The 112,494-nt window shown below is 69.7% G+C and carries 105 protein-coding genes, 2 tRNA genes, 1 rRNA gene and 1 pseudogene (1 of these 109 only partly in view); 55 read left to right on the forward strand and 54 right to left on the reverse strand.

What is annotated here, in order from left to right:
• A 5S ribosomal RNA gene (rrf, locus tag EXE51_RS11450) occupies window positions 1–102 on the forward strand; the annotation flags it as partial.
• Window positions 103–425: 323 nt separating this feature from the next.
• Window positions 426–1,271: a hypothetical protein gene (locus tag EXE51_RS11455; protein WP_241990626.1), complete on the forward strand. Its 846-nt coding sequence runs from the start codon at window positions 426–428 to the stop codon at window positions 1,269–1,271.
• A 27-nt stretch (window positions 1,272–1,298) separates the two neighbouring features.
• Here the strand turns inward: EXE51_RS11455 and EXE51_RS11460 are convergent, their stop codons facing one another.
• Window positions 1,299–1,601, reverse strand: coding sequence for a hypothetical protein (locus EXE51_RS11460; protein ID WP_094495273.1), 303 nt, complete (start codon window positions 1,599–1,601; stop codon window positions 1,299–1,301).
• Window positions 1,602–1,740: 139 nt separating this feature from the next.
• Here EXE51_RS11460 and EXE51_RS11465 point away from each other — a divergent pair, with 139 nt between their 5' ends.
• Window positions 1,741–2,625 carry a DMT family transporter gene (locus EXE51_RS11465; RefSeq protein WP_137692699.1) on the forward strand — a complete coding sequence of 295 codons (885 nt, stop codon included), beginning with the start codon at window positions 1,741–1,743 and terminating at the stop codon, window positions 2,623–2,625.
• A gap of 63 nt (window positions 2,626–2,688) precedes the next feature.
• Window positions 2,689–4,266, forward strand: coding sequence for a HAMP domain-containing sensor histidine kinase (locus tag EXE51_RS11470; protein WP_137692700.1), 1,578 nt, complete (start codon window positions 2,689–2,691; stop codon window positions 4,264–4,266).
• Between the two features lie 38 nt (window positions 4,267–4,304).
• Here the strand turns inward: EXE51_RS11470 and EXE51_RS11475 are convergent, their stop codons facing one another.
• Window positions 4,305–4,805: an SRPBCC family protein gene (locus tag EXE51_RS11475; protein WP_049929311.1), complete on the reverse strand. Its 501-nt coding sequence runs from the start codon at window positions 4,803–4,805 to the stop codon at window positions 4,305–4,307.
• A gap of 89 nt (window positions 4,806–4,894) precedes the next feature.
• Between EXE51_RS11475 and EXE51_RS11480 the strand changes: the two genes are divergently transcribed.
• Together EXE51_RS11480 and EXE51_RS11485 are read left to right on the forward strand one after the other, a co-directional pair.
• Window positions 4,895–5,821, forward strand: coding sequence for a DNA-3-methyladenine glycosylase (locus EXE51_RS11480; protein ID WP_049929312.1), 927 nt, complete (start codon window positions 4,895–4,897; stop codon window positions 5,819–5,821).
• 68 nt (window positions 5,822–5,889) lie between these two features.
• Window positions 5,890–6,348, forward strand: coding sequence for a DUF555 domain-containing protein (locus EXE51_RS11485; RefSeq protein ID WP_086216559.1), 459 nt, complete (start codon window positions 5,890–5,892; stop codon window positions 6,346–6,348).
• A gap of 96 nt (window positions 6,349–6,444) precedes the next feature.
• On the opposite strand, the gene EXE51_RS11490 is transcribed toward EXE51_RS11485, so the two are convergent.
• The 5 genes from EXE51_RS11490 to EXE51_RS11510 form a co-directional block, all read right to left on the reverse strand.
• Window positions 6,445–6,678, reverse strand: a complete 234-nt coding sequence (locus tag EXE51_RS11490; RefSeq protein WP_004598519.1) for a UPF0058 family protein — start codon at window positions 6,676–6,678, stop codon at window positions 6,445–6,447.
• A gap of 243 nt (window positions 6,679–6,921) precedes the next feature.
• Entirely contained in the window at window positions 6,922–7,101 is a 180-nt protein-coding gene (locus EXE51_RS11495) for a hypothetical protein (RefSeq protein WP_049929314.1), read from the reverse strand.
• Between the two features lie 101 nt (window positions 7,102–7,202).
• Window positions 7,203–8,249 (reverse strand): transcription initiation factor IIB family protein, encoded by a 1,047-nt coding sequence (locus EXE51_RS11500; RefSeq protein ID WP_049929315.1) that lies wholly within the window; start codon window positions 8,247–8,249, stop codon window positions 7,203–7,205.
• Window positions 8,250–8,606: 357 nt separating this feature from the next.
• Entirely contained in the window at window positions 8,607–9,920 is a 1,314-nt protein-coding gene (locus EXE51_RS11505; RefSeq protein ID WP_086216560.1) for a Zn-dependent hydrolase, read from the reverse strand.
• Window positions 9,921–10,010: 90 nt separating this feature from the next.
• Window positions 10,011–10,343: a hypothetical protein gene (locus tag EXE51_RS11510; RefSeq protein WP_049929317.1), complete on the reverse strand. Its 333-nt coding sequence runs from the start codon at window positions 10,341–10,343 to the stop codon at window positions 10,011–10,013.
• A gap of 95 nt (window positions 10,344–10,438) precedes the next feature.
• Here EXE51_RS11510 and EXE51_RS11515 point away from each other — a divergent pair, with 95 nt between their 5' ends.
• Window positions 10,439–10,651: a PLDc N-terminal domain-containing protein gene (locus EXE51_RS11515; protein ID WP_049929318.1), complete on the forward strand. Its 213-nt coding sequence runs from the start codon at window positions 10,439–10,441 to the stop codon at window positions 10,649–10,651.
• A 60-nt stretch (window positions 10,652–10,711) separates the two neighbouring features.
• On the opposite strand, the gene EXE51_RS11520 is transcribed toward EXE51_RS11515, so the two are convergent.
• From EXE51_RS11520 to malA, 3 genes are all read right to left on the reverse strand, one after another.
• Complete coding sequence (locus EXE51_RS11520) at window positions 10,712–11,740, reverse strand: sodium:calcium antiporter (RefSeq protein WP_137692701.1); 1,029 nt, start codon at window positions 11,738–11,740, stop codon at window positions 10,712–10,714.
• Window positions 11,741–11,744: 4 nt separating this feature from the next.
• Window positions 11,745–13,235, reverse strand: coding sequence for a 4-alpha-glucanotransferase (gene malQ / locus EXE51_RS11525; protein ID WP_137692702.1), 1,491 nt, complete (start codon window positions 13,233–13,235; stop codon window positions 11,745–11,747).
• Between the two features lie 124 nt (window positions 13,236–13,359).
• The gene (malA, locus tag EXE51_RS11530) at window positions 13,360–15,489 is read right to left on the reverse strand and encodes an alpha-amylase MalA (RefSeq protein ID WP_137692703.1); all 2,130 of its coding nucleotides are present in this window, start codon (window positions 15,487–15,489) and stop codon (window positions 13,360–13,362) included.
• A gap of 127 nt (window positions 15,490–15,616) precedes the next feature.
• Here malA and EXE51_RS11535 point away from each other — a divergent pair, with 127 nt between their 5' ends.
• Window positions 15,617–20,329 (forward strand): glycoside hydrolase family 15 protein, encoded by a 4,713-nt coding sequence (locus tag EXE51_RS11535; protein ID WP_199234054.1) that lies wholly within the window; start codon window positions 15,617–15,619, stop codon window positions 20,327–20,329.
• 28 nt (window positions 20,330–20,357) lie between these two features.
• On the opposite strand, the gene EXE51_RS11540 is transcribed toward EXE51_RS11535, so the two are convergent.
• Both EXE51_RS11540 and EXE51_RS11545 read right to left on the reverse strand, forming a co-directional pair.
• On the reverse strand, window positions 20,358–20,813 hold the full coding sequence (locus tag EXE51_RS11540) for a hypothetical protein (protein WP_086219124.1): 456 nt from the start codon (window positions 20,811–20,813) through the stop codon (window positions 20,358–20,360).
• Entirely contained in the window at window positions 20,806–22,662 is a 1,857-nt protein-coding gene (locus tag EXE51_RS11545; RefSeq protein ID WP_094495280.1) for a DNA mismatch repair protein, read from the reverse strand. The genes EXE51_RS11540 and EXE51_RS11545 overlap by 8 nt, the downstream gene beginning before the upstream one ends.
• Window positions 22,663–22,809: 147 nt before the next feature.
• On the opposite strand from EXE51_RS11545, the gene EXE51_RS11550 reads away from it, so the two are divergent.
• Window positions 22,810–23,484: an MBL fold metallo-hydrolase gene (locus EXE51_RS11550; protein ID WP_137692704.1), complete on the forward strand. Its 675-nt coding sequence runs from the start codon at window positions 22,810–22,812 to the stop codon at window positions 23,482–23,484.
• A 7-nt stretch (window positions 23,485–23,491) separates the two neighbouring features.
• Here the strand turns inward: EXE51_RS11550 and EXE51_RS11555 are convergent, their stop codons facing one another.
• The 4 genes from EXE51_RS11555 to EXE51_RS11570 form a co-directional block, all read right to left on the reverse strand.
• A complete protein-coding gene (locus EXE51_RS11555; protein WP_049929326.1) occupies window positions 23,492–24,640 on the reverse strand; it encodes an acyl-CoA dehydrogenase family protein in 1,149 nt (382 codons plus the stop codon).
• A gap of 61 nt (window positions 24,641–24,701) precedes the next feature.
• Window positions 24,702–26,840, reverse strand: coding sequence for an AMP-binding protein (locus EXE51_RS11560; RefSeq protein ID WP_137692705.1), 2,139 nt, complete (start codon window positions 26,838–26,840; stop codon window positions 24,702–24,704).
• 33 nt (window positions 26,841–26,873) lie between these two features.
• Window positions 26,874–27,308 (reverse strand): universal stress protein, encoded by a 435-nt coding sequence (locus EXE51_RS11565; RefSeq protein ID WP_049930070.1) that lies wholly within the window; start codon window positions 27,306–27,308, stop codon window positions 26,874–26,876.
• A 96-nt stretch (window positions 27,309–27,404) separates the two neighbouring features.
• On the reverse strand, window positions 27,405–28,358 hold the full coding sequence (locus EXE51_RS11570; RefSeq protein ID WP_006113981.1) for a transcription initiation factor IIB family protein: 954 nt from the start codon (window positions 28,356–28,358) through the stop codon (window positions 27,405–27,407).
• A gap of 335 nt (window positions 28,359–28,693) precedes the next feature.
• Here EXE51_RS11570 and EXE51_RS11575 point away from each other — a divergent pair, with 335 nt between their 5' ends.
• Entirely contained in the window at window positions 28,694–29,092 is a 399-nt protein-coding gene (locus tag EXE51_RS11575) for a hypothetical protein (protein ID WP_086219128.1), read from the forward strand.
• A gap of 3 nt (window positions 29,093–29,095) precedes the next feature.
• Window positions 29,096–29,719 carry an METTL5 family protein gene (locus tag EXE51_RS11580; protein ID WP_049929329.1) on the forward strand — a complete coding sequence of 208 codons (624 nt, stop codon included), beginning with the start codon at window positions 29,096–29,098 and terminating at the stop codon, window positions 29,717–29,719.
• Window positions 29,720–29,756: 37 nt separating this feature from the next.
• Here EXE51_RS11580 and EXE51_RS11585 read toward each other — a convergent pair whose 3' ends face one another.
• The 3 genes from EXE51_RS11585 to EXE51_RS11595 form a co-directional block, all read right to left on the reverse strand.
• Complete coding sequence (locus tag EXE51_RS11585) at window positions 29,757–31,676, reverse strand: rhomboid family intramembrane serine protease (protein WP_137692736.1); 1,920 nt, start codon at window positions 31,674–31,676, stop codon at window positions 29,757–29,759.
• A gap of 104 nt (window positions 31,677–31,780) precedes the next feature.
• Window positions 31,781–32,059: a UPF0058 family protein gene (locus tag EXE51_RS11590; protein WP_008442749.1), complete on the reverse strand. Its 279-nt coding sequence runs from the start codon at window positions 32,057–32,059 to the stop codon at window positions 31,781–31,783.
• A gap of 94 nt (window positions 32,060–32,153) precedes the next feature.
• Window positions 32,154–32,369 carry a cell surface protein gene (locus EXE51_RS11595; RefSeq protein ID WP_049929331.1) on the reverse strand — a complete coding sequence of 72 codons (216 nt, stop codon included), beginning with the start codon at window positions 32,367–32,369 and terminating at the stop codon, window positions 32,154–32,156.
• 254 nt (window positions 32,370–32,623) lie between these two features.
• Between EXE51_RS11595 and EXE51_RS11600 the strand changes: the two genes are divergently transcribed.
• On the forward strand, window positions 32,624–33,238 hold the full coding sequence (locus EXE51_RS11600; protein ID WP_094521352.1) for a sulfite oxidase-like oxidoreductase: 615 nt from the start codon (window positions 32,624–32,626) through the stop codon (window positions 33,236–33,238).
• A 106-nt stretch (window positions 33,239–33,344) separates the two neighbouring features.
• Window positions 33,345–34,715, forward strand: a complete 1,371-nt coding sequence (locus EXE51_RS11605; protein ID WP_094495285.1) for an isochorismate synthase MenF — start codon at window positions 33,345–33,347, stop codon at window positions 34,713–34,715.
• 6 nt (window positions 34,716–34,721) lie between these two features.
• Here the strand turns inward: EXE51_RS11605 and EXE51_RS11610 are convergent, their stop codons facing one another.
• Entirely contained in the window at window positions 34,722–35,462 is a 741-nt protein-coding gene (locus EXE51_RS11610; protein ID WP_086219131.1) for a proteasome assembly chaperone family protein, read from the reverse strand.
• Between the two features lie 97 nt (window positions 35,463–35,559).
• Here EXE51_RS11610 and EXE51_RS11615 point away from each other — a divergent pair, with 97 nt between their 5' ends.
• Window positions 35,560–36,522 carry an RsmB/NOP family class I SAM-dependent RNA methyltransferase gene (locus tag EXE51_RS11615; protein ID WP_137692706.1) on the forward strand — a complete coding sequence of 321 codons (963 nt, stop codon included), beginning with the start codon at window positions 35,560–35,562 and terminating at the stop codon, window positions 36,520–36,522.
• Window positions 36,519–37,070: a hypothetical protein gene (locus EXE51_RS11620; RefSeq protein ID WP_137692707.1), complete on the forward strand. Its 552-nt coding sequence runs from the start codon at window positions 36,519–36,521 to the stop codon at window positions 37,068–37,070. Before EXE51_RS11615 ends, EXE51_RS11620 begins: the two co-directional genes overlap by 4 nt.
• A gap of 77 nt (window positions 37,071–37,147) precedes the next feature.
• On the opposite strand, the gene EXE51_RS11625 is transcribed toward EXE51_RS11620, so the two are convergent.
• From EXE51_RS11625 to thiC, 4 genes are all read right to left on the reverse strand, one after another.
• Window positions 37,148–37,405 (reverse strand): hypothetical protein, encoded by a 258-nt coding sequence (locus tag EXE51_RS11625; RefSeq protein ID WP_233125157.1) that lies wholly within the window; start codon window positions 37,403–37,405, stop codon window positions 37,148–37,150.
• Window positions 37,406–37,419: 14 nt separating this feature from the next.
• Window positions 37,420–37,953: a DoxX family protein gene (locus EXE51_RS11630; RefSeq protein WP_049929340.1), complete on the reverse strand. Its 534-nt coding sequence runs from the start codon at window positions 37,951–37,953 to the stop codon at window positions 37,420–37,422.
• Window positions 37,954–38,037: 84 nt separating this feature from the next.
• Window positions 38,038–39,552, reverse strand: coding sequence for a DUF790 family protein (locus EXE51_RS11635; protein WP_089307546.1), 1,515 nt, complete (start codon window positions 39,550–39,552; stop codon window positions 38,038–38,040).
• A gap of 105 nt (window positions 39,553–39,657) precedes the next feature.
• Window positions 39,658–41,094 (reverse strand): phosphomethylpyrimidine synthase ThiC, encoded by a 1,437-nt coding sequence (gene thiC / locus EXE51_RS11640; protein WP_137692737.1) that lies wholly within the window; start codon window positions 41,092–41,094, stop codon window positions 39,658–39,660.
• Window positions 41,095–41,220: 126 nt separating this feature from the next.
• Between thiC and EXE51_RS11645 the strand changes: the two genes are divergently transcribed.
• From EXE51_RS11645 to EXE51_RS11670, 6 genes are all read left to right on the forward strand, one after another.
• Window positions 41,221–42,951 (forward strand): tRNA uridine(34) 5-carboxymethylaminomethyl modification radical SAM/GNAT enzyme Elp3, encoded by a 1,731-nt coding sequence (locus EXE51_RS11645; protein WP_089307548.1) that lies wholly within the window; start codon window positions 41,221–41,223, stop codon window positions 42,949–42,951.
• A 196-nt stretch (window positions 42,952–43,147) separates the two neighbouring features.
• A complete protein-coding gene (locus EXE51_RS11650; RefSeq protein ID WP_137692708.1) occupies window positions 43,148–44,476 on the forward strand; it encodes a S8 family serine peptidase in 1,329 nt (442 codons plus the stop codon).
• Window positions 44,477–44,550: 74 nt separating this feature from the next.
• Window positions 44,551–46,737: a ribosome rescue protein RqcH gene (gene rqcH, locus EXE51_RS11655; RefSeq protein WP_089307550.1), complete on the forward strand. Its 2,187-nt coding sequence runs from the start codon at window positions 44,551–44,553 to the stop codon at window positions 46,735–46,737.
• 75 nt (window positions 46,738–46,812) lie between these two features.
• Window positions 46,813–47,205: a DUF5820 family protein gene (locus EXE51_RS11660; RefSeq protein WP_094552583.1), complete on the forward strand. Its 393-nt coding sequence runs from the start codon at window positions 46,813–46,815 to the stop codon at window positions 47,203–47,205.
• 115 nt (window positions 47,206–47,320) lie between these two features.
• Window positions 47,321–48,820, forward strand: a complete 1,500-nt coding sequence (gene purF, locus EXE51_RS11665; RefSeq protein ID WP_049929348.1) for an amidophosphoribosyltransferase — start codon at window positions 47,321–47,323, stop codon at window positions 48,818–48,820.
• Window positions 48,821–48,919: 99 nt separating this feature from the next.
• Window positions 48,920–49,624 carry a halocyanin domain-containing protein gene (locus tag EXE51_RS11670; protein WP_094495292.1) on the forward strand — a complete coding sequence of 235 codons (705 nt, stop codon included), beginning with the start codon at window positions 48,920–48,922 and terminating at the stop codon, window positions 49,622–49,624.
• A gap of 20 nt (window positions 49,625–49,644) precedes the next feature.
• Here the strand turns inward: EXE51_RS11670 and EXE51_RS11675 are convergent, their stop codons facing one another.
• The gene (locus EXE51_RS11675) at window positions 49,645–50,205 is read right to left on the reverse strand and encodes a DUF420 domain-containing protein (protein WP_086215564.1); all 561 of its coding nucleotides are present in this window, start codon (window positions 50,203–50,205) and stop codon (window positions 49,645–49,647) included.
• Between the two features lie 184 nt (window positions 50,206–50,389).
• Between EXE51_RS11675 and EXE51_RS11680 the strand changes: the two genes are divergently transcribed.
• The 3 genes from EXE51_RS11680 (at window position 50,390) to EXE51_RS11690 (ending at window position 53,520) form a co-directional block, all read left to right on the forward strand.
• Window positions 50,390–50,474 (forward strand) — tRNA-Leu (locus EXE51_RS11680).
• Between the two features lie 559 nt (window positions 50,475–51,033).
• Complete coding sequence (gene gatE / locus EXE51_RS11685; RefSeq protein ID WP_137692709.1) at window positions 51,034–52,917, forward strand: Glu-tRNA(Gln) amidotransferase subunit GatE; 1,884 nt, start codon at window positions 51,034–51,036, stop codon at window positions 52,915–52,917.
• A gap of 78 nt (window positions 52,918–52,995) precedes the next feature.
• Window positions 52,996–53,520, forward strand: a complete 525-nt coding sequence (locus EXE51_RS11690) for a phosphate-starvation-inducible PsiE family protein (RefSeq protein WP_049929353.1) — start codon at window positions 52,996–52,998, stop codon at window positions 53,518–53,520.
• 7 nt (window positions 53,521–53,527) lie between these two features.
• On the opposite strand, the gene EXE51_RS11695 is transcribed toward EXE51_RS11690, so the two are convergent.
• Complete coding sequence (locus EXE51_RS11695; RefSeq protein WP_049929354.1) at window positions 53,528–54,010, reverse strand: Lrp/AsnC family transcriptional regulator; 483 nt, start codon at window positions 54,008–54,010, stop codon at window positions 53,528–53,530.
• A gap of 183 nt (window positions 54,011–54,193) precedes the next feature.
• Between EXE51_RS11695 and EXE51_RS11700 the strand changes: the two genes are divergently transcribed.
• On the forward strand, window positions 54,194–55,129 hold the full coding sequence (locus tag EXE51_RS11700; protein ID WP_049929356.1) for a DMT family transporter: 936 nt from the start codon (window positions 54,194–54,196) through the stop codon (window positions 55,127–55,129).
• Between the two features lie 60 nt (window positions 55,130–55,189).
• Here EXE51_RS11700 and EXE51_RS11705 read toward each other — a convergent pair whose 3' ends face one another.
• Complete coding sequence (locus EXE51_RS11705) at window positions 55,190–55,753, reverse strand: hypothetical protein (protein WP_049929357.1); 564 nt, start codon at window positions 55,751–55,753, stop codon at window positions 55,190–55,192.
• 138 nt (window positions 55,754–55,891) lie between these two features.
• Window positions 55,892–56,275, reverse strand: coding sequence for a 2Fe-2S iron-sulfur cluster-binding protein (locus EXE51_RS11710; protein ID WP_137692710.1), 384 nt, complete (start codon window positions 56,273–56,275; stop codon window positions 55,892–55,894).
• A gap of 77 nt (window positions 56,276–56,352) precedes the next feature.
• Here EXE51_RS11710 and EXE51_RS11715 point away from each other — a divergent pair, with 77 nt between their 5' ends.
• Window positions 56,353–57,342 carry a biotin--[acetyl-CoA-carboxylase] ligase gene (locus EXE51_RS11715; protein ID WP_049929360.1) on the forward strand — a complete coding sequence of 330 codons (990 nt, stop codon included), beginning with the start codon at window positions 56,353–56,355 and terminating at the stop codon, window positions 57,340–57,342.
• A gap of 44 nt (window positions 57,343–57,386) precedes the next feature.
• Here EXE51_RS11715 and EXE51_RS11720 read toward each other — a convergent pair whose 3' ends face one another.
• A complete protein-coding gene (locus EXE51_RS11720) occupies window positions 57,387–57,929 on the reverse strand; it encodes a universal stress protein (RefSeq protein WP_049929361.1) in 543 nt (180 codons plus the stop codon).
• 118 nt (window positions 57,930–58,047) lie between these two features.
• On the opposite strand from EXE51_RS11720, the gene EXE51_RS11725 reads away from it, so the two are divergent.
• Together EXE51_RS11725 and EXE51_RS11730 are read left to right on the forward strand one after the other, a co-directional pair.
• A complete protein-coding gene (locus EXE51_RS11725) occupies window positions 58,048–58,305 on the forward strand; it encodes a hypothetical protein (protein ID WP_094552585.1) in 258 nt (85 codons plus the stop codon).
• 107 nt (window positions 58,306–58,412) lie between these two features.
• On the forward strand, window positions 58,413–59,615 hold the full coding sequence (locus tag EXE51_RS11730; protein WP_137692711.1) for a redox-regulated ATPase YchF: 1,203 nt from the start codon (window positions 58,413–58,415) through the stop codon (window positions 59,613–59,615).
• A gap of 65 nt (window positions 59,616–59,680) precedes the next feature.
• Here EXE51_RS11730 and EXE51_RS11735 read toward each other — a convergent pair whose 3' ends face one another.
• A complete protein-coding gene (locus tag EXE51_RS11735; RefSeq protein ID WP_094580222.1) occupies window positions 59,681–60,877 on the reverse strand; it encodes a pyridoxal-phosphate dependent enzyme in 1,197 nt (398 codons plus the stop codon).
• Between the two features lie 112 nt (window positions 60,878–60,989).
• Here EXE51_RS11735 and trpB point away from each other — a divergent pair, with 112 nt between their 5' ends.
• Window positions 60,990–62,153 carry a tryptophan synthase subunit beta gene (trpB, locus tag EXE51_RS11740; protein ID WP_094495299.1) on the forward strand — a complete coding sequence of 388 codons (1,164 nt, stop codon included), beginning with the start codon at window positions 60,990–60,992 and terminating at the stop codon, window positions 62,151–62,153.
• Window positions 62,154–62,208: 55 nt separating this feature from the next.
• On the opposite strand, the gene EXE51_RS11745 is transcribed toward trpB, so the two are convergent.
• Both EXE51_RS11745 and EXE51_RS17960 read right to left on the reverse strand, forming a co-directional pair.
• A complete protein-coding gene (locus EXE51_RS11745) occupies window positions 62,209–62,805 on the reverse strand; it encodes a GNAT family N-acetyltransferase (protein WP_086220053.1) in 597 nt (198 codons plus the stop codon).
• 119 nt (window positions 62,806–62,924) lie between these two features.
• Window positions 62,925–63,371, reverse strand: coding sequence for an MBL fold metallo-hydrolase (locus EXE51_RS17960; RefSeq protein WP_255509880.1), 447 nt, complete (start codon window positions 63,369–63,371; stop codon window positions 62,925–62,927).
• 24 nt (window positions 63,372–63,395) lie between these two features.
• Between EXE51_RS17960 and EXE51_RS17965 the strand changes: the two genes are divergently transcribed.
• The gene (locus EXE51_RS17965; RefSeq protein ID WP_233127176.1) at window positions 63,396–63,569 is read left to right on the forward strand and encodes a hypothetical protein; all 174 of its coding nucleotides are present in this window, start codon (window positions 63,396–63,398) and stop codon (window positions 63,567–63,569) included.
• Window positions 63,570–63,651: 82 nt separating this feature from the next.
• Here the strand turns inward: EXE51_RS17965 and EXE51_RS11755 are convergent, their stop codons facing one another.
• Window positions 63,652–64,263 (reverse strand): peptide-methionine (S)-S-oxide reductase, encoded by a 612-nt coding sequence (locus EXE51_RS11755; RefSeq protein WP_049930071.1) that lies wholly within the window; start codon window positions 64,261–64,263, stop codon window positions 63,652–63,654.
• A 162-nt stretch (window positions 64,264–64,425) separates the two neighbouring features.
• Between EXE51_RS11755 and EXE51_RS11760 the strand changes: the two genes are divergently transcribed.
• Window positions 64,426–65,430 carry a Gfo/Idh/MocA family protein gene (locus EXE51_RS11760; protein ID WP_089307558.1) on the forward strand — a complete coding sequence of 335 codons (1,005 nt, stop codon included), beginning with the start codon at window positions 64,426–64,428 and terminating at the stop codon, window positions 65,428–65,430.
• Window positions 65,431–65,500: 70 nt separating this feature from the next.
• Here the strand turns inward: EXE51_RS11760 and EXE51_RS11765 are convergent, their stop codons facing one another.
• Window positions 65,501–66,232 (reverse strand): hypothetical protein, encoded by a 732-nt coding sequence (locus EXE51_RS11765; RefSeq protein WP_086220055.1) that lies wholly within the window; start codon window positions 66,230–66,232, stop codon window positions 65,501–65,503.
• A gap of 101 nt (window positions 66,233–66,333) precedes the next feature.
• Here EXE51_RS11765 and EXE51_RS11770 point away from each other — a divergent pair, with 101 nt between their 5' ends.
• The 5 genes from EXE51_RS11770 (at window position 66,334) to EXE51_RS18250 (ending at window position 76,316) form a co-directional block, all read left to right on the forward strand.
• On the forward strand, window positions 66,334–69,033 hold the full coding sequence (locus EXE51_RS11770; RefSeq protein ID WP_094521343.1) for a DNA methyltransferase: 2,700 nt from the start codon (window positions 66,334–66,336) through the stop codon (window positions 69,031–69,033).
• A gap of 121 nt (window positions 69,034–69,154) precedes the next feature.
• A complete protein-coding gene (locus EXE51_RS11775) occupies window positions 69,155–71,038 on the forward strand; it encodes a site-specific DNA-methyltransferase (RefSeq protein WP_094494191.1) in 1,884 nt (627 codons plus the stop codon).
• Between the two features lie 2 nt (window positions 71,039–71,040).
• The gene (locus tag EXE51_RS11780) at window positions 71,041–73,716 is read left to right on the forward strand and encodes a DEAD/DEAH box helicase family protein (protein WP_094593282.1); all 2,676 of its coding nucleotides are present in this window, start codon (window positions 71,041–71,043) and stop codon (window positions 73,714–73,716) included.
• Window positions 73,717–74,428: 712 nt separating this feature from the next.
• Entirely contained in the window at window positions 74,429–75,403 is a 975-nt protein-coding gene (locus tag EXE51_RS11785) for a tyrosine-type recombinase/integrase (RefSeq protein ID WP_241990628.1), read from the forward strand.
• 112 nt (window positions 75,404–75,515) lie between these two features.
• On the forward strand, window positions 75,516–76,316 hold the full coding sequence (locus EXE51_RS18250) for an HNH endonuclease signature motif containing protein (protein WP_137692713.1): 801 nt from the start codon (window positions 75,516–75,518) through the stop codon (window positions 76,314–76,316).
• Window positions 76,317–76,573: 257 nt separating this feature from the next.
• Here the strand turns inward: EXE51_RS18250 and EXE51_RS11795 are convergent.
• Both EXE51_RS11795 and EXE51_RS11800 read right to left on the reverse strand, forming a co-directional pair.
• Window positions 76,574–76,647 (reverse strand) — tRNA-Ile (locus EXE51_RS11795).
• Between the two features lie 104 nt (window positions 76,648–76,751).
• On the reverse strand, window positions 76,752–77,375 hold the full coding sequence (locus EXE51_RS11800) for an FxsA family protein (protein WP_137692714.1): 624 nt from the start codon (window positions 77,373–77,375) through the stop codon (window positions 76,752–76,754).
• Between the two features lie 112 nt (window positions 77,376–77,487).
• Here EXE51_RS11800 and EXE51_RS11805 point away from each other — a divergent pair, with 112 nt between their 5' ends.
• A complete protein-coding gene (locus tag EXE51_RS11805) occupies window positions 77,488–78,195 on the forward strand; it encodes a DUF1405 domain-containing protein (protein WP_137692715.1) in 708 nt (235 codons plus the stop codon).
• A gap of 59 nt (window positions 78,196–78,254) precedes the next feature.
• Window positions 78,255–79,301: a hypothetical protein gene (locus EXE51_RS11810; protein WP_137692716.1), complete on the forward strand. Its 1,047-nt coding sequence runs from the start codon at window positions 78,255–78,257 to the stop codon at window positions 79,299–79,301.
• A gap of 492 nt (window positions 79,302–79,793) precedes the next feature.
• Here the strand turns inward: EXE51_RS11810 and engB are convergent, their stop codons facing one another.
• Window positions 79,794–80,414 (reverse strand): GTP-binding protein EngB, encoded by a 621-nt coding sequence (gene engB, locus EXE51_RS11815; RefSeq protein WP_137692717.1) that lies wholly within the window; start codon window positions 80,412–80,414, stop codon window positions 79,794–79,796.
• A 53-nt stretch (window positions 80,415–80,467) separates the two neighbouring features.
• Window positions 80,468–81,163, reverse strand: a complete 696-nt coding sequence (locus tag EXE51_RS11820) for a DUF4013 domain-containing protein (protein WP_137692718.1) — start codon at window positions 81,161–81,163, stop codon at window positions 80,468–80,470.
• Between the two features lie 86 nt (window positions 81,164–81,249).
• Between EXE51_RS11820 and EXE51_RS11825 the strand changes: the two genes are divergently transcribed.
• On the forward strand, window positions 81,250–81,999 hold the full coding sequence (locus tag EXE51_RS11825; protein WP_086220285.1) for a 5-formyltetrahydrofolate cyclo-ligase: 750 nt from the start codon (window positions 81,250–81,252) through the stop codon (window positions 81,997–81,999).
• 27 nt (window positions 82,000–82,026) lie between these two features.
• Here EXE51_RS11825 and EXE51_RS11830 read toward each other — a convergent pair whose 3' ends face one another.
• The gene (locus EXE51_RS11830) at window positions 82,027–82,230 is read right to left on the reverse strand and encodes a hypothetical protein (RefSeq protein ID WP_086215585.1); all 204 of its coding nucleotides are present in this window, start codon (window positions 82,228–82,230) and stop codon (window positions 82,027–82,029) included.
• A gap of 264 nt (window positions 82,231–82,494) precedes the next feature.
• A complete protein-coding gene (locus EXE51_RS11835; RefSeq protein WP_086215586.1) occupies window positions 82,495–83,589 on the reverse strand; it encodes an archaeosine biosynthesis radical SAM protein RaSEA in 1,095 nt (364 codons plus the stop codon).
• Between the two features lie 275 nt (window positions 83,590–83,864).
• Between EXE51_RS11835 and EXE51_RS11840 the strand changes: the two genes are divergently transcribed.
• Entirely contained in the window at window positions 83,865–85,757 is a 1,893-nt protein-coding gene (locus EXE51_RS11840; protein ID WP_094580233.1) for a bifunctional UDP-sugar hydrolase/5'-nucleotidase, read from the forward strand.
• A gap of 12 nt (window positions 85,758–85,769) precedes the next feature.
• On the opposite strand, the gene EXE51_RS11845 is transcribed toward EXE51_RS11840, so the two are convergent.
• The gene (locus tag EXE51_RS11845; protein ID WP_394338143.1) at window positions 85,770–86,252 is read right to left on the reverse strand and encodes a hypothetical protein; all 483 of its coding nucleotides are present in this window, start codon (window positions 86,250–86,252) and stop codon (window positions 85,770–85,772) included.
• Window positions 86,253–86,530: 278 nt separating this feature from the next.
• Here EXE51_RS11845 and EXE51_RS11850 point away from each other — a divergent pair, with 278 nt between their 5' ends.
• The gene (locus EXE51_RS11850; protein WP_049929384.1) at window positions 86,531–88,462 is read left to right on the forward strand and encodes an aldehyde ferredoxin oxidoreductase family protein; all 1,932 of its coding nucleotides are present in this window, start codon (window positions 86,531–86,533) and stop codon (window positions 88,460–88,462) included.
• A 99-nt stretch (window positions 88,463–88,561) separates the two neighbouring features.
• A complete protein-coding gene (locus EXE51_RS11855) occupies window positions 88,562–88,894 on the forward strand; it encodes a hypothetical protein (protein ID WP_086215587.1) in 333 nt (110 codons plus the stop codon).
• 32 nt (window positions 88,895–88,926) lie between these two features.
• On the opposite strand, the gene EXE51_RS11860 is transcribed toward EXE51_RS11855, so the two are convergent.
• From EXE51_RS11860 to EXE51_RS11875, 4 genes are read right to left on the reverse strand one after another with little or no spacing between them, the layout of a single operon-like run.
• Window positions 88,927–89,283 (reverse strand): AzlD domain-containing protein, encoded by a 357-nt coding sequence (locus EXE51_RS11860; protein WP_137692719.1) that lies wholly within the window; start codon window positions 89,281–89,283, stop codon window positions 88,927–88,929.
• Entirely contained in the window at window positions 89,280–89,969 is a 690-nt protein-coding gene (locus tag EXE51_RS11865; RefSeq protein ID WP_049929387.1) for an AzlC family ABC transporter permease, read from the reverse strand. The genes EXE51_RS11860 and EXE51_RS11865 overlap by 4 nt, the downstream gene beginning before the upstream one ends.
• Before the next feature lie 2 nt (window positions 89,970–89,971).
• Window positions 89,972–90,793 (reverse strand): RNA methyltransferase, encoded by an 822-nt coding sequence (locus tag EXE51_RS11870; protein ID WP_137692720.1) that lies wholly within the window; start codon window positions 90,791–90,793, stop codon window positions 89,972–89,974.
• The gene (locus EXE51_RS11875) at window positions 90,790–91,377 is read right to left on the reverse strand and encodes a hypothetical protein (protein WP_049929390.1); all 588 of its coding nucleotides are present in this window, start codon (window positions 91,375–91,377) and stop codon (window positions 90,790–90,792) included. The genes EXE51_RS11870 and EXE51_RS11875 overlap by 4 nt, the downstream gene beginning before the upstream one ends.
• Window positions 91,378–91,608: 231 nt before the next feature.
• Here EXE51_RS11875 and EXE51_RS11880 point away from each other — a divergent pair, with 231 nt between their 5' ends.
• The 3 genes from EXE51_RS11880 (at window position 91,609) to EXE51_RS11890 (ending at window position 94,737) form a co-directional block, all read left to right on the forward strand.
• Window positions 91,609–92,181 carry a DUF192 domain-containing protein gene (locus EXE51_RS11880; protein ID WP_137692721.1) on the forward strand — a complete coding sequence of 191 codons (573 nt, stop codon included), beginning with the start codon at window positions 91,609–91,611 and terminating at the stop codon, window positions 92,179–92,181.
• Window positions 92,182–92,586: 405 nt separating this feature from the next.
• Window positions 92,587–93,849: a dihydropteroate synthase gene (gene folP, locus EXE51_RS11885; protein ID WP_199234055.1), complete on the forward strand. Its 1,263-nt coding sequence runs from the start codon at window positions 92,587–92,589 to the stop codon at window positions 93,847–93,849.
• A 162-nt stretch (window positions 93,850–94,011) separates the two neighbouring features.
• Window positions 94,012–94,737 carry a 6-hydroxymethylpterin diphosphokinase MptE-like protein gene (locus EXE51_RS11890; protein ID WP_137692722.1) on the forward strand — a complete coding sequence of 242 codons (726 nt, stop codon included), beginning with the start codon at window positions 94,012–94,014 and terminating at the stop codon, window positions 94,735–94,737.
• A 6-nt stretch (window positions 94,738–94,743) separates the two neighbouring features.
• Here the strand turns inward: EXE51_RS11890 and EXE51_RS11895 are convergent, their stop codons facing one another.
• Entirely contained in the window at window positions 94,744–95,526 is a 783-nt protein-coding gene (locus tag EXE51_RS11895; protein ID WP_094552606.1) for a creatininase family protein, read from the reverse strand.
• Window positions 95,527–95,668: 142 nt separating this feature from the next.
• Between EXE51_RS11895 and EXE51_RS11900 the strand changes: the two genes are divergently transcribed.
• The 4 genes from EXE51_RS11900 to EXE51_RS11915 all read left to right on the forward strand — a co-directional run bounded on the left by EXE51_RS11900 (window position 95,669) and on the right by EXE51_RS11915 (window position 99,177).
• Window positions 95,669–96,079 carry a nascent polypeptide-associated complex protein gene (locus EXE51_RS11900; protein ID WP_049929393.1) on the forward strand — a complete coding sequence of 137 codons (411 nt, stop codon included), beginning with the start codon at window positions 95,669–95,671 and terminating at the stop codon, window positions 96,077–96,079.
• Window positions 96,076–96,816 carry a tRNA (adenine-N1)-methyltransferase gene (locus EXE51_RS11905; RefSeq protein ID WP_094520306.1) on the forward strand — a complete coding sequence of 247 codons (741 nt, stop codon included), beginning with the start codon at window positions 96,076–96,078 and terminating at the stop codon, window positions 96,814–96,816. Before EXE51_RS11900 ends, EXE51_RS11905 begins: the two co-directional genes overlap by 4 nt.
• Before the next feature lie 75 nt (window positions 96,817–96,891).
• Entirely contained in the window at window positions 96,892–97,971 is a 1,080-nt protein-coding gene (locus tag EXE51_RS11910) for a DUF5821 family protein (RefSeq protein ID WP_137692723.1), read from the forward strand.
• An 84-nt stretch (window positions 97,972–98,055) separates the two neighbouring features.
• Window positions 98,056–99,177: a pyridoxal phosphate-dependent aminotransferase gene (locus EXE51_RS11915; RefSeq protein WP_094580211.1), complete on the forward strand. Its 1,122-nt coding sequence runs from the start codon at window positions 98,056–98,058 to the stop codon at window positions 99,175–99,177.
• Between the two features lie 25 nt (window positions 99,178–99,202).
• On the opposite strand, the gene EXE51_RS11920 is transcribed toward EXE51_RS11915, so the two are convergent.
• Window positions 99,203–100,210, reverse strand: coding sequence for a hypothetical protein (locus EXE51_RS11920; RefSeq protein WP_137692724.1), 1,008 nt, complete (start codon window positions 100,208–100,210; stop codon window positions 99,203–99,205).
• 182 nt (window positions 100,211–100,392) lie between these two features.
• On the opposite strand from EXE51_RS11920, the gene EXE51_RS11925 reads away from it, so the two are divergent.
• Together EXE51_RS11925 and EXE51_RS11930 are read left to right on the forward strand one after the other, a co-directional pair.
• Window positions 100,393–101,595 (forward strand): methionine adenosyltransferase, encoded by a 1,203-nt coding sequence (locus EXE51_RS11925; protein ID WP_049929399.1) that lies wholly within the window; start codon window positions 100,393–100,395, stop codon window positions 101,593–101,595.
• Between the two features lie 119 nt (window positions 101,596–101,714).
• Window positions 101,715–102,167: a DUF5804 family protein gene (locus EXE51_RS11930; protein WP_137692725.1), complete on the forward strand. Its 453-nt coding sequence runs from the start codon at window positions 101,715–101,717 to the stop codon at window positions 102,165–102,167.
• Between the two features lie 19 nt (window positions 102,168–102,186).
• Here EXE51_RS11930 and EXE51_RS11935 read toward each other — a convergent pair whose 3' ends face one another.
• From EXE51_RS11935 to EXE51_RS11945, 3 genes are all read right to left on the reverse strand, one after another.
• Window positions 102,187–102,711, reverse strand: coding sequence for a hypothetical protein (locus EXE51_RS11935; RefSeq protein WP_089307575.1), 525 nt, complete (start codon window positions 102,709–102,711; stop codon window positions 102,187–102,189).
• A 2-nt stretch (window positions 102,712–102,713) separates the two neighbouring features.
• Complete coding sequence (locus EXE51_RS11940; protein ID WP_137692726.1) at window positions 102,714–103,898, reverse strand: glycosyl transferase family 2; 1,185 nt, start codon at window positions 103,896–103,898, stop codon at window positions 102,714–102,716.
• Window positions 103,899–104,008: 110 nt separating this feature from the next.
• On the reverse strand, window positions 104,009–105,193 hold the full coding sequence (locus EXE51_RS11945) for an MFS transporter (protein WP_049929403.1): 1,185 nt from the start codon (window positions 105,191–105,193) through the stop codon (window positions 104,009–104,011).
• A gap of 171 nt (window positions 105,194–105,364) precedes the next feature.
• On the opposite strand from EXE51_RS11945, the gene EXE51_RS17770 reads away from it, so the two are divergent.
• Window positions 105,365–105,535, forward strand: a complete 171-nt coding sequence (locus EXE51_RS17770) for an HVO_0758 family zinc finger protein (RefSeq protein WP_167373059.1) — start codon at window positions 105,365–105,367, stop codon at window positions 105,533–105,535.
• Window positions 105,536–105,685: 150 nt separating this feature from the next.
• Here EXE51_RS17770 and EXE51_RS11950 read toward each other — a convergent pair whose 3' ends face one another.
• The 4 genes and pseudogenes from EXE51_RS11950 to EXE51_RS11965 all read right to left on the reverse strand — a co-directional run bounded on the left by EXE51_RS11950 (window position 105,686) and on the right by EXE51_RS11965 (window position 109,568).
• Entirely contained in the window at window positions 105,686–107,038 is a 1,353-nt protein-coding gene (locus EXE51_RS11950; protein WP_137692727.1) for a hypothetical protein, read from the reverse strand.
• On the reverse strand, window positions 107,038–107,694 hold the full coding sequence (locus EXE51_RS11955) for a hypothetical protein (protein WP_137692728.1): 657 nt from the start codon (window positions 107,692–107,694) through the stop codon (window positions 107,038–107,040). Before EXE51_RS11955 ends, EXE51_RS11950 begins: the two co-directional genes overlap by 1 nt.
• A gap of 57 nt (window positions 107,695–107,751) precedes the next feature.
• Window positions 107,752–108,864 (reverse strand): annotated as a pseudogene (locus EXE51_RS11960) (aldo/keto reductase).
• Window positions 108,865–108,947: 83 nt separating this feature from the next.
• Entirely contained in the window at window positions 108,948–109,568 is a 621-nt protein-coding gene (locus EXE51_RS11965) for a bifunctional 2-polyprenyl-6-hydroxyphenol methylase/3-demethylubiquinol 3-O-methyltransferase UbiG (RefSeq protein WP_137692729.1), read from the reverse strand.
• Window positions 109,569–109,837: 269 nt separating this feature from the next.
• On the opposite strand from EXE51_RS11965, the gene EXE51_RS11970 reads away from it, so the two are divergent.
• From EXE51_RS11970 to dacZ, 3 genes are all read left to right on the forward strand, one after another.
• Window positions 109,838–110,566: an SDR family NAD(P)-dependent oxidoreductase gene (locus EXE51_RS11970; protein WP_049929408.1), complete on the forward strand. Its 729-nt coding sequence runs from the start codon at window positions 109,838–109,840 to the stop codon at window positions 110,564–110,566.
• Between the two features lie 110 nt (window positions 110,567–110,676).
• Entirely contained in the window at window positions 110,677–112,302 is a 1,626-nt protein-coding gene (locus EXE51_RS11975) for a GMC family oxidoreductase (RefSeq protein WP_086220121.1), read from the forward strand.
• Window positions 112,303–112,457: 155 nt separating this feature from the next.
• Window positions 112,458–112,494, forward strand: the beginning of a protein-coding gene (gene dacZ, locus EXE51_RS11980) for a diadenylate cyclase DacZ (RefSeq protein WP_137692730.1). 773 nt of this gene lie beyond the right edge of the window; only the first 37 of its 810 coding nucleotides appear in the window; it begins with the start codon at window positions 112,458–112,460; the stop codon falls past the right edge of the window.

The raw sequence follows: 112,494 nt of genomic DNA on the forward strand, positions 1-112,494 counted from the left end.
GGACACACCCGTACCCATTCCGAACACGGAAGTTAAGCCCACCAGCGTACCGTGAAGTACTGGAGTGAGCGATCCTCTGGGAACCACGGGTCGCCGCCTGCCCACTCATCCGGGAGAATACTCCCACTCAGCCCACGGACGTATGTCCGTGGGCTTTTTTGACGTATAGCGAGCGGCGAGGGCGTTGACGCGCGACCGCTAGGCTTAAACGCTCCACAGCGACAGCTCCGGATCAGTCCGAGAAACCGCCGATATCGCCTGCCGGACAGCGCGAGAGGTCGCTTCGTACCGGTATCCGATCGACAGCAGCGGGTCATCGGCCCGCCGCACCGAATGCGCGGACAGTGATCGTCTCGGCGCGAGTCGTATCAGTACTAATAGTTTCGTCAGTAAGTTTATCAGTTCTGTCGCTGAACCCAAGTGTAATGGGCGGACCGAACGGCACGGTACGGCTGTTCTGTGGCGAGCAGCCGTCGGTCCGCGACGGAGTCGACTCGGACCGTGTCGTGTCCGTCCTGTTTGGGACCGACGTGGAAAGGTGGCGGAGCGGGTGGGATCGAGCGCGAGCGAGACCGCCCGACAGAGAGGCGGTAGTGGACGTGACCGACATCGCTCGGAGCGGGACCGCCGCGTCGACGCAGGTCGTACCGAACAACGGCCTCGCTTACACGGTCCTCGGCCGGACCGTGGAAAGCGAACAGGTTTTCGACGCCGTCGCCGACCACTTCGACGGCGTCCCCGATGGCGCGATCGATGTGGTGGTCGACGACCTCGCGCCCGTCGCCGCCCGGGAAGGCGTCGACTCGGCAGTCGCGTTCGTGGACTGTCTCCTCAAGCGGTTTGTGGGGAGAGTGGGTCGGATTTCGATGGGGTGCTCGTTCGAGATCCCCGTGGAGTTGCTGTCACGAGTCGGCGCCCGCGCCGATGTCGTCGTCGGGCCCGACGCGGAGGCGGTGACGGCGGTCGAACGGCTCTCCCGCGAGGATCCCACGACGTTCGGGTACGTCCGTCGCCACTGGGTGGAGGCCAAACGCGGCATCGAGATGTGCGACCGAAACTACCCGCAGTCGAAGCAGGTACACGCCGCGCTGGCGGACCCGGAGACGACGCCGCGAACGCTGGGGGCGACGCTGTCGGGGATGGTCACGCTCGGCGCGCTCGAAACGTGGGGAGACACCGTCGGCCCGACCCGGTACGATCTCACCGCGTACCGGCCGAAACGGACGTGGGCGCTCGGTGCGGCGATCGCGACGGGCGTCTCAGACGACTGAAGGCGGGGTCGTACCGCAGTAGACGCGCTACTCTTTTGATCCGTCCCGAGCGTCCGCCTCCGCGACGCGTTCGAGGTCGGCATTCACCACAGTCCCGTTCGGCTCCAGCGTCACGCTCCCGAGCGATGCGGTCTCGCCCGTGTCGTACCGCGCGGCGACGGCCTCCAGCGTCGCTTGTCGGTCGAGCCGCTCCCACACGGCCTCCGCGACGAGCGACTGGAACGCTTCTGGGTCGGTCCATCCGGCGTCGATATCTGAGGGAACACCGACGACGACGCGCAGTTCCGTTTCGGTGACGCGGATGCCGACGCCGAACGTGTCCGCACACATGTGTGCCGGTTCGCGTCGCGGAGTGAAATCACCGTCGGCGTCGGTCGCTGACCGAGGAGCACGGGAGTATCTGCGTCGCGTCGGTCGATCCGCTCTCGAAAGCCGTAAGCAGTCGCCGTTCGAAGCGTCGTGGAACCCGATGACCTCGAACCCGGCGGTGTCACCCAAGGCGGCGCTGGCGACGGCGGTCGCGGCCGTGAGCGCGGGCGCCATCCTCGTCCGTCTGAGCGAGGCGCCGAGTTCGGTCGCCGCCTTCTATCGGGTGTTGTTCACGACGGTGCCGCTGGGGGCGGTCGCTGCGTGGCGGTATCGAGCGGATCTCGCGCGGATCCGGCCCCGCGATCTCGCGTTCGCGGCCCTGTCCGGGGTCGCGCTCGCGGTTCACTTCGCCGCGTGGTTCGAGAGCCTCCGGTGGACGAGCGTCGCCGCGAGCGTGACCCTCGTTCAGGCGCAACCGGTGTTCGTCGCGCTCGGCGCCTGGCTGCTGTTGCGCGAGCGCGTTACCCGCCGCATGGCGGCGGGTATCGCCGTCGCGGTGGGCGGGATGGTGTCGATGTCGTTCGGTGACTTCCTCAGCGGCGTGGCGGTCGGCCCCCGTCCGCTGTACGGAAACGCGCTGGCGTTGACCGGGGCGGTCGCCGCCGCGGGCTACGTGTTGGCCGGGCGGTCGCTGCGGCAACGCATCTCGCTCGTCCCCTACGTCACGGTCGTGTACGGCGTCTGCGTGCTCGTCTTGCTCTTGTTCGTCCTCGCGGCGGGACATCCGCTTACGGGATACCCGCCTCGGGAATGGCTCCTGTTCGTCGGCCTCGCGGCCGGTCCGGGGCTACTCGGCCACACCGTTCTCAACTGGGCGCTCGCACACCTCGAGTCGAGCGTCGTCTCCGTCTCGCTGCTCGGCGAACCGGTCGGGGCGACGCTGCTCGCCGTCACGTTCCTGTCGGAGACTCCGACGCCGGCGACGGTCGTCGGTGGGTGCGTCGTTCTCTTGGGGATATACGTCACGGCGGCCGCTGACCGGTGACAGCGTTTTCAGCGTCGATATTTTGGGGTAAACGTTGAAACCGTCTGGCCGGTTGATTAAGATATGGACCGGCGAACGGTCGTCGCGTTTGTAGGAGACAATGCCCGCGCGAGCGACCGCGTAACGCGCGCAGTCGACGCCGCTTGGAAGGGGCCCGACGGACCGACGGTTCGGACGTTCGCCCCGGCCGATCTGGGTGAGGAACGCGACGACGAGGGCCCGCTGAACGACACCTGCGGTGTCGTCGTCACCGCCGCGGCGGCGGCCGACGACGCGGTAACGGAGCGGCTCGCGGCGCTCCCGTCGAACGTGCCGGTGATCGCGCTCGTCGAGGACGCGACGACGGAGACGATCCGCGCCCTGCTGGCGGCCGGCGTCGACGACGTGGTCACCGTCGACGACTGGGCGCTGTCCCCCGACGAGAGCGACGCCGTCCGGTCGCTCGCCGAACGCCTCGCGGGACTGTTAGAGCCCGACCGCGTCCAGCTCGGAACCGACGATGTCGCTCGCCTCTCTGAGGTCTTGCTCGACGCCGGGACGACGCTGATGAGCACCCGCACCGACGAGGTCGGAACGAAGATCGAGTGGACGATGGAGAACGTCGGCGAGCACGCCGAGCTCAACCGGATAATCTGTTATCGAGAGGAGGACGGGCAGTTCGTGCCGGCGTACAGCTGGTGTCCCGACGGCTTCGACCCCGCCCCGAGGCGGTTCGATGACTTCCCAGACCCCGACCAGCTGTCGACGTTCGGCAACGTCGCTCGGGGGGCGGCTCCTCCGCGCGGTGAAGACGTCTCGACCGCTGACACTGACGAGGCGGGTCCACCGGCGACGGTTCACGTACCGCTCGTCGTCGACTGGGAGCTGAGCGGAATCGTCGCTTTCGAGTCCGGCGACTACCGGACGTGGACCGACGACGAGGTCGACCTGTACCGTACTCTCGGGGATCTGGTCGCGCACACGATCGCGCGCAACGACCGTCGGGCGGCGCTCCGCCGACAGGCGGAACAGCTCGAGCAGTTCAGTGCGGTCGTCTCACACGATCTCCGGAATCCGCTAAACGTGCTCTCGGGGTACCTGTCGCTCTCCGAGGACGAGCTGACGCCGTCGCGATACGATGCCATGAGCGGCGCGGTCGACCGCATGGAAACGCTGATCGACGATCTGCTCATGCTCGCGCGGCGCGGGGAGGCGATCGGCGAGACGGAGTCGGTTCCGATCGAGGCCGTCGCGAAAGACGCGTGGGCGTCCGTCCGGTCGCCCGAGGCGACGCTCACTATCGCGGATGAGGTCGGTCAGGTCGAGGCCGACCCGGGACGACTCCGGCAGGCGCTGGAGAACCTCTTCCGGAACGCGATCGATCACGCGGGCCGGGATGTGGCGATAGAGATCGGCCCGCTCACCACGGAGGACGGCCGCCGCGGGATGTACGTCGCGGACGACGGTCCGGGGATACCGGTCGAACTCGCCGACACGGTCTTCGACTCCGGCGTCTCGTCCGCCGACAGCTCAGGGATCGGGCTGGCGATCGTCGACCGGATCGTGGAGGCCCACGAGTGGGACATCGAGGCCCGAAACGACGACGGCGCGGTCTTCGAGCTCACGTTCGGCGCGAGCGCGACGCAGGTCGCGTCGGCGTAGCGGATTCGCTCGGTGTCGGCGGCGGCTCCGTGACGCCGTTATGCGTCGGAGAACCGGTCGACGGTGCGCCGGTGACGGTCTCGGAACATGCCCTCGAACCCGATTTTCGCCGCGGGTCCGACGAAGTCGCCGAGCGGGCCGAGCGGCAGTCGATACGCGACCGTATCGACGAGCAGGGTCTCGTCCCCGTCGGCGTAGAACGCGTGGGTGTGCTGCCACCGTCGGAACGGTCCGTCCTCCATCTCGTCGACGAACCGCGCGGAGCGCTCGGGCGGGGTCTCCCCGTCGGGGTCGCGCTCGACGATGCGCGAAGTCCACCGCTGACGCGGGCCCGCTCCGAACGGTCGGACCGACATCTCGATCGCCGATCCGGCGACGAGAACCCCCGGATCGGACTCGCCGTCCGGTCCCTCCACGCCGTCGATGTGGAGGCGCATCCAGTCGGGGGTGAGTTCGCGCAGTCCGTCGACCGTGGAGTGGAATGCCCACACGTCTTCGACCGGAGCGGGCACCCGAATCGTCCGCCTGTACGTCGGCATACGTTCGGTACGGTGCGGTCGGACAAAAAGCCGTCCACGGCGGGCCGCGACCGAAACTCGCATGCCTGCGCGCGCGCTGATCGAATACGATGGAACGCGGGGCGATCGACGTCGGCGATCTGGCTGGACCGTTCGACCTTCAGGCGACCCTCGAAAGCGGCCAGAGTTACCTCTGGAACCGGTCCGACGGCGACACGTATGACGAACTTCACGCGCACGGCGGCGACGCGTGGTACGAGACCGTCGTCGATCCGATTCCCGGGGTGACTGACGAGCGCGTCGCGGTGCGGGTCCGACAGGAGGGGGGCGTCCACGACGGCACCCTCCGCTGGGAGGCGTCGACGGACGTCGAGCCGCTGTTGACGCACCTGCTCCGGCTCGACGACGACCTCAACGCGATCCTCGACGCCACGCCAGATCTGCCCCTGCTGGAGCGCGCGTACGACGCCTACGAGGGAATGCGACTGACCCGCGACCCGGTCTTCCCGTGTCTGATCTCGTTCATCTGTTCGGCCCAGATGCGGGTCGCCCGGATCCACGGGATGCAGCGCCGGCTCCGAGAGACGTACGGGGACGCAGTTCGACTCGACGACGAGACGTATCGGGCGTTCCCGACGCCCGAGCAGCTGGCGGCGCGGACGGAGGACGAACTCCGTGATCTCTCCTTGGGCTACCGCGCGCCGTACGTCCAGCGGACCGCGGAGATGGTCGCGACGGGCGAGGCCGACCTCTCGGAAGCGGCCGATCTCCCCTACGAAGAGGCCCGCGAGTCGCTCACGCGGTTCGTCGGCGTCGGTGACAAGGTCGCCGACTGCGTACTGCTGTTCTCGCTGGGATTCCTGGAGGCGGTGCCGTTGGACACGTGGATCCGCACCACCATCGAGGAGTATTACCCCGACTGCGACCGCGGGAGCTACGCTGCGACCTCCCGCGCGATCCGCGAGCGCTTCGGGGGCGAGTTCGCCGGCTACGCCCAGACGTACGTGTTCTACTACCTCCGCGCCGGCGGCGAGTGACCGGCGCGGCGCCCGGAGTCCGGCGCGGCCGAAGTTTGATACTCGTTCGCGTGGTACGCACAATCGTGATGGACTGTCGAGTCGTCGTCGAGGCCGCGGTCCCGGTGTACGACGTGGAGACCGCCGACGAGGCGGTCCGGATCGCCATCTCGAAGACCGGTGAGATGCTCAACCCGGACCTCAACTACGTCGAGATCGACACCGGGACCCGGACGTCGCCGAGCGGCGAACCGCTCGATCCGGCGTTCGTCGCGGCCGACGAGGCGCTCGTCGCCTTGGAGCTCCGGATGGACGTGTTCAACGTCGACCGCGGCGAACACGCCAGCCGCGTCGCGCGAAAGGAGATCGGGAAGCGACTCCGCAACATCCCGCTGAAGGTCCTTACCGTCACCGAGATCGGTCCCGAAGAGAGCGACCGCGCCGACGACGCGTCGACCGCGACAGGAAAGTCAGCGTCGGGCGACGAGGAGTCGAGCCGCAGCGACGGATCGGCACTCAGCGGCGGCGAGGAGCACGAGGAGTTCTGAGCCGGTCGCCTCCGTGCTGCCGGCTCTCGACGGGAGCGGCCACGACGCTGGTCGGCGTTTGGTGCGGTCGGCGAGGAGCGGTACGCGGTAAACGTCTCAGTCGGCCGTCGGGGCCAGCGGCTCCGATTCGGACGACTCCATCGGCTCAGTGATTCCCTCTGTCAGCTTGAAAACGGCCGCCTTGTGGTCGGTCTTGGATTTGTGGATCGACGTCGGTTTCACGCCCAGTTCCTCGTAGGCTTCGAGATCAACGTCGTCGTCCCAGAACTCGCACTGTTTTCGTACCTCCGCGAGGAGACCGTGAAGATGGATGAGTTCCTGCTTCTTCATGAGTACCAGTCCTTTGCTACCGGAGGTTTATATTATTATCTTGAGTAACGTTACCACACTATCCGCGTATTTCGCGAGTAGCAACGCGGAGAAGTGGGTTCTCGATAGATCGTTCAGGATCGTTTCCCGCGATCCGTCGCTACCCGAGGTCGACGACGATCAAAAAGTCGTTCGCGAGACGCCGACCGTGTGCGGTCGGGGCTCCGGTCTCAGGGGTGGTCGAGCCCCCGACCCGGCACGGCGCTACTGGAACTGTCTGACGGCTTCGAGGTCGCGCTCGGTTCGCATGAACTCGGTCAGGCGCCGCGTCGCGTGACACGCCGGACAACTGAAGTTAGACCGCAGGTCCTGAAGCTCGGCCGGGTTGTCCTGCCACTCCTTGCCGCACTCCGGACAGACGAGTCTGACGAACGCATCAACCATGTCACCCTGTACAGTCGGCCGCGTTAAAAACGTGGGTGGCGATCGGGGGTCGAGTGTCGAGCCCGACGAGACCGACATCGAACCGAGTTCCTGACGGCGCCTCAGGCGCTCGCGGCGCCGCTCGCGTCGAGGAGCTCCTTGTATCGATTCCGGATGGTGACCTCGCTGATGTCGGCGACCTCCGAGACCTGACTCTGCGTCACCTTCTCGTTCGACAGGAGCGCGGCGGCGTAGACGGCGGCGGCGGCCAGTCCGACCGGCGACTTACCGCTCGTGATCCCGGCGTTCGCGGCGTCGTCGAGCAGTTCGCGTGCGCGCCGCTCCGTCTCCTCCGAGAGGCCGAGCCGCGAGACGAACCGCGGGACGTAGCTCGTCGGGTCCGCCGGCTGGACGCGCAGTCCGAGCTCGCGGATGACGTACCGGTACGTCCGCGTGAGCTCCATCTTCTCGACGCGGGAGACCGTCGTGAACTCGTCGAGGCTCCGCGGGTTCCCCACCTGCCGGGCTGCGGCGTACAGCGAGGCCGTCGCGACGCCCTCGATGGAGCGGCCGGGAAGCAGGTCCTCGTCGAGCGCGCGGCGGTAGATGACGCTCGCGGTCTCGCGGACGTTGTCGGGGAGGCCGAGGGCGCTGGCCATGCGGTCGATCTCGCCGAGCGCCTGCTTGAGGTTGCGCTCCTTGGAGTCGCGGGTGCGGAACCGCTCGTTCCACGTCCGCAGCCGCTGCATGCGGCGTCGCTGTCGGCCCGAGAGCGACTTGCCGTAGGCGTCCTTATCCTGCCAGCCGATGTTCGTCGAGAGCCCCTTGTCGTGCATCATGTTCGTCGTCGGAGCGCCGACCCGCGACTTGCTGTCCCGCTCGTTCGAGTTGAACGCGCGCCACTCCGGCCCGCGGTCGACCGAGTCCGCCTCGACGACGAGCCCGCAGTCGTCACACACCGTCTCGCCGTGCTCCGTGTCGGTCGCGAGCCGACCGCCGCACTCGGGGCAGGTCGTGGTGCGCTCGCGCTCGCTCTCCGTCGGCTCCGCGACGGCCGCCGACTCCGACGCCCTCGTTCGCGTGCGCTCGCCGCCCGCGGACGCGTCCGCGGAGTCCGCCCGTCCTTCCCGTTCCGTGCCGCCGTCGCTGTAGGTATGTGTCTCTGTCATGGGTGTGCTCCGACGATCCCCCGACGAAAATACAGCGAGGTCCGCGAATCGCCAGCTCGTTAACGTATAGTTAGTCGCGAAAGTATATAAATATATCTATAATTGAGCGCGGCGTTGCGACCGGAAGCGGCTTCATACGTCGGTGTACGCGGATATGTGACCTCGACCTCGTCCTATCCGCGATCGGTGATGTCCCGGAGCGGAGTCGTGCGACCGTATTTATACTTCACTCTCAGTGACCGCCCCCACGCAGCGAGGCCGGTCCTCGACTCAAGGGGCCGGTCGGCGCCCCACCCGAGGTCCGTGTGCCTGAGAGGCCACCGGGTACAGCGCCGACCTCGCTCGCACCGTCGACCGTCACCGCTCGTCGACCGCGGCGCGCGCGAGCGCGCCCGCCAGCACCTCGGTCGCCGCGGCGCAGTCGTCCCAGTCGGTCCACTCTCGGGGGTTGTGCGAAATCCCGTCGCGGGACGGAGCGAACAGCAGCGACGCGTCCGTGACGCGCGCGACCCGCATCGCGTCGTGCGCCGCGCCCGAGTGGAGGTCGATCGCCTCCCGCCCGGCGGCGTCGGCGGCGCCGTGCGCGGCCCCGCGGAGCCGGTCGCTCATCGGCGTGGGCGCAACGTCGAACGGTCGCTCGAACGCGGTCTCGACGCCCCGCTCGCGCTCCAGCCGCGCGAGCGAGTCGCGCGCGGCCTCGACGATCGCCTCCATGGATCCGGCCTCGACGTCGCGGATATCCACGCCGGCCTCGACGCGGCCGGGAACCACGTTCGTCGCGTTCGGCGCGACCGACAGCGACCCGACGGTGCCCACCGCCGAGGGCGACGAGGACGCCACGACCTCGTTCGCGGCGGCTTCGACGTCCAACACGAACTCGCTCGCGGCCGCGAGCGCGTCGGTCCGCTCGTCCATCGGGGTCGCGCCCGCGTGGTTCGCCTCGCCTTCGATCGCTGCCTCGCAATGGGTGATCCCGGTGATCGTCGTCACGACACCGACCGCCGCGCCCGCTTCCTCCAGCGTCGTGTCCTGCTCGATGTGGAGCTCGTAGAACGCCGCCCACGACGCGGGATCGAGCGTTGTCGGGTCGCCGTCGTCGTCGGTCGGCGTGGCGGCGTCGACGGCGTCGCCCCCGCGGTAGCCGATCCGATCGAGCGCCTCGCCGAGCGTCTCTCCGCCAGCGTTCGACAGCGCGAGCGCGTCGTCGAGCGCCGTCTCGCTGGTCGCGACTGACGAACCGAGGAGCCCGTTGCCGAAGCTGCCTCCCTCCTCCTCGGTGAAGCTGACGACGGCGACCGGTCGGTCCGGCTCGGCCCCTGCGTCGCGCATCGCGCGGACCGCCTCCAACGCGGCGTACACCCCGAGCGGGCCGTCGAAGATCCCGCCCTCCGGCACGCTGTCGAGGTGGCTCCCCGAAACGACCGGAGCCGCCTCGGGATCGGCGCTCGCCGGGACCCACGTCCCGAGGACGTTTCCGACCGCGTCGACCGCGACGTCGAGACCGGCGGCTCGAAGCCGTTCGACCAGCCGGTCCCTGGCGCGACGGTTCGCCTCGGATCCAGTGCGATTCGTTCGCGCGTGCGCGTCCGGATCGCCCGTTTCGACGCGGCCGAACGCCGCATTCGCCTCGATGTCCGCGCGGAGCCGGTCCGCGTCGACTGGGAGCGTCATACCTGAGCCGGGCGCTCCGCGATCAAAACGGTTCGGGCTCCGGCGGTCGCGTCGAGGCGGGTGTCCGGGCGGTCACCTCCCGAGTGGCCTTCACTCCCCGCGCCGCGCGAGCCAGTAGCCGGCCGAGCCCAGCCCGAGTCCGGCCGCGAACGCGCGGCTCGCCGCCTTCCCGTCGATCGACCGCTCGGCGGCGACGCCGAGCGCCGCCCACGCCAGCGCGATCCCGAGGCTTCGTGCCGGGCCGCCGCGGAACCGCCGACAGCCCGCGGTCGCCCGCGCGTGACGGTAGAGGTAGCCGACCGCGAAGCCGGTCGCGAACGGTGCCGCCGGAACCCCCTCGGTGTCGGTCCGGGACAGCGCGAGCAGCGCGAGGCCGCAGCAGAGCTCGGTCGTGGCACCCGCTGCGCGCACGACACCGACCATGCGTACCGTTCACATCCGTCACTCATAGCCGTTTCGCCGGGAGCGCCTTCCGATCCCGAAGACACTTTGCGCGCGGCGTTGTGGTGTCAGCCGACATGTCCCCGTTGCTCCTCCAAGGCGCGGCGGCCGGTATCGCCCTCTTAGTCAGTCTCGGGTTCCTCGTCGTCCACCTCGCGATGATCGTGTGGACGTACTCTGACGCGCAGAGCCGCAGCGAGCACCCGCCGATCCTGTGGGCGCTCGTCGTGTTCTTCGCGCCGCTTCTCGGGATCCTGCTGTACCTCATCATCGGGCGGGACTCCTACTGAGCCGCCGTCTCACGCACCGGGGCCGACGAGTGGTTCCCGGCGCCGATCCCGCCGGAGGACTCACACGCCCTTGAGCACGCTCGTCACGCCGACGCTCTCGGCGACGACCCACGCGACGAACAGCCCGTAGGCCGCGAGCAGCGCGTACGACTCGCGCTCGTTGAGCGCGAGGCTCGTCCGGAGCGTCACGAACAGCAGGACGGTCGCGACCGTCAACACGCCGAGCATCGGCACCGCCGTCGAGAAGTTGACGGCGACCTCGCCGACGATCAGCACGCCGAGCGGGATAGCGACGAGCAGGTCGAACGTGTTCGATCCGAGGACGTTTCCGAGGCTCGTCGTCCCCCGGTTCTCGCGCGCCGTCCGGACGCTGACCAGCGTGTCCGGGAGGCTCGTCGCTGCCGCGACGACCGTGACGCCGGCGAGGAACTCCGGGACTCCGAAAGTGACGCCGAGCGACTCCACCGACGCCACGAGCCGCTCGACGTTGACGACGATGACCGCGAGCCCGCCGCCGAGCTTCGCCCACTCGCGCCGAATGTCGATCCCCTCGCGCACGCGGTCCATCGCCGCGTCGTCGACGTCCTGATACTGGATGAAGAGGTAGAGACCGTACAGCGCGAGCGGGATGACCGCGAGCGAGCGCGGCAACCTCCCGACGATCGGGTCCGTCGACACCGGGAAGTAGATGACCGCGAGCGCGAACGTCACGACCAGCGCGGAGACCGCCAGCATGTAGAACTGCGCCTCCTTGTACACGATCGCCCGGTTGGCTTCCAGCTCGTCCTCGCCTCCGAGTCCGGCGGCCGCGGGAATCACGAGAACGTTGAAGATGGCCGACCCGACGAGCGCGCCCACGCCCATGTCGAAGACGCCGGTGAGAGCGGTGACCAGCACGCTCACGAGCTCCGGGAAGCTCGATCCGACCGCGACGACGATCGACCCTTGAACCACCTCCGGGAGCCCGTAGTACCCGGACAGCGTCTCGGCGGCCTCCTCCAACCAGCCGCTCCCGAGCCAGATGAACGCGGTCGCCGCGGCGATCACGAGGACGTGGACGAGTGGCGAGTCGGGGAGGGCGCCCGTCACGGCGCTAGCGCACGTGCTTCCCGGCCAGCTCCCACAGCCGGTCCGCGATCGCGTCGTCGAGGTCGTCGCGGGCGACGCGCCACTCCCAGTTGCCGTCCAGCGTCCCGGGCTCGTTGAACCGGGACTCGCTGCCGAGCCCGAGCAGGTCCTGAATCGTCGCCACGGCGAGGATCGCGTCCGAACTCCACACCTCGTCGATGATCGCCCACTCGGGCGGCTCGTCGGGGTCGCTCCCGACGTTGTACCGGAAGCAGTCGCGCTGCTCGGCGGGGAGGTCCTCGAAGTAGCCGGCCCACGTGTCGGTGTCGTGCGTCGAGGTGTAGCCGACGACCCCCTCGCCGTAGTGCATCGGCTGGTACTCGTTCCCCTCCGCGCACCAGTCGGCGTACTGCGGGACGCGCATCCCCGGGAAGCCGAACTCGGCCATCAGCTCGTCCATCGCCGGGTCCTCGAAGCCGAGGTCCTCGGCGATGAACGGAGCCGCGCCGAGCTCGCGCTCGACGGCCTCGAACAGGTCGCGGCCCGGCCCGTCGCGCCACTCGCCGTCCGCGGGGTCGTCGCTGTCGGCGGGGATCGCCCAGTACTTCACGAAGCCGAGGAAGTGGTCGAGCCGCGCCACGTCTGCGAGGTCGAACAGCCGACGGAACCGGTCGAGCCACCAGTCGTACCCCGACTCGGCGAGCCGCTCCCAGTCGTACAGCGGGTTCCCCCACCGTTGGCCGGAATCGCCGGCGTTCGGCGGCACGCCCGCGACCGCAGTCGGACGGTTCCCCTCGTCGAGCCGGAACGCCTCCGGGCTCGCCCACACGTCGGCGGAGTCGAGCGCGACGTAGATGGGCACGTCGCCGACGATCGATACGCCCTCATCGGCGGCGACCGCGCGCAGGTCGTGCCACTGGCGGTCGAACGTCCACTGGACGAACGCGCGGAACCGGACCTCCGCGGCGTATTCCTCGCGCGCCTCGGCCAGCGCGTCCGGGTCTCGCGTGCGCAGCGGCGCGGGCCACTCCGTCCACACGTCCTCAGGGCGGGCGTCGGAGAGCGCCCTGAACAGCGCGTAGTCGGCCAGCCACGGCTCGCGCTCGCGAAACGCGCCCAGCGCGGCGCGGTCCTCCTCGGTCGCCCGCTCCTCGAACTGCTCGAACGCGGTCCGCAACAGCGGGAGCTTGTACTCGCGGACCGCGTCGTAGTCGACGCGGTCGGTCGGGAAGTCGGGGACCGGCCGCAGGTCCCCCTCGTCGAGCCAGCCGTCGTCGACGAGCCCCTCGGGGTCGACGAACAGCGGGTTGCCGGCGAACGCGGACGGCGACTGGTACGGCGACTCCCCGGCCACGGAGAGCGTCGGCCCGATCGGACAGATCTGCCAGTGGTCGACGTCGGCGTCGCCGAGGAACGAGAGGAAGTCGCGCGCGCCCTCGCCGAGGTCGCCGATCCCGTACGCCCCCGGTAGCGAGGTGACGTGACAGAAGACGCCGTCGGAGCGGTCGAATCGCATAGGCCACCCTGCGCCCCCCACTGACTTCAAACGTTGCGTCCGGGGATCGCGTCGCGGCGGCGGAGATCGTCACGACTGGCCGCTCACTCGTCCGCGACCGGACGGCCACTCTCCGGCCCGCCGTTCACTCCTCTGCGACCGGCACCACCGCCACGTCGTCGACGCGGACCCGCTCGGTGCCCTCGCCGTCTTCGACCACGCACCGCTCGCCCGTGACCAGGTCGCGCTCGCCGTGAGCGACATCGATCGCGACGCTCGCGTCCGCGGGCGCGAAGTTGAGAACGACGATCAGGTCCTCGTCGCCGTCGTGCCGGCGGAACGCGACCACGTCGTCCGGGTGGACGTCGCCGCTCGCGACGATCGGCCGCTCGGAGAGGTCGCCGCTCGCGACGTGGTAGCCGACGCGCGACACGTCGCCCTCCGGCCCGAGCGCCGGGTGGTCCCGTCGGGTCGCGAGCAGTCGCTCGTAGCGGTCGCGGACCTCCTCGCGCGCGTGGTCCCACGCGATCGCGTCGCGCCGGCCGCGCTGACCGATCTCCTGGCCGGCGTACACCATCGGGACGCCGGGCAGCGTCATGATCGCCGCGCCCGCGGCCGCCGCGGCGGCGTCGCCGCACTCGACGCGGTAGCGCGTCTCGTCGTGGTTCTCGATGTACTGGAGGAACTCGGCGTGGTCGGGGAACCCGATCTCCGCGCGCTGGTCGACCGCGTCGAGGACGCTCGAAGCGGGTTCCGCGCCGCGACCGACCTGGCGGAGCTGGAAGTACAGCGTCGCGTCGAAGTGGACGTCGAACATCCCCTCGTGGAAGCCGGGGATGTACGGGATCGTCTCGTCCATCAGGAGGAACTCGCGGTCGATGTCCTTCACGCGGTCGCGGAGTTCGCGCCAGAACGAGTCCGGGACCGCCCACGCCATGTCGCAGCGGAACCCGTCGACCAGCGGGGCCCACTCGTCGATCACGTCGAGGAGGAACCGCCGCACGTCGAGGTTCGCGTGGTTCAGGTTCGCGATAAGCTCCCAGTCGAAGTAGGTCCCCGGCTCGCCGGACTCCTGCCACTCGTAGCGGTCGCGGTACGGCGACTCCGGATTCTGGTAGGCGTCGCGGAACCACTCGTGGTCGCGGGCCGTGTGGTTGGCGACGAAGTCGAACAGCACGCGCATCCCGTGGTCGTGGGCCGTCTCGACGAGCGCTTCGAAGTCCTCGCGCTCGCCGAGGTCGTCGGCGGTGTCGAAGAAGTCGACGATGTTGTAGCCGTGTGGCTTCCCGTCGTGCCCGAGGACCGGCGTGAGCCAGAGCGTGTCGGCGCCGAGCTCCGCGATCCGGGGGATCCGCTCCGCGATGGCGTCGAACGCCGCGCCCTCGTCGGCGTCCGCGAAGGTGCGGACGAACACCTCGTAGACGGAGGCGCTGCGAGTCCACGCCGGCGGGTCGTTGAGTCGGAGCGTCTCGAAGTCGGGCGCGTCAGGGGTCAGCATGGCCTCGCCGCCGGCGTCGGTCGCTCCCGGCGGACCGTCCCCGGCGCGCTCGACCGCGGCCGCGTCGGCGACGCTCACGCGCGGATCCTCTCCCGAGTCCCGCGCGACCGCGACGGCGTGAACGCGGAGGCGGTCAGGAACCGCGTCGAGGGGGACGCGGAGTTCGCGGCCGCCGTCGCTCACCCGGAGCGCGTCTCGCGGGCTCGTGCGGCCGTCGGCCACCGCGGTCTCGACGTCCCGGTCGTCGACGACGAAGGTCACCGAGAGGTCGTCGGCGTCGAACGCGGACTCCGGGTTCGGCGTCGGCGTCGCGGTGAACACCGCCTCTCCGGCGCCCGAGCGCGCCTCCTCCCCTCCGGTCTCGCCGCCGGTCGACTCGGCGTCGCCGCCGAACGCGACGCTCGCGTCCACCCTGACCCGCGGCCGACCCACGCCCTCGTGCCGCTCCCGCGCGGCGTAGTCCACCGGCGCGTCGTCCGCGTCGCGGTCCCGTATCGCGGTCCCGCTGCCGCCGGCGACGTCGACGCCCTCGTAGCTCGCGGGGAACGCGCGGACCGTGAGCAGGTGGTCGCCGTCCGGCGCGTCGAGCCCGAGCAGGTAACGGCCCGGAACGTCGGGCGTGAACGCCGTTACGGCGTCGTCGCCGACGGTCGCCTCGCTGCCGGGCGGGGCGTCGGCGACGCGCCAGACGTACGTCGCGTCGGGGTTCGGGTCTCGCGGAGCCAGTTCGGTCTGCTCGCCGGTCGCGAGGAAGCGCGGGGGTCCGGGGTGGTGCATGTGACGCCAATTAACGCCCGGGGCCTTCGGTGTTGCTCTTGTTTCGGTGAGATCTGCGCCGCGCAGCGTCCGTTCGGATACCGGCCGCGGTCGTCAAGGCTTTTACTCCGGCAGTCGCAGAGCGGGTATGCGACTGCGTACCGCCCTTACGGAGCACGAACGTCGGCGCGGGGAGCGCTACCCGGCGGAACACTCGATGACCGCCGGCGCGTTCACCGGCGACGACGGCCGACTGGTCCACGTCGGACCGGACGGGACCGTCCACGACTGTTCGTACTCCCTCTCCGAGGTCGGCGGGGCCGACCGCCTGCGGATGGGGATCACCGCCGGGCGCGGGGTCCGCTGGTTCGACGACCTCGAGACGACCCGCCAGCACTACGACGGCGACACGCCGCTCGTCGAGACGGAGTACGACGCCGGCCGCTACACCATCCACCAGTTCGACCTCGTCGTGAGCGACACGCACCTCACGCACGTCGAACTCCGGGGATCACCGCCCGCCGACGCCGAGGTCGTCGCCGCCTACGCGTTCTCGCCGGACATGGTCGAGGGTCGCGTCGGTAACATGGTCCACGACGGGGCCGGCCCCGAGGACGGCGGCGTCGTCGAGGTGTACCACCGCACCGAGCACGACTTCCTCACCGCCTCGACCGGGCTCTCGAACGCCCACGGCCAGCGCCTGCGGACGATTCCGGAGCTGCTCGGCGAGGCCGACGACGGCTTCCCGCACCGCGGCGAGATCGATCGACGAGAGGACTCGCGGCTCACTCCCGACGTGGTCGTCCGCGCCCCCTTCGAGCGCGACGGCCGCACGGAGCGCGTCACGCTCGCCGGGCGAGCGGTCGTCGACCGCCGGGCCGCCCGCGACACCGGCGACGACGCGAAGGACGCGCTCACCGACGGGGTCGACCGCCAGCGCCGCATCGAGACGGTCTCGAACATCGCCACCGCGTACCCCGACGCGGACGACCTCCGCGAGGCCGCGGACGGGCGCGGACCGGACGTGCCCGCCGACGCCCCGCGACGGTCGGTGATCGCGAGCGACCTCCGCGCGCTCGACCTGCTCACCGCGGAGTCCGGGGGCCGGATCGCCGCCCCCGAGTTCGACCCGTTTTACTCCACCTCCGGCGGCTACGGCTACACGTGGTTCCGCGACGAGGCGACCGTCTCGACCGCGCTGCTCGACGCGAGCGAGGAGCTCGGCCTCGACGCCGACGAGGAGCTGCTCGCGGCCGCGAGCTTCTTCTGTCGGACGCAGGACGCCGACGGCTCGTGGCCCCACCGCGTGTGGGCCGACTCCGGGAAGGTGGCCCCCGGCTGGGCGAACGCCCGGATCGAGGGCGCGAACGCGACCCCCGGCCCGAACGATCAGCTCGACCAGCCCGCCACGGTCGTCGCGTTCCTCGCGACCCTCCGCCGCGAGGCCGACCTCCCCGAAGAGTGGCGCGACCGGATCGACGAGACGATCGCCGACGCCGTCGACTTCCTCTTCGAGACGACCGAGGACGACGGGCTCCCCCGCCGCTGTCAGAACTGCTGGGAGAACGCGCTCGGCCGGTTCACCCACACCGGCGCCGAGTACCTCCGGGCGTTCGCCGCGGTGGCGCGCGCGCCGGTCGACGAGGCACTCCGGGCCGACGCGGCCGACGCCGCTGACACCGCGCTCTCCGGGCTCAACGCGCGCTGGAACCCCGACACGGAGCGGTTCCTCCAGCGCGCGAGCGAGGAGGACCAAGACAGCCGCGCCGACGCCAGCACCTTCGCGCTCGCGACCGCGGCCGCCGAGTACGCCGCCCTGCTCGACGAGACGCCGGCGGCCGACGACGACGCGCCCGACGACGCCGCGGCCACCGACGGCTCCGGCTCGGTCGACACCGTCGCGGCGAGCGAGTTCGACCGCTTCCTCGACCGCGTCAACACCCACGTCCGGCAGTCGATCGACGCGCTCCGGCGCGAGACGCCCGCCGTGGAGGGGCTCGTGCGGTTCACCGGCGACGACTGGCGCACCGCCGAGCAGGGCGCCGCGAAGGTGTGGTCGATCGCGACGCTGTGGGGCGCGACCGCGGCGGCGACGCTCGCGGGCGTCGTCGAGGACCGGGGCGGGACCGCGGAGCCGCTGTTCGCCGACGCGCGCGACCTCTACGCCCTCTGCGAGCCGGACGGTCCCTTCGTCAACGAGGCCGGGCTGTTCGCGGAGCAGGTGTTCGACGACGGGGACCTCGACAGCGCGACGCCGATCGCGTGGTCCCACGCGCTCCGCATCGACGCCACGGTGACGCTGGCGAGCCGCGGCGAACTCCCGGTCCCGCACGACCGCGAGACCGGCCCGGAGGCGGCGCCGCACTGGACCACGGGCCGCAAGTTCGGCGTCGGTACGCCCGCCGACTACGACGCCGACGATCCGGTCCCGGTGTGGTTCACGCTCACCGAGGGGGCCCTCACCGAGGCGCGGTTCCCCCGGATCGACGTGATGAACGTCCGGACGTTCGACTTCCTCGTGGCCGACCCCGACTCCGAGTACGCGATACGGACCTTCGCCGAGACGGGCCACGTCTCGGCGACGGAGACGATCGAGCGGACGACCGAGCCGGCGGCCGACGACGCGCTGGCGTACGTCCAGACGATCCGCGAGACCGGCGACGGCCACGGCCACGGCTGGACGCTCACCGTCGAGTACGCGGTCGACACCGACGGCACCGCGATCCTCGCCGACGTCCGGTTCGAGGGGTCCCGCGAGTACGACGTGTACGCTCTCGTCGACGCCACCATCGCGAACGTCGGCACCGACGACCGCGCCGAGCGGGTCGCGGGCGACGCGGGGGCGCACCTCCTCGCGCGCAAGGACGACCCGGACCGCGACCCCGGGAAGCTCGTCGACGACGAGGGCGAGCCGTTCGCCCCCGCGCTCGCGCTGGCGAGCGGCGACGGGTTCGACTGGGCGAGCGCGCTCGCGGCCGACGGCGACGCCACCGACGCGCTGTTCGGCGACGGCGAGCGCGTCGAGGAATCGCCCGAGGCGGTCGGCAACGTCGTGCTCGCCGGTCTCGTCGGCAGCGGCGAGTCGCTGCGAGACACGGTCGCGCTCGGGTTCGCCGAGGACTCGGACACGGCGGGCGCGCTCGGCGAGGCGGAGGGCGCGCTCGCTCGCGGGTTCGACGACGCCGCGGCGGCGTACGCGCAGACGTGGCGCGCGTGGCTCGCCGACCGTGAGCTTCCCGACTCGGTCGCCGGCGACCCCGGCCTCGCGGCGCAGTATCGGTTCGCGCTGATGACGCTGGCGGCCGTCGAGGACAAGGCCCACGACGGCGCGGGGATCGCCAGCCCGTCGGTGCCGTGGGGCGAGACCGAGTACGCCGCCGAGAACCGCGGCTACGGCTACAACTTCGTCTGGTCGCGCGACCTCTATCAGGTGTTCACGGCCCTGATCGAGATGGACGAGCTCGAACGCGGCGCGGACGCCTTGGCCTACCTCTACAACACCCAGCAGGACGACGACGGATTCCTCCCGCAGAACACCTACATCGACGGCCGGACCCGGTGGGGCGGCGAGCAGATGGACAACATCGGCTTCCCCTCGGTGATGGCGTGGCAGCTGTACGAGCGCGGCGTGACGCTCGACGACGCCGGCTACACGTACGACCAGGTCGCCCGCTCGCTCGATTACATCGCCGAGAACGGCCCCGAGACGGCACAGGAGCGCTGGGAAGAGGAGGCCGGCTACTCGCCGTCGAGCATCGCGGCCGAGATAGCGGGCCTCGTCTGCGGCGCGGCGCTCGCGCTCGCCGAGGCCGACCGGCGCGAGGAGGCGGACGGCGACGGCGCCGAATCGCCCGACTCCCTCCGTGCGGACGCGCTGGCGTGGCTCGCGCTCGCCGACGACTGGACCGCGCGCGTCGAGGAGTGGTGCGCGACCTCGACGGGGACCGACCGCCACGATCGGACCCCGTACTACATCCGGATCACGGCCGACGGGAACCCCGACTCCGGCCGACCGCGCACCATCGCCAACGACGGGCCGACGTACGACGAGCGGGAGATAATCGACGGCGGCTTCCTCGAACTCGTCCGGCTGGGGATCAAGCCCGCCGACGACCCGGTCGTCCGCAACTCCGTCTCGGTCGTCGACGACTCGATCCGGGTGGACACGCCGCACGGCGCCGCCTGGTACCGCTACGTCGGCGACGCGTACGGCGAGATCGCGGTCGGTGACCCCGGCGCGCCGTGGGCCGGGACCGGCGACGGCCGCGGGCGTCTCTGGCCGATCTTCACCGGCGAGCGCGGCGAGTACGAGCTGCGCGCCCGCGCCGACGGCCCCGACGCCTTCGGCGGGACCGACGAGGATGCGCTCGAACCCGAGGCCCTGCTCGAGACGATGGCCGGGTTCGGCAACTCCGGGCTGATGCTCCCCGAGCAGGTGTGGGACCGCGAACACCCGACGAAGTACGGCTGGGAGTTCGGCGAGGGCACCGGGGGGGCGACCCCCCTCGCGTGGTCGATGGCCGGCTTCGTCCGGTTGGCGCACGGCGTCGACGCGGACGAACCGGTCGAGACGCCGGCGGTCGTCCGGGATCGGTACGTCGAGCGCGACCGCCCCGCAGGCCCCGACCTGACCGCCACGGCCGAGTTCGTCGAGGACGCGGTCGTCGTCGCGGGCGAGACGGACGCCGAGTCCGTCGCCGTCCACACCCGAAAGACCTCGCGGCTCGTGACGCCCGACGACGACGGTGCCTTCGAGGTCGACCTCGACGCCGCGACCGACGCGGACACCGTCGTGGTCGCGGCCGCGACGGACGAGGCGTTCGAGGCGGCCGGCACGTCGGTGGAACGGCTTCGGCTCTAGGTCGGGCGGTTCCGGTCTCCGGCTCGGCTTACCCGAGCGCGTTCACGTCGACGCTGCGGACCCCGCCGTCGACCTCGATCTCGACCGTCGAACCGACGCGCTCGCGCACGGTCTCGCGCCACGCCTCGACGCTCTCGGCGTGTCGCTCGCGACGCGTTTCGAGGTCGGCGTCAGGGAGTTCGGCGGCCGTGTCGTCGACTTCGGGGTACGGGGGCACGTCCGCGACGAGGTCCCTGGGGTCGATGTAGAGCGGCGCGGGTGCGTCGTCGGAACCACCGTTCCCGTTATGGCCTCCATTCCCGCCGGCGTCGAGCGCGTGGAGCCGTGCGCGCATCCGCCCGGAGAACGGCGGCGTCGCGCGGAGGACGACCTCGCGGTCGCTCCGGAGCGTGGCCTCGAGCGCGTTCGCCACGTCCTCGCGGTGGACCGCGATCGACCGGATCCGGTCGGGACCGGCCGCGTCGTCCGCCGACTCTTCAGTCATCGTTCGCCGCCCACTCGGCGTCCGAGAGCGTTCGCTGGACGGCCTCTTCGCCGACCGCGCCCGCGAGGTGTTCGAAGCCGGCGCGGACGCCGCGGTCGCCCGCGTTCGCGACCAGCCGCGAGACGATGAACTCCGGCGTGGACTTCCCGACCGTCTCGAACCGCGGCTGGTAGTCGACGCGGAGCTCCAGGTCGTTCGTCAGCCCCTCCGCGAAGATGCCGTCGATCCGTGCGGCCTCGGGCAGCGGACTCAGGTCCTCGGCGAGGTGCGTGACGTAGACGCCGAGCGCGCCGCGGTCGACCGTGAGCGTCACCAGCCCGTTCAGCAGGTCGGCGGCCCGGCCCGGCTCCGTGATCGCCTCGAACTCGTCGACGAGCATGAGCGTCCGACCGTCCGCGACCAGCGGCGGCACGACCGACTTCAACGTCGACTCCAGCACGCCGGCGTTGAACGACGCGTGTCGGCGGTGGAAGACGATCCGGTCGAACGTCCCGACCTCGGCCGCGTCGGCGGGCACGGGCAGCCCCATCGATGCGAGCAGCGCCACCGCGCACAGCGTTTCGAGGAGGGTCGTCTTCCCGCCGGAGTTCGCCCCGGTGAGGACGCTCACGCGGTCGCCGGTCGGCGGCGCGTCGGCGCTCGCGACGCCCGACGCGTCAGCGAGCGAGTGCGAGCCGACGCCGTACGAGACCGGCTGGACGTCGCCCCCGAGGAACGGGTTCCGCGCGCCGCGCACGGCGATGCCGTCGTCGACGAGCGTCGGGCGGACGTGCCCGTTCTCCGCCGCGAACCGCCCGAGCGACAGCAGGAAGGCGGCGTCCGACACGGCGGACGCGGCGCGGGCGACGGCGGTGTCGCCGCCGTCGTCCGCTCCGTCGCCGCCGCCGGCGGTCGCGTCGTCTCTCCCCGCGGACTCGTCGCCCAGCCGCTCGCGGATGTCGGCCGCGACGGCGGCCTCACGCTCCTCGACGGCCGCTTCGAGTTCGACGACGAGGTCCCGCAGCGTCCCGGAGACGAAGTCGGCGGCGTCGAGCGCCTCGTCGGGCGACGCGGCCCGGACCGTCGCGGGCTCGACGCCCGTCTCGCTCGCGACGTGGTCGATCGTCGCCGCCTCCAGCGCCTCGAAGTCGCGGAGGCTCCCGTCGCGGACCGATTCCAGCACGTCGAACGCGGAGTCGGCGAGGTCGCGCGCCGCGGACAGCTGCTCGCGGAGCCGGTCCAGCTCCGCGTCCGCGCCCGCCGCGATCTCGATATCGTCACCGTCGAGCCCGCCGGCGGGGTCGATCGACCCCCGGACGTCGGCGAGCGCGTCGGCCGCGTCGCGCAGGCGGTCCCCGTCCAGCGCGCCGATGTCGGCGAACGGTCCCGCCGTCAACCCCGCCTCGCGGAGCGCGACGGCGGTCTCGACCGCGGCCAGGTCGGAGCCGGCGGCCTCGTCGTACGCGTCAAACGCGTCCGCGACCGCCTCCCGGTCCGCCTCGTCGAGGTCGGTCCACGCGTCGCGGGCGGCGACGACCCGGTCTAATCGTGCCTCGACGGCGTCGCGGTCGAGGAGCGGGGTCAACACCCGAATGCGGTCCGCCGCGTGCGCGGTCAACGCCGCGTCGGCCGCGAGCCCGAGGAGGTCGTCGTACACCGAGCGCGCGTCGCCAGTCGCGAGCACGTCCATCCCGGCCTCCCCGTTCGCCCGGCGGAGGATGCGGGTCGCGCGGCCGCGGTGGAGCCCGGCGTCGACGAGCGCGCGGACATCGGCCGACTCGATCGCCTCAACCGCCCGCTCGGTCCCGAGGGCCTCGGCGAGCCGCTCGCTCGTCTTCGGCCCGATCCCCCAGTAGTCCTGGAGTCGCATACCCCGTGGTGTGGCCCCGGCATCTTGGCGCTTTCGTCGCTCGCGTCGCCGACGGCGACCCCGCGAGAGCGTCGGCGCGAGTTCCGTCCCCTCGCCGTCGGTTCCGCCACGGCAGCGTTCATACCGCGCTGACTCCTACTCGCGGCCATGGCCACGGAGATCGCGGACGGCGTCTGGCGACTCGACTGCGGCGGAGTCAACGCGTACCTCGTCTTCGACGACGTGCCGACGCTTGTCGACGCCGGGACGCCGTGGGACGAGGGCGCGATCCGAGGGGGCCTCGGCGACGCCGGCGTCGATCTCTCGGCGATCGGGCGCGTCCTCCTCACCCACTACGACCTCGATCACGTCGGGACGCTGGCGGCGCTGACGCCGGAGCTCGACGCGCCGGTCCACGCCTACGGCTTCGACGCGCAACTGCTGCGGGGCTATCGGACCCCCCCGCTCGGGAATCATAAAGGGCTGATACAGCGGCTCGGCGGACTCGTCACCGATCTCCCGGAACTCGAAATCGTCGGCGTCCGCGACGGCGACGCGATCGGCTCGTTCACGGCGTACCACACGCCGGGCCACACGCCCGGCCACGTCGCCTACGTCAGCGAGGAACTGGGCGTCGCGCTGCTCGGCGACCTCGTCTCGGAGTCCGACGGCGAGTTGACGGAGTCCGGCTGGGTGATAAGCTACGACACGGGCGCGGTCGCGGCGAGCGTCCGGTCGCTCGCGGAGCGCGCCCCCGCGTTCGACGTCGCCTGCGTCGGGCACGGCGACCCGCTCGCCTCGGGGGGTGACGAGGCGCTGCGCCGGCTGGCGGCGACGCTCTGAACGCCGCCTAGCGCGACTGCCGGTAGATGAGGTTGCGCTGGATGTCGTTGGCGCCCTCGTAGATCACCGGGATGCGCACGTCGCGGTAGACGCGGGCGATCCGGCGCTCGGTGAGGTTCGACCGGCCGCCGTGGAGCTTCATCCCCTTCTCGGCGCAGTCGGTGGCGACCTCGGTGGACTTGGTCTTCGCCAGCGCGGCCCAGTAGCCGGCGTCCTCGCTGTTCGCGACCTTCTCGCAGGCGCGCCAGTTGAGCGCGCGCGCCGACTCGAAGCCGATCCGCATGTCCGAGACCGTGTGCTGGACGGCCTGGAAGTCGTCGATGGTGCGGCCGAACGCCTCGCGCTCGTCGATGAACGCCTCGGCCTCCTCGATGGCCGCGGCTGCGAGGCCCAGTCCGTGGCCCCCGACGATGACGCGGCCGTGGTTGAAGAAGTCCGCGAGGGCGTAGAACCCGCCGCCCTCGCTGCCGACGACGTTCTCCTCGGGGACGAAGCAGTCCTCGAAGACGATGTGGCCCTGCTTCGACGCGCGCATCCCCATCTTCTCGGGGATGTGCTCGGCCTCGTAGCCGTCGGAGTCCGTCTCGACGATGAACAGCGTGTAGTTCGAGTAACGGTCGTCGCTCTCGCCAGTCTTGGCGTAGACGGTGAGCCAGTCGGCCTCGACCGCGTTGCCGACCCAGTACTTCTCGCCGGTGAGCTCGTAGCCCCCCTCGACCTTCTCGGCCTTCGTCGTCATGCCCGCCAGGTCGGAGCCGGTCTGCGGCTCCGACACCGCGAGCCCCGAGAGCTGTTCGTTCTCGGCCACCGGCCGGAGGTACTTCTCCTTCTGCTCCTCCGTGCCGTAGTCCTCGACCATCTCCGCGCCGAAGCTGGCGAGCTGGAGGGTGAGCGCGATGCCCGCGTCCGCGCGGTAGAACTCCTCCGCGATGGCGAGCACCTGCGCGAGGTCGAACCCTTTCCCGCCGTACTCCTCGCCGATGTCCTGCGCGACGAGCCCGGCGTCCATCCCGGCTTCGAGCACCTCCCACGGGTACTCGCCGGTGTCGTAGTACGACTCGGCGTTCGGTGCGATGTACTCGTCGGCGAACTCGCGGGCCTCCTGTTTGACGTCTCGCGCGCGCTCCGGCACGATGCTGTCGTCGAGCAACTCCATACCGACCCTGTGGACCCCGTGGACAAAACCTTCGTGGAACAACGAAGAACTCCGGGCGAGTTCACGCGTCGTCGACCGCGTCCGCGTCGCTGCGTTCTCCGTCAGCGCCCGCCCTCGCGTCGCCGTCCTCGTCGCCGCTTGTCTCCTCGTCGCCGCCCACCTCCGCGTCGCGTCGCGTGACTCCCTCCGATCCGGCCGCGACCTCGTCTCCCTCGGTCGCATCCGACGAAGGCTCTCCGTCGGCCACCGTGCCGCCTTCGAGCGCGCCCGCGTCGTTCGCTCCTCCCGCAGCGTCGTCCGCCTCGCCGCCCCCCGCTGGCCGGTCGTCCGAGTCAGGCTCCGCGGCGTCCGACTCGTTCCCCGCCGCGTCCGACTCCGCGGGCGGTTCCGCGGGGTCGGCTGGCTCGAACCCCGCGGTCTCGAGGTCGGGGTTCCCGCGCGGGTCCGCCCCGTGTTCGCGGAGGAGCGCGCGCGTCGCCTCCCTGTCGACCGTCCCCGAGACCGTCCGCGGCAGCTCCGCAGTGTACGCGATCGTCTTGGGGATCTTGAACCGCGCCAGCCGCTCGCGGGCGAACTCGACGAACGCCGCCTCGTCGATCGGCGCGGGACCGACGGATCCGGCCCCGGTGGCCGACATCGCGGCCTCGCTCTCCGCGTCGCCCCCGTCCGCGCCGTCGGCTTCCCCGTCGGTCACCGAGGGATCGATCTCTGGGACCGCGTCGTCGACGGCCGGGTCGGCGGCCGCCGACCGGAACTGGTCGCCGACGGCGACGAGCGCGGCGACGCGCTCGCCCCACACCTCGTCGTCGAGCCCGACCACCGCCACGTCGTCGACGTCGTCGTACTCCCGGAGCACGTCCGCGACCTCCCCGGGTTCGACGTTCTCGCCGCCGCTGATGATCCGGTCGTCGACGCGGTTGAGCACGTGGAGGTAGCCGTCCTCGTCGAACCGCCCGACGTCGCCGGTTCGGAGTCCGTACGGGCCGAAATCGGAGCGGTCGAGGTCCGCTGTTTCGATCCCGTTCACGCCGACCGACCCGATGGAGGATGCGTCGCCCCCCTCGACCGCATCGGTGGTTGACGCGCCCGCACCGTCGACCGCGTCCGGGTCGCCGTCGTCCTCGACGAGGTACCCCGGAGTGATCGTCGGCCCGCTGACGACGATCTCGCCGGTCTCGCCGGGGTCGACCGGGTCGCCGCCGTCGACGACGGTCACGTCGGTGCCGAACAGGGGTTTTCCCACCGTGCCGATCCGGTCTCTGGTCTGTCTGGGCGTCGCGGTCGTGATCTGCGACGCGGCCTCCGTCATTCCGTACGTCGGGTAAACGGGGATCGAGTAGTCGCGGCACCGTTCCAACAGCTCCGCCGGCGCTGGCGCGCCCCCGAGCAGGACCACCCGAAGCGAGTCCGACAGCGTCCCCCGCCGGTTGAGCATCCGCCGGAGCATCGTCGGGACGAGCGAGACGCCGGTCACGTCGTAGGCGTCGATGTCGTCGGCGGTGCCGCCCGCGTCGAACCCCTCGCGTAACACGAGGGTCGTCCCGTACAGCACCGACCGGTACACCGGCGCGAGCCCGCCCATGTGGTGGAGCGACAGCGACACCAGCCAGCGGTCGTCGGCCTCGACCCCGAGGCGGAACGCGGAGGCGACCGCGGAGCTGTACACGTTGCCCGCGGTCAGCGGGACAGGCTTGGGTTCGCCGGTGGTCCCCGAGGTGAACAGCACGCAGAGCGGGTCCTCGAACGACCACTCCGGGGGATCGAGCGACGCCGGATCGACGTCGTGGATCCCAGTTACGTCCGCGTCCGCCGGGTCGTCCACGGAGTAAACGGGGACGCCCTCGATCTCGGACACCGCGGCGGTCGCGGTCGATTCGGTCGGCTCGGCGCAGACGACGGCGTCGAGGTCGGTCCGGTCGATCCGCGCGGCGATCTCGCGGGCGGTCAGCTCCTCGCCGAGCGGGACGAACGTGGCGCCGATCCGCATCGTCGCGTGGACGAGGCCGACGGTGCCCACGTACGGGGGCGTGAGCACGCCGACCCGGTCGCCCTCGCCCAGTCCGTGCGCGACGAGTCGCCCCGCCGTCTCGGCGACGAGCCGGTCGAGGTCTGTGTAGCTCCACGCCTCGCCGTCCTCGGCGCGGACGAGGGCGGTCCCGTCCGGCGACGAGACCACGCGGTGAGAGAGCCAGTCGCGCATCGGTGTCACCCCCGTTCGCCCGAGGCCGTGCGGCTACTCATCCGCCGGCTGTCGCACGGTCAACACCGGAACGTCCGAGGTGCGGACGACCCGCTCGGTGACGCTCCCGAGCAGGTAGCGGTCGAGCCCCTTCCGGCCGTGGGTCCCCATCACCACCACGTCGATGTCGTTCTCGTCGACGTAGTCGTGGATCGACTGGTAGGCGGTGCCGGACGCGACGGTGGTGACGCACTCCACGCCCGCGTCCGCGGCGGCATCCGCCACGCGTCCCGTCGCCTCCTCGCCCTCCGATTCGAGCGCCTCGACGACGATCTCCGCGCCCGCTTCCAGGCTGGAGTACGCCGCGCCGTCGACGACGTACAGCGCGTGGAGGCGAGCGTCGTACCGGTCTGCGAGGTCGATCGCGTGTTCGATCGCGGCGTCCGACGCCGGGCTGCCGTCGGTCGGAACGAGGACATCCGAGTACATCACACTCCCCGCTACAGCGGGTAGCGATTAAAAACCCGATCCAACTGTTCAGATCCCGAGACGGGACGAACTCCGGGGTCTCGACCGGCCGACCGCCTAACGGAAGCCCATCGCTTCGATCTGCTCTTGGTACCGATTTCGGATGGTGACCTCGGTGACCTGCGCCACGTCGGCGACCTCGCGTTGGGTCTTCTTCTCGTTACAGAGCAGCGACGCGGCGTAGATGGCGGCGGCCGCGAAACCGGTGGGGGACTTCCCGGAGAGCAGCCCCTGCTCGGCTGAGACATCGATGATCTCGGTCGCCTTCGACTGGACCTCCTCGGAGAGCTGGAGCGCGGATGCGAACCGGGGGACGAACTGTTTGGGATCGACCGGCTTCAGCTCTAGGCCGAGCTCCTGGGAGATGTAGCGGTACGTCCGGCCGATCTCCTTCTGCGGAACCCGCGACACGTCTGCGACCTCGTCGAGGCTCCGGGGAATCCCCTCCTGCCGGCAGGCGGCGTAGAGGGCGGCGGTGGAGACGCCCTCGATGGAGCGGCCGCGGATGAGGTCCTCGTTGAGCGCGCGTCGATAGATGACCGAGGCGACCTCCCGTACCGACCGGGGAACGCCGAGCGCGCTCGCCATGCGGTCGATCTCAGAGAGCGCGAACTGGAGGTTGCGCTCGCCCGCGTCCTTGGTCCGGATCCGCTCCTGCCACTTCCGCAGTCGGTGCATCTGCGAGCGCTTCTCGGAGGAGAGCGACCGCCCGTACGCGTCCTTGTCCTTCCAGTCGATCGTCGTCGTCAGCCCCTTATCGTGCATCGTCTCCGTGATCGGCGCGCCGACCCGGGACTTCGACTGCCGCTCGTTGTGGTTGAACGCGCGCCACTCCGGCCCGCGGTCGATGTTCCGCTCGTCCAAGACGAGCCCGCAGTCCTCGCAGACGAGCTCTTGATCGGCGTCGGTGACGATGTTCTCCGAGTCACACTCCGGACAGGAGACCGTCGATTCGTCCGTTTCCTGCTCCGTGTCCCGCTCCTGTTGCCGCTGGCGACTCGGACGTTCCATTAAAAGGTTTCTGGTCAGTCGCGCATTTAAGCCTTGTCCACCCCTATCATCGATCCTGACGGTTCTCGAACCAACGTGAAATCGCGTTTTCGGACGTTAGAGAGGGACCAATAGCAGATTAGCGAACAGAATACACATCGTTGGCTGCCCTACCGTCGCCCGGCCACCCGCACCGAGACGCACGAAACGTGACCGTGGACGGAGCCCCGGTCGAGCCTCGGGCGTCGTTTGACGCCCACCTCTCGCCAGTTCCGTCGGTCTTACCCCCGGTGCCCAAGTTTATTACTCCTAAACATTCAAGAAGATTTTTGTATAACCTATACCAATAGGCGTGTATGAGTACGACTTCCCCGCCCGGCGTCGAACGCACGCTTCGCGGCTGTCGCCCGGCCGACGTCGATCCCGTCGTCATCGACGCGGCGGACCTCGACAGCACCGCGCCCGAGCACCTCCGCGACCTCAAGCGGGGGCTCGCGGCCCGCGGCTACCAGCCCGCCGCGGTCGCCGCCGAAGCCGAGTTCGACGCCGAGAGCACCCTCGAGCGACAGCGCGAGGTCGACCGACTGCGCGGGCTCCTCCGCGCCGCGGCGTTCCTCGGCGCCGGCCGGATCGAGGTCAGCGTCACCGGCGAAGTCCGCGAAGAGGCCCGCACGGCGCTCGCGGCGCTCGCCGAGCGGGCCGACCGCGAGGGCGTCGAACTCGTCCGGGTGGGCGCGGACGCCGGCGGCGCCTGACCGATGGCGACGAAGCGCTCGCTCGCGACCAAGCTCGGCGTCGTCGCCGGCTTCGAGCGCCCCGACGCCGCCCTCGAACAGTACCCGACGCCGCCGGAGCTGGCCGCCCACGTCGTCCACCTGGCGGACCTCCACGGCGACGTCGAGGGGCGGACCGTGCTCGACCTCGGCGCCGGCACGGGGATGCTCGCGCTGGCGGCGGCGCTTCGCGGCCCCGCCCGCGTCGTCGGCCTCGAACTCGACGGGGGCGCGCTCGCGACCGCCCGAGGGAACGAGCGCCGCGTCGCCGCCAGCGCGCCGGTCCACTGGGTTCGTGGCGACGCGACCCGCCCGCCGCTCGCGGTCTCCGAGCCCGCGACCGTCGTCATGAACCCGCCGTTCGGCGCACAGGACGGAAACCGCAACGCAGATCGGGAGTTCCTCGCGGTCGCGAGCGACCTCGCCGAAGTCTCTTACTCGGTCCACAACGCCGGTAGCCGGAAGTTCGTCGAGGCGTTCGCCGCCGACGAGGGCGGCGAGGTGACGCACGCGTTCGCGGCCGAGTTCCGGATCGACGCACAGTTTGATCACCACACCGACGAGGCGCGCGACATCGACACCGAAGTGTACCGGATCGAGTGGTCGTAGGGGGCCGGACGCTCTCTTCCCGGCCCGCCGGCGCGGGCTACCGCCGTCCCTCGTACCGCTCCCGCTGTGCGATCCGCACTCGCGTCTCGCCGCGCTGCGCGAACACGGCGTTGCCCTCGCGAACGAACGTGATCCCGCGGACGGTCTCGGTCTCGTTCGCGGCCGGGAGCGGCGCCGTGACGTTGTTCCCGCTGCCGCCGGCAACCGTCAGTTCGAACCCGTCGGGCGTGGCCGCGATGACGACGTTCCGCCCGTCGATCCGGGGCTCAGCCCGGGCGGGGTCGCTCGTGAACAGCGTCCGTCTCGTCTCGTTCCTGACCGCGTCGACCCGGTACGCCGGACCGCCGTTCGCGGCGACCCAGCCGACCCGCTGAACCCAGACGGTCTCCCGCCAGCCGGTGCCCCCCACGTCGACCGCGCGGTACCCCCAGAACGCGAGGTTCCCCTTCGAGACGGCGGTCGTCCATATCTCGCGGTCGGGGTCGCTGACGATCACCCCCGACGTGTTGACCGACGTCGAGCGCCCGAACGCTTCCACGTCGACGACGCCCACGAGTCGGTCCTCGACGTTCTCCGCGTAGGTCACCTGATACCCCTCGACCTCGATCGGGTCGCCCGGGAGGTCGCCGTCCTCGACCGTGACGAGGTTCGGCACGACGGCCGGCCCCGCGACGGCCGCCAGCGCCGCCGTGAGCAGGACCAGTCCGACCGCCGCCGGCGTCGACGACCGGATCCCGTCTCTGAGCGTCTCGGGCTTCGGCACCGCTCGGGACGGCCAGAGCGGGTCGTCGCGCGAGGCGGCCGCGACGGCGACGATCGCGGCCAGCAGGGCGAGCAGCCCAACGCCGACCGCGCGGTACAGCTCGTACCGCTCGTTGCCGAGGTACCAGTACACCGCCCACAGCCGACGCGAGGCGCCGAACAGCAGGAGCGCCCCGAAGACGACGAGCGCGGTGCGCTCCGACGCGTCCGCGCGCGACCCGTCGTGGTCCGGCGCGGTATTCGGATGGAACCGCCACCGACCGGGGGTCGCGCCCGCGTCGCGGTCCTCGCTGCGTTTTCCGTCGTCCCGCCCTCGAGTCCGCCGCCGCCGCAGGAGTACGACGGCGACGAGGGCGCCGCCGATGAGCCCGAGCGCATGCCCTTGGATCGCGACGTTCGCCCACCCCGGGGCGCCGTAGGATGGGGACGCCTCGGCGAACGCCACCGGCGTCCGGAGGGCGTCGTAGACGACGCCGACGAGCGCCGTTCCCGTCGTGGCGACGACCGCGGCGACGGGACGCGTAACGAGCGCGAACCCCCAGTACGCGAACACGACGACGGAGAAGCCGATCACGGGCCCCAACGCGAACAGCGCGGAGACGAGGCCGAACGCGACCGCCGCGCCGGGAACGATCAGGAACGCACGGACGTAGGGGTTCTCGCCGGGGGATTCGACGGCGCGGATCCGGCTCGGCAGCCGTCGGGCTCGACTCGGCATCTCACGGACTCGACCCGGGAGACCTCGCAGGCGATCCGGGAGTCGCCGGGACCGGACGGCGGCCCGCTCCCGGTCGCCGACCTCGCGTCCCTCGGGGAAGTGGCCGTACGCGTACTCCGCGAGGCTCCCCGCGACGAGCGCGGAGAGGAGGTTCCCGGTGATGTGTCCGCGGCCCGCGTGCGCGAAGCTGGACCAGACGAGCCCCTCCGGGTAGAAGTACGACCACGACCGGAACGGGATCACGACCGGTCGGTTCGGGTCGTCGATTCCGGACTGGACGAACAGGTACACTCCGATCACGCCGGCGACAACGAGGAGCGTCCCCCACGGGACACCGAGCAGGAGCCGCGAGCGGAGCGTCCGCGTCCAGTCGGCCCCTCGTCGATCCGCGAGGAACACCGCGGCGAGCGCGACGGCGACGGCGACGGCGCCGGCGGCGAGGTGGACGGTGTCCGACGCCAGCGCGTCCGCGACCATGTCAGGTTCGACGGGGCCGCGCACACATCAATAACGGGGGTCGAGCGCGGTACGGGGTCGGGCGTAATGCGAGGTCGAGCGGGCGGGCGAAAGCGTCCGACGGGTCAGATCTTGTTCTCGGCGTCGTCGGCCAGCTCCTCCATCCGCTTGCCGACGCGGCCGGCGGGCGAGAACTCGTCTTCGCTCATCGCGTTCGCTAAGGCGTTACCGAGGACGAACACGGCGTGTTTGTGTTCGCTCTTCGATTTGTGGACGTGGGAGGGGTCGACTTCGAGCTCGTCGTAGGGGTCGAACAGCGACCCGTCGACCGTCTCCTGCGCGCGGAAGTGCTCCATGATCGTCACCATCTGTTCGTGAAGCTCAAGCAGCTCGTCCTTGTGCATACCCACGGATACGGGTCGTAGGCCCTTTAAGCGTTGTTGAGGGCGGTACGCACGGTTCTGCGCCGCGGAGACCTCGACCGAGGGAGCCGCGCGGTCAGAAGACGTACTCGTCTTCGTGGCCCATCATCCCCTCGTCCTCGAACCCGTTGGAGTCGTCGTCGTCTCGCGGGCCGCTCGTCTTGTACGCCTTGATGCCGGTCGACAACAGCTCCTCGACCGCCTCCTCGCGGTTGAGGAACTCTCCTTCCTCGACCATCTGGGCGATCTGCATCTCCAGATGCTCCGGCACGGTTATCTTCACTTGTGGCATTTGCTGTCCGGGTCTTGTGGCATGGCGTATATAAAATTGGCGTCGCAGATCCGGAGATATGAAAACTCAAAGCAGAGACTCGAAAGTTCATTTTTTATCTTCTGAAGGTCGGTTAGGTTTGTACGAATCCCCCGCCGAGCGGTACCGGTGTCTCGCCGCCGGGCGTCCGTGCCGTTCGAGGGCGACACTCGCGGGTCCCCAGCACGTCCTCTGGGAGCGACATTCATACGTCGGTCCGGGCCGAACGGCGGTTCATGACCGATTCCGGCGTCGACGCGGCCGAGGACCTCACCGACCTCTACCGCGAGTACGGCGACGACAGACTCCCTCCGGGCCAGCGCGAGACGGACGGCTTCCCGGTCCTCTCGAAGAGCGGGACGCCCTCGTGGGACCCGGTGACGTTCGAGTTCGAGGTGTGGGGCGCAGTCGAGGAGCCGCTCTCCCTCTCGCTCGACGAGTTCCGCGACCTCCCGTCGGTCACCCAGCGACAGGACTTCCACTGCGTGACCGGCTGGAGTAAGTTCGACTGCGAGTTCACGGGCGTCTCCTTCGCCGACCTCGCCGAGCGCGCCGGCGTCCGCGACGACGCCGAACACGTCATGTTCCACGCGCTCGACGGCTACACGACCGACCTCCCGCTCGACGAGTGTACGAAGCCGGGCGTCCAGCTCACCTACGGCTACGACGGCGACGACCTCCCGGCCGACCACGGCGGCCCCATCCGCGTCGTCACGCCGCACAAGTACGCGTACAAGGGCGCGAAGTGGGTCTCGGGCGTCGAGTTCCTCACCGAGCCCGAACTCGGCTACTGGGAGAAGCGGGGGTACAGCGACACGGCGAACCCTTGGAACGAGGAGCGCTACAGCTGAGCGCCCCCCGGGGTCGCGCTCGGCCCGTCCGCGTCGTCGCCCGAGTTCCCCCGGTCCTCCGCCCCGATAGTCAGGATAAAGGGTCCACGTCCCCGACTCGATACGCATGGAACAGGCGCGTTCGCGGTCGTCGTCGCCGCTGGTCAGCCGGACCACCGAGGTCGTCGAGCCGGCGTTCGCGGCGGCGTTCGAGGCGCTTCCCACCCCGCGCACGACGTGGAGCGCGCCGGACGACGCGCTGGTGATCGGCGGCGGCGAGGCCGCGACGCTGACCGCGTCCGGGGGCGACCGGTTCGCGGCGATCCGCGAGTCGGCGACGGAGCTGTTCGAGTCCGGCGACGTCCACGCCGGCACCGAGGCGGCCCGCCCCCGCGTGTTCGGCGGGTTCGCCTTCCACGAGGGCGCCTGCGACGGCGAGCCGTGGGCGCCGTTTCCGGAGGCCCGGTTCGTCCTGCCGCGGGTCCAGCTGACCTACGCCGACAACGGTGCGTGGCTCACGGTCAACGCGGTCGGGCCGGACGCCGGCGTCGACGCCGTCGAGGACCGGCTCGCCCGCGAGGTCGACCGGTTCGCCGCCCTCGACGCCGTCGACGCCGGGTCGCCGACCGCGGCCGCCGGCTCCCGGCCCCCTCGCCCGGGGATCCGCGAGAGCCGCCGGACGACGAGCCGCGACGCGTGGCGCGAGAGCGTCGGCGCCGCGGTCGACAGGATCGCCGACGGCGACCTCCAGAAGGTGGTGTTGGCGCAGGCGCTGGAGGCCGACCTCGCGGCCGACTTCCCGCGGGCGGCCACCCTCGAACGCCTCGCCGAGAAGTACCCCGACTGCCACCGCTACTGGTTCGAGCCCGCCGCGGGGGAGAGCGCCTTCTTCGGCGCCACGCCGGAGCGACTCGTCTCGTTGCGGGGGCGGACCGTCGAGACCGACGCGCTCGCCGGGACGACCGGCCGCGGCGAGACGCCGAGCGAGGACGAGTGGCTCGCGCGCGAGCTCCTCGACGACGAGAAGAACGTTCACGAGCACGAGCTGGTCGCGGAGACGGTCCGCGACCAGCTTGAGCCGTTCGCCGCGTCGGTCTCCGCGGGCGAGCGTCGGGTTCGACGACTCGCGACCGTCCAACACCTCCACACGCCGATCACCGCCGAGCTCGACGCGGACCGACACGTCCTCGAACTCGTCGAGGCGCTCCACCCCACCCCGGCGGTCGGCGGGCTCCCGCCGGACCGCGCGCTGACGACGATCCGCGAGACGGAGCCGTTCGACCGCGGCTGGTACGCCGCGCCGGTGGGCTGGATCGACGCCGCCGGCAACGGCGCGTTCGCGGTCGCGATCCGGTCCGCGGTCGGAACCCGCCGTCGAGCCACGCTGTTCGCCGGCGTCGGCGTCGTCTCCGACTCCGACCCCGACCGCGAGTGGGACGAGGTCCAGCTGAAGTACCGGCCGATCCTCGACGAGCTGGAGGGCGACGCAGCGGATTGACCCCGCCTACTGGAACATCTTCAGCGGCTCGGCCTGCGTGCTTTCCTCGGTCGCCTGTCGCATCTGCTCTGCGAGCTGGCGCTTCGCGTTCCGGATCTCCGTCGCCTGCTCCACGAGCCCGTCGGTCGGCGTCTCGATCCCCGCGATCGGGTCGATGCCGTCGACGATGAGCGCCCGCGCCGCCTCGGGGTCGGGGAACTGCGGGTCGGACTCGACGACGAGCCCGACCGCGTCGCGGTCGTCCTCCAGCGCGGCCGCCAGCATCGCGCCCGTTGGCCCGGAGACGAGCCCGGACTCCGACGGCTCCGACACCTCGGCGCGGTCCAGCGCCTCGGCGCCGTTCCCGGTCGCGATCCCGTACAGCTCCGGGGGCTCCTCGTCCTTCTCGCGGCCGAGGCCGGAGAGGAACACCGGGAACAGGTCGATCTCGTCGAACCACGAGCCGAGGCAGGCCGCGACCTCCGTCGCCGCCCCCGGGTTCACGGGGACGTCGCTGCGCAGCGCGACGAGATCCAGCTCGGAGTCGGCGTACAGCCGGACCGGGGTCGTCGCGGCCGTCTCGGACTCGCGGTAGACGGTCACCGGCGGGAGCCCGTCGCAGTGGACGTTCGCGTAGTGGGTCATCCCGTGGGCGTCGATCAGGTGGTCCGTCGCGATTTTCCCGACGAGCCCGACGCCGGGGAACCCCTCTATCAGCGTCGGCTCGTCCAGCGAGACGCCGTCGTCGAGGACGGAGATGCGTGCCATGTGCGGCCGTACGCCCGGGGTCGACCTAAAGGTGCGGCGGCGGGAGGCACCTCGCGCGTCCCGAAACGGTCTAACGGCCCGACGCGAAAGGGGGGCCATGAATCCGCTCGACCGATACGAGTCGCTCGTCGACGACGTCGACGCGTTCCGGGCGGCGTGCGACCGGCCCCTCCCCTCGGTCGTGCGCACGAACGGGATCGCGGCGACGCCGGCCCGCGTCCGCGAGGCGTTCGACGAGTCGGGCGTCGCTTACGAGCCCGTCGACTGGCACGACGGCCTCTTCCGGCTCTCCGACGGCAACCCCGGCGGCAACTGGCCGTACGTCCACGGCTGGACTCACGGGCAGGAGGAGGTGTCCGTGCTGCCGACGCTCGCCCTCGACCCGCGACCCGGCGAGCGCGTCTGGGACGCCTGCGCGGCGCCCGGCAGCAAGACCACCCAGATCGCCGACGCGATGGACGACGAGGGGACCGTCGTCGCCAACGACAACAACCTCGGGCGCCTCTCCGCGCTCCGGCACAACGCCGAGCGCCTCGGGATCACGAACGCGATCGTCACGAACCAGGACGCCCGCAACTTCTCGACGAAGCCGCTGGCGTTCGACGAGTTCGACCGCGCGTTGGTCGACGCGCCCTGCTCCTGTGAGGGTACGTGCCGGAAGAACCCGGACGTCCTCGACCAGTGGACGCTCGACCACGTCCACGCGGTCGCCGGCATCCAGAAGGGCGTCCTGGCGAGGGCCGTCCAGGCGACCCGCCCCGGCGGCGTCGTCGTCTACTCCACGTGTACGTTCGCGCCCGAGGAGAACGAGGCCGTCCTCGACCACGTCCTCGCGAACGAGGACTGCGAACTGGTCGAGTTCGACCTGCCGCTCGACGCCGACCCCGGCGTGACCGAGTGGGAGGGGGAGACGTACGACGAGTCGGTGACGTGCGCGCAGCGGATCTACCCCCACCGCAACGACACGGGCGGCTTCTTCTGCGCGAAGCTTCGAGTCGGCGGCGCGGCGGGCGATGAGACCGATAGCGCGGCCGCCGCCGACGGGGTGGTGGACGCGTGAGCGACGAGACCGGCGGAGAGGCGGGCGACGCCCCCACCAACGACGGCCAGCGGTTCGACCGGCTCCCCGCGACCCCTGCGGACCGCGAGGTCGAGGGCCGTGCGAGCCGCGCGGAGGTCCTCGACTGGTGGGAGGAGCGGTTCGGGATCGACCCCGAGGTGTTCGCGGAGTACTCCTTCTGGGAGAAGGGCGCGGGGAAGATCTGGATCTTCAACGGCGAGGCGACCGACCCCAGCGAGGTCGAGGCGATCGGGATGACTTTCCTGCGCACGCGACAGGACCACTGGAAGCCGACCGGCCGGGCGGTCTCGCGGTTCGGTCGCCTCGCGACCAAGAACGCGATCGAACTGGACCCGGCGCAGGCGTCCCGGTTCGCGGCGGGTGACGACCAAGACCTCCCCGAGTGGGACGGCGACTGGGGCTACCTGATCGCGACCCACGAGGTCGCGGGCAAGTCGGTCCCGATCGGGGTTGGGCTGTACCTCTACGACGAGCTGCGCTCCGTGGTCCCGAAGGGGAGCCGGGCGGACCTGCCGGTCGTGGAGTGAGCGGCCCTCCCGGCGTTCGGTAAAAAGTCAGTCGTCGGAGCGCCGCGGTTCGACGGCGCTCCAGCGGGTCGTGCGGGTCAGATCGACGTGTCCTCCGGCGGTTTGGTGGCGAGGTTGGTGATTCCGTACGCCGCCAGTAGCAGCAGCCCCAGCAGGATGGTGTACGACCGGACGCTGAGGCTTATCAGCGTCTCGTGGACGACCTGTCCCTCTCCCGACACCGGGTGCGGCGCCCCCGCGATTATCTCGAGCAGCCCCATCCCGACCGTGCCGATCAGGATGAGCGCGCCGCCGCCGTACAGTCCGACTCGTTCCATGGTAGTGAGTTGGCTCATGCGTCGTCACCTCGTTAGCCGATTAAGTACCGCAGCCGCGGGTGGTCCCTGACGAACGACGTCTTCGCGAGGTAGGCGTCGACGCCGAGCACGCGCCCGGCCCCGAGCGTGGCGATCATCGCGAAGATCAGCAGCCCGAGCAGGTCGCCGGTGATCACGCCGTGGGCCCAGCCGCCGGTCTCGCCGTTGATGAAGTAGAAGAACGTCATCAGGAACGCGCCGAAGAACGCCGCCAGCCGCGTCAGCGCGCCGACGATCAGCCCCAACCCGATCAGCGTCTGTCCCAAGGGGACCATGATGTTCGTGAACGACAACAGGATCCCGTCGGAGAACAGCGTGACCACCGGGCCGAGGCTCGTCTGCGCCGCCGCGCCGCCGACGAACCAGCTCGCGTCGAACGGCCACGCGAGGAACTTGTCGAGTCCCGCGTGGAGGAACCACCACCCGACGATCAGACGCAAGACGACGAGCCAGTAGGCGAAGCGCGACTCCTCGACCGGGAACGATACGTCTCTGCCCAGCAGCTGCGTTTGGATGTTCGTGACCATGCGTAACCTCGGTTGCGAAAATGTTCGGTTAGGATATATAAACTTATCTCCAATGTCACCGACGAGTAATTCGCGAACCGCGGACTACTCCTTCCGTCTCACCGTTCCGCCGCCGAGCCCCTCCCACTCAACTCGGTAGCCGAGCGTCGAGAGGGTTGCGCTCGCGTCGTCGACGCCGTACTCGTCCAGCGTCGCCTCCACCGTGGACAGCGCCGCCCCGTCGTCGATATCGTCGTCGATTCGCTCCAACACCGCCGGTCTGACCAGCGTGCGGCCGACGAGCTCGTGGGCGGGGAACGGCCCGCCCTCCACCGCCGCCTCGCTCACGCCGTGTCGGTCGGCGAGGTCCCGCAGGGGGAGCACGTCGTCCGCCGGTTCGAAGGCGTCCGGGAGGGCGGCGGCGGCGTCCGCGACGAACTCGGCCTCGTACTCGCGGAGCACGTCGACCACGTCCTTCACGCGGACCGCGCCCGAGTAGGTGACGACGCGGTGGTCGCGTGCGGCTACCTCCTCGCCGACGCCAAGGCTCTCGTCGACCGCGACGAGCAGGTCCACGTCCTCCACGTCAGCGAGTTGGCCGAGCTTCTTCTCGACGTACTCGGGGGTCCAGAAGCCCATGACCTCGAAGAACAGCCGGAAGTCGGCGTGGTCGTAGTCGAACGCGAAGTCCGGGATCATGACGCTCGCGCCGGTTTCGAGGGGTTCCGGCTCGCGGACGAGGGTCCAGTCGAGGTCGAGCCCGCGGAACCGACCGGCGAAGTCCGCTTCGACCCCGCTGTCGAAGTCGGGCTCCGCCACCGGCTCCACGTCGGGCACGGTCACGTCGCCGTCCGAGAGCCGCATCGTTCGCTCGCGGCCGCGGTCGTCGATCGTCGCCTCCAGCGACCACTCGGCGGACTCCGCGGCGGTCCGGAGCAGTCTCGCGAAGGCGGTCCCGTACCGTCGGGTGCGCGAGAACAGCGCGTCAGGCCCGGTGACGACGAGCTCCCGGCCTTCGGGAGTCTGCTCCAGTTCGTACATCAGCCGCAGGCGCTTCACCGCCGAGACGAGCCGCTTCGGGTCGTTCGACCGCACTCTGACCTCGGTGGCGTCGAACAGCGTAGTCTGGGCCAGAGAGAGGTCGTACTGCTCCAGCAGCGTGTCGGGGTCCCAGCGCACGTCGGCGTCGACGAGTACCCGATTCACGTCGCGGTCGGCGTACAGCGACGCCGACACGTCCCTCGAGTCGATCCCAAGCGCGTCGGCCGCGCGGTCGACCGCGGTCTCTCGCTCCGCCTCGCTCGCGACGCCGACCGCCTCCGCGGCCTCGAACGCGGCCCGCCGGACGCGACGCGGCGGGACGGCCGCGCGCGTCTCGAACTCGCACTCGCGCTCGACGAGCGCCGCCAGCCCGCGGACGAGCTTGAAGTCGCCGTTCCGCGCGGCCGCGTCGGCCTCCAAGTCCGCCAGCGCGTCGTCGAGGTCGCCGCGGCGCTCGCCGACGTGCGACTCGAACGCCCCGAGCACGCGCGCCGCGAGCGGCCGATGTTCCCGCCCGGTGAACTGCGGGCGGTAGCCGCCGCCCGCCCGGGAGACGCGCAGGAGGTCCTTCCGTAGCACGGCGGCGGCTACGGGCGTGGCGGCCTAAAACCGGCCGGGTTCGACGCTCCCGCGCCGACGCGCGCTTGTGGCCGCGGCTCGCCCGCATCGGCCCCTCCGCCCGCATCAGTCGTCGTCCGTGGTCTCCGGGGTGAACGTTACTCCCTCGACATCGATCCGCTCCGGCACGCGGCTCGTGTCGTGGGTCCCGACCGGCGGGAGGTTCACGCTCGCGGCCGGCGACGCGTCGAGGTCCGTCCCCTCTGATCCCGCTATCGACGCCATCTCGCCGTCCGCGTCTCGGGCGTCCTGATCGATCCGCATCGAGCAGAACTCCGCGCCGCACATCGAGCAGAAGCGGGCCTCCTTGTAGTTGTCTCCCGGAAGCGTCTGGTCGTGATACGACCGCGCGCGCTCGGGGTCGAGCGCGAGGTCGAACTGGCGCCGCCAGTCGAACTCGTACCGCGCCTCAGAGAGCGCGTCGTCCCAGTCGCGCGCGCCGGGGAGGTCGTTCGCCACGTCGGCCGCGTGCGCCGCGATACGATACGCGGCGAGACCGTCCCGCACGTCCTCGGGCTCCGGCAGTCCGAGGTGCTCCTTCGGCGTCACATAGCACAGCATGGCCGCGCCGGCCCGCGCGGCCTCGGTCGCGCCGATCGCGCTCGTGATGTGGTCGTACCCCGGCGCCACGTCCGTCACCAGCGGGCCGAGGACGTAGAACGGCGCTCCGTCGCACACCGCCTGCTGCCGCTCGACGTTCTCCGCGATATCGTCCAGCGGGACGTGGCCGGGGCCCTCCACCATTACCTGGACGCCGTGGTCCCACGCGGTCCGCGTGAGGTCTCCGAGGGTGTCGAGCTCGGCGAACTGCGCCTCGTCGCTCGCGTCGGCCACACAGCCCGGCCGGAGGCCGTCCCCGAGCGAGACCGTCACGTCGTGTTCGGCGAATATCTCACATATCGCCTCGAAATTCGCGTACAGCGGGTTCTGCGACCCGTTCTCCTCCATCCACTGCGCGAGGATCGACCCCCCTCGCGAGACGATCCCCGTCTTCCGGCCGTCGGTCAGCGGGAGGTGTTCCATCAGTATCCCCGCGTGGACCGTCATGTAGTCGACGCCCTGCCGCGCCTGTTTCTCGATGACGTCGAGCAGGAGCTCGCGGGTGATCGCCTCGGCGGACTCGGCCCGCTTGACCGCCTCGTAGATCGGGACCGTCCCGACCGGCACCGGCGAGTGCGCGACGTTGGCCTCGCGGGTCGCGTCCAGCTCGTTGCCCGTCGAGAGGTCCATCACCGTGTCGGCGCCGTAGTGGACCGCCGCGTGGAGCTTTTCGAGCTCCTCCTCCCGGCCGCTCGTCGTCTCGCTGTTCCCGATGTTCGCGTTGACCTTCGTGGCGAACGCCCGGCCGATGACCATCGGGTCGAGCGCGCCGTGCGCGTGGTTGTTCGGAATCACCGCGCGCCCCTCGGCGACCGCCTCGCGAACGAACTCCGGATCGCGGTTCTCGCGCGCCGCCGCGCGTTCGATCGCGGAGGTGACCTCGCCGCGTCGCGCCCGCTCCATCTGTGTCGCTGGCATAATCACTCGGTAATACCACTAACTAATATATTCTGTGGTAAACGGCTCGGCGCACCGAGTCGGCGCCCGGGTGCGACACGCTTAACCCCAAAACTCGCGGATCGGAGAGTAATGAGTACCGACGCGGCGGGCGACGCCGAGTCCGACGACGCCGCTTCCGGGGACCCCACCGACTCCGAGGCGTTCGTCCGCACCTGCGAACACCTCGTCGACAGGATCCTCGACGGCGAGATCGAGCGCGACGACCTCGAACGCGCCAAGCTCGACGCCTGCTCGGAGTTCGGCTCCCCCAAGGTGCCGAAGAACACCGAGATCCTCGACCACGCACCGACGGAGCACCGCGACGACGTGATCGAGGTGGTCCAGCGCAAGCCCGTCCGGACCGCGTCCGGGGTCTCCCCCGTGGCGATCATGACTTCCCCCGAACTGTGCCCGCACGGGAAGTGCCTCTACTGCCCGGGCGGCCCGGCCTCAGAGTTCTCCTCCGCGCAGTCGTACACGGGCCACGAGCCCGCGGCGGCCCGCGGCGAGCAGAACGACTACGACCCGTACGGGCAGGTCACGCTCCGGCTCGAACAGCTCCGCAAGATCGGCCACCCCGTCGACAAGGTGGAGCTCATCCTCATGGGCGGGACGATGACCGCGCGCTCGCACGACTACCAGGAGTGGTTCGTCAAGCGCGCGCTCCAGGCGATGAACGACTACGACCTCGACAAGGAGCCGGAGCCCGCGGAGGGCGAGTCGTTCGCGCCCGCGCCCGAGGAGACCGAGTTCGAGTACCTCGAAGACGTGATCGCCGAGAACGAGACGAATCCGATCCGCAACATCGGCACCACCTTCGAGACGAAGCCCGACTGGTGCGACCCGGAGCAGATCGACCGGATGCTCGACCTCGGCGGCACGAAGGTCGAGGTCGGCGTCCAGACCACCTACGAGCGGATCAACCGCGAGATGCACCGCGGCCACGGCAACGAGGCGAGCCGGAACGCCAACCGCCGCCTGCGCGACGCCGCGTTCAAAGTCGGCTTCCACATGATGCCGGGCCAGCCCGGGATGACCCGCGAGATGTGTCTGGAGGACTTCCGGCAGCTGTTCGAGAACCCCGACTGGCGCCCCGACTACCTGAAGATCTACCCCACGCTCGTCGTCGAGGGGACGCGGGTGTACGACCGGTGGCGGCGCGACGACTTCGACCCGCTCACGAGCGAGGAGGCGGCCGACCTCGTCGCCGACGTGATGGACCTGATCCCGAAGTACACGCGGCTCCAGCGCGTCCAGCGCGACATCCCGGCCGACTTCATCGACGCGGGCGTCCAGAAGTCGAACCTCCGACAGCTCGCCGCCCAGCGCGCCGAGGAGAAGGGGATCGTCCAGCGCGACATCCGCGCCCGCGAAGTGGGCCACAACGACGCCGACCCTGACCCGGACGACGTGGAACTCTCGGTCACCACCTACGAGGCCGGCGGCGGCACGGAACACTTCATCGCCTTCGAGGACCCCGTGCGCGACCTGCTCGTCGGCTTCTGTCGGCTTCGGTTCCCCTCGTTCGCCCCCGACCAGCCGGGCGCGCCGGGAACCGAGAGCGACCCGATCCGGCCGGAGCTCGAAGACGCCGCGCTGATCCGCGAGCTCCACGTGTACGGCACCGAGGTCGGCATCGGCGGCGACGGCGACTGGCAGCATAAGGGGTACGGGACGAAGCTGCTCGAACGCGCCGAGGAGCTCTCTCGCGACGCGGGCTACGACAAGGTCGCGGTCATCTCCGGTATCGGCGCCCGCGAGTACTACCGCAACAAGCTCGGCTACCGGCAGGACGGGCCGTACGTGTCGAAGCGGCTGTAGGCCCTCGGCCGACCGAACCCACGCCCGCTTCCGTCGGGAGTCGCTCCCCCGTCGCGTACCGTCGTCGACTGACGTTTCTGGCGACCACCGCCTTTCTGTTTACTTGGATTTAGATTAGTACAGAGTCATTCATTGATGAACATTTATACTCTATCAGGATACAATATCGGTACCTCGTCACACGAGGACTACTCACATGAATTTCGAACGACGAACTTTCGTGAAGGGGGTTGCCGGGCTCGCCGCGACGGCGACGATCACAGGAACTGCGTCGGCCGCGGACGGACAGACGCAGTATATCGTCGGTGCGAACGGGAACGGCGTCGCCGACGCCGTCACGGACGCGGGGTTCGAGGTCCGTCACGAGCTCGCCGACGGTGACGTGCTGGTCGCGGTCGGTCCGAGCGACGCAGCCGCCGACATCGAGTCGGTCAAGGGCGTCAAAGCGGCGAATCCGGACCTGAAGCTCGAACTCGACGAGCCGGAAGTCAACACCGAGGCGGCCGACGAGACCCCGCCGAGCGAGGGCGCCGCGCTGTCCGACCTCCAGTGGGACAAGGAGATCACCGACGTCTTCGAGGCCCACGAGTACGCGACCGGGGAGGGAACGCGCGTCGCGATCGTCGACACCGGGATTGACCTGAACCACCCGGACCTCGGAAACGTCAACGAGGAGCTCGGCCAAGCCTTCGTCGCCGACGACGACGTACCGGAGATCGGGCCCGACGACTCTGGATCTCACGGCACGCACGTCGCCGGAACCGTCGGCGCCACGGGCGAATCCGGCGTCGTCGGTACCGCCCCGGACACGGAGCTGATCCCGGTTCGCGTGTTCCCCGCAGAGGGCGGCGCGACGTTCGGTGACATCCTCGCTGGCATCGACTACGCGGCAGAGATCGGCGCCGACGCGGCGAACTTCAGCCTCGGAATCCCGGGCGTTCAGCAGCCGGGATCGGAGCTAAACAAGCTCAAGGCGGAGGTCCAGACCGTGTTCCAGAGCGCGGTCCGGCGTGGGACCGTGATCACGGGGAGCGCCGGCAACGACTCGGGGAGCCTTCAGGGGAGCGGCTTCACCCTGCCGAACAGCGTCCCGGCGGCGTTCACCGTCAGTGCGACCTCGCCCGCGGACACGCTCTCCTTCTACTCGAACTTCGGCACGAGCGACATCGACATCGCCGCGCCGGGCGGTGGGTACGAAACGCTGGAGAAGACGCTGGTCGAAGACCCCGACGGCGTCGAGTGGCCATTCCCGACGAACCTCGTGCTGTCGACAATCCCCGTCGAACAGGGAGCGTACGGGTACAAGGCCGGCACTTCCATGGCAGCCCCGCAGGTCGCCGGCCTCGCTGCACTCGTCCGCGAACTCGAACCGAACGCGAATGCGAGCCGGATCGAGCAGGCGATCCAGAAGGGCGCCGAGGGGGCGAACGGCAAGAGCGACTCGGAGTTCGGTGCCGGGATCATCAACGCGCTCAACACCGTCGAGCGCCTCGCCAGCGGCAAGGGGAAAGGCAACGGTAACTGACGCGTGGGGAGCCGACCGTCGCGCTGAATCCCACAACGACACGCCTTTTTCCGCCCCGGCGGTCTCTATCAGGTATGGACCAGAAGCGGGAGCTGTCGAGCATCGACCTCGCGGCCCTCGTCACCGAGCTGAATCGGTACGAGGGCGCGAAGGTCGACAAGGCGTACCTCTACGACGACGACCTGCTCCGGCTGAAGCTGCGCGACTTCGACCGCGGCCGCGTTGAGCTCATGATCGAGGTCGGAGAGATCAAACGCGCGCACGCCGCCGACCCAGACCACGTCGCGGACGCGCCGGGCCGCCCGCCGAACTTCGCGAAGATGCTCCGGAACCGGCTGTCCGGCGCGGACTTCGCGGGCGTCGAGCAGTACGAGTTCGACCGCATCCTCACCTTCGAGTTTGAGCGCGAGGACCAGAACACGACGCTCGTCGCCGAGCTGTTCGGGCAGGGCAACGTCGCCGCGCTCGACGAGACGGGCGAGGTGATCGGGGCGCTGTCGACGGTCCGGCTGAAGTCCCGGACGGTGGCGCCCGGCTCGCAGTACGAGTACCCTGCCTCGCGGCTCAACCCCCTTGACGTGAGCCGCGGCGGGTTCGACCGGCACATGCGCGAGTCGGACAGCGACGTGGTGCGCACCCTCGCCACGCAGTTGAACCTCGGCGGCCTCTACGCCGAGGAGGTGTGCACCCGCGCCGGCGTGCCGAAGGAGACGCCCATCGAGGAGGCGACGGACGACCAACTCGGGGCGCTCCACGACGCCCTCTCCCGGATCGACGAACGGCTCCGCTCGGGCGACATCGACCCCCGAGTGTACGAGGAATCGATCGACGGCGACGGGAGCGACGGCGGCGCCGGTGACGCCGACCCCCGCGTGGTCGACGTGACCCCCTTCCCGCTCGCGGAGCACGAGGACCTGCCGAGCGTGGGGTTCGACTCCTTCAACGCCGCCGTCGACGAGTACTTCCACCGGCTGGGGAGCGAGGAGACCGGCGACGGCGAGGCCCCCGCCGACGCGAGCGCCTCCCGCCCGGACTTCGAGGAGGAGATCGCCAAACAGGAGCGGATCATCGAACAGCAGCGCGGCGCGATCGAGGGGTTCGAGGAACAGGCGCAGGCGGAGCGCGAGCGCGCGGAGCTGCTGTACGCGAACTACGACCTCGTCGACGAGGTGATCTCGACGGTGCGGGAGGCCCGCGAGAACGAGGTGCCGTGGGACGAGATCGCGGAGACGCTCGACGCCGGCGCGGAGCGGGGGATTCCGGCCGCGGAGGCCGTCGTCGACGTCGACGGCGGCGAGGGGACGGTAACGGTGGAACTCGAGGACGATGACGGCGACCCCGTCCGCGTCGAGGTCGACGCGAGCGAGGGCGTCGAGGTCAACGCCGACCGCCTCTACCGGGAGGCGAAACGCGTCGAGGAGAAGAAGGAGGGGGCGATGGCGGCGATCGAGTCCACCCGCGAGGAGCTGGAGGCGGTCAAGGAACGGAAGGCGGAGTGGGAGGAACAGCAGGCGGCCGACGACGGCGGCGAGGAAGAGGGCGACGACGAGGACGACGACGAGGCGTACGAGACCGACTGGCTCTCCCGCTCTTCGATCCCGATCCGCAGCCCGGACGACTGGTTCGAGCGGTTCCGCTGGTTCCGCACCTCGACCGGCTACCTCGTCATCGGCGGGCGCAACGCCGACCAGAACGAGGAGTTGGTGAAGAAGTACATGGGTAAACACGATCGGTTCTTCCACACGCAGGCGCACGGGGGGCCGGTGACGATCCTCAAGGCCTCGGGCCCGTCGGAGTCGGCCGATCCGGTCGACTTCTCGGAGGAGACCCTGCGGGAGGCCGCGCAGTTCGCCGTCTCCTACTCGTCTGACTGGAAGGATGGCCGCGGCGCGGGCGACGCGTACATGGTCGACCCCGACCAGGTGTCGAAGACCCCCGAGAGCGGCGAGTACATCGAGAAGGGGAGCTTCGTGATCCGCGGCGACCGGACGTACTTCGAGGACGTCCCCTGCCGGATCGCCGTCGGCGTCCAGTGCGAGCCGGTCACCCGCGCCATCGGCGGCCCGCCGTCGGCCGTCGTCGACCGCGCGGCCGCGCACCTCACCTTCGAACCGGGGATGTACGCGCAGAACGACGCCGCGATGATGGCGTACCGGAATCTGAAAGAGCGGTTCGCGGACCAGTCGTTCGTGCGGAAGGTCGCGAGCGCGGACCAGCTACAGGAGTTCCTCCCGCCGGGCGGATCGGACATCGTCGACTGAGGCCCCCCGTCGACCGCGGAACGATTCTTCTCCCCGAGCGCGACGTTTTCAAGCCTCCGCGACCGAGGCGAGGCTATGACCTTCGAATCGCTGCCGGAGGGGTGGCGGGTGTGGAACGAGGAGCCCAGCGGCCGGGCGATCCTCGTCTACCGACCCGATGTCTTCGGGAGCGGAGACCTCCCGGACGAGTGTCTCCCGACGATCTACCTGACGAACGGCTCCCGCAACGCGCGGCCCGGTTCGGGCCAGTACGCGACTGACGAGTGGCACGTCGTCCTCTTCTTGGAGCCCGAAATTGAGGCGGTCGCGGAGACGCACGAGAGCCGCGAGGCGGGTGCGGCCGGCGCGGTCGATGTCGCGGAACGGTTCGTCGCGGGCGAGATCGATTACCGGGACGCGTATCAGGTGCCCCGCGAGGCGTACTTCGCGCGCCTCGACGAGTTCGTCGGTGCTGAAGAGGGGGCGTAACGACGCGCCGGCGAGCCGAGATTTATCCACGATCGCGTATATCATCGCACGATTAGCGGAGCGATACGCCACGAACACGAGGATTTTTATCGCCGCCCGCCTCACCCTCGCGTACATGAACGCCGGTGGGGACTACGGCGGCGACGAACCGCGAGAGAAGTGCGGCGTCGTCGGCGTCTCGCTCGAGGACCGGGAGGCCGCGCGACCGCTGTACTACGCGCTGTACGCGCTCCAACACCGCGGCCAGGAGTCGGCCGGCATCGTCACGCACGACGGGTTCCAGCAGCACAGCCACGTCGAGCGCGGCCTCGTCGGCGACGCCTTCGAGGAGGGGGACCTCGCGTCGCTGTCGGGCGGCACGGGCATCGGCCACGTCCGCTACCCGACCGCCGGGAGCCTTGACAAGAGCTGCGCGCAGCCCTTCTCGGTGTCGTTCAAGTCCGGCTCGCTCGGGCTCTCCCACAACGGGAACCTCGTCAACGCCGACGAAGTGCGCGAGGAGCTCGCGGCCGCGGGCCACGCGTTCACCTCCGACGGCGACACCGAGGTGATCGCCCACGACCTCGCGCGGAACCTCCTCGAAGAGGACCTCGTGCGGGCGGTCAAACACACGATGAACCGCATCCACGGCTCCTACTCGCTGGCGATCACCCACGACGACACCGTGCTGGGCGTCCGCGACCCGCTTGGCAACCGCCCGCTGTGTCTCGGGAAGATCGACGGCGGCTACGTCCTCGCCAGCGAGTCGGCCGCCATCGACACGCTCGACGGGGAGCTGATCCGCGACGTCCGACCCGGCGAGCTCGTCGTCCTCGACCCCGACGGCACGGGGTACGACACGTATCAGTTGGTCGAGCGCGACGCGACCGCCCACTGTTTCTTCGAACACGTCTACTTCGCGCGCCCCGACTCCGTCATCGACGAGAGCCTCGTGTACGAGGTGCGCCGGAAGCTCGGCCGGAAGCTCTGGGAGGAGTCCGGCGTCGAGTCCGACGTGGTGATGCCCGTCCCCGACTCCGGGCGCGCCTTCGCCTCCGGCTACGCGGACGCGGCGGGCGAGACCACGGCCGCCGGCGAGCCGCGGCCGGCGGACGACGGCGGCGTGGAGTTCGCCGAGGGGCTGATGAAGAACCGGTACGTGGGCCGGACGTTCATCATGCCGACGCAGGACGAGCGCGAGCGCGCCGTCCGGCTGAAGCTGAACCCGATCCGGTCGACCGTGGAGGGGAAGTCGGTCACCATCATCGACGACTCCATCGTCCGCGGGACGACATCGACGCAGCTCGTCGAGCTGGTCCGCGAGGCCGGCGCCGAGGAGGTCCACCTCCGGATCGGCGCGCCGCCGATCCTCGCCCCCTGCTACTTCGGCATCGACATGGCCACGCGCGACGAACTCATCGCCGCCGACGCCTCGACCGAGGAGATCCGCGAGGAGGTGGGCGCCGACTCGCTCTCGTACCTCTCCATCGACGCGGTCGCGGAGGCGCTCGGCGAGAGCCGCGCGGACCTCTGTCTCGGCTGCGTCACCGGCGAGTACCCCTTCGACGTCGAGGGCGAGGCGACCGACCGTGATGTCGACGCGCCGGTATCGGACCCGACGCCGGCGGACGACTGACCCTTCCGACTCGGCGCCGGCCCCGCACACGTTCGCCGCCGGGCCGCCCGCTCGGAACGTATCGGGGGCTTAAATACGATCACGGTCAGAGGTGCGAGCATGACAGGGAACACCGACGCCGCCGAGGGCGACGCCGCGTCGATGAGCCGCCGCGGATTCTTCCGCGCCGGGGCCGCCGGAGCGGCGGTCGCGGCGGGGGTCGCGGCCGGAAGCGGGACCGCCGCCGCCCAGTACGACGGGTGGCTCGAGGGCGTCAGCAACTACGACGGTACTCACGACTACCGCGGGCAGGACGAGGTCACCGTCTCGGTCGGCGCGGGCGAGAACGGGCTCCGCTTCGGCCCCGCCGCCATCCTCATCGACCCGGGCGCGACCGTCGTCTGGGAGTGGACCGGACAGGGCGGCGGTCACAACGTCGTCGCGGACGATGGCACGTTCGACAGCGGCTCGCCCGTCTCGGAGGAGGGCACGACCTTCGAGTACACCTTCGAGGACGCGAGCGACGGTGACACGTTCAATTACCTCTGTGAACCCCACCGGGCGGTCGGAATGAAGGGCGTCGTGGCTGTCGGGTCCGTCGACGACGACCTCGTCGACCCGCAGGCCGAGGGCGGCTCCGGCAGCGGCGGTGGCTCTGGCGGCGACGGCGGCGACGGTGGCTCCGGGAGCGGCGACTCGGGCGGGTCCGACGGCGGTCTCTCCGCGAGCGACATCGGAACGCTGGCGCTCGGGTTCGGCTTCGCCGGCGCGCTGCTCGTCCCGCTGTTCTACGCGGCACACAAGAAGGCAGAGCGGAACGCGTAGTCCTCTTCTCGCGTCTTTCCTCAGTAGATGTGGTACAGCAGCAGGTACACGCCGATCCCCATCGTGAAGGAGATCAGCCAGAGGACGGCGCCGACGAACCCGACCTGCGAGTGCCGCGTCTGATAGAGGTCCGCGTACGGGCGCGTCGCCGCGAGGAACAGCGCGTGGAAGACGAAGGGGACGCAGACGATCGCGAGCAGGATGTGGATCGCGAGGAAGGGGAGGTACACGTACGAGTAGACGAGCTCCGGCCCGGGGAACTCGGTGGTGCCGACGTGGATCAGTCGGTATAGGTACGCCCCGAGGAACGCGGCGAACAGCGCGAACGAGGTCACCATGAAGTTCCGATGACGCGTCACGTTCCCGCGGGAGATCGCCCGCCAGCCGAGCAGGATCGTTGCGATCGCCGTCGCGGAGACGGCGGCGTTGAAGTGCGGGATCGCGGCGAGGACGGCGTCGCTCGCGCGCGGGAGCAGCGAACTCGGGATCACGCCGCCCACCGCGCCGAAGACGAGCGCGAGCGCGACGCCGGAGGCGACGGCGGTCAACACGGAGACGTTCTCGCGGGCCCAGTCGGACATGCCAGGACGGAGGGACGCGACCCCCAAACGCGTGCCGGTTGCGGTCGACGCGTTCCGGTCGCGGTCGCCGGATCGGGACGGCGGCGCGCCGCCCGCCGGTCTGCGAAACCCCGGCACGGCTCCCTCGAATGGAAGGGCTTTTAATTGGGGACAGGGTACGTGGAGACGCGACAGAACACCGCGAGCGTGGGTAGCCAAGCCAGGCCAACGGCGCAGCGTTGAGGGCGCTGTCCTGTAGAGGTCCGCCGGTTCAAATCCGGTCCCACGCATCGCTCGGGGCACACCCCACCGATGCCGGTGTTGTCTCTACGACAGCACCCACGCACAATTCCTTTCGATGCTACGTGAGAAGTGACGACTACGATCCGAATGCTGCGGTCGTGAACTGCCCCACAGCCCCGGCCGCTCGGTTATAAATCGTTACTCGTGGACCGGCGGCGACCACCTCCAAAGCCCCAGTCGCGAGGGCGGCGCACGCTCGCTGCGCTCCTCGTTCGTTCGCTTCGCTCACTCACTACGGTGCTTACGTCGCCTGCGCCGCCCTCGCGACTGCCCCTTCGAGTCCCGCCCAGCACAGCACCGCGCCTCACGCCTCCCCAGCCTCGTCACCGGACGATCTCCGGTTGCAAGCGAGAGCGGGGCTCTCGCCCTGTCGGTGGTCCTCCGCTTCGCTCCGGACCACCGACTCCCTCGCGCGTGCTGGCTTCGCGGCCGCCGGGGGCGGTCGATCGCAGGCACGCGCCACCGCATCGGCTGTTTGTTGCTGATTGTCGCCTCGCCCGCGCGAACTGCCACCCTTTTAGTCGCGCGCCGTCGGAGTGTGGCGTAATGAGTACGGACGCGACCCCCGAGTACGACTACGAGGAACTGGGGCTCGTCGCCGGGCTGGAGATCCACCAGCAGCTCGACACCGAGACCAAGCTGTTCTGCGACTCCCCGACCGTCGAGCGCGACCCCGACGAGTCCGACCGGTCGATCACCCGACAGCTCCACCCGACGAAGAGCGAACTGGGCGAGCTGGACGACGCCGCGATGGAAGAGAGCCGCGTCGACCGCGAGTTCACCTATCTCGCGTACGACACGACCTGCCTCGTCGAGGAGGACGACGAACCGCCCCGCCGCGTCGACGGCGAGGCGCTCTCCGTGGCGCTCCAGATCGCCGACCTGCTCGACCTCTCGGTCGTCGACCAGGCGCACGTCATGCGGAAGCTCGTCATCGACGGCTCGAACACCTCCGGCTTCCAGCGCTCGATCCTCCTCGGGCAGGACGGCGAGATCGAGACGGAGTCCGGGTCGGTGTCGGTCGTCGACCTCATGCTCGAAGAGGAGTCCGCGAAGCGCGTCGAAGAGACGGACGACGGCGTCGTCTACTCGCTCGACCGGCTCGGCGTCCCCCTCGTCGAGATCGGGACGGGCCCGGACATCCGCAGCCCGGAGGGCGCGCGGCAGGCCGCCGAGCGCATCGGGATGCTGCTTCGCTCGACGGGCGCGGTCAAGCGCGGACTCGGCACCATCCGGCAGGACGTGAACGTCTCCATCGCCGACGGCGCGCGCGTCGAGGTGAAGGGCGTTCAGGACCTCCAAGGGATCGAGGACATCGTCCGCGGCGAGGTGGGCCGACAGGCGGAGCTGCTCGAAATCCGCGACGAACTCCGCGAACGCGACGCGAGCGTCGGCGACGTGACGGACGCGACCGACGTCTTCGCCGACACCGAGTCGGGCGTCATCCGCGGCGCGCTCGACTCTGGCGGGAAGGTCACCGCGGTCCCGCTGTTCGGGTTCGACGGCCTCGTTGGCCGCGAACTCCAGCCCGACCGCCGGCTCGGCACGGAGCTGTCGGACCACGCGAAGCGCCACGGCGCGGGCGGCATCTTCCACACCGACGAACTGCCGGCGTACGGCGTCACCGAGGCGGAGGTCGACGCGCTACGCGATGCGGTCGGCGCGGGCGAGGCGGACGCGGTCGCCATCGTCGCGGCCGACCCGGAGACCGCCGACCTCGCGATCGAGGCGGCCGCGGAGCGCGCCGAGGCCGCGATGGAGGGCGTCCCCGAGGAGACCCGCGGCGCGAACGACGACGGCACGACCCGCTACCTCCGCCCGCTCCCGGGCGCCGCGCGGATGTACCCCGAGACGGACGTGCCGCCGGTGGAACCGGACCCCTCGGACGTGGAGACGCCGGAACTCCTCGACGAGAAGGCCGAACGGTACGCCGACGAGTTCGGCCTCGACGCCGGGCTCGCCGAGCAGGTCGCGTTCGGCCAGCGGTTCCCGCTGTTCGAGGCGGCGGTCGACCGCGGCGTCGACCCCACCTTCGCTGCGACGACGCTGGAGTCGACGACGACGGAGATCCGGCGCGGCGGCGCGCCCGTCGAGCACCTCACCGACGACCACTTCCTCGCGCTGTTCGACCTCGTCGAGTCGGGCGACCTCGCGAAGGAGGGCGTCCCCGAGGTGCTGACGACGCTCGCCGAGGACCCCGATCTGACGGCGAGCGAGGCCGTCGAGGCGGCGGGCCTCTCGGGCGTGAGCGAGGCGGAGGTCCGCGAGGCGGTCGTCGAGGTCGTCGAGCGCAATGCGGACCAGATCGAGGCCGAGGGGATGGGGGCGTTCTCCGGGCTGATGGGCGAGGCGATGGGCGCGCTCCGCGGGAAGGCCGACGGGGAGGTCGTCTCCGACGTGCTTCGCGAGGAGATCGGCAAGCGCTCGTAACGCGTTCCGCGCGTCCCACACCGGTTAGGCCCCCTCTTTACGTGGCGCGAGTCCGTTATCGGAATTGAGGGTCATCTGATGGCAGACTCGCCTGTGGTCGACCAGTCGGACGATTCGTCCGCGTCGGACCGCGCGCCCGACCCGGCCGAGACGCAGACGGTCAGCGGCCGCGTCTCGGAGGTGACGAACCGCTTCGTTCACGCCGTCGAACTCGCCGCCGCGGCGCTGTTCGCGCTCCTGTTCGGTATCGGCGTCGTCGACCTCGCGATCCAGATCGTTGAGTCCGTCCCGACGGGAGAGATCACGAACCCGGAAGTGGTCATCGGCTTCATCGAGACGGGCCTCCTGCTGCTCATCATCGTCGAGGTGTACCAGACGGTCGTCGCGTACATCGAACAGAGCGACACCAGGCGGATCGTCAGGCTGGTGATCTACACCGGCGTCATCGCGATGGTCCGGAAGGTGATCATCTTCCGCACCACCGAGTACCCCTCGACGCAGGACGCGCTGTTCGCCGCCGTCTCCTACGGGACCGTAATGCTCGGGCTCGTGCTGCTGTTGTACGTCGAGCGCTCTGTCGGCGCCTCGCTGACGCCCGAGTGAGCCGCCGTCACTCGGTCAGCTCCTCGATCAACGTGTCGAGGTCGTACGTCGCCGGCGCGCGCGGCTCGTCGCGCAGCGCCGCGATGGTGAACGTCGAGTTCGTGCGCTCGACCTCGGGGATCGCCTCGAAGTCGCTGATGAGCCGCTCGACGGTGTCCGACGAGGAGAGTCGCGCGAGGACGACGAAGTCCGTCTCGCCCATCGTGAAGAACGCCTCCGTGACGCCCTCCACCGCCAGCAGCTCGTCCGCGAACTCCTCGTACGGACCCTCGTAGCTCGCGAGCACCTCGACGATGACGGTGACGCCGAGCCCGAGCGCCTCGTGGTCGAGGTCGTACAGGTCGTTCTCGATGACGCCGTCCTCCCGGAGGTTGTTCAGTCGGTAGTGGATCGTCGACACCGGAATCCCGGTCTCCTCGTGGAGCCGCTCCGGGCTCCCGGTACCGAGATCGGATATCGCCTTCAACAGCCGCACGTCGCGCTCGTCCATACCCCCGGATCGACCCCCGACCGGTTGTATATGTCGACCGACAGGGTTGGAGGATACTCCAAGATGTCGGCGCCGTTCGGGGCTCGAATCGGATCTAATTCGTATGTCTGATTCTTCGTTTCGAATAACGCACTATCCGAGAGAATAGTTTAACTACGTCTGTGTCTTTCGAATTCATAACCAGTGAATCTCAGAAACCTCCTCTCTACTCCGGAAGCGGTCGTCGCCGCGTTCCTGCTGCTCGCAACGCTCTGGGGCACGTCCTTCGTCGCGATCGAGGCCGGCCTCCACTACTTCCCGCCGCTGTTGTTCGCCGGCGTCAGGTACGTCGTCGCCGGCGCGGTCGTGCTGGGCTACGCCGCGGTCGCCGCGGACCGGTGGATCCCGCGGGGCCGCGACGAGTGGCTCGGCGTCGCCGTCGCGGGCACGTTCGTGATCGCGGCGTATCACGGGTTCCTCTACCTCGGCGAGATCCGGATCTCCGGCGCGGTCGCCGCGGTCGTCGTGAGCCTCTCGCCGGTGTTGACTGCCGTCTTCGCGGCCGCGCTCCTCCCGAACGAACGCCTCGGCCCCGTCGAAATCGGCGGGTTCGCGCTCGGCGTCATCGGCGTGGCCGTGATCGCCGACCCGGCCGCGGCCGGGCTGGGCAGCGCGGCGGTCGTCGGCGTCGCGCTCGCGTTCGCCGGCGCGGCCGCCTTCTCTCTGGGCGCCGTCCTGCTGCGCCCGCTCCGCACCGACCTCCCGATCGCCGCGCTTCAGGGCTGGGCGATGGTGATCGGAGCCGGGCAGCTGCTCGTCGCGGCCGCCGCGATCGGCGAGTCGCCCGCCGCGATCGCCTGGAACCAGACGGCGATCGCCTCGCTCGCGTATCTGACGCTGCTCTCCGGCGTGGTCGCGTTCCTCCTGTACTTCGCGCTGCTCGACGCGGTCGGCCCGTCGCAGCTCCACCTCGTCGGCTACGCCGAGCCCGTCGTCGCCGCGGTCGGTAGCTGGGCCCTGCTCGGTCACCTCGTCGACGCCGAGGCGCTGATCGGGTTCGTCGCGATCCTCGCCGGCTTCCTCGTCTTAGAGCGCCGCGAGATCGCCGACTACGTCGGCGTCGACCGGTTGCGAGAGTAGCGGCTCACGGAGACGCCTCTCGCGGGTTCCGGTCGTTCACCCCTCGCGGATTTCGGCGACTCACCCCTCCACGTCTCGGCTCAGCCCCGCGCGGAGGTCGCGGCCGAAGTAGTGGCCGAGCAGCGCGAGCACCAGCCCGACGCCCCCGCCGACCGCGACGAGCGGGAGCCCCCACTGCGAGAGGTAGTCGATCCCGATCGGGAGGAAGCCGACGCCGAGGACGCTCGTCACCGCGCTCGCCGCGCCCGCGGCGGCGCCGGCGGTCCCGGTCTCGACGTAGCGGCGCGCCGACAGCACAAGGCCGAGCAGGAACGCGGCGACGAACACGCCGCCCGCGGTCCCGACCGTCCCGCCGATGAGCGGGATCAGGCCGCCGACGAACACGCCGACCGCGACCGCGACGAGCGCGAGACCGAACGCCTTCGCCGAGAACCACCGCCCCGAGACGCCGACCCGGCCGGCGTCCCCGGAGCCGGCCTCGCTCCCCGCCGTCGGCTCGGCGCTCGCGGCCCCGCCGGCGTCGGCCTCTGACTCTCCCTCGCCGCCCGCGAGGTCGTCGTCGAGGAGGTCGTCGAGGTCGTCCATCGGGTCGTCGGACGACTCGCGCTCCTTGGAGGGTTGCATACCGGACCGTTCGGGCCCGCGGACTTGGCTTTTGTGCCGCGAGCGGTGTCGTCACGCTTTCCCCGCGCGGTCGCGTGCCACGCGCTACCGTTCGCCGTTTCACCGGAAACGCGGTGTGGCCCGGCGCGGTCGCGGCCGCTACCCGTCGCCGCTCGACCGCCGCCCGCCCCACACGCGCTTGTCGACGAGCGCGACCGTCACCGGGCGGTCGACCGCGATCTGACAGGAGAGCCGCGGGTAGCCGAACCGGTCGGCGAGGCGGTCGTGCCACTGGTCGGCCGGCGGCCCCTCTCGGACGCGGACGCCGCAGGTGGCGCAGATCCCCCGCCCCCCGCAGTTGAGCCGGCGCGTCGCGGACGCGTACGGCGACAGGCCGGCGTCGAGCATGACCCGCCGGAGGTTGCGACCGCGCTCCACGGCGAGTTCGACGCGGTCGTCGCCGTCGACGACGACGAGCGGGACCGTCTCGGACCCGCCCCCTGACCGTCCGCCGGCGTCCTCGTCGGGTTCGTCCTCGGTCATCGGCGTCCCTTCGCGCGCCGCACACAAAGCGTCCCGGACCCGGAACGGCTTTCGGCCCGGGCGTCGGAACGGGCGACATGGACACGCGGCGCGCGCTGCTCGACGCCCTCGCTGCCGACGACGGCCCCGTCTCCGGGCCCGCCCTCGCCGAGTCGCTCGGCGTCTCTCGGGCGGCCGTCTGGAAGGCGGTCGAGGGGCTCCGCGAGGACGGGTTCGCGGTCAAGTCGACCGCGGCGGGGTACGTCGCCCCCGACGAGCCGGGGTACTCCGGACCGGGGATCGCGTTCGGCCTCGACGCACCCTACTCCGTGGAGTATCACGACCGGATCGCGTCGACGAACGAGCGGGCCCGGGAGCTCGCGGTAGAAGGGGAGACCGACGTCGCCGTAGTCGCCGACGAACAGACCGGGAGCCGCGGCCGACTCGACCGCGAGTGGGTCGCGCCGAGCGGCGGGGTCTGGCTGTCGGTCCTCACCCGGCCGGACGTGCCGACCGCGCGGGCGCCGCTCTTCACCCTCGCGGCCGCGGTGGCGACGACCGACGCCGCCCGCGAGGCCGGCGTGGACGCGCGGATCAAGTGGCCGAACGACGTGCTCGTCGGGGGTGACGGAAGCGGCTCCGAAGTGCCAGATCCCGCCGCCCCCGGCCGCGGCGGCCCGAAGCTGGCGGGGATCTTGACGGAGATGGAGGGGGAGGCCGACCGGGTCGGCTGGCTCGTCGTCGGCGTCGGCGTCAACGCCAACCTCGACCCCGAGACGCTGCCCGCGGGCGCGACGTCGCTGTCGGCGGAGCGCGGCGGCCCGATCGACCGGCGGCGGTTCGCCGCGACGTTGCTCGAACGTTACGCGGAACTGACCGCCTCGCCCGGCGCGCTCGACGAGGTCCTCCCCGCGTGGCGCGAGCGGGCGAGCACGCTCGGGCGGCGCGTCCGGGTCGACACCGCCGAGGGGGTCGTGGAGGGCACCGCGGTCGACGTGACGGAGCCGGGTGCGCTCGTGGTCGACACCGACGAGGGCCGGCGGCGCGTCCACGCGGGCGACTGTGAACACCTCCGCGACGCGGCCTGACCTCCGCGACGCGGCCTGACTCCCAGCCGACACGCCGCGGCTCGCTACCCCGTCTCCGTCGCGTCGGAGACAGACCCGTCCGCGTCGGCCCCGGCGGCGCCCGTCTCGCCCGCGGTCGCGGTCTCGCCCGCGGTCGCCGCGTCCTCGTCGTCGCCGATCCGGACGGTCAACACCGGCACCGACGACCCCCGGACCACCTTCTCGGCGACGCTACCGAGGAGGAGGCGGTCGATCCCGCCGCGCCCGTGGGTCCCCATCACGACGAGGTCGCAGCCCGTCCGTTCGGCGTGGGTGATGATCTCGCGGCTCGGCGAGCCGTCGACGACGGACGTCTCGACGTCGACGCCGCGGTCGGCGGCGAGTTCGCACACCGTCTCGAGCGCCGCCTCGCCGTCGTCGTACAGCAGGTCGCCCACCCCCTCCCACGTCGTCTCCATCGGCATCCCGGCGTACCGCGCGGTGTCGACCACGTATATCGCGCGCACCGACGCCCCGTGGACCGCGGCGAGGTCGAGCGCGTGACACACCGCTAACTCCCCCTCCGAGGAGCCGTCGGTCGGGACCAGAATCCGGTCGTATAGGGGCATGTTCACGTGTAGCATGACGACCGGGACGGATAACCCTTTGTTCTTGCCGGTTTCTCGCCGCCGTCCGGTGGCGTCCGGGCCGAGCGCGCGCTTATGCTCTCTCGCACGACGGGTCGGTATGTCCGACGAGATCAACCGCTCCCGCCTCGAATCGACGCTCGCCGACCGCGCGTACCCCGCCGACCGCGGAGCGCTCGCCGACTCGGTCGCAGGCACGACGGTGTTGTTCGCCGACGGCGACGCCGACCTCGGCGACCTCCTGGCCGAGGTCGACCAGGCGAGGTTCGAGGGCGCCGCCGACGCGCACGCCGCGCTCCAGAACGTCCTCCCGATCGAGGCGCTCGGGGAGCCCGGGCAGTCCGACGGCGACGCGTAGATCGGGCCTCCCGCGACGGCTCGCGGCCGGGCCCCTCCCTCGTCACCGATCCCCACGCCACGGCGCGTCTCGCATCGCTTTTGGCGCCGCGCCGCGCAGCGGTGGTAATGAGCTATCGGATCGGTCTCGTCGGCAAGCCCTCGGTGGGCAAGTCGACGTTCTTCAACGCCGCGACGATGAACGACGTACCGGAGGGGGCGTACCCGTTCACAACCATCGACCCGACCGTCGGCGAGGCGTACGTCCGCGTCGACTGCGCCGCGCCCGAGTTCGACGAGACCTGTACGCCGAGCGTCGGCGTCTGCCGCGAGGGGACGCGGTTCGTCCCCGTGAAGCTGGTCGACGTGGCCGGGCTCGTCCCGGGCGCCCACGAGGGCCGTGGGCTCGGCAACCAGTTCCTCACCGACCTCAACGAGACCGACGTGCTGATCCACGTCGTCGACTTCTCGGGGAAGACCGACATCGAGGGCGAGGCGACCGAGGGCCACGACCCCCGTGAGGACATCGACTTCTTAGAGGAGGAGCTCGACGCGTGGTACCTCGACGTGTTGGAGAAGGGCTTAGAGAAGTTCGAGACGCGGTATCACGGCGCGAACGCGGCCATCGAGGAGGAGCTCGCCGACCAGATGTCCGCGTTCGGCATCGACAAGGACCGGATGAAGCGCGTCATCCTCGCCGAGGGGCTCGAACTCGATCCGGACACCTGGGACGAGACGGACAGAGTCGAACTGGCCCGCGAGATCCGCAAGCGCACGAAGCCGATGGTGATCGCCGCCAACAAGATGGACACCCCCGAGGCGCAGGCGAACTGGGCGGAGATCACGAGCGACCCCGACTACGACCACCTCTCGTTCGTCCCCGCGAGCGCTCACGCGGAGAAGGCGCTGAAGAACGCCGACGACGCCGGCGTCGTCGACTACACGCCCGGCGACGACGCGTTCGAGGTCGTCGGCGACGTCTCCGGGGAGCAGAAGGCCGGCCTCGACCAGATCGCCGAGTTCGTCGACGAGTACGACGGCACGGGCGTCCAGGGCGCGCTCGAGTCCGCCGTCTTCGACGTGCTGGGCTGTATCGCCGTCTTCCCCGGCTCCGCGAACGGGAGCAAAGACGAGAAGGGAGTCTTCCGCGACTGCTTCATCCTCCCCGAGGGGTCGACGACGGAGGACTTCGCGTACCACATCCACTCGGACATCGGCGAGGGGCTGCTCCACGGCACCGACTGCCGGAGCGGCCGGCAGGTGGGCACCGACCGCGAGCTCTCCCACCGCGACGTGATCGAACTGGTCTCGACGAAGCAGGCCGCGCCGTAGCCGCTCCGACGAGGCCGCCGACCCCGCTGGCCGCTCTTCCGAACGACCTCCGTGCGTCCGGCCGGTCACGATACGATATCGCGGACCGCGTCGGGAACGTCGGCCCGGTCGACCTCCCGAACGGACGAGCCCTCGACCTCGGTCGCTCCGTACTTGTACCCCGACCCCGTCAGGATCGCGGCCACGTCGTCGTCGGGGCCGAACTCGCCCGCCGCGGCGAGCTCTCGCACGGCGGCCGTCGCCACCGCGCACGACGGCTCGACGGAGACTCCGGCGTCGGCCGCGAGCCGGTCAGTCTCGGCCAGCATCGACTCCTCCGAGACGGAGACGACGCCGCCGTCTGTCGCCCGGACGGCGGCCAGCGCGCGGTTCCCGCTCGGCGGGTCGGCGTTGTTGATCGAGACGGCCGCGGTCGGCTCGCCCGCGACGGGTTCGACGCGGGAGTCTCCCCGCCGGAACGCCCGCGCGATCGGGTCACAGCGGGCGGCCTGCGCGAGGTAGATCCGCGGGATCGACGGGAGCACTCCCGCCGCGTCCAGCTCTCGGAGCGCCTTCCAGACGCCGCTCGCCTGTCCGCCGCTGCTGACCGGCAGGACGATCGCGTCGGGCGCGTCGGGAGCGAACGCCTCGCAGATCTCGTACGCCACCGTCTTCTGGCCGGCGACCCGGAGCGGGGCGTCGGAATTGAGGAAGGTGACCCCGAGGTCGTGGTCGAGCGTGTCCTCGTAGAGCCGCCCGTACTCCCCCCGGACCCGGAACAGGTGCGGGTCGTGCTGGGCGATCATCGCGAGCCGCGAGTCCGGCGTGTCCTCGGCGACGAGGATCGCGGCCTCCCGGTCCAGCGCCGCCGCGTGCGCGGCGACGCTCAGCGCCATGTTGCCGTGCGAGACCGTCCCGACCGGGCCGTCGATGCGGGCCATCCCGACGGCCGTCCCCCGGTCCTTGAAGCTCCCCGTCGGGTTGGTCCCCTCGACCTTGAGGTGGACCCGCGGCCCGTCCGCCGGCTCGATCGACGGCGCGCGGAACAGCGGCGTGCCCCCGGCGGCCGCGGCGAGGCCGCTCGGAACGGTCGCCGCGGGTAGGACGGGCTCGTACCGCCAGAGGGAGTCTCGCCCGAGCCGCACGCCACCGCCGCCGCTCGCCTCGGGCCACGAGAACCCGGTCCCGTGCGTGTCGAACCAGAGCGGCTCGCCGCACGCGCAGCGGGCCGCCTCGCCGGCGGGGTACGTCTCGCCGCAGTCGTAACAGACCAGTCGTTCCATACGCCACGGTCTCGGTCGCGACACAAATCGTTGGTCACGGGCGGGCGCCGCGACCGCGGCAGCGCCCGGGGGTTCCCTCGTCTTTTTTGAGTCGCGGCCACACCGGTCACGCATGGGTACGTCAGGCGAGTTCGGCGAGTTCGGCGGCCGACACGTCCCGGAACCGCTGGAGGAACCGTTGGCGGAGCTGGCGGCGGCCTACGAGGAGGCCGTCGCCGACGACGAGTTCATGGCGGAGTTCCGTGACCTGCTCGAACACTTCGCGGGGCGGCCGACGCCCGTCTTCTACGCGGAGACGCTCAGCGAGCGGTACGGCGCGGACATCTACCTCAAACACGAGGACCTCCTCCACGGCGGGGCGCACAAGCTCAACAACACGCTCGGGCAGGCGCTGCTGGCCAAGCGGGCCGGGAAGGACCGCCTGATCGCGGAGACCGGGGCGGGGCAGCACGGCACCGCGACGGCGATGGTCGGCGCCCTGCTGGACCTCGACACGACCGTGTACATGGGCCGGCACGACATGCAGCGACAGGAGATGAACGTGTTCCGGATGCGGCTCATGGGCGCGGACGTGGAGCCGGTCGACCGCGGCAACGAGGGGCTCGCGGAGGCGGTCGACGCCGCGTTAGAGGACTTCGCCGAGAACGTCGACTCGACGCACTACCTCGTCGGCAGCGTCGTGGGGCCCGACCCGTTCCCGCGGATGGTCCGCGAGTTCCAGTCCGTCATCGGGACCGAGGCCCGCGAGCAGATCCAAGAGCGCCACGGCGACCTCCCCGACGCGTGCGTCGCCTGCGTGGGCGGCGGGTCGAACTCGATCGGCCTCTGGCACGCGTTCAAGGATGACGACGTGATGTTCTACGGCGCCGAGCCGGGCGGCACCGACGACGCGAACCACTCGGCCCCGCTCTCGAAGACGAAACAGGAGGAGCCGCGGATCTTCCAGGGGATGAAGACGAAGACGATCGGCGACGACACCGAGAACCACTCCGTCTCCGCCGGGCTCGACTACCCCGCCATCGGGCCGGAGCACGCCGCGCTCCAGGAGATGGGCCGCGCGGAGTACCACGCGGTCTCCGACGACGAGGCGCTGGCCGCGTTCCGCGAACTGAGCGAGGCCGAGGGGATCATCCCGGCGCTGGAGCCGGCCCACGCCCTCGCGCTGACCGCCAAGCTCGCCGAGGAGGACCGACACGACACGCTGTTGGTCAACCTCTGCGGGCGCGGCGACAAGGACATGCAGACGGCGGCGGAGCACTTCGATCTCTCCGGGTGAGGTCACCCCTCCGGGTGAGACTCTCCCGCCCGATTGACCCCTTCCGGCGCGGCGCTCAGAGCTCCTTCTCGAAGTGGACGAGTTCGTACGCGCCGGCGGTCGAGGTGTCCGTCCGCTCGTATCCCCGACTCGCGTAGAAGTCGAGCGCCGCGGGCTGGCGCGTCGAGGTCGTCGCGAGGAGCGTCTCGAACCCACCGGAGGCCGCCCGCCGCTCCAGCTCGTCGAGCAGCGCCCGTCCGTAGCCGCGCCGCTGATACGGCGGCGCGACGCGCATCCGGTGGAGCTCCGCGGCGCCGGGGCGGTCGCGCTCGTCGCCGTGCCCGGCCTCGTTGGGCACGTAGCCGCCCATCGCGGCGAGCGTCCCGTCGTGGGTCGCCAGTTGGTCCGGGGCCCGTGACGCCGCCGAATCCACCGACTGCCGCTCCGGCGACGGATCGTCCGGCGACTGGTCGGCGTCGACGGCGTCGACGACGCCGACGACGAACGCGCCCCCCGCGTCGAGGTACGACGCCGCCACGGACCGCAGGTCGTCGGTGCCGGGGATGTCGGACGGGTCGACCCCGGTCTCCCGCATCGCCCACTCGTGAAGCGCCCACACGGCCGCGTCGTCCCGCGGGTCGTACGACCGGAGCGAGAGTTCGTTCGCGTCCACGACGAACCGTGACGGCGCGTCCGGCTTGAAGACACGGATCGCGGGGGGCGCGCTCGCTCTCTGAGCTTCGACGTTACCGCACATCCGCGCTCGACGCGTCCGCGCTCAGCGCGTCGACCCTACTCACCGCCAGCGATCTCTTCGAGGCGCTCCGTCCCGGCCTCGACGTGGCCCCCGTGGAAGCAGACCGTCTCCGCCACGTCCCGGTCGGCGAGGACCGCGACGCTCTCCAGCGCGGTGTCGAGGTCCGGGGTCATCTCCGGGCTGACCCCGGCGAGTTCGCCGTCGGCGACGGTGAGCGCGTCGGCGCTGACGAGCAGCTCGGCGCCGGGGAAGTACGCCGACACGTGCCCCGGGCTGTGGCCGGGGGTCGGGACGACCTCCGTCGGACCGGCCGCCGTCGCGAACGTCTCGCCCCCAGTCAGGCGGACATCGACGGTCGCCGGTTCGATCACCGTCGGCCGCCCCTCGCTCGACTTGACGAGCTCCTCGTCGCCCTCCAGGTACAGGGCCTCTGCCTCGTGGGCGAACACGGCGGCGCCGGTCCGGTCGACCACGGCCGCCAGACAGCCGGCGAGGTCGAGCTCCTAATGCGTGACGAGGACGCCCCGCGCGTCGTCGAGGGACAACCCCTTGTCCGCGAGCGCGTCTCCGAGGACGCCGACCTCGTCGGGCAGGCCAACGTCGATCAGGAGGAGTCCCTGCGGGGTCTCGACCGCGGTGGGAGTGAGTGTCGCTTCCCGGCCGTCCAGCGATACGTGTAGGGAGAGTGCGCGTACGCCCGGCGCGAGTTCCATGGCGAACGCTGGTCGCCGATCGAGTTCAAGCGGGCGAGCCTCGACGGACTCACTCGGGCGCCGGGAGCTCCTCGGCGACGTTCACGTCGTGTCCGGCGACGTACCCGTTCAGCTTGGCGGCGAGCGGCGACTCTCGCAGCTCGGCGCCGTCGTATCCGGCCGCGTCGAACGGCTCAATTAGTGACGAGGCGGACCTGAGCCTGTACTTCTGGTGGTAGTCCTCCGCGGGAGAGAACCGCGACAGCCGCTCGACGCGCGTGTCGATCCCGTCGGCGGTGAGTCCCCGCGCCGAGAGGAACTCGTCGAGGGCCTCCCGCTGGGCCGCGCGCTCGACGAGGACGACGTTCTGGTACTGCGTCTTCCGGGACTGCCGCCGCGGGTCGTGCGCCGCGAACACCCGTTCCAGCACATCCCGGTACGATATCGTTTCGGGGTCGAAATCGACCTGAACCACCTCCGTGTGGTCGCCCAGCGAGTGGTACGTCGGGTCACGTTTGGTCCCACCCGCGTACCCCGCGCGGGTGCGGACGACGCCCTCCACCGCGCCGAACTGCGCGTCCGGGCCCCAGAAGCAGCCGACGCCGAACGTCGCCGTCTCGGTCTCGCCGGCGTCGGCCGCGCGGCGGTCGTACTCGCGTACCTGTGTCCGTGTGAGTTCCATGGGTGCCACCTGTCTGTAGAGCCGCCGGAGCGCGGTTCGCGGGTCGGACCGCATCGCCCGTGTCTCGGGCTCGCAGACGGATACATTGCGCGCCGCCCCACGTCGATCGTCTCGTTCGGCCGGGACCCAAACCACTTGAGGTGGGGCCGCGTCGCGGCGGACATGAGCGCTCACTCGACCGAACCGGCCCGCCTCGAATTCGGCGTCCTCGGTACCGCGGGAATCGCCGACAAGGCCGTCGTCCCGGCGATCGCCGCGAGCGACCACGCCGTCGGCGCGGTCGCGTCCCGGGACGCCGACCGCGCGGCGTCGTTCGCCGCCCGCCACTCGATCCCCCGCAGTTACGGCACCTACGAGGCACTGCTCGACGACGACGCCATCGACGCGGTGTACGTCCCGCTCCCCAACGGGCTCCACGGTGAGTGGACGAAACGCGCCGCGGACGCCGGGCTCGCCGTCCTCTGCGAGAAGCCGCTGGCCGCCGACGCCGCCGAGGCGCGAGCGGTCGCCGACCACTGCGACCGCCGCGGCGTCACCCTGATGGAGGCGTTCATGTACCGGTACCACCCCCGGACCGAGCGCGCCGTCGAGCTCGCCGCGACGGAACTCGACGACGTGCGCACGGTGACCGCGACGTTCCGGTTCCCGCTGTCCGACCGCCCGAACGACGTTCGGCTCGACCCGGAGCTCGCCGGCGGGTCGCTGATGGACGTCGGCTGCTACCCCGTTTCGCTGGCTCGCACCGTCCTCGGCGCTCCCGACCGGGCGTACGCCCACACGGGGGACACCCGCGACGCGGGCGTCGACACCGAACTCGCAGGCGTGCTGGCGTACGGCGACGGCCGGTCGGCCCGGGTCGCCTCCGGGTTCGACACCCGCCACGTCGAGCGGTACCGCGTGGACGCGACGAACGGGTGGGTCGCGGTCGAGAACGCCTTCGACGCCCCGGCCGACGAGCGGCTGGAACTGGAGTACGAGATCGACGGCCGTCGCGGGGTCGAGACGTTCCCGGCGGTCGATCAGTACCGGCTTCAGGTCGAGCACTTCGCCGACCGCGTGGCCGGCGACGCGACCCCCGTGACCGACGGCGCGTCGGCCGTTGCGAACATGCGGATCCTCGACGCGCTGTCGGAGAGCGCCGCGAACGGTTCTCCGATCGACCTCTGACTCGGATCGCTTGGGGTACAGATCGCCGTCGCTCCGGCGGCCGTGGCGCTCGGTTCGACGTTCGCCCCGCCTACGCGACCATCTCGTCGGTGATCGCCGGCGTGTCCATCGCGTTCGCGATCGGGCTGATCACCCGGTACGTCCCCCGTTGGCCACCGTCGGAGGAGTCGTCCCAGTGAGGCGTGAACGGCTTGTCTTCGGCGTGCGGGCTGTCTTCTAGCATCGCTCGGGGCGCACCCCCGGCCAGGTAGACGTCGAAGGAGTTCGACTCGAACTCCGTCCAGAAGTTACTCTTGTGGAACGGGAACAACACGCGGACGTAGTAGTCCTTCCGTATCTCGCGTTTCTTCACCTCGTTGTTGTACCAGCCAATCACGTCGAAGTGGGTACACACCGCCTTCTCCGCGCCCGTGTAGGGGAACGACGACCGGACCTCCACGGCGGCGCTCTCGCCGCGGCCGCGGTCGACGGTGATGTCGACCTGTTCCTGTGGGGTGTCCCACTCGTCGTCTTGGAACACGTCCGCGCCCGTGTCGCGCCGCTCGGCCGTTCGGGTGAGCCAGTCTTTCCACACCCACTCCGCCAGCACTCCCGAGATACCGTCGACGCTCTGCGTGTCGGCCGACCTGCCGCGGGAGCTGTCCCGGGCCATCCGTCCGTCGGAGCCCTCAGCGAGACGCTCCCCGTCGTCTCGTAGCTCGTCGAGCAGCGCGCGGTCCTCGCCGCCGTAGTCGAACCGATACCGAACGCAGTCGAAGCCGCCGTGCCCGTCGCAGTCTATCGTTTCCGTCGTGATGTCCATCGACGTTCCGTCTAAACAGTCAGCTATCTTATAGAGATATCGCCGGTCGTGAGGCGGTGGCCTTATCCCCGGCAGCTACCTCCCCCCGGTAACCGATCGATATGCCTGCGGACGATATCACGGAGCCCCCCGAACACGCCGTCTCCTCGCCGAACACACCGATGTACAACATGGTTCGGTTCTGGGGGCGGAAGCCACAGAACCTCGTCACGAGCTACATCGAGCAGTTCACCGACGAGGGGGAGACGGTGCTGGACCCGTTCTCCGGGAGCGGCGTCACCGCCTTGGAGGCGCTCCGGGCGGACCGTCGCGGTATCTACAACGACCTGAACCCGCTGTTCCGCCACATCGCCCGCACGACCGCCGCTCACGTGGACTTGGACGAACTCGAAGACGGGTTCGACACCGTGATGGAGAACCTCCGGTACCGGCGCCACGAGGTCGGCGGCGCCGACGGCGACGCGCAGCGGTCATTCCGGTGGCTCTACGAGACGACGTGCCGGAACTGCGGCCACGAACGGGCGCGGACGCTCGAAACGACCGCGACTCGGGTGTACTCGCCCAGTCCGGGGCAAGCGAGCGAGCCGATATCCGGCGACGGGACGCTCGATGCCCTCGCGACGGAAATCTACGATCAGCTCAGCGAGGCCGAGCGCCTCTCGCACGACGCGTTGGTGGAGCGCATCGACTTAGACGAGTTCGGCGACGCGCGCAAGTCGGAGATAACGCGGGCGATCAACCAGCGGCTGTTCGAAAACGGGTACATCCGGATCGAGGAGGACGTTCCGAACGAGCTCAAGTACGTCTGTCCGGAGTGCGACGCGAGTGAAACGGTCCCGCTGGACGAGGCGGACGAGGCCAAACTCGACCGGATCGGCGAGCTCTCGCCCCCCTATTACTACCCCGACAACGAGCTGGTGTACCCCAACGGACAGGACTTCTACACGAGTCGTCCGGGGACCGAGCGCGTCGACAAGCTGTTCACCGACCGGAATCTGATCGCGCTGTCTATCCTCCGGCACGAGATACACCGGCTGGAAACACAGGAATTTGACCGGACCGTCGTCGACGCCCTCCTGCTCACTTTCGTCGCCATTCTCGAACACGTGAGCCGGATGCAGCGGCCGAACAAGAAGGGCTGGGCGGCGAAGAACTACGTCATCCACCCGGAGAACCTCGAACTCAACGTCGCGCACGCGTTCCGGAACCGGTTCTCGACCGTGCTCGACGGCATGCGCGAGGCGAACGACGAACTGAACGGGGGCGACCCCGTGGGAGACCGAGGGAGGTTCATCCAGGGAGACGCGCGCGACCTCCCGGTCGACGACCAGTCGGTACAGTACGTGTTCACCGATCCCGAGTACGGCGACGCCGTCCAGTACTTCGAGCTCAGCTACATGGCGAACAGCTGGCTGGACAGCAGCGTCAACTGGGAGGACGAAATCGTCGTCAATCCGCGCCAAGAGAAGCCGCGGGAGCGCTACGAGGAGATGCTCGCGGCGGCGTTCGAGGAGGTGTTCCGAGTGCTCGAGAGCGGCGGACATCTGACGGTCACGTTCCACAGCAGCGAACTCAAATACTGGAACTCCCTGATGCACGCGATCCAGCAGGCCGGGTTCGACTACGTCGACGCGGTCTATCAGGTTCCCGCACAGGAGTACACGAACTGGATCAACCGCCGGAAGCCGGGGACGATGAACGGCGACATCTACATCACGTTCCGGCGACCGGAGACCCGGGAACAGCCCGAACTGGACTTCGGTGACATTCAGGCGGTCCGGGAGTCCATCTTGGAGGAGGCGAAGCGCGTCATCCGGCTCCACGACGGCCGCGCGACGTACGATCAGCTGGTCCGCGGGGTGACGCTGCGGCTCATCGAGGACAACAGGATGCACTCCGAACAGGTGCGCGACTTCGACTATCGCCGCCTCTTCGACGATTACCTCGAACGCACCGCCGACGGCGACGCGTGGACGACCGCCGACTGGGCGGCGACCGACGAGGTCGAGTACATCCCGCTCCAGCGCCGCATCAGGTGGCTGATCGAATCCGTCTACGCGGGGAAGGAGGGGTCCGCCGCCACGCTCGACGAGATCCTCTCGCGGATCTTCACGAGCCTCAAGGACGCGCAGACGCCGGAGAACCAAGAGATATTGGACGTGTTACAGTCGACCGCTGAGCCGGTCGAGAAAGACGGCGTCGTCTACTGGCGGCGACGCGACTCGTACCAGCAGACGCTCGCCGGAAACACCTTGGCCGAGGAGGAGGGCCTGGTCGACACGGAAACGCAGCGCGAGCAGCTGGAACTGGACCACGACCGGATCATCAACCGACTCGCCGAGTTCGGCAAGTCCGTCGGCTACGACGCGTGGATCGGGGACCCGGAGACCGATCGCAGCGAGGTCCTCCGCGATACGCAGACGCGGCTGCGGATACCCGGCGACTTCTCCGACACCGTTCGCGAGCGGCTCAGGAACGTCGACCTGATCTGGTTCGACGGCGAGACGCCGGTCGCGATGTTCGAGGTGGAGCACTCGACGGACCCGCAGGACGGAATCGTTCGCATGGGGAACGCGTACGCGGAAACCGGCGCGACGCCCCGGGCCGTGTCCGTCGTCCCCGACAACCGATACGATCGATGGGAGAAGGCCGTCACGCAGCCCGCCCTCGACGAGTTGACCGACGACAACCCGTTCCGCTGTCTCACGTATTCGAAGCTGATCGAGCTCCTCGGCGGGCGCCGGTCGCCCGCGGAGCGGGGCGAAGAACGGCTGTTCGAACTCGCGACGACGCCGCCCTGACTCGGTGAGCCCCGCCCGCGACGCGAACCGGCGTCGTCGACCGGGCTCTCAACGAGGCTCGGGCCCGATCTCGGTCCCCAGTACGATGGTTTAACCCCGTGTCGGTTCTCTCCGGGTGTATATGAGTGATGAGCGTGACCGACTGGAGAAACCGTCCAACGCGGCCGCCATACGGGCGAAACTCCGTGAGATCGTGCCGAGCGCGTTCTCCGAGGGAGAGCTCGACGCGGCGAAGCTCGAATCGCTGCTCGACGCCGACGGGGAGTCGTCGGGGACGGAGCGGTACGAGCTCTCGTGGGCCGGAAAGCGCGAGGCCACCGCACGCGCCCAGGCGGCGACGGAGCAGACGCTGGTCCCGCGTCCCGACGAGAGCGTCGACTACGGGGGGTCGGGCAACCACTTCATCGAGGGCGAGAACCTCGCGACCCTGAAGACGCTCCAGCGGTCCTACCAGCAGCGAATAAAGATGATCTACCTCGACCCGCCGTACAACACCGGGTCGGATTTCATCTACAAGGACGACTACTCGACCGCGGCCGCCGACTACGAGCGGGAGACCGGCCAGCGGACGGCGGACGGCGACAAGCTGGTGAGCAACCCGGAGACGAACGGGCGGTATCACAGCGACTGGCTGTCGATGATGTATCCCCGGCTGTTCCTCGGGCGGAATCTCCTCCGGAACGACGGGGCGATCTTCGTGAGCATCGATCACAACGAGTACCACAACCTCCGCCACCTCATGGACGAGATCTACGGCGAGGACAACTACGTCGGCACCTTCGTCTGGAAGCGCCGGACCCCCGACGCACGGAACTCGGGCGGGATGTCCATCGACCACGAGTACGTCGTGGTGTACCAGCGGTCCGACGCGTTCGAGATGCGGGGCGTCGAGAAGTCGTTCGACAACTACACGAACCCGGACGACGATCCGCGCGGCCCGTGGGTCGCCGGCGATCTGAAGAACTCGCGGACGAAAGACGAGCGGCCGACGATGTTCTACGAGATCACGGACCCCGAGACCGGCCACACCTATCAGCCGGACCCGAACAGCGTCTGGCGCCTCGGCGAGGAGACGATGCGGCAGTACATCGAGGAGGGTCGGATCCTCTTCCCCGACGACGGCGAGGGCGTGCCCAAGTTCAAACGCTTCCAAAACGAGATCGAGAGCCGGTACAAGCCGCTCTCGTCGTGGATCGAAACGACGACGACCGACGAGGACATCGAGCTGTTCGAGGACGCCTTCGACCGCACCGTCCTCCAGACGGGGATGACCGGCACGGCGACGCGCGAGCTGAAATCGCTGTTCGGCTACAAGGCGTACGACTTCCCCAAGTCGACGGACCTGATCCGGAAGCTGATCCGCCACAGCGTGGACGGCGGCGACATCGTCTTGGACTTCTTCGCGGGATCGGGGACGACGGGCCACGCGGTCATGCAGCTCAACGCGACCGAGGAGTTCGACGACCCCGTCCGGTTCATGCTCGTCCAACTGGACGACGAACTCGACGAGCCGCGGGGGGAAGAGACGACCCACGCGGAGGTCTGCGAGCGGCGCCTGCGGCTGGCGAGCGAGCAGGTCGCCGACGACCACGACCTGCCGGGCGCCGCTCCGGGGCTCGGCTTCGACAAGTACACGCTCGGGGAGTCGCGCTTCGAGCGGTGGGGACGCCCCGACACGGAGTCGGAAGCCCGCGCCGCGCTCGAACGATACGCCGCCGGCGCCGGCTCGGCCGTCGATCTGACCGATCCGGACGCCGCGCTGGTCGAGGTACAGCTCCTGCTCGGGTTCTCGCTGGACGCCGCCGTCGAGGCCCTCGCGGACCACACCTATCACCTGTCCGAAGACGACCGCGACGCGCTGGTCACCTTCGCGGAATCGGTGACGTACGAGACGCTCACCGAGTTCGATCTCCCGGCGGACACGCAGTACGTCTGCTTGGACGGGAGCCTCTCCGATACGGACAAGGAACGCCTCAACCGCGACCTCTCGCTCCGAACGATCTGACCATGGAATTCGAATTCGATCCCGACCTCGAGTATCAGCAGGAGGCCGTCGACGCGGTCACCGACGTCTTCGACGGCCAGCCGAACGTCGGCGAGCAGCCCGCGTTCGGGACGCACGGGACGACCGTTCCGAACGAGTTAGCACTCTCCGAGGAGCAGCTCACGGCCAACACGCGAAAGGTCCAGCAGCGTCACGACCTCGCACAGAGCGACGACCTCTATCGGGCGGCCGACGGCGAGACGACCGACCTGTTGAGCTTCAGCGTCGACATGGAGACCGGGACGGGCAAGACGTACGTCTACCTCCGGACGATCCACGAGCTCTACCGGCGGTACGGCTGGCGAAAGTTCCTCATCGTCGTTCCGAGCGTGGCGATCCGCGAGGGCGTCGTGAAAACGATACAGCAGACGCGAGCCCACTTCGACTCGCTGTATTCGCGGCCGCCGTTCAACTGGACCGAGTACGACTCGTCGACGCTGAGCGACGTGATCCGGTTCGGCAGCAGCAGCCAGATCGAGGTCATGGTCATGACGCTCCAGAGCATCAACCGGAGCGACGAGAACGTCATGTTCCGGCCTCACGACAAGCTCAACGGCGACCGCCCGGTCGACCGCATCGCGGCGACCAATCCGATCGCCGTCTTGGACGAGCCGCAGAACATGGAGGGCGAGAAGAGCAAAGCGGCCATCTCGGCGTTGGACCCCCTCTGTACGCTTCGGTACTCGGCGACGCACCGACGGATCAGAAACAAGGTGTACGAGCTCTCGCCCGTCGACGCGCACGAGAAGGGGTTGGTGAAAACCATCGAAGTGCTCTCCGTCGTCCAAGACGAGGACTTCGACAAGCGATACGTTCGACCGCTGTCGTTCGACGCCGGTCCGAAGGCACGGATAGAGCTGTACAAGGACCGGTCGACCGGGGCCCAACTTGGAAAGAAGACGGTCCGCGCCGGGGACAGCCTCTACGCGGCGAGCAACGGCTTACCGCCGTACGAGGGTGTCGAGGTGGCGTCGATCGACGCCCGCCACGAAGTCATCGAGCTCAGCGACGGGACGCGGCTCCACAGCGGGGAGTCCACGGACACCGACATCGAGACGATCCAGCACCGGCAGATCCGGGAGACGGTCCGCGAGCACTTCGAGAAGGCGCTCGACTACCGCCGAGACGGGATCAAAGTCTTGAGCCTCTTTTTCATCGATCGGATCGACAACTTCCGCGGCAGGAGCGGCGACGAGACCGGCCACCTCTGGGAAGCCTTCTGCGAGGCGTTCACCGAGCTGAAGGCCGAAGACCGGTACAGCGATCTGTTCCCCGATCAGTCGCCGGAGGACGTCGCCGGCGCGTACTTCGCCACGACGACGAGCGGCGACATCAAGGTGCGAGAGAGCTCGATCCGGGACGACGTGGAGTCGTACGAGCTCATCATGCGAGATAAGGAAACGCTGCTCTCCGCCGACGAGCCGACGCAGTTCATCTTCTCGCACAGCGCGCTCCAGGAGGGGTGGGACAACCCCAACGTCTTCCAGATCTGTACGCTCAACAATACGGTCAGTTCGGTGAAGAAACGCCAGGAGATCGGACGCGGCGTTCGACTCCCCGTCTATCAGGACGGGACGCGCCTGCCGCCGGGCGACCGGCGCAATCGCCTCACGGTGATCGCCAACGAGAGCTACGCCGACTACGCCGACGACCTCCAGGCGGAGTACAGTTCGGCGACGGACTACGGCGACGACATGCGCGCGCAGACGAATGATCACCGGGACCGGACCGTCGTCACGCCGCGGACAGAGGTCGTCGACGAGTCCCCCGCGTTCGCGAGGCTGTGGGAGCGGATCGCGCCAAAAACGACGTACACGACGACGATCGATTCGCCGGCGCTCGTCGAGAGCGCGGCGGCCGAACTCGCCGGCGTCACGGTCGACGAGCCGCGGCTCCGCGTCTCCCGCGGAGAGCTATCGATGGACGACGGCGCCGACATCGAGACGGTGGGCATCGCCTCGCAGGTGGAGTCCGTCGACCGCGACGGCCCGCTCCCGGATGTCGTCAGTCATATCGCCGCCGAGACGGGGCTGACGAAGCAAACAGTCGCAGAGATCATCCTCGAATCCGAGACGGTCGACCAGCTACTGAAGAACCCCCACGCGTATCGGGTCGCGGCCCGCGAGACGATCGACGCGGTCAAAACCGAGTACGTGGTCGAACACATCGACTACGAGCGGATCGGCGATGCGCACCCGACGGACATCCTCAGCGAGGTCGAGACCTACGCCGAAAACACCGTCAGCGTGGACAAGAGCGTCTACGATAAGGTTATCTGCGACAGCGAGGGTGAGCGGCGGTTCGCGCGCCGCCTCGACCGGGACGACTCCGTCGCGCTGTTCATCAAGCTCCCGCGCGAGTATCAGCTCCCCACGCCGATAGGGCCGTACAACCCGGACTGGGCCGTCCTCTTCGACAAGGAGACGGCGGTCCGCGCGGACGCGGAAGACCGCCGACTGTACCTCATCAGGGAGACGAAGTTCGGCACCGAAGACGACCTCCGGCCGTCCGAGGCGACGAAGATCGAGTGCGCCCGCGCTCACTACGACGCGCTGAACGTCGACTTCGACCTCGCGACCGACTTTCGGGACGACGATATCATCGAAGACGTCCTCAACATCGACGTCGACGCCGAGTGAGGCGCTCACCGAATGTTGATCGGTCTCGGAGTGGGCCGATATCGCTGCCCTCGCTCACGGCCGGTCTCCTCTCGTCGTCGGACCGTTCGCGTATCGGCCCGAACGCACAGTCAGAGCCGTGTGGGTCGTTGTCAATGGCCTCTGCCAGAGGGCTCTCAGCGAAGGGACGACAACATATTTCAGCAAACTTTTCCGCCTCTAGTCCCTCTAGCAGATCGGTGTAACCGGAACACCACGTCAGAGGCAGACCCGCGCATATCTCTCCTCGCTTGCTTCGGGACGGCTTCCAGTTTCACCGTCGTCGATCGCAACTCGATCGATACCGTCACCGGTCCGCGCTCGTCGACGCGGTCGGAGGTCCACGAACGTGGCGCCGTGCGCTACGGCTAGGCTACGATGGGGCTGACCACGTCGCGGTATCAGTTGACACAACGGTCGAATTCTACTGGTACAGAAGGCTCTAACTATCGAGAGTTAGGACGGAATTAGGTGGCTGGGGAGTTCCCGGCCCCTAACACGCCACGGCCGAAGACCGTGGACGTTGTAGGTGGGCCAACACGGATTTTCACCTGTGGACCTCGACGCCTTCAGGCGGTTTCACCGCCCTCGGCGTCTCCCGCACCGCCGCTAATCAGGGCTTCGCGCAACCTGCGATTGAGCAACCATGAGTGAGCAAGACCTGATTGAAATCGAAGTGGATAGTGCTTTAGAAATGTACCTCGACCAACGCCAACCAGAAGTTTCGGACTCTACGCTCCAAGCTCACCGCTACCGGCTTGGTCATTTCGTGGAGTGGTGCGAGAACGTCGCGGAGATCGACAATCTGAACAACTTGACGGGTCGCGACCTCCAACGGTACAAAATATGGCGACGTGAAGACGGTGACTTGAACAACGTCTCGCTGGTGACGCAGCTCTCCACGCTCCGTGTCTTCATCAGGTGGTGTGAGGACATCGATGCTGTAGAACCCGGTACTCACGACAAGATCTTGATGCCGTCGTTGAGCAAGAACGAGGACCGAAGAACGGTTACACTCGGGAAGGCCGCCGCAAAAAAGCTTATCGAGTACCTCCGGCAGTTCAAATTCGCATCTCGGACACACGCTCTCGTAGAGTTACTGTGGCATACGGGGATGCGAATAGGTGCTGCCCACGCTCTCGACATCGATGACTACAATCCCGAAGAGCAATATGTCGAGCTTCATCATCGTCCTAAATCGGGAACCCGGCTGAAAAACAAGGAAGCCGGTGAACGATACGTCGCTTTGAGTACCGAAGTGTGTGATGCGCTAGATTCCTATATCAAGTACGAACGCGAGAAGGCCGCCGACGATGACGGTAGACAGCCGTTGTTCACATCTCGTCATGGACGACCAGCAAAGTCCTCACTCCGAGATAGCATCTATCGGATCACTCGTCCTTGTCAATACACAGGTGAGTGTCCTCATGACCGTGAGATAGAGTCGTGTGAAGCGATGGAGAATAATAAGGCGAGTACCTGCCCATCGAGCGTCAGTCCACACGCGATCCGACGCGGGTCCATCACCTACCACTTGTCGGAAGACGTACCGGAGAAGGTCGTTAGCGACCGGATGAATGTGAGTCTGGACGTGCTTGAGAAACACTATGATCGTCGTACAGAGCGAAAGAAGTCAGAGCAGAGAAGAGATTATACTGACGAGTTATAACAGAGCGGATCCATCAGAATATCCCGTAGATGATAGATGTTAGTAATCGTTTGAATACAAGGCATAAATTGGACGCGAGCATTTATGTTAGATAAGCATTATTTTTGGGTAAATGGGAGAGGACACGCGATGTCCCACCTGTGACCGCGAGGATTTTGCCTCTAAGCGTGGGGTAAAGATCCATCATAAGACAGCACACGGTGTCTCTTTGAAACCTCGCGTCGAGTGCGAACAATGTGGCGACGATTTCCTAGTGAAACCCCGGAGAAAAAATACGGCCCGATTCTGTTCGGACGAATGCCAGCGTACTTTTCTCGATGAGAACCATCGTAAAATAGTGTCCTGTGACTGGTGTAATGAGGAATACGAAGTGAGAGCAGCAAAGGCTGACTCCACGCGATTCTGTTCACGGGAGTGTTTGAGTAAGTCTCGAAAAGAGACCTTTACCGGAGAGGAAAATCCGCGTTGGAAAGGTGGATTCCGAACTGTTTCCTGTGAGGTGTGTGGCGAAGAGTACGAAGTGCGCGCAGCGAAAGAGGCACAGACGCGCTTTTGTTCGTACGAATGTAAAAGTATCAAATATCAGAAAGAACGCCGAGGGGAAGGAAATCCGAGGTGGAAAGGTGGATTTTTTGATATAGCGTCACGGGTTCGATCATTACTGGGAGATACGGATTGGGATCGTCTAGCACCTCAGGTCCGGGAGTCAGAATGTGAGTGCTGCGGTGCTGTTTCGTCCGAGGATGACCGAGCACACCACGTTCATCATATTGTTCCAATATTAGCAGGGGGTACTAATGAAGAATGGAACTTAATGACGCTATGTCCCGAGTGTCACCGACGTGTGGAAGAGTTCACGAAAACATTCGTTGATCGGGTGTTAGTTGATTTCACTTCTGATGAGTTAAATTGAGATTCTCAACGTATATAGGCGGGGTTTTAATTAAGGATTTAGAATGTTATCATTCGTTATCTAAAAGATCCGACTTTTGGAACCCGGAAGGTGCGCGGCCAGCCGATAGTCCACGACGTAGGGAGGGTGCGTGGATGCTACGGTCGAACCCCGACTGCGACAGAGGGTTCTAACTATCGAGAGTTAGAACGGAATTAGGTGGCTGGGGAGGAGACAGCCCCTAACACGCCACGACAAAGCATCGTGCGCGTTGTAGGTGGGCCAACACGGATTTGAACCGTGGACCTCCCGGTTATCAGCCGAGCGCTCAACCTGACTGAGCTATTGGCCCAGGTGAGCGCATTCAGTCGTTGCGCGGGTAGGATTTTAAGGGTTTCCTTTCGAAGGCCGCCCCGCCGTGTGGCGGTTTCACGGGGGATCGCGACCCCGGCGCCGTCAGTCGCTTCCCTTCCGCTCCTCCTCTTCGACGGTGAAGTCCACGTCGACAACGTCGTCGTCCGTCGACGCGCCACCGGAGCCCGCGTTCCCTGCGACGCTCTCGTCGGCGTCCGTGCCGCTGCCGCCGTCGAACCCGTCGGGGTCGCCCCCGGGACCACCGGGGAAGCCGCCGCCCATCGAGAACCTGCCCTCACCGTCGCCCGGGAAGCCGCCGACGTAGACGTTCCCCGAGAAGAAGCCGTCCGTCTCGCGTTCGAGGTACGGGACGACGACGTACTTCTTCAGGGCCATTCGGATCGGAACCCGCGAGAGCGGGAGGGCAAGCAGGAACCCGACGGCGTCGGTGACGAGCCCCGGCGTGAGCAGGAACGCGCCCGCGGCGATGAGCAGCCCGCCGTCGAGCAGTTCGTCGGTCGGCGGCGAGCCCCGGGCCAGTTTGCGTTGGATGCGCGCGAGCGTCGCGCGTCCCTCGGCGCGCAGCAGGAGCATGCCGAGGACGGCCGTCAACACGACGAGCGCGACCGTGACGGCCCACCCGAGCCGCGTCGCGACCACGATCAGGAACAGCGCGTCCACGAGGGGGACGACGAGCAGCAGCGCGAGCAGCGTTCGCGGGCGCATACCCCCGCCTTCCCGCCGGGCACGCATAGCCCTTTTCGTCGCGGTCGCCCGCATCGCCGGTCGCGTCCACCGCGACCGCCACCGCTTTGCCCGCCCGGTCCGAGCCCGCGGTATGGACATCGTCGGCGCGCTCGGACGCGACCCGCCGGACCGCGAGTCGCTGCCGCGGTGGGTCGCGCCGCTCCCGAAACGGCTGGAGGATGTCGCCTTCCGGTTCGCGTGGGTCATCGTCGTCATCAACCTCGTCGGCACCGCGTTCGGCTTCTGGTACTACCGGTTCCAGTTCCGCGCCCTCCCGACGGAGATGTGGCTCTTCATCCCTGACAGCCCCGGCGCGACGCTGCTCATCGCGCTCGCGCTCGGCGCGTGGGCGCTCGGGCGGTCGAGCGACACCCTCGCTGCGCTCGCCTTCTTCGGCAACGTCAAGCTCGGGCTGTGGACCCCGTACGTCCTCGTCGTCTTCTGGCCGGAGTTCCTCGCGGTCAACGGCCCCGGGCTGTACGCGTTCCTGCTCGTGAGCCACCTCGCGATGGTCGTCCAGGCGTTCGTCCTCTACCGCATCACCGACTTCCCGCTCCGCGCGGTGGCGATCGCGACCGCGTGGTACACCGTCGACCTGCTGATGGACTACTTTATCCCCGTGATCGGCGACGTGACACACACCGCGCTGCCGTACGCCGACGGCGAGCCGTGGTTCACGACGACCGTGCTTCAGGTCGCGGCCGCCGGCGCGGTCGTACTTACCGTGATCCCGCTGTTTTGGACGCTCGGAACCCGTATCGCGACGCTCCGACGCCGCGCGGGCGACCTCGGGACGTAGCCAGTCCGACGCCACCTCCCGCTCACCGATTTAAGTGATCGGCCCGCTTCGACTGTGCTATGAGCCACTACGAGCGGATCGCCGACATGTCGGTGACGATCGAGTCCGTCGCCCGCCGGCGGTACGTCGCCGACACGACGAGCGGCTTCGAGCGGACGACGACGGAGTACCGGCTCTCCGGCGACGGCGTCGTGGGGCGCGGCGAGGACGTGACCTACGAGACCGCCGACCACGACGCGCTCGCCGGGACCGACCCGATCGGCATCGAGGGCGAGTGGACGATCGACGCGCTCTCCGACCGACTCGACGAGATCGACCTCTTCCACGGAACGCCGCCCGAGAACGAGACCGCACGCAACTACCGGCGCTGGGCGGTCGAGAGCGCGGCGCTCGACCTGGCGCTCCGGCAACGCGAGGAGACGCTGGGCGACCGGCTCGGCGTCGACCCCGATTCAGTTCGGTTTGTCGTCTCCACTCGCCTCGGTGATCCCCCGTCGACCGACCGGGTCGAGGAACTGCTCGCGCGCAACGCCGACTTGGAGTTCAAGCTCGACCCCACCGCGGAGTGGCCGCAGTCGGCGTTCGAAACTCTCCGGAAAACCGACGCCGTGCGCGTCCTCGACCTCAAGGGGTGGTACGAGGGGACCGAGGTCGACGTCGAGCCCGACCCGGAGCTGTACCGCGACGTGTTCGCGGCGTTCCCGGCGGCGGTCGTGGAGGACCCCGCGTTCACGCCCGCGACCAGCGCGCTCGTCGAGCCGCAGGCTGACCGCCTCTCGTTCGACTACCCGGTCGACGGCGTCGAGAGTCTCGAATCGCTCCCCGTCGAGCCGGGGTGGTGTAATATCAAACCCTCGCGGTTCGGCACCCTCGAATCGCTGTTCGAGACGATCGCATACTGCGAGCGCGAGGGGATCCGGATGTACGGGGGCGGCCAGTTCGAACTCGCCAGCGGCCGCACCGCGATCCAGACGCTCGCCGCGCTCTGTTACTCGGACGGGCCGAACGACGTGGCGCCGCGCGCGTACAACGACCCCGACGCCGAGCCGCCGTACCCGAAGAGCCCGCTCCGCCCGAGCGATGACGCGGTCGGCTTCGAGTTCTGAAGCGAGGGATTCGAGCCGGGCACTGACGCGGTAGTTTATAAACAAATTCGCGGCGGCGCGTGCCTGCGAGGCCGCTCCGCGGCCGAGCAGCACGCGCGAGGGAGTCGGTCGACCGGAGCGAAGCGGAGGGAGGCCGACGAGGCTGGGGAGGCGTGAGGTGCGGTTGCGGGGTGGGACTCAAATGGATAGTTGCGAGGGCGAAGGCGCGCGACGCGAGCACCGCAGGAGCGAGTGGAGCGAGCGACGAGGAGCGTGGTTCGAGAGAGCGAAGCTCCCTCGTTATCACGAAACGCCTCCGGCGTCTCGAACGACAGCGAGCGCACCGAGCCCTCGCGACTGGGGCTTTGGAGCTGTTCACCGTCGATCGTTCGTCAGTCAGGTACAGCCGAGCGACTGGGGTCTGGAGGTGTTTTCCGCCGATCCACAGCTGGCCGATTGTACCAATTCGGCTGAAATCTCTGCGCAACCGACCCCACCGTCTCACACCGATACTTAAGAGACGAATTTCAGTAGGTCGTCGCGGTTGTGGTCGTGGAAGCGCGTTCGGAGACACTCCTCCAGCGCCTCGATGTCGCCGCGCTTCGCGCAGATCGGAGCCACGCGGTCGGACCACTGCTGCCACGGCGGGTAGAGGCCGAGCCGGTCGCAGATCGCGTCGAGCCGCTCGTCGAGGTCGTCGATCTTGTCGGTCTTGTTGACGGCGATGATCGGCTCGACTCCCACGTCTTCGAGGAACCCGAACATCTCCACGTCGTGCGGAATATTCCCCCGCTCGGCGTGACGGTCGATGATGTCGACCGCGGCCTTCCCGTCCATCACGACGACGCCGGCGAGAATGGAGTCCGCGTTGTCCTCTAGGTAGCGGACGATGTCGGTCTTGATCTGCTCGCGGTGCTCCTCCTCGACGCCGGACATGAAGCCGAAGCCGGGTAGGTCCGTGAACATGAAGCTCTCGCTGGCCCAGTCGAAGTGGTTCGGCTGGCGGGTGACGCCCGGTTTGCCGCCGGTCGAGAAGTCGTGGCCCGTCAGTTCGCGCATCAGCGTGGACTTGCCGACGTTCGAGCGCCCCACGAGGACGACCTCGGCGTCGCGGTCCGGCCGGTCTTCGGACATACGCGTACGTGGTCGGTAGAGCGGTTTAAAAGGCGCGTCGCGGCGGCGCGGTCTCAGGCGGTCGCGGCGTCGCCGACGCTCTCCCTCCCGGCGTCGATCCCGTCGGTCCGGTCCGCGAACGCCGCGCCGAACATCCGGAACACGGCGACCTGTCCGTAGAACTGGACGAACGGGACGAGCACCGACCCGACGACGGTCACGAGGAGCACGACGGAGACGACGAACACCCCGATCGCGACGAGAATCGGTGCCAGTACTGCGAGGAGGTAGTCGGCGCTGAAAAGCGTGGGTTTGAGCAGGTCGATGTCGAACGCCGCGCCCGCCCTGCCGCGGACCGCGTACGCCGTGAGGGCCGCCGGGACCGCGTAGTAGACGAACAGCAGCACCGGGAGAAACGCCAGCGCGAGCAGCGCGCCGGTCACCCCGATGAGCGCACCCAGATCGCCGCCGACGCCCGACCCGATCCCGGCGACGACGGTGACGAGGACCACGTAGAGGACGACCGGGACGACCGAGTACGCGAGCGCGATCAGCGCCCCGACGACGCCCTTCGCCAGCAGGTCGCCCCAGTCGTCGAACTCCGGCGGCTCGTCGTCCCCCGCGACGGTGCGCTCCAGCACCCGCACGAGATATCCGAACACGAGGAACGTCGGGATCACCAACACCGAGAGCAGCCCCAATACGCCGCCGACGACCATCCGCCCGACCCAGTCGCCGCGCACAGGATAGGAGAGTCCGTCTTCGATCATACGCCGTGATGACGGCGATCGGGTATATAACTCCCCGCCGTTCGCCGCGTCGCCGACTACTTGTCCGCGAGGGCCGACCGACTCCCATGGACAAAGAGGCCGTCCGCGAGGCGGTGTGGGACGCGTTCGACGAGGGCGATCAGGCGCGGTTCCCGTTCCCGCCGCACGACCGGATCCCGAACTTCGCCGGCGCGGACGCCGCGGCGACGCGGCTCGCGGAGACCGAGGCGTGGGAGTCGGCCGCGACGCTGAAGGCCAACCCCGACGCGCCGCAGCTGCCGGTCCGTCGGGCCGCGCTCCGCGCCGGGAAGACCGTCTACGTCGCGCAGCCGCGGCTCCGCGACCCGAACCCGTTCCTCCGCCTCGATCCGGCCGAGATCCCGCCCGACGAGATCGACGACGCGACGACCGTCTCCGGCATCTCCGAGTACGGGACGCCGACAGCGCCCGATGGCGTCGCGCGCGTCGACCTGATCGTCGTCGGCTCCGTTGGCGTCACGACGGGCGGCGCCCGGGTCGGCAAGGGCGAGGGGTACAGCGACCTGGAGTGGGCGGTGCTCCGCGAACTCGACGTCGTGGATGACGACACGACGGTCGCGACGACGGTTCACGAGCTCTCCGTCCTCGACGGACCCGAGTCGGCGGTCGGAGCCGATGTCGACCTCCAGGAGCCCGACGCTCACGACGTGCCGCTCGACCTCGTCGTCACACCGGAGCGAGCGCTCCGGACGGAGACGCCGTACGCGCGACCCGACGGCGTCGACTGGGACGCGCTCGACGCGGAGAAGCTGTCCGAGATACCGGTTCTCGCGGAACGGGCGCCGGAAGAAGGATAACGACGGCTGCGACCCTCGCCGCGGGAATCAGTCGGCGTGCTGCGGCGTCGGTGCTGATCGCGCCGACCGGTGGTCGGCGACGTGGCCGCACTTCGGACAGACGAGCGTCCGCTCGTCGCCGTCGCTGACGACGAGCCACCCGTCCGACAGGGGGCTTTCGAAGCGACACTCCGGACAGAAGAGGACCGACTTCCCGCGGGAGGGCGGGGAACCGCTGGCGTCTGCGTTCATGTTCTACTGTACGGGTCCGAGGTATAAGGGCCTTGTTCGACCTGATCGTTCAGTATGATCGACTTTGCCACGCCGATTTGTGACTCGTTTCCGAATGTTCTGGGCCGTACGTTTACTAAATGAGGGAAATATTGATCGGCATCGTTCACAATCGTTCCGCGGAGACCGGCGGGGGATCGGCGGGTCGCGTCCGGGAGTTTGGCGGGGGCTGTGCTCGCGCGAGGGCGCTCCCCTGCCCGCTCTGGGTCGACGCGCCGACCGCGCTTACCGCGCCAGCGGCATGTTGTAGCTCGTCTCCTCGTCCATCACGTACTCCCAGGTGGCCTCGCACTCGCAGGACACCTGCTCGAACACGCTCGGGTCCTGCCGCCTGTCGAAGTCCTTGATCGCGGTCTGGACGCGGTCGTCGCACTCGCCGCAGTTGTGCGCGCCGCGGTCGGAGCCGTGCCCCACGGGATCGGAGACGACGATGGCGTCGACGTCGGCGGTCTCCTCCAGTACGTGCGCGACCGACCAGAGCCACGGCGGCCGGTAGCCCCCCTCGAAGAACAGCTCGTCGACCATCGTGTACCGCTGGACGTTCGTCGGGTTCATCGAGACCGTGTGACAGCCGTCGACGGCCGCGCAGCGCCGGATCGAATCGATCATGTCGGCGGCGGCCTCGGGCTCCGCGAGGAAGGGCGGCTTCATCAGGAGGTACGCTTTGATCCCCACGTCGGCGGCGAACTCGCCGTCGGCCGCGGCCGCCTCGGCGCAGGCGTCCTCGAAGTCGGCGAAGTCGAAGTACTTGTTCACGCAGTCGTGACGGACGCGGTCGGTCGCCGTCTCCAGCCCGACCGCCACGTCGGTGGCGATCTCGTGGTCCGCGAAGTCGGCGATCTTCTCGCGGTCGACGAAGTCCGGCAGCGATTCGACGACGATCCGGTCGCGGTCCGCGAACGTCTCGGCGATCGCCCGCCGCGTCTCCGCGGGGACCTCGCGCTCGTCGAGGAAGGAGCCCGAGGTGTAGATCTTGATCAGCTCGGCCGGCTCGTCGGCCTCCTCGGCCTCGTGATCGAGGCACGCGTCGATCTGGGTCATGAGGTCCTCGTGCGCGACGCTGCCGCCCTCGACCGACTCCGCGACGTACCCGCACATCGTACAGCCCCCGGCGCGCGCCCACCGACAGCCGCCGGTGTTCAGGATGATCGTGAGGGAGTTCACGACGCCGTCGGGCGTGTTGTCCTCGTCGATCCAGACGCGGGTGGGCTCCGTCGGGTCGTACGTCTCCGAGCGCTCGGCGCGGATGTCGCGCATCACGGCGTTGTGCGCGTCCATCCCGCGCCCCTGCTCGTACGCGTCGGGGCTCGGCTGGCTCATTGTCGGTGGAAGCGGGCGAGCGCGTAAAGCGGTGTCGTCATCGCGGGAACGGCCGGCGCGTCGCTGCGGGTGTGATCGCGTCTGGCCCGCGGGGACACTCTTCCGCGCGCCCACCGCGGTCGAGTCCCTCGCCGACCCGTCTCAGAAGGGTTGTTTGTGAAAGATTCTCAAACATCGCGAATTGATAAATATATACTATTTCATAGAAAGATTTTATACACATCACTAAGTGAAATAATTCGATGTCACGGGACCGTGACTACGGACGGCGTGACGTGTTGCGAGCGGGTGGAATCGTACTCGGCGGGTCGCTCGTCTCGGGATCGGCGACGGCCGCCGACGGCGACGGCGCGACGACGCTCACAGTCCTGTCGTACAACGACATTCAGACGGCTGCGGCGGAGGACAAGAAGTTCCCGCGGCTGGTGACGCTCATCGAACAGCGCCGGGCGGCGGCCGACGGGCCCGTCGTCGTGGTCGGCGGCGGCGACGAGGTGGGGCCGCACGCGCTGAGCCCCGTCTCGCAGTGGCGCGCGCCGGTGGACGTGCTCAACGAGGTCGAGCCGGACGCCGACGTGATCGGGAACCACGAGTTCGACTACGGGCTCGACCCTATCTCGGACGTGACGGCCGACTCCGAGTTCCCGTGGCTCGCGACGAACCTCGTCGACAGCGAGACCGGCGAAGCGTTCGACGGAACGGAGTCCGTCCGAATCGTCGAGCGAGGCGGTGTCAAGGTCGGTCTGATCGGACTCGTCGACGAGGGCGCGACGTTCGGAAAGACGAACATCAAATTCAACGAAGAAGGATTGACCCTCGAAGAGTACACCGAAACCGGCCCCGCCGAAGCGAAGCGGCTCAAGGAGGACGAGGGCGTCGACGCCGTCGTCGCCCTCGCGCACACGGGCATCGGCGACGCGGAGGCGCTCGCCGAGGCCGACGCGGACGACGACATCGACGCGATCGTCGTCGGCGACGACGAGCAGTTCTATCCGCCCGAGGAGGTCGACGGATCGATCGTCTCCGAGGCTCGGGCCCGCGCCCGTTACCTCAGCGAGATCGAACTGACGATCGACGGCGGCGAGGTCACCGCGTTCGACGGGGAGCTGATCGAGGTCACCGACGACATCGAGAAGGACCCGACCGCGTCCGACATCATCAACGAGTACCGCGGAGAGGTGAGCCTGGACTCGGTGATCGTGGAGACGGAGACGCCGCTCGACGCCACGTTCGGCTCGAACTACCACCGCGAGACGAACTACGGAAACGTGGTCACCGACGCGATGCGCGAGCGCGTCGACGCCGATGTCGCGATCACGAACGCCGGCGGCATCCGCTCCGACTCGGTGTACGGGCCCGGCGAGATCACCGGCGGAGACATCTTCAACACGCTTCCGTTCCCGAACACCGTCGTCTCGCTTGAGCTCACTGGCGAGGAGCTCGTCGAGACTTTGGAGAGCCAGGTCGTCACGCTGGAGAGCGACACCGGGCAGAACTTCGGCGAGGAGATCTCTCAGCAGACCAGCGGCCTGCGCTTCGAGTGGGTCCCCCACGACGACGCCGACGAACCGATCCGCGACGTGTACGTCGACGGCGAGCCGCTCGACCCCGAGGAGACGTACGAAGTGGCCGTCAACAGCTTCATCGCAAACGGCGGGAGCGGCTACCCGCTCGACGACAAGCCCGTCGAGGACACCGGCGAACTCCAGGCGACGACGGTCGTGAACTACTTAGAGGAGAAAGATACCATCGCTCCGACCGTCGAGGGGCGGATGCAGCGCGTCGACCGCGACCTGCCCGACGCCGCCGTCACCGTCGACGGGAACGGCAAGGTGGTCTCTCAGTTCGACGCGCCCGACGACGTCCAGTCGGTCGCCGAGGACACCGTCGCCGTGTGGACGCCGGAAGGTGACCACGTCGACGCGGAGAAGGTCGTCTTCGACGAGGAGGACGAGACTCTCGTCGTCCGGGTCGACGACAGCAACTTGGCGGACACGATAGAGGACGCGGACGACGGCGACGAGGTCGCGCTCGACATCTACGCCGAGTACGAGTCTAGCGAGTACGACCACATCTACTTCGAACGCTCTCGGCTGAACGCGGACGTGTCGGCGACCGTGCGCCGCCGCGGTCGGGGCCTCGGCAGCGCCGGTCCGCCGGGACGCTGAACGCAGGCGGGTTTAGCGCTCGTCGTCGCGGTCGCCCGCCGTCTCCGGTCCGCGCCCCCAGGCGACCGCGATCGCCGCTCCGATGACCGCGCCGACCGCGTTGACCGCGGCGTCCCCCCACGCGAAGGAGCGCCACGGGATCGGCGCCTGGACGAGTTCGATGCCGAACCCGAACGCGACCGCGGCGGCGGCCGCGAGGAAGGGGCCGACCCGCCGTCCCCCCGTCGTCGGAACGAGGAGGCCGGCGAGGACCGCGTACCCGACTACGTGAAACGGATCGGTGAGTCCGATTTCGGCGGGGAGAGCGTCGAGGACGCCGCCGAGCGCGCTCTCGCCCCCGCCGGACGATCCGGGCACCGGGACCACCGACGCGACGAACACGGCGAGCGCGAACCCGAACGCCCTCGCTCGCTCACGCCTGATCGACCCTAAGCGGCGCCTGATCTCCCCCGGACGCCGAGCGGTCGCCTCTCCCCGTCCGCCTCGGTCGGTCACAGTCGTGCTTCGAGTCGCCGGCAATTATGGACTGCGTCTTCGCGATATTCGGCGCCCGACCCGTAAGACCGACCGAAACCGGTCGTTTACACTACGCCGCTACCGGACGATGTGAATCTCTCACACCGCGCCGCAGTCTCCGGATATTCGCGCGGTGAACGCTCGGGCTACTGATAAACGTCGCACCTCCGAGGCGTTCACTTTTGTAACGCTTTATGGTTTCGTACGGAGGTCAACAACTAACACGCTGTGGTCCTTCTATAATGATAGAGCATTACATGACTGAAATGGGCGGCTACCGCGACCGTGTGGCACAGGTCGACCTCAGCGGCGGGGAGGTCAACTACCACGGGATCGACGACGAGGACGCGGAGAAGTACATCGGCGCGCGCGGACTCGGCGTCAAATACGTCTTCGACAAGGGGCCCGACGTGGACCCGCTGGGACCGGAGAACCGACTGGCGTTCATGACCGGACCGCTCACGGGTACCCAGACCGTGATGAGCGGCCGGATCGCCTTGGTGACGAAGTCCCCGCTGACGGGGACCGTCACCGACTCGCACCACGGCGGCTGGTCCGGCGCCCGGCTCAAGTGGGCCGGACTCGACGGCGTCCTCCTCGACGGAGAGAGCGACGAGCCGGTCTACCTGTTCGTTGAGGACGGCGACGTGGAGGTGCGCGACGCCTCCCACCTCTGGGGACAGGGCGTCCACGACACGATCGACCAGATCGGCGAGGAGGTCGACGGGAAGGTCGGCCGCGACGTCTCCGTGATGGCGATCGGGCAGGGCGGCGAGAACCAGGTCCGCTACGGCTGCGTCATCAACGAGGACGACCGCGCCTCGGGCCGCGGCGGCACCGGCGCCGTGATGGGCGCGAAGAACGTGAAGGCGGTCGTCGTGAAGTCGGGCACCAACATGCCGAAGCCCGCCGACCCCGAGACGTTCCAAGAGGGGTACCAGCAGGCGATGGAGGTCATCCGCGAGTCCGACGTGACCGCGCCCAACGAGGGCGGCCTCTCGATGTACGGGACGAACGTCCTGATGAACGCGACCGAGGAGATGGACGGCCTCCCGACGAAGAACGCGAAGTACACCTCGACCGAGGCGTACCACGACGCGGAGGGCGCGGACATCGAGGCGGAGCAGGTCTCCGGCGAGAACGTCCGCGAGAACATCCTCGTCGACGAACCGACGTGCCACTCCTGTCCCGTGGCGTGTAAGAAGGAAGTCGACGTCAACGTCACCCACAAGGGCCAGGAGATGAATGTCCGCACGGAGTCGTACGAGTACGAGTCCGCGTGGGCGCTCGGCCCGAACTCGGGCCACTCCGACCGCGACGAGATCGCCCGCATGTTGGAGCAGTGTAACGACCTCGGTCTCGACACCATCGAGGCCGGCAACATGATGGCGATGGCGATGGAGATGAGCGAGGAGGGCAAACTCGACGGCGTCGGCCACCTCGACTGGGGCGACTCGGAGACGATGATCGACCTCATCGAGGAGATCGGTCACCGCTCGTCCGACCTCGGCGACCTCCTCGCGGAGGGTCCCGAGCGCGTCGCCGACGCGAAGGACGCGCACGGCAACAAGCTCTCCGTGAAGGGCCAGACGATGGCCGCCTACGACCCGCGCTGTATGAAGGGGATGGCGATCGCGTACGCCACCTCGAACCGCGGCGCGTGCCACCTGCGCGGCTACACGCCGGCCGCCGAGATCCTCGGGATCCCGGAGAAGGTCGATCCGTACGAGTGGGAGGGGAAAGGCGAGCTCACCGCCACCTTCCAGGACCTCCACGCGGTGTCGGACTCGTTCGATATCTGTAAGTTCAGCGCGTTCGCTGAGGGGATCGAGGAGTACGTGCTCCAGTACAACGGTGTGACCGGCCAAGACCTCTCGGAGGACGAGCTGTTTGAGGCCGGCGAGCGCATCTACAACCTCGAGCGCTACTACAACAACCTCGCCGGCTTCGAAGGCGCGGACGACACGCTGCCGAACCGGTTCATCGAGGGCCACCCGGACGCCATCCCCGGCACGGGCGCCAGCGAGGGCGAACTCGTCGAACTCGACCAGCTGAAGGCCGAGTACTACGAGAGCCGCGGCTGGGTCGACGGCGTCGTCCCGGACGAGAAGCTCGCCGACCTCGGCATCGACGTCGGCCCCGGCACCGGCGTCTCCGCCGGCGACTCCGCGGCCCCCGCCGACGACTGAGCGGGAACGCGTCCCGAGCGAGGGCGAGAGCGCTCGCGCGTCGACGCCTCTCGCCGCTTCGTGTTTATTTTTAAGTGAGCTCCGCCGGAAGCTCCGCGTATGGCCCACGACCCGCTCTCGCCCTCCGAGGCCCTCCGCACGCGCGTCGGCATCACGCTCGCCGCCGTGAGCCTGTTCGTGTTCGTCTACTCGCTGCTGATCCTCGGACAGATACTGCTCGGCGTCTGGACCGTCCTCGTCCTCACCGTGGGACCGTACCTCTCGTACCGGCTGTTCGCCGCGCTCGACTCGCTCGCCGACGCCGCCCAGCGGATCGCCGCCGCCCGCGAGCGCGAGGTCGACCGCGACGCCCGGTCCGGCCGCCCCGTCGACCGTGAGAGCCCGGACGGGAGCGAGCGCCGGTCGGAGCGCGCGACCGAGCGCGATCGCTGACGGCGGCCTCGCTCGTCTCTATTACTGCCCGCTCACGCGAACACGACGAACCGGAAGACCCACAGCGTTCCCATCCCGGTCGCGATGGTCGCGAACACGTTTTCGGTCCGCCACGCGACCGCGCCGGCGACGGCGCCCGCGATCAGCCGCTCGTCGAGGAAGGTCGCGGTGACGGACGGCCCGAGCGTCACCAAATCGGGGAGGACGAGCGCCGCGAGGACGGCCGGCGGGACGTACCGGAGCGGCCGCTGGAGGCGCGTCGGGACGCCGTCGATCCGCCCGAACAGGTGGATGAAGGAGAGCCGGATCCCGTAGGTGATGACGCCGATGACCGCGATTGCGACCCAAGCGCGCGGGGAGGCGGCGAGGGTGCCGAGACCACTGCTCACGACACCCTCACCTCCGTCACGAGGCCGGCCGCGACCCCGCACAGCGCGCCGACGAGCAGGCCGAGGTTGAGCGGGAGCCCGGCCGCGACGACCGCGACCGCGCCGCCCGCGACGCCCGCGACGGTGGTCGGTCGGTCCTTCATCGCGGGGACGAGGAGCGCGAGGAAGACGAGCGGCACCGCGAAGGTGAGCCCCCACGCGTCGGGGACGCCCGCGCCGAGGACGACGCCGACGACCGTCCCGATCTGCCAGACGATCCACAGCGACGCGGCCGCGCCGAGGTAGTAGCGCCACCGGCTCCGGTCCGGGTTCTCATCGAACTCAGCGACCGAGAGGGCGTACGCCTGGTCGGTGAGGAGGTAGGCGAGCCCCGCGCGGAGCCGGCGACCGTAGTCGGCGAAGTGCGGCGCGATGGAGGCGGAGTACATCAGCATCCGGAGGTTGATCACGGCCGCCGTCCCGACGACGACGGCGAGGGGCGCGTTTTCGCCGAGCAGTTCGAGCGCCGCGAGCTGGGAGGCGCCGGCGAACACGATCACGGACATCCCGACCGCCTCGGCGAGACCGAGCCCGGCGTCGACCGCCGCGATCCCTGCGACGAGGGCGAACGGCGCGACGCCGAGCATGAGCGGCGAGACGTCGCGCACGCCGGCTAATAGGTCCTCGTCGAAGACGCCCCCGCCCACGGCTACTCCTCCCGCGGGTACGGCGGCTCGTCGTACTTCGCCGCGAGGTGGTCGGCGTGGTCCAGCTTCGCGTTCGCCTTCCGGAAGGCGCCGAGCAGCGAGTGGATCTCGCGCTCGGTCGGGTGCGCGCGCCCGAGCAGCCGGCGCATCAGCAGCGCGTTCTTCTCGCGGACGTGGTCGCGCTGCCCCGTCGCCGCGAGGAACTCGTCGAAGAACTCGTGGAAGCGCTCGAGGTCGGCCTCCGGAGCACGGGTCACCTCCGTATCGGGCAGCTGCGTCTCCTCGACCGTGAGATCGCGAAGCTCGTACAAGAGGACCGTCGCGGCCTGCCCGAGGTTCAAGACGGGGTAGTCGTCGTCGGCCGGGATCGAGCACACCTCGTCGAGCCGCGAGAGCTCCTCGTTGTTGAGCCCCCGTCCCTCGCGGCCGAAGACGATCGCGGTGGGCGCGTCGACCGTCTTCAGCGACTCGCGCAGCTCGACCGGGGTCTTGAACGGGAACCGCTCGTGGCTACGGTCGTCCTCGCCGGTGATCGCGGTCGTGCCGACCGTGTGGTAGTTCGCGACGACCTCGTCGAATGTGACCTCGGAGGCGTTCGGAAGCACGTCCTCGCGGGCGTGTCCGGCGAAGCCGTACGCCTCGCCGTCCTCCGCGATCTCCGGCGGGTTCACAAGCTTGAGGTCCGCGAGCCCGAAGTTCTTCATCGCCCTCGCGATGGTGCCGACGTTGCCCGGCGTCTCGGGCTCGACGACGACGACCACGGGCTTCCGTCGACCGCTCGCGGGCGTTTCGACCGCGTCGACGTCCGACTCCTCGTCGCTCATCGGTCCGACGGGTAGTCGGTCGAGAGGTCGAGGTCGGACTCGGCGAGCTCCTCTTCCGTCAGCTCCTCGTCCGAGCGCTCCTTGCCGGCGAGTTCGACGATGTCGATCCGCTCGCCCTGGAAGTCCTCTTCGAGCCGCTCCTGGACCTCCTGCTGATCGGGCAGGTCCGGGAGACCGTCAGGGTCCTCGTCGACGTGCTCGACCGAGCCGTACCCCTCCGGCGCCTCATTGCCGGCGGCGACCCACTCGTGGAACCGGTCGGCGAACTCGACGGACCCCTTGTACTCGCTGCCGCCCGCCTCGCGGAACCAGTAGAGCAGGTCGGGTTCGTGCTCGGCGCAGAGCAGCACCTCGCCCTCCGGTTCGCCGTACACGATCTCCGCCTGCCTACAGCGGTTGATCTCCTCGTCGCCGTGCTCGAGGTAACAGACGTCGCAGGGCTCTTCGACGAGGGTGACGAGCCGCACGAGTCGCTCTCGCGGATCTTCGGGGATCTCGTCGAGGGGCTTCAGCTCCTCGTCGTCGGTGAATATCTCGTCCTCCTCGAAGCGCCACCCGCGGAGGCCGATGCTCACTTTCGCCATGTCTCACGCTACGCTCCGGCGGCGATAAAAGCGCGTCCTTCCCGGCACGAGGGGTCGCTACGCCGCGGCGAGGTCGAAGCGGCGGCCGCGAGCGAGAGCCAGACTGCGACGGTGAGTGGACGGAGAGTTCATACGGGTCGTGGGCGCACCGAGTGACATGTCCCTCCCCGGACCCGTGACGGCGCGACGCCGACGCCGCCGTTTATCACTCCGGCCCCCCTCGGCGCAGACATGAGACGGCGGCGACTCCTCGGGCTGGCCGCGGCCGCGACGACGGGCGCCGCGGCGGGCTGTCTCGGGGGCGACGACGCGACGAGCGACGGCGGCGATTCGACCGACGGCGACGCGGGTGGCGGGCCGGACGGCGCGAACGGCGGAGCCGACGACGCAGACTGGCCGACCGGAACGTACGCCGACTACGAGACGACGACCGTGACCGTCGAAGGTCCGGACGGGGGAGCTCGGGGGTCGGTGACGGCGGCAATCGCGGACACCCGTGACAAACGAATCCTCGGCCTCAGCGGCGCCGAGTCGCTGCCCAACGGGGGCGGGATGTTATTCGTACACGACTCGCCCGGCCCCCTGACGTACGTGATGCGCGAAATGGACTTCGGCATCGACATCGTCTACGTCGACGGCGACCGAGAGATCACCTCGATCCACAACGCGCCCGAACCGGGACCGAACGAGGACGGTGAAGATCAACGGTATTCCGGCTCCGGGCAGTACGTGCTGGAGGTCCCCTACGAGTGGACCGACCGCCACGAGGTCGCGGTCGGCGACTCGGTGCGGTTTAATATATAACTGGGGTTCGGAGGCGTGTGCGATCAGTTATAACCAGCCGATCGTGGCCCTGCGACGAACACCTCCAAACCCCCAGTCGCGAGGGGGCACACGCTCGCTGTGTTCCTCGGTCGCTCACTCCGTTCGCTCCCTGCGGTGCTTGCGTCGCCTGCGCCCCCTCGCGACTGCCCCTTCGAGTCCCACCCGACCGCGACCGCACCTCACGCCTCCCCAGCCTCGTCGCTCACGCCCTTCGGGCGTTCGCGACTCCTTCGCGCGTGCCCCTCGCGGCCTCCGCTTCGCTCCGGCCGCTCGGTCGCACGCACCACCGCCCGCCGACCATTTATAAGCGATTGCGAGGGCAGTTCTCCGGCGAGCGCCTCGGGTACTCGCCCCGTTTATGTCGCTCGCGCCCGTGGTGATCGTATGCGAAACGTGGACGCCGCGGGGCTCGGGATCGGCGACGACCATCCGCCCCGGATCATGGGCGTGCTCAACGTCTCAGAGGAGTCGCCGTACGACCCCAGCGTGTACGACGACCCCGGCGAGGCCGCCGCGTACGTCGACGAGGAACTGATCGGCGAGGGCGCCGACATCGTGGACGTGGGGCTTGAGTCGGCGAACAAGGACCTCGACGTGCTCTCGGCCGAACAGGAACTCGACCGCCTCGACACCGCGGTCGAGACCCTCGAATCGACCTCCGGCGACGCCGTCTGGTCGATCGAGACGCGCTATCACGAGGTCGCGGACGAGGCGCTCTCGCGCGGGTTCGACATGGTCAACGACATCTGCGGGTTCGCCGACGCCGAGATGCCCCGCGTCTGTCGCGAACACGACGTGGCGGTGTCGAAGATGGCCTCGCCGCCGGACCTCGAACGCCCGGGCGCGGTCGAGGACGTCGACGACATCTACGAGGCGCTCTCGATGAACGGCCTCACCGACAAGACGATCCTCGACCCCGCGTTCGGCGGCTGGTCCGAGGCCAAGACCCACGAGGACGACCGGGAGACGTTCCACCGGCTCCGGGAGTTCCGGGGGTACGGCCGCCCGCTGCTCGTCTCGATCAACCGCAAGAGCTTCCTCAAGACCATCGCGGGCCGCAGCACCGAGGAGGCGCTGCCGGTCTCGCTCGCCGCCACGTCGATGGCGGTCGAGCGCGGCGCGCACGTGATCCGCACCCACGACGTGGCCGAGACGCGCGACGCGGCGCTCGTCGGCGCCGAGTTCGCCCGCGACCGACACGACTCTCGCGGCGACTCCGACGCGGTCGGAGTCGAGGAGCTCGACGTGACGACGGTCCGCGAGGCCGAGCGTCACCTCGACCGGATCGGCGCGCCGGAGGCCGCTCGGGGCGACCGCGGCGCCGCCGACACCGCCGTCGTTCGTACCTACAAACTCACCGGGCTCGACGACCCCGCCGTCGGTGCCCTCCGCGCCGCGACCGTCGGCGACGACGCGACCGGCGCGACGTTCGCGCTGGGCGATCCGAACCGGGCGGCCGCGGCGACCCCGTCCGCGACCGACGGCGGCACCGGCGGGGCGTCGTCAGGCGGCGACGACCCCGCTGACGGCCGCCGCGGGCTCCTGATCGCGACGCCCGCGGCGCTCGATTCGGTTAGAGAGGCGGTATCCGGCGCTTCACGGGCGCTTGACGCCGCGATCGACGGTATCGACCGACACGTGAATTAAGAGAAAGTTTATGCCCTCGTGTAGACAACCGATCGACCGGACGCCGGAGGGGCACGCGGGTAGGGGTACTCTGTGCCACTCCGGCCCATACCATATCTCGCCCGCTGAGCGGCGGCGCCGATCGACGGGCGCCCAGTCGCGCGTCCCGAGGGGGGCCCGCACGTGAACTTCGCGACCTTCGAGCCCGTCTACGAGGCGATCCTCGCCGACTTCGGGTTCGACCGGGCCGACGACGAGCGCGTCCGCGATACTGCCGCCGACCTCGCGACTCCGTTCCCGCTCGGCCGCCTCGGTGACTGGGCGGACGAGACGGTCGCCGTCGCGGGCGCGGCCCCCTGTCTCGCCGACGAGGTCGAACTCGCCCGCGACGCCGATGTCGTCGTCGCGGCCTCGACCGCGGCGGACGCGCTCGCTGACCGCGGCGTCGCGGTCGACTGTATGGTGACAGACCTCGACAAGAACCCGGAGACGGCCGCGGAACTGACGCGCGATGGCGTCCCAGTCGCCGCGCACGCCCACGGCGACAACCTCCCGGCGGTCCGCGAGTGGCTCCCGCGCTTCGCCGACGAGTGGACGCTGGCGACGACGCAGGCGGCGCCCGTCGGGCCGCTCCGCAACCCCGGCGGGTTCACCGACGGCGACCGCGCGGCGTTCCTCGCCGACCACCTCGGGGCCGGCGAACTGGTCTTTCCGGGGTGGGAGTTCGACGACCCCGCGGTCGACCCGATGAAGGCGCTGAAGCTCGACTGGGCGGCCAGACTGCTGCGCTGGCTCGAACGCCGCCGCGACGAGCGGTTCGCGGTGCTCGACGGGCGGCGTGCGGGCGCCGACGCGGCGCTCCGAGAGATACTCGGCGAGGCGTTCGCCCGAGACGCGGCCGACCAGTAGCCCGCGTCAGTCCGACCGCTCCACGCGCGGCTCGGGGAACAGCTCGCTCTCGTCGCGCTCGCCGATCCACTCGGCCAGCTGGACGAGCTGGTCGGCGGCCGCCTCGAACAGGCGCTCGGCCTTCTCCGGCGTCACGTCGGTCGGGTCGCCGAACGCGCCGTTCGCTGAGTTGTCGACCGCGTCGTAGAAGGTTCGCGCGCCGTGGACGGTCGTCTCGGCGCTTTCGAGGTCGACGAGCCCGCCGTCGCGCGCGTCCTCGAGCCGGTCCTCGCGGACGAGGTCGGGCGCGAGGTGGGTGACCATCGCCGTCTCCTTGGGGCCCGCGTGGGGGCCGTTGCGCTCGAAGAGGTCGTCGACCAGCTCCGGGATCGACTCGTCCCACATCCACTCGACAGCGTAGCCGACCTCGTCCTCGTGGAGCCGGCGGCCGACCTCTCGGAGGTGCTGGACGTTGCCGCCGTGGGCGTTCACGAACACCACGCGGTCGATCCCGTGGTACGCGAGGTTCCGGGCGAACGACTCGACGTAGTCGCGGAACTCCGGCGGGTCGACCCACATCGTCCCCGGGAACTGGCGGTGGTGGGGACTAACGCCGACGTTGATCGTCGGCGTCCGGAACGCGTCGGATCGGTCCGCGGCCGCCGTCGCCAGCCCCTCGGCGATCAGGTGGTCGGTCCCGAGCGGAAGGTGCGGGCCGTGCTGTTCGGTCGAGCCGAGCGGGACGAGCGCGACGGAGCCGGGAGCCAGCGCGTCGCCGAGCTCCGGCCAGGTGCGGTCCGCGAGGTACATATCACCGCCTCGCGCGCGACACGTATCAACCCCGCTCTCTCGGTCCGGTCCGCCGCGATCGGGACCGGCGAGCGTCCGTGACGCGCCGTTGCTTCGACCCGTGTCGACACCCTTTTTGTGTCGTCCGGCCGAACCGGTGACCATGTTCGGAGGCGGCGGCATGAACCCGCGGAAGATGAAACAGATGATGAAACAGATGGGGATCGACGTCGAGGAGCTCGACGCCGAGCGGGTCGTCATCGAGACGGCCGACGGCGACGACCTCGTCTTCGACGGCGCGCAGGTCACCAAGATGGACGCCCAAGGGCAGGAGACGTACCAGATCGTCGGGTCGCCCGACGCGGTGGCCGACGCGGGCGGCGCGGCCGCAGTCGAGGGCGGTGCGGACGCGAGCGCGATCGAAGCCGAGGACGCGGCCGACGAAGACGATGGCATTCCGGAGGAGGACGTCCGGCTGGTCGCCGAGCAGGCTGGCGTCTCGAAGGACGACGCCCGCGAGGCGCTGGAGGCGGCCAACGGCGAGCCCGCGCGGGCGATCTCGGACCTCCAGTGACGGACGCCGCGTACCTGCTCGTCCACGCGGACCGCGAGTACCTACTGGAGCCGGGCGAGGAGTTCGGCACCGACCTCGGCGTGATCGAGGTCCCCGAGGACGTCTCGGCCGGCGACGAGGTCGAGACGCACCTCGGCACCGTCTTCGAGGTCCGCGCGCTCCGCGGCCCGGACCTGTTCAACCACCTCGAACGCACCGGCGCGCCGATGATGCCCCGCGACGTGGGCCTCGTGATGGGGCATACCGGCGCGTCCGGCGGCGACCGCATCCTCGACGCCGGCACCGGGACCGGGATCCTCGCCGCGTACCTGGGGCGCGCTGGCGCCGACGTGACCACCTACGAGATCGACCCCGAGTTCGCCGACGTCGCTCGCGAGAACATGGCGACGGCGGGCGTCTCCGACCGCGTCGACGTCCGGACCGGCGACCTCACCGACGAGCTGGACGCGCTCGCCGACGGCGAGCCGTTCGACGCCCTGACGCTCGACACCGGCGACGCTCCCGCGGTCGTCGAGCGCGCGGACGACCTGCTCGCGCCCGGCGGCCGCCTCGCCGTCTACTCGCCGTTCGTCGAGGGGACCCGCGAGGCGGCGCTCGCGGCCCGTGAGGCCGGCTTCACCGAGGTCGAGACGTTAGAGACGATCCAGCGCGAGATGGACTTCTCCGACCGCGGCTCGCGCCCCTCCACCGCGGGCGTGGGCCACACGGGCTACCTCGTGTTCGCCCGGGCCCCCTGACCCCGCCGCCGACACCTCTCTCCTCCCGACCCCGGTCAGCGCAACGCTCTTTCGGATCGCGACGGTCGAAACGGTGTGGGCGCGGACGACGCTGAACCCGAGGCCGACGCAGCCGCCGGAAGCGACGGGTCCGGGCCGTCACGCACCCCCGAGGACGCCGGAAGCGACGGGTCCGCCTCGGCAGGTGCTCCTGCCGCTGCCGACCCCGACTGCGTCGGCGACGCGACGGAGGTCGCCGACGCCCTTCCGCGTCCCGACGACCCCCTGACCGAGTCGGTCGAGGCCGCGTTGGCGGGGCGTTCCGGGGTCGTCGCGGTCGGCGTCCCGCTCCGACTTCTCCCGGCGGTGCTCGCGGCCCGCAAGCGATCGCCGGGACCGCTGTGGCGGGTCGCGTGTCGCCCCGGCGTCGTCGACGCGCTCGCTCGCGCGCCGGTCCTCGGCACCGCGGTCGCCGAGGCGGTCGAACGCGACGAAATACGAGTCCGGACCGGCGACCCGCTCGGGCACGGGACGGGCGGGACGCTCTTCGCGACCCCGGAGCGCGCCGACGCCGTGATCGGTCCCCGCGGGGACCGCTCGCTCGCGACGACGGCGGCCGGTGCCCGTCCGGAGGCGGTCGGCGCCGCCCGCGCGACCGCTGCGGCGCGGTTCGACGCCGCGACGGTCGAGCCGGTCGAGATGCCTTCTCGGCGGCGACTGCTCGCGGTGGCGCGGGAGATCCTCGACGACCGCTTCGCCGACGACCTCGCGACCGTGCTGGAGTCGCTTCCGCCGGGCGAGTTCGGCCGCGCGACGGAGCCGTCGGACCGGTCGCTCCTCGTCGCGCTCGCGGCCCGACACGACCATCTCTTCCGCGACCTCCGGGCGTGGGCCGGCGCCGACGGCATCGGGATCGCCCCGGCACAGGAGTTCACCGGCGACCGGCAGGCCCTCGTCGAGCGGGAGCTGATCGAGTCGATCAAGGTGCCGGCGGGACCGGGGCGGCCGATGCTCCGCCTCCGCGCGGTCGACGACGCGCTGTTGCGCGCCCGCGCCGAGGAAGTGCCGAGCGTCCTCGAAGGGCGGTTCGATCTGCCGAGCGACGCGGACGGGCGGACCCGACACGACGCCGGCCGCGGCGAACGCCGGCCGGTCTGGGAGCGGAAGCGTCGGTGAGTGCGGGCCCGCGACTCGCCGTCGGAGGCGGCCCGTCGATCCGACGTGACAAGAACTAACTCGCGGCAGCGCCCTCAGAACGGTATGACGACGTTCTCCGACAGGGTCGAACGGATCTCGATAAGCGGGATCCGCGAGGTGTTCGAGGCGGCCGGCGACGACGCGATCAACCTCGGGCTCGGACAGCCCGACTTCCCGACGCCGCCCCACGCCCGCCAAGCCGCCGTCGACGCGATCGAGTCCGGAAAGGCGGACGCGTACACCGAGAACAAGGGGACCCTCGCGCTGCGGGAGGCGATCGCCGAGAAGCACCGCGCCGATCAGGGGATCGACCTCGACCCCGACAACGTCATCGCGACCGCGGGCGGCAGCGAGGCGCTCCACGTCGCCTTGGAGGCGCACGTCGACGCCGGCGACGAGGTGCTGATCCCGGACCCCGGGTTCGTCTCCTACGATGCGCTGACGAAGCTGGCCGGCGGCGAACCCGTCCCCGTGCCGCTCCGCGACGACCTCACGATCGACCCGGCCGCGGTCGAGGCGGCGATCACCGAGGACACCGCGGCGTTCGTCGTCAACTCTCCAGGGAATCCGACCGGGGCGGTCTCCTCCGAGGAAGACGTCCGGGAGTTCGCGCGCATCGCCGACGAGCACGACGTGCTCTGTCTCTCCGACGAGGTGTACGAGTACACCGTCTTCGACGGCGAACATCACTCGCCGATCGAGTTCGCCGAGACGGACAACGTCGTCGTCGTCAACTCGGCCTCGAAGCTGTTCTCGATGACCGGCTGGCGGCTCGGCTGGGTGTACGGCGCCGAGGAGCGCGTCGAGCGCATGCTGCGCGTCCACCAGTACGCGCAGGCGTGCGCCTCGGCGCCGGCGCAGTACGCCGCCGAGGCCGCGCTGCGGGGCGACCGCGGCGTGGTCGACGAGATGACGGCGTCCTTCGAGCGCCGCCGCGACATCGTCTTGGAGGGGTTCGCGGAGATCGGCCTCGACTGTCCCACCCCGAAGGGGGCCTTCTACGCGATGCCGCGGGTGCCCGAGGGATTCGTCGACGAGTGTCTCGACCGCGGCGTGGTCGTCGTCCCCGGCGAGGCGTTCGGGGAGAACGGCGCCGGTCACGCGCGGGTCTCGTACGCGACCGACGAGAGCGACCTGCGCGAGGCGCTCGACGTGATGGCGGAAGCGTACGAGGCGGCCCGCTGAGGCGACGGCGAAGCGCCTCGGCCGATCAGTTCCCCCCGTCGTTCACGATCCGGAGGTACCGCTCGTAGTACTCGTCGCCGTACCGGATCATCGCTTCTTCGGTCTCGCGGACGCCGGCATCCTTGCGAACGTTCCCGTCGAGGTAGTGGCGCGCGTCGATCGCGCGGAGCAGTTCGGCGTACGCGTCGGAGTACGGGTGCGTCTCGCCGTACTCCTCTGCCTCGGCCCGGTCGACGATCCGTCCGGCCTCCGCGGAGAGTTCGTCCCGCTCGACCCTCGGACCGACGAGCGCCGCCCGGAGGATCGACTCCATTCGCTCGGGGCTCTCGGCGACCGCCTCGGCGGTCGGTCGGTGGACGGCCTCGTGAAACCGCTCCCGTTCGATTTCGACCCGGTAGGTGGTGTCTCGGTAGGTCACGTAGTCGGGACCGTCGTCGTCGAGCAGCGCGCTCTCCGCGCGCGAAGCTTCGGCCCGATACGCGTAGCCGCCGCGCTCGACCAGTCCGACGGGATAGCCGCCCACGCCACCGCGGGCCCGCGCAGCAAAGTGCGCGATGTGGACGGCCCGCTGGTCGGCCTCCGGGAGACCCCCGTCTTCGCCGCCGTCGACCGGCGACTCGCCGTCGCCGGCTGACGCTCCGTCGCTCTCGGCCTCGAAGAGCCGGAGAACCGGGTAGGTCTCGGCGACCTCGTCGACGATCACCGACCCGAGCCGGTAGTAGGTCCCCTCGAAGCGGGCGTACGCGGGGTCGTCCGGCTCCGCGAAGAACGGCTTCCGGTGTCGGATCGTGTACGGCTCGCCCGCCAGCGCGGCGTCGAGCGCCGCCCCGTCCCACCGCTCGGGCGGGGCGTCGGGGTCGCGAACGTACCGGTCGCGCAGCGAGCCCTCGACCCGCGAGAGCGAGAGCCGCAGTTCCGGCCCGTCGTCTGACTCGTCGTCGCTATCGGTCCCGAGACAGCCGGCGGCGGCGCCGATGCCGCCCGCGAGCGCACCGGCGAGCAGTCGACGGCGGGAGGGCGCGAGTTCGTCCATACGGGGCAGTCGCACTCGCCGCGGCAAAGTCCTTGCCGAAACTCAAGCGCCCGCTTGTGTCACCCGGCGCGACGCGGACCGGGCCGGGGCCGCCGAAGCCGCCTATAAATAACTACAGGTTATTCACTGCCGGTGGAGAGTTTCCGCAAGTTATAGTGCCGACGGCGCAGTATCGGTGCGTAATGGACCGGAACATACAGGTCAGCCGCCTCGACCGGCAGGCGGTCGAGGACCAGGAGGTCGAAATCGTCGAGCGAAAGGGGATCGGTCACCCAGACTCGATCTGCGACGGCGTCGCGGAGTCGGTCTCGCGGGCGCTCTCGCAGCTCTACTTGGACCGCGTCGGCAAGGTGCTCCACTACAACACCGACGAGACGCAGCTGGTCGCCGGCCGCGCGGCCCCCGCGTTCGGCGGCGGCGAGGTCGTCGAGCCCGTCTACATCCTCATCGTCGGCCGCGCCACGAAGGAGTACGACGGCGAGCAGCTCCCGGTCGACTCGACCGCGCTCGCGGCCGCCCGCGACTACCTCGCCGAGGCGATCCCTGAGCTCGAGTACGGCACCGACGTGGTCGTCGACGTGAAGCTCGGCGAGGGCTCCGGTGACCTCCAGGACGTGTTCGGCGAGGAGACGCAAGAGGTTCCGATGGCCAACGACACCTCCTTCGGCGTCGGCCACGCGCCGCTCACCGAGACGGAGACGATCGTCCGCGAGGCCGAGCGCGCGCTCAACACGACCTACCACGACGACCACCCCGAGCTCGGCCCCGACGTGAAGATCATGGGTAAACGCGAGGGCGACCGGATCGACATCACCGTCGCCGCCGCGATGGTCGACGCCTACGTCGACGGGCTCGACGAGTACGACGACGCGGTCGCGTCCGTCCGCGAGTACGTCGACGACCTCGCCCGCGAGTACACCGACCGCGAGGTCAACGTCGACGTGAACACGGCCGACGACTACGACGAGGGCTCCGTCTACCTGACTGTCACCGGCACTTCCGCCGAGCAGGGCGACGACGGCTCCGTCGGGCGCGGCAACCGCGCCAACGGCCTCATCACCCCGAACCGCCCGATGTCGATGGAGGCGACCTCCGGGAAGAACCCCGTCAACCACATCGGGAAGATCTACAACCTGCTCTCCACCCGCGTCGCCGAGTCCGTCACCGAGGAGGTCGACGGGATCCGCGACCTCCAGGTCAGGCTCCTCTCGCAGATCGGCCGGCCGATCGACGAGCCGCACGTCGCGGACGCGCAGATCGTCACCGAGGACGGCGTCACGCTGAGCGACATCGAGGCCGACGTCGTCGACATCGTCGACCGCGAGCTGGCCGACGTGACGGACGTGACCCGCAGCGTCATCGAGGGCGACGTCTCGACGTTCTGAGCCGGGCGCCGCCGGTCGCGATCTCTCCCCTACACCGCCCGCCGACCGCGACCCCCTGCCGCGCCCTCCAGCACTCGACGACCGCAACGGATTTGCGCCGGCCGGTCCGACGTGGGGCCATGACGCGGGTGTGTCTCCTCGGCGACCCCGACGTGGAGCTCTCCTACGAGCTGCTCTCCCGCGAGACGGCTCGCGACGCGCTCGCGACCTACCGAATCGAGGAGCCGTTCGAGAACAGCGTCGCCGTCGACACCGTGAGCCTCGGCGCCGCCGTCTCGCTCCTCAACGACCTCGACTGGTACCTCGTCCGCTTCGTCGAGGAGGCGCTCGTGTTGGAGCCCTCCGTCGCGTCCGACGAGTGGCTCTCCCGCGACCTCGCCCGCGAGGTCCGCGACGGCAACGTGCCGCCCGAGGAGACCGACCAGCGATTGAAGGTGTTCGGTCTCGTCGACGGTCTCCCGGTCGAACCCCTCTACGTCCGGCGGCGACAGGGCGAGACGCCCGAGTACGACCTCCGCGATGTCGACGAGACGCTCGTCGTCCGCGTGAGCGAGTCAGAGTTCTCGGGGTAAGCTCCCGAGTCCGACGCCGTCACTCGTCCACTTCGGCGAGGATCCGCGTCCGGACCGGGCCCACGTCGACCGGCGCCCACGCCTCCACGTCGTAGGTCACGTCCGCGAGCGTTTCCAGTCGCTCGGCGTCCCCCTCGTCTATCGCCGTCACCGCCTCGCGGCGGAGCCGGTCGAGGACCGCGTCCGCGAGCGCCTCGCGGTCGACGCCCCGGTCGGGCACGTCGAGGATGTGCGGGAGGTCCTCGGCGCCCTCCGGGAGCGTCGGGAACGCGGCGGGACCGACCGCGAGCGCGGTCGATTCGGCGGTGTGGCCCGTCACGTCGTCCCCGGAGAGCGCCCCGTCCGGCGCCGGCACGAGCGCGTACTCGTCGACCGCGAGGCCGATCGCGGCGTCGATGGCGGCCTCGTCGGCCTCGGTCCGCTGTTTGAACGCCAGCTCTGAGAGCGCCCGCGAGAGCTCGGCGCGGGTGAGCCACTCGAACAGGTCGACGACGCCGGCGAGGTCGTCGCGCGCGGCCACGCTCGGCCCGCTCCCGTGCGCCATCGTCAGTCCTCTCCCGGCGCGGGCCCCGTCTGTCCGGCGTCGGTCGCGGGGCTGCCGCCGGCGCCGGTTCCGCCGTCCGTGCCCCCGCCCCGAGCCCCGTCGAGGTCGGCGGTCGCGGCCTCGAAGACCTCGTCGGGGTCGACGGGAGCGTTCCGCCAGGCCGGGAGTCGAGTGTCCGGCCCGGGCTCCCCCAGCGCCTCGACGTACGTCGCCACCTGTGACCGCTCGTCGGCGGCGTCGTACGAGAGCCCGTTGAACGCCGCGTCGGTCGCGTAGCCGTCGACCAGCGTCTCGGCGGCCTCGCGGTAGCGCTCGGCGAGGCCGTCGTAGTCGACGTCGACGCCGGCGTCTTCGACCGCGCGCAGGGTCGCCTCGCCGACCGCCCGGCTCATGTCCGCGAGGCCGGTCGGCCCCTCGACGGAGCGGTGGTCGTGCTCGTAGCTCCCCAGGTCAACCTGCGCGCTGTCGGCGAACCCGGCGCGGTCGAACGCCTCGCCGAGCGTGCCGACCTCCAGCCCCCAGCCGCGCTGGACGCGGAGCTCGGAGACGAGCTCGCTCGTCGCCGCGAACTCGCCGGCGAGCGCGTAGCGGAACGCCGAGAGGTACGCCAGCACGTCCGGCTCCCGCCCCGGCGCGGCGTCGCCGAGCGCGCGGACGAGCGGCCGGAAGAACAGCCTGAACAGCCGCCCGTACAGCGAGCCGTCCTCGACGCGGGCGTAGTACCCCTTCGAGAACGCGTACCCTTCCCCGAGCGGGAACAGCAGCCGGTTCACGAACGCCGGCGAGTAGGTCTTCGTGTCGGCGTCGTGGACGACGACGAACTCCTCGTCGAGCGCGCGACCGAGGGCGAGCCACACGTCCCGACCCTTGCCGCGGCCGCCGTCGAGCCCGCGCGCTTCGAGCAGCGAGGCGAGCTCGGGGCCGTCGCACCACAGCGTCTCGACGTCGAGGTCGAACCCGTCGAGCCAGTCCGCGAACGGGCCGGCGCGGTCGGGCGACGCCCGGAGCGGAACGATCACGCGGGCGGGGTCGACCGTCTCCAGCGTCGAGAGCACGCGCTCGGCCGCGAGCGTCCCGTACTCGCGCTCGGTCATCGGCACGACGACCGCCGCGCGGTCCGTGGGGGCGTCGGGCCGGTGGTCGGTCAACGCGTGGAGGGTCGTCACGCGCTCCTGAACGTACTCCATTTACCGATCACACGGGAGCGACGACCAAAACAGGTGCGGTGCCCCAAGCCGGCGTCGGTCCCCGAGCGGGGGGTCGGCCGGGCCGCGGGGTCGGCGCTCGGGGCGTCGCCTCAGACCCTCCGCGTCGCGCCCGCCGCGCCCCCGGGAACGCGTCCGAGGCGGTACAGCACCGCGTACGCCGCGACGAGGAGCGCCAGCCCCCCGGCGAGCGAGAGGAAGACGGCGTCGTACGTCGCGCCCGCCTCGATCGCCTCGCCGACGGCCCAGGAGCCGGCCGCCTGCGTTGACATCATCCCGGCCGAGAACATCGCGTACGCCGACGCGCGGGACTCGTCCGGCAGCGACGCGAGCAGGTACGTGTCGCCAGCGGGGAACAGCATGTGGATGGCGAACCCCACGACGACGCTCGCGGCGATCACCGCCGCCAGCCCCTCGGCGACGACCACGAGGACGACCCCGCCGACGAACGCCGTGACGATGCCGAGCAGGTACGGGACGTGGGGAAGCCGGTCGGCGAGGTCGCCCGAGACGAGGAAGGCGGGCACGCCGGCGGCGAAGATCACCGTCAAGAGGTTCCGCGCGGTCGACCGCGTCAGGTCCTTGTCGATCATGTACAGCTCGTAGAAGTTGAACAGGCCCTGCCAGACGAAGCTCGTGAGGCCCATCAGCACGATGCCCGCGAGGATCAGCTTCCACTCGCCGCGGGCGGCCCCGAGGAAGTCGGTGTCGCTCGCGCCGGCGTCCGGGAGGTCAGTCCGCCGCGCGAGCGCGACGAAAACGACCGTGCTGGCGGCCGCGGCGAGCGCGAGCGCGTAGAAGGCGTACCGCCAGTCGTACCACAGCGCGACGGTGACGGCGGGCGCGGCGATGACGGCGGCGAGCTGGCTGGCCATGCCGTGAACGCCCATCACGCGTCCGACGCGCTGCGGGAACAGCTCCGCGATGAACGGGTTCGCGGCGACGAAGTAGACGCCGGAGGCTAAGCCGATCGCGAAGGCGGCGACCATCAGCGCGAGCACGCTCGGCGCGAGGGCGACGCCGAGCGCCCCCGCGGTCAGCATCGCGCCGGAGACGAGGATGACGCGCCGCCGCGCGAAGCGCGTGAGCGCCCAGCCGGCCGGGATGCGCGGCGCGGCCGAGCCGAGCCACGCGAGCGTGACGATGAGCCCGGCGGTCCCCTCGCGGATCCCGAACGCGTCGATGAACTCTCCCACCAGAGGGGCGAACACGACGCGCGCGAAGTTGACGAGGAACACCAGCGCGCAAAGCGATCCGAACAGCCGGGTCCGTGACACGGCGGCGGTTCTCCGCGCCCGGACACAAGCGTTGCGGAAGCGCACGCACCCGGATCTCGGGAGCCGCTCGCGGGCTGCGGCCGCGTCCCTCCGCCGGGTGCCGATCTCGCTCGACGCGTCAGACCGACGTCGTACGGGGTTTTTATCCGCCCCGACGACGAACGGCGGAGTATGAAATCCACGCGCAAGGGACTCCGCGACGGCGACCTGATGAAGGACACCTACGAGCGGCTGAACTGTGCCGACTGCGAAAAGGTTTTGAAAAAGGAGAACGACCCCGACGAAGTGTTCTCCGTCCGCATCTGTCCGGAGTGCGGAAGCCGGTTCAAGGAGCTCCGCTGACCGTCGTCTCGCCCGTCGTCGCACCGCACCGGCCTCCGCGCCGCACCACTCCGCTCCGAATCGCTCTCCCCCGCACCGCACCGCACCGGCCTCCGCCGCGCTGCCGGACTTCGACTACCGCTCGCGCCTCTCCTCGCTGACCGTCGCCGTTCACGAATCGATCGCCGTCGCGACCGACTCCGCCACCGCCCCCGCCTCGTCCGCGACGATCTCGATCCACCGGTACTCGGCGTACGCCGTGGCGGCCGAGAGCGCGCTCCGCTCGTCGGCCGCGAGCGCGTCGTCCTGCTCCGCGAACAGCGGCAGGAACTGCGTCGCCAGCCACCGCGCCAGCGGGTTCTCGCTCTCCGCGAGCGCCGCGGCGGACTCGACCGCCGCGCCCCGCGCCGCGCCGATCGCCGCGGCGTCGTCCGGGAACATCGTGTCGCCCGCCTCGACGCGCGCGGCGACAGCGTCGACCGCTCGGAGCCGGGTCTGGACGAGCGCGGTCCGGGTCAGCCCGGTCGCCGGGTGGTCGGGCTCGTAGTCGCCGACCGCGACCGGGTCGAACCACAGCCCGTCGAAGCTCCGGTAGACCGCGCTCGACAGGAGGTCGGCGCTCGGCGCGTCCCGCGCGACGGCGCGCTCGTCGACGAAGGCCTCCGGGCCGGGGTTCTCCCTGAGGTCCTCGACCCCCTCGCCGTGGAGCTCGCGGAGCCGGTCGCCGACCGCGCTGCCGAGGCGGTCCATTTCGCGGCGGATCGGTTCGGCGACCGGCTGCGGGTCGGCGAGCGAGGCCGCGTACCGGTCGCCGAGGTACCGTCCCGCCTCGACGTACGACTGGACCCGCTCGACGTCTCCGACCGCCTCTCCCGCGCGGATCGGGTTCGCCTCGTCGGCCGGACTCCCGCTGCCGACCAGCGTCCGGCGGAGCGCCTCGTCGTACCACCGCTCGATCGGGCCGTAGACCGCGGCGCCCGCCAGGGGGTCCGCGGCGGGACCGGGGAGCGCGTCCAGCGTCTCAGACGCGCGCTGACGCACCGCCCCGACGTCGGGCGCCACCGCTCCCGGATCGCCCTCGACGGTCACGCCCGCCCACGTGCCGACGGCGCTCGCGGCGTGATCGCGCGCCGTTGAGTACCGCTTAACCGCTTCCAGCGGAACGAGCGGCTCGTCGGGCCCCGGCAGCGCCTCGCGGGCCGCCGCCCGCTCCGCCTCGATGCGCCCGCGGAACCCGCTGTGCGGGAGCCGCTCCGCGGTCAGGGGGTCCGGGATCGGGCTGAGCAGGCGGTCGACGCGGTCCGCGAACGCGGCGGCGACCTCCGGCTCGAAGCCGACGGGGACGATCCGCGGCCGAGCCGGGACGGAATCGTCGAACTCGCGTGGAACGGCGTCGACGTCGAGCGACGGCGGGTCGTCCCAGAACCGCCGCTCGCTCCCTCGGCCCGAGCAGCCGGCGAGCGAGCCGAGCGCGGCGGCGCCGGCAGCGGCGAGCGCGCCGCGCCGGGTGAGCCCCCGCGGCATCAGAGCTCACCCCACTCGTCGGTCGCCGTGGCGTTCCCGGGGACGGTCGCGTTCCCGTCGATCACCGCGTACTCCGTGTCCGTAGTCCGACACGGCGACCTACCGCTGGAGCCGGACCCGGTGAGCCGGTCGTCGAGGACGACCGGAAGCCGGAAGAGGAGGGCGAGCGCGACCCGCGCGTCGGCCTCGCAGGCCTCGTCCGGCGGCCTGAGCTCGCGGCAGTACTCGAACTCCACGTGCCCGGGATCCCACGAGACGGACTCGATGTGGAGTCGTTCGCACGACTCGATGCCGGCGGGCGACACGTACACCGTCTCCGCGTCGTAGTCGGTCTCGTCGAGGAACGACCGGATCCGATCGCGGTCCGCCTCGGAGACGTCCTCGGCCACGAGCAGCTCGGCCGCCCGCTCGGCGCTCGTGACGAGCTCGCGGTCGATCGCGACGGGCTCTCCGGCGCCGTTGGTCGCGCTCCCGTCGAGGAGGACCGGGTCGCCGCTCGGGTTCCGCGGCTTCAGGACGGTCGGGTCCGTGTCCGTCCCGGAGACCTGCCGTCGGACCGACTCCGATCCTGTGCCGTCCGCGCCGGAGCAGCCGGCGAGCGCGGCGATAGCGCCGATGGCGCCGCCGCGGAGGAGGGCTCGTCGGGTGGGGGACATAGGAGGCGATACCGTCGGTCCGGGTAAACCTCTTTTGGGGCCGGTCGTCGTCCGCGGTCACTCGAAGACGGCGTCGAACGCCGACGCGCCCAGCGGGTCGAAGGTGCCGGCGGCGACGTTCTCGCGGACGTGGTCGGGGTCGGTCGTGCCGACGAGCGACGAGGTGACGCCCGGTGCGCTCCGCGCGAAGTTAAGCGCGCGCTGGGCCGGCGTCTCCCCGGCGAGCGTCGCGTCGACGTCGGGCGGGACCGCGCCCTCGACCGCGAGGTCTCCCTGTCCGATGCTCGCGCTCGTCACCACAGAGAGCCCGGCCTCGTGGGCGAACGAGAGCGCCGAGACGGGCCCGTCCGCGTCACCCTCGGACGGCGCGCGGTGGTTCCGCCGGGTGAACGCGTCCGCCATCGCGACGTTGAAGGGGAGCTGGACCGCCGCGAGCCCGTGGTCGTCGTCGGGGCCGACCGCCTCGCCGGCGGCCTCGGCCCGCGAGAGCACCTACGCGAGCGAGAGGTACCGGTCGCCGTCCTCCGCAACGCGGAACGCGTCCCACGTCGCGACGCCGTAAGCCCCGACGTCGCCCGCGGCGCGCCGGCGTTCGAGCGCCTCGAACGCGGCTTCGAGCGCGTCGTACACGTCGCCACGCGACCTGACAGCGAGCTGCGTCTCGGGGTTGTGGACGTAGAAGCAGTCGACCGCGTCGAGGCCGAGCCGGTCGAGCGAGCGGTCGAGCGACCACTCCAGGAAGTCGGGAGTCATCGCGTGCGCCCCGTTCGCGAGGTCGTCGGGGTCGACGATCCCCGGCTCGACGAAGCGCTCGCGGACGTACGCGCTCGGGTCGCTCGGTCGCTCGCCGTCGAACGGGAGGAAGCCGCCCTTCGTGGCGACGACCACCGACTCCCGGTCGAGGGGGGCGTCCCGGAGCGCCTCGCCGACGACGCGCTCGGCGCGGCCGCAGCGGTAGTTGGCCGCGGTGTCCACGTGGTTCACGCCGGACCGGAGCGCCAGCTCGATCGACTCGCGCGAGGCCTCGTCGACCGCGGGCGTCGGGTCGCCGAGGTACGTCCCGATCCCGACGCTGGAGACGACGCCGGGACCGAACCGCCGGAAGTAGGTGCGCCCGAAGGCGTCGCCGAACCGGTTCCGGTACCCCCAGAGGGCCTCGCGAGTCGCCATGTGTCCGGAGTTGTCGGCTCGCGGGTAAAAGTCGCGCGGGAGACCGCCGGTCGCGCTCACACCGCGTCAGGAACGGGCGTCTGTCAACGGGACGCGCGGAAGGTCCGCGTGGTGTCTCGCTTCCCGCGGGTGACGTCGACCTCGACGAGCCCGAGCGAGGTGAACACCTCGCCCCAGTCCCGGTAGAACAGCGGCGTCCCCTCGTCGACGTAGTTCACGTCCGGCGGAGCTGACGCCGACCCCTGCGTCGGGGCCTCGATCTCGGCCGTGATCAGAAGCTCGTCGGTGATCCGCGCTATCTCCTCGAAGGCCGGCTCGGCGTCCGGATGGAGGTGTTGTAGCGTCTCGACCGAGAACACCGCGTCGAACGCGCCGTCGTCAAACCCGCCGACCACGTCCTCTATCGCGCCGCAGTGAAAGGTCCCGTCGGCGGCGAGCTCGGGGTAGGCGTCCCGCATCTCGTCGAACGCCCCGGGGTTGATGTCGACGCCAGAGAGGTCCTCGAAGCCGTGGGTTGCGAGGTGGTCGAGGTGCCGGCCCGACCCGCACCCCAGCTCGAGGACGGCCGCGTCGCGGTCGAGGCGCGCGTCGAGGCTCTCACGGATCAGCTCGCTCGTCTTGTTCGGCCCGCGGTGGGCGTAGTACGCCGGCGAGTATTCGCCCGTCCGGTTCGTCCAGGAGTCTCGGACGGTGTTGATGTTCACGGATAACGATTCTGGCAGCGAGGCATAACGCCGTCGAACGGCGCGCGGTGTGCGCCGACGCCGCCGCGGCCCGCTCGGACGCGTCAGGCGCCGACGGCCCTCCGACGTTCGTACTCCGTACGCGGCCGTTATCGCGCGTTTAAACCCGTTGGTACGGTCGTAGCGGACTTCAAACGCCCGGCGGATTCCCGGTACAACGAAACGAGGGAAGTACATATCAGTATCAATATTCCGAAAGAAATACAAAATATACACACAAACGAGTAAATATGCTCGACGGAAAGACCGCTATCGTCACCGGCGGCTCGGCCGGCATCGGGAAGGCCATCGCTGCGGAGTTCGTCGATCAAGGGGCGTCGGTCGTGATCGCGAACCGGACCGAGGAGGCGGGACGAGAGACCGCCGAGGAGCTCGGCTGTTCGTTCGTCCAGTGCGACGTCTCGTCGTACGAATCCGTCGAATCGCTGGTCGAACAGACGGTCGAGGAACACGGCGGGTTGGACATCCTTGTGAACAATGCCGGGATCGGGCTCACTGGAACGGTCGAGGAGACGTCGCTCGAGGACTGGCACAAGTTGTTAGAGGTCAATCTCAACGGCGTCATCTACGGGACGCGAGCAGCCATGCCGTACCTGCGCGAGTCCTCGGGGGCGGTCCTCAACGTCGCGTCGGTGTTCGGACTGGTCGGGGGACCGCAGACGGCCGCGTACGCGACCGCGAAGGGCGCTGTCGTCAACTTCACCCGAACGACGGCCGTCGATTACGCCGACGCCGGCGTCCGGGTGAACAGCATCTGTCCCGGCTTCGTCGAGACCGAGATGACTGCGTCAGAGCTTAACGACGACTCTTTCTACGAGTTCGTCCTCAGTCAGACGCCGATCGGCCGCATCGCCGAACCGGAAGAGATCGCAGAACCGGCGGCGTTCCTCGTCTCGGACAAGGCCTCGTACATCACCGGAGTCAACCTCTCGATCGACGGCGGGTGGACGACGCACTGACGCGCGGCCCCGTCGGCTTCGACCCCGGTCTGTCCAGTCATATTCGGCGTGACCCGAGCGACCTCGTAGTCGCTGATCCGTTTAAATACTAGTCTCTCACATGCTAGTCTATGACAGACACGGAATACGACTTCGTCGTCGTCGGGGCGGGCTCTGCGGGCTGCGTCCTCGCGAACCGACTCACCGCGGACCCGGACAGGAGCGTGCTGCTCCTCGAAGCGGGCACACCCGACGACGACCGGAACATGCGGATCCCGGCGGGCTTTCCGGAGCTGTTCGAGAGCGACGCGGACTGGGAGTACTACACCGAGCCGCAGGACGGCTGCGGCGGTCGACGGCTCTACTGGCCGCGCGGTAAGACGCTCGGCGGGTGCTCCTCCACGAACGCGATGATCTACATCCGCGGCCACCCGTCGGACTACGACGACTGGGCGGCCCTCGGCAACAACGGCTGGGGGTACGAGACCATGCTGGAGTACTTCAAGCGGGCGGAGACGTTCACGCCGTCGGGATCGCCCTACCACGGGTCCGCGGGGCCGCTCAACGTGACGGACCAGTCCTCGCCGCGACCGGTCTCCCGGGCGTTCGTCGACGCCGCTGCGCAGGCGGGCTACGACCGCACGGACGACTTCAACGGGGCGGCACAGGAGGGCGTGGGGATGTACCACGTCACGCAGAAGAACGGGGAACGCCACAGCGCCGCCGACGCGTACCTCAAGCCCGCCCTCGACCGACCGAACCTCACCGCCGAGACCGGCGCGCAGGTGACCGAGGTGACCATCGAGGACGGTCGCGCGACGGGAGTTCAGTACAGTCAGGACGATCAGAGCCGGTCCGCGGGGGCCGCCGAGGAGGTCCTCCTCAGCGCCGGCGCGGTCAACTCCCCGCAGCTCCTCATGCTCTCGGGCGTGGGCGACCCAGACCACCTCGCGGACCACGGCATCGATGTCGAGACGGCGTCGCCCGGCGTTGGTCGGAACCTCCAAGACCACCTGTTCGCGTTCACCGTCTACGAGACCGACGGCGACATCAGCACGCTCGACGACGCCGGCGGCCTGCTGGACGTCTTCAACTGGTTCCTCCGCAAGCGCGGGAAGCTGACCTCCAACGTCGCCGAGGCCGGCGGGTTCGTCCGCACCGACGGCGCCGATTCCCGGCCCGACCTCCAGTTCCACTTCGCTCCCTCGTACTTCATGGACCACGGCTTCGCGAACCCCGAGACCGGGCGGGGGCTGTCGATCGGCGCGACGCAGCTCCGGCCGGAGAGCCGCGGACGCGTCACGCTTCGCTCGCCCGACCCGTTCGACGACCCTATCATCGACCCGAACTACCTCGACGCGGACGCGGACCTCGAAACGCTCGTGGACGGGGTCAAGCGCGCCCGCGAGATCGCCCGGCAGGACGCGCTCGCCGGGCACGTCGGGCGCGAGGTGTGGCCCGGCGAGGACGCCGAGACCGACGAGGCGATCGCCCGGCACGTCCGCGACACGTGCCACACCGTGTACCACCCCGTCGGCACGTGCGCGATGGGGGACGACGAGGCGGCGGTCGTGGACGAGGAGCTTCGGGTTCACGGCGTCGAGGGGCTCCGCGTCGTCGACGCGAGCGTGATGCCCACGCTCGTCGGCGGCAACACGAACGCCCCGACGATCGCCGTCGCCGAGCGGGCGGCGGACCTGATCCGCGACCGGCCGACGCCGAGCGCGACGGAGCCGGCCGCGGCCGCCGACGACTGACCTGGTTCGGGCCCGCGCCAGCGGCCGCTTCGTTCCGGACCGCGCCCCGCTGGCCGCTTCGCTCCGGACCGCGCCGCCGCCGCTCTCGCTCGGCGTCAGACGCACGCACGACGCCGACGCAACGACTATACGGATTCCTCGTGTCAGTTGCGTCAATGGACTCGCTCACCGACCACCTGGCGGACCTCGTCG

This window comes from Halorubrum sp. CGM5_25_10-8B (assembly GCF_005435095.1).
Taxonomy (GTDB): domain Archaea; phylum Halobacteriota; class Halobacteria; order Halobacteriales; family Haloferacaceae; genus Halorubrum; species Halorubrum ezzemoulense.

Bases quoted from the DNA above. Each gene is read 5' to 3' on its own strand.
- EXE51_RS11455 (WP_241990626.1), top strand. From the start codon at position 426: ATGGGCGGACCGAACGGCACGGTACGGCTGTTCTGTGGCGAGCAGCCG.
- EXE51_RS11460 (WP_094495273.1), bottom strand. From the start codon at position 1,601: ATGTGTGCGGACACGTTCGGCGTCGGCATCCGCGTCACCGAAACGGAA.
- EXE51_RS11465 (WP_137692699.1), top strand. From the start codon at position 1,741: ATGACCTCGAACCCGGCGGTGTCACCCAAGGCGGCGCTGGCGACGGCG.
- EXE51_RS11470 (WP_137692700.1), top strand. From the start codon at position 2,689: ATGGACCGGCGAACGGTCGTCGCGTTTGTAGGAGACAATGCCCGCGCG.
- EXE51_RS11475 (WP_049929311.1), bottom strand. From the start codon at position 4,805: ATGCCGACGTACAGGCGGACGATTCGGGTGCCCGCTCCGGTCGAAGAC.
- EXE51_RS11480 (WP_049929312.1), top strand. From the start codon at position 4,895: ATGGAACGCGGGGCGATCGACGTCGGCGATCTGGCTGGACCGTTCGAC.
- EXE51_RS11485 (WP_086216559.1), top strand. From the start codon at position 5,890: ATGGACTGTCGAGTCGTCGTCGAGGCCGCGGTCCCGGTGTACGACGTG.
- EXE51_RS11490 (WP_004598519.1), bottom strand. From the start codon at position 6,678: ATGAAGAAGCAGGAACTCATCCATCTTCACGGTCTCCTCGCGGAGGTA.
- EXE51_RS11495 (WP_049929314.1), bottom strand. From the start codon at position 7,101: ATGGTTGATGCGTTCGTCAGACTCGTCTGTCCGGAGTGCGGCAAGGAG.
- EXE51_RS11500 (WP_049929315.1), bottom strand. From the start codon at position 8,249: ATGACAGAGACACATACCTACAGCGACGGCGGCACGGAACGGGAAGGA.
- EXE51_RS11505 (WP_086216560.1), bottom strand. From the start codon at position 9,920: ATGACGCTCCCAGTCGACGCGGACCGGCTCCGCGCGGACATCGAGGCG.
- EXE51_RS11510 (WP_049929317.1), bottom strand. From the start codon at position 10,343: ATGGTCGGTGTCGTGCGCGCAGCGGGTGCCACGACCGAGCTCTGCTGC.
- EXE51_RS11515 (WP_049929318.1), top strand. From the start codon at position 10,439: ATGTCCCCGTTGCTCCTCCAAGGCGCGGCGGCCGGTATCGCCCTCTTA.
- malQ (WP_137692702.1), bottom strand. From the start codon at position 13,235: ATGCGATTCGACCGCTCCGACGGCGTCTTCTGTCACGTCACCTCGCTA.
- malA (WP_137692703.1), bottom strand. From the start codon at position 15,489: ATGCACCACCCCGGACCCCCGCGCTTCCTCGCGACCGGCGAGCAGACC.
- EXE51_RS11535 (WP_199234054.1), top strand. From the start codon at position 15,617: ATGCGACTGCGTACCGCCCTTACGGAGCACGAACGTCGGCGCGGGGAG.
- EXE51_RS11540 (WP_086219124.1), bottom strand. From the start codon at position 20,813: ATGACTGAAGAGTCGGCGGACGACGCGGCCGGTCCCGACCGGATCCGG.
- EXE51_RS11545 (WP_094495280.1), bottom strand. From the start codon at position 22,662: ATGCGACTCCAGGACTACTGGGGGATCGGGCCGAAGACGAGCGAGCGG.
- EXE51_RS11550 (WP_137692704.1), top strand. From the start codon at position 22,810: ATGGCCACGGAGATCGCGGACGGCGTCTGGCGACTCGACTGCGGCGGA.
- EXE51_RS11555 (WP_049929326.1), bottom strand. From the start codon at position 24,640: ATGGAGTTGCTCGACGACAGCATCGTGCCGGAGCGCGCGCGAGACGTC.
- EXE51_RS11560 (WP_137692705.1), bottom strand. From the start codon at position 26,840: ATGCGCGACTGGCTCTCTCACCGCGTGGTCTCGTCGCCGGACGGGACC.
- EXE51_RS11565 (WP_049930070.1), bottom strand. From the start codon at position 27,308: ATGTACTCGGATGTCCTCGTTCCGACCGACGGCAGCCCGGCGTCGGAC.
- EXE51_RS11570 (WP_006113981.1), bottom strand. From the start codon at position 28,358: ATGGAACGTCCGAGTCGCCAGCGGCAACAGGAGCGGGACACGGAGCAG.
- EXE51_RS11575 (WP_086219128.1), top strand. From the start codon at position 28,694: ATGAGTACGACTTCCCCGCCCGGCGTCGAACGCACGCTTCGCGGCTGT.
- EXE51_RS11580 (WP_049929329.1), top strand. From the start codon at position 29,096: ATGGCGACGAAGCGCTCGCTCGCGACCAAGCTCGGCGTCGTCGCCGGC.
- EXE51_RS11585 (WP_137692736.1), bottom strand. From the start codon at position 31,676: ATGGTCGCGGACGCGCTGGCGTCGGACACCGTCCACCTCGCCGCCGGC.
- EXE51_RS11590 (WP_008442749.1), bottom strand. From the start codon at position 32,059: ATGCACAAGGACGAGCTGCTTGAGCTTCACGAACAGATGGTGACGATC.
- EXE51_RS11595 (WP_049929331.1), bottom strand. From the start codon at position 32,369: ATGCCACAAGTGAAGATAACCGTGCCGGAGCATCTGGAGATGCAGATC.
- EXE51_RS11600 (WP_094521352.1), top strand. From the start codon at position 32,624: ATGACCGATTCCGGCGTCGACGCGGCCGAGGACCTCACCGACCTCTAC.
- EXE51_RS11605 (WP_094495285.1), top strand. From the start codon at position 33,345: ATGGAACAGGCGCGTTCGCGGTCGTCGTCGCCGCTGGTCAGCCGGACC.
- EXE51_RS11610 (WP_086219131.1), bottom strand. From the start codon at position 35,462: ATGGCACGCATCTCCGTCCTCGACGACGGCGTCTCGCTGGACGAGCCG.
- EXE51_RS11615 (WP_137692706.1), top strand. From the start codon at position 35,560: ATGAATCCGCTCGACCGATACGAGTCGCTCGTCGACGACGTCGACGCG.
- EXE51_RS11625 (WP_233125157.1), bottom strand. From the start codon at position 37,405: ATGAGCCAACTCACTACCATGGAACGAGTCGGACTGTACGGCGGCGGC.
- EXE51_RS11630 (WP_049929340.1), bottom strand. From the start codon at position 37,953: ATGGTCACGAACATCCAAACGCAGCTGCTGGGCAGAGACGTATCGTTC.
- thiC (WP_137692737.1), bottom strand. From the start codon at position 41,094: ATGGAGCGGGCGCGACGCGGCGAGGTCACCTCCGCGATCGAACGCGCG.
- EXE51_RS11645 (WP_089307548.1), top strand. From the start codon at position 41,221: ATGAGTACCGACGCGGCGGGCGACGCCGAGTCCGACGACGCCGCTTCC.
- EXE51_RS11650 (WP_137692708.1), top strand. From the start codon at position 43,148: ATGAATTTCGAACGACGAACTTTCGTGAAGGGGGTTGCCGGGCTCGCC.
- rqcH (WP_089307550.1), top strand. From the start codon at position 44,551: ATGGACCAGAAGCGGGAGCTGTCGAGCATCGACCTCGCGGCCCTCGTC.
- EXE51_RS11660 (WP_094552583.1), top strand. From the start codon at position 46,813: ATGACCTTCGAATCGCTGCCGGAGGGGTGGCGGGTGTGGAACGAGGAG.
- purF (WP_049929348.1), top strand. From the start codon at position 47,321: ATGAACGCCGGTGGGGACTACGGCGGCGACGAACCGCGAGAGAAGTGC.
- EXE51_RS11670 (WP_094495292.1), top strand. From the start codon at position 48,920: ATGACAGGGAACACCGACGCCGCCGAGGGCGACGCCGCGTCGATGAGC.
- EXE51_RS11675 (WP_086215564.1), bottom strand. From the start codon at position 50,205: ATGTCCGACTGGGCCCGCGAGAACGTCTCCGTGTTGACCGCCGTCGCC.
- gatE (WP_137692709.1), top strand. From the start codon at position 51,034: ATGAGTACGGACGCGACCCCCGAGTACGACTACGAGGAACTGGGGCTC.
- EXE51_RS11690 (WP_049929353.1), top strand. From the start codon at position 52,996: ATGGCAGACTCGCCTGTGGTCGACCAGTCGGACGATTCGTCCGCGTCG.
- EXE51_RS11695 (WP_049929354.1), bottom strand. From the start codon at position 54,010: ATGGACGAGCGCGACGTGCGGCTGTTGAAGGCGATATCCGATCTCGGT.
- EXE51_RS11705 (WP_049929357.1), bottom strand. From the start codon at position 55,753: ATGCAACCCTCCAAGGAGCGCGAGTCGTCCGACGACCCGATGGACGAC.
- EXE51_RS11710 (WP_137692710.1), bottom strand. From the start codon at position 56,275: ATGACCGAGGACGAACCCGACGAGGACGCCGGCGGACGGTCAGGGGGC.
- EXE51_RS11715 (WP_049929360.1), top strand. From the start codon at position 56,353: ATGGACACGCGGCGCGCGCTGCTCGACGCCCTCGCTGCCGACGACGGC.
- EXE51_RS11720 (WP_049929361.1), bottom strand. From the start codon at position 57,929: ATGCCCCTATACGACCGGATTCTGGTCCCGACCGACGGCTCCTCGGAG.
- EXE51_RS11725 (WP_094552585.1), top strand. From the start codon at position 58,048: ATGTCCGACGAGATCAACCGCTCCCGCCTCGAATCGACGCTCGCCGAC.
- EXE51_RS11730 (WP_137692711.1), top strand. From the start codon at position 58,413: ATGAGCTATCGGATCGGTCTCGTCGGCAAGCCCTCGGTGGGCAAGTCG.
- EXE51_RS11735 (WP_094580222.1), bottom strand. From the start codon at position 60,877: ATGGAACGACTGGTCTGTTACGACTGCGGCGAGACGTACCCCGCCGGC.
- trpB (WP_094495299.1), top strand. From the start codon at position 60,990: ATGGGTACGTCAGGCGAGTTCGGCGAGTTCGGCGGCCGACACGTCCCG.
- EXE51_RS17965 (WP_233127176.1), top strand. From the start codon at position 63,396: ATGCGTGACGAGGACGCCCCGCGCGTCGTCGAGGGACAACCCCTTGTC.
- EXE51_RS11755 (WP_049930071.1), bottom strand. From the start codon at position 64,263: ATGGAACTCACACGGACACAGGTACGCGAGTACGACCGCCGCGCGGCC.
- EXE51_RS11760 (WP_089307558.1), top strand. From the start codon at position 64,426: ATGAGCGCTCACTCGACCGAACCGGCCCGCCTCGAATTCGGCGTCCTC.
- EXE51_RS11765 (WP_086220055.1), bottom strand. From the start codon at position 66,232: ATGGACATCACGACGGAAACGATAGACTGCGACGGGCACGGCGGCTTC.
- EXE51_RS11770 (WP_094521343.1), top strand. From the start codon at position 66,334: ATGCCTGCGGACGATATCACGGAGCCCCCCGAACACGCCGTCTCCTCG.
- EXE51_RS11775 (WP_094494191.1), top strand. From the start codon at position 69,155: ATGAGTGATGAGCGTGACCGACTGGAGAAACCGTCCAACGCGGCCGCC.
- EXE51_RS11780 (WP_094593282.1), top strand. From the start codon at position 71,041: ATGGAATTCGAATTCGATCCCGACCTCGAGTATCAGCAGGAGGCCGTC.
- EXE51_RS11785 (WP_241990628.1), top strand. From the start codon at position 74,429: ATGTACCTCGACCAACGCCAACCAGAAGTTTCGGACTCTACGCTCCAA.
- EXE51_RS18250 (WP_137692713.1), top strand. From the start codon at position 75,516: ATGGGAGAGGACACGCGATGTCCCACCTGTGACCGCGAGGATTTTGCC.
- EXE51_RS11800 (WP_137692714.1), bottom strand. From the start codon at position 77,375: ATGCGCCCGCGAACGCTGCTCGCGCTGCTGCTCGTCGTCCCCCTCGTG.
- EXE51_RS11805 (WP_137692715.1), top strand. From the start codon at position 77,488: ATGGACATCGTCGGCGCGCTCGGACGCGACCCGCCGGACCGCGAGTCG.
- EXE51_RS11810 (WP_137692716.1), top strand. From the start codon at position 78,255: ATGAGCCACTACGAGCGGATCGCCGACATGTCGGTGACGATCGAGTCC.
- engB (WP_137692717.1), bottom strand. From the start codon at position 80,414: ATGTCCGAAGACCGGCCGGACCGCGACGCCGAGGTCGTCCTCGTGGGG.
- EXE51_RS11820 (WP_137692718.1), bottom strand. From the start codon at position 81,163: ATGATCGAAGACGGACTCTCCTATCCTGTGCGCGGCGACTGGGTCGGG.
- EXE51_RS11825 (WP_086220285.1), top strand. From the start codon at position 81,250: ATGGACAAAGAGGCCGTCCGCGAGGCGGTGTGGGACGCGTTCGACGAG.
- EXE51_RS11830 (WP_086215585.1), bottom strand. From the start codon at position 82,230: ATGAACGCAGACGCCAGCGGTTCCCCGCCCTCCCGCGGGAAGTCGGTC.
- EXE51_RS11835 (WP_086215586.1), bottom strand. From the start codon at position 83,589: ATGAGCCAGCCGAGCCCCGACGCGTACGAGCAGGGGCGCGGGATGGAC.
- EXE51_RS11850 (WP_049929384.1), top strand. From the start codon at position 86,531: ATGACTGAAATGGGCGGCTACCGCGACCGTGTGGCACAGGTCGACCTC.
- EXE51_RS11855 (WP_086215587.1), top strand. From the start codon at position 88,562: ATGGCCCACGACCCGCTCTCGCCCTCCGAGGCCCTCCGCACGCGCGTC.
- EXE51_RS11870 (WP_137692720.1), bottom strand. From the start codon at position 90,793: ATGAGCGACGAGGAGTCGGACGTCGACGCGGTCGAAACGCCCGCGAGC.
- EXE51_RS11875 (WP_049929390.1), bottom strand. From the start codon at position 91,377: ATGGCGAAAGTGAGCATCGGCCTCCGCGGGTGGCGCTTCGAGGAGGAC.
- EXE51_RS11880 (WP_137692721.1), top strand. From the start codon at position 91,609: ATGAGACGGCGGCGACTCCTCGGGCTGGCCGCGGCCGCGACGACGGGC.
- folP (WP_199234055.1), top strand. From the start codon at position 92,587: ATGCGAAACGTGGACGCCGCGGGGCTCGGGATCGGCGACGACCATCCG.
- EXE51_RS11895 (WP_094552606.1), bottom strand. From the start codon at position 95,526: ATGTACCTCGCGGACCGCACCTGGCCGGAGCTCGGCGACGCGCTGGCT.
- EXE51_RS11900 (WP_049929393.1), top strand. From the start codon at position 95,669: ATGTTCGGAGGCGGCGGCATGAACCCGCGGAAGATGAAACAGATGATG.
- EXE51_RS11915 (WP_094580211.1), top strand. From the start codon at position 98,056: ATGACGACGTTCTCCGACAGGGTCGAACGGATCTCGATAAGCGGGATC.
- EXE51_RS11920 (WP_137692724.1), bottom strand. From the start codon at position 100,210: ATGGACGAACTCGCGCCCTCCCGCCGTCGACTGCTCGCCGGTGCGCTC.
- EXE51_RS11925 (WP_049929399.1), top strand. From the start codon at position 100,393: ATGGACCGGAACATACAGGTCAGCCGCCTCGACCGGCAGGCGGTCGAG.
- EXE51_RS11930 (WP_137692725.1), top strand. From the start codon at position 101,715: ATGACGCGGGTGTGTCTCCTCGGCGACCCCGACGTGGAGCTCTCCTAC.
- EXE51_RS11935 (WP_089307575.1), bottom strand. From the start codon at position 102,711: ATGGCGCACGGGAGCGGGCCGAGCGTGGCCGCGCGCGACGACCTCGCC.
- EXE51_RS11940 (WP_137692726.1), bottom strand. From the start codon at position 103,898: ATGGAGTACGTTCAGGAGCGCGTGACGACCCTCCACGCGTTGACCGAC.
- EXE51_RS17770 (WP_167373059.1), top strand. From the start codon at position 105,365: ATGAAATCCACGCGCAAGGGACTCCGCGACGGCGACCTGATGAAGGAC.
- EXE51_RS11950 (WP_137692727.1), bottom strand. From the start codon at position 107,038: ATGCCGCGGGGGCTCACCCGGCGCGGCGCGCTCGCCGCTGCCGGCGCC.
- EXE51_RS11955 (WP_137692728.1), bottom strand. From the start codon at position 107,694: ATGTCCCCCACCCGACGAGCCCTCCTCCGCGGCGGCGCCATCGGCGCT.
- EXE51_RS11970 (WP_049929408.1), top strand. From the start codon at position 109,838: ATGCTCGACGGAAAGACCGCTATCGTCACCGGCGGCTCGGCCGGCATC.
- EXE51_RS11975 (WP_086220121.1), top strand. From the start codon at position 110,677: ATGACAGACACGGAATACGACTTCGTCGTCGTCGGGGCGGGCTCTGCG.